This is a genomic window from Citrobacter sp. Cpo012 (assembly GCF_030333015.1).
GTDB lineage: Bacteria > Pseudomonadota > Gammaproteobacteria > Enterobacterales > Enterobacteriaceae > Citrobacter > Citrobacter portucalensis.
Genome location: NZ_JAOWGR010000041.1, coordinates 229951 through 345293, shown reverse-complemented (window position 1 = coordinate 345293; position 115343 = coordinate 229951). Strand labels below are relative to the sequence as shown.

The following is a 115343-nucleotide window of genomic DNA, read 5'->3' as shown; positions in this document are numbered from 1 at the left end:
CGTAACCTGCTGCTACCGGTCTTTCAGTCGTTTCGACGCCGCTATCCCGCGCTGCGCCTGCGGATTTTTTTCTCCGACCAGGTAACGGATGTCTTTAAAGACCCCGTCGATGTTGCGTTTCGCTATGGCAACACCGAAGACGCGTCCTACATTGCGCTGCCGGTTGCACCGGGTAACCGACGCGTGCTGGTGGCATCACCGGAATGGGTTGAGCAAAACGGCGCGCCGCAAAAACTGGATGATTTAACACAGCTCAACGCCATGACTTTCGTATTACGCGGCCGCCTGCACGATCGCTGGACGTTTACGCGCAACGGCGAGGTCAGCAGTGTGCAGGTTAACGGCACCATTATGAGTGACGATGCGGAAGTGATCCGGCGCCTGGCGATTGCCGGAGAAGGTGTGGCGTACAAGTCGTGGCTGGATGTCAGCGAGGATGTGCGTGACGGTCGATTACAACTGCTGATGCCGGATTATCAGGGAGAGAAAGTCCCGCTGAATATGATTTGCCCGCATCGGAAGCAGCTTTCAACCGCGGTACGCCTTCTGCACGAGGCGGTGAAGGCACGGTGTGAAATGCTGGCGCAAAGCTAATAAGCGCTTTACGCCAGAATACTATCGCGTCGTTACTCAGTCTTTTTTCGTTGCATTCGCAAAGAAAATATCAGACTGAATGTCTTTAGTGCGGATGGTAAAGAGCTGATTAGTCAGATCTTCCGTCAGCTTCTCGGCGTCGGCCATGATGCGCAGGTTGAAGTCATTCAGCATCTTATCCGCGGCGGGTTTATCGGTTTTCGCCATCTTCAGATACTCTGCTTCGACCTCTTTTTGCTCCTTCGCCACTTTGTCTTCCCACGCTTTGTAGGCTTTTTTGACGATTGGTGCGAGCTTCGGATAATCGGTCATCGTCAGCGTTTGTAATTTACGATATTTCCAGTAGATAGACTGATCGTCCGCTTTATCGGTACCCATCGTGTAGTTAGCCGGATACGCTTTCAGGCCGCTGTAGTACGGAACGAAGGCGGTGAGGTCAGCCATGCCCAGGCCAATGTAGGTCGTTTCACCAATCTCTTTTGGCAACCACGGACGGACCTGCATGACGTGCGCTTCATAGGTACGGAAAACGCTGACCGGACGCCATGGCTCTTTGCCGTTCAGACCGTTGGTGTACGGGTCATGGCTGGTCCCTTCATAGTGACTACGCAACACGGCCTTCACATCGTCCAGCGTCATTTTCTTCTCTGGCGTCATGAAGACCGGGAATTCGCGCCCTTTGGTCATATCCTGATTTACGGAAGGATTGAATTCTTTCTGGATGGTCCATACACGAGGGTCGTTATACGTGCGGTCACGCTCGTCATCACGGGTATAGGCTTTGGAGAAGTTGAATTTACCGTCTTTCGCCGGATCGTACAGTCCTTTTTCAGTCGCAAATTGAATCAGGTTTTTTGACGCCATCATGTCCGGACTTTTAGGATCGTAATCCTGTAAGCGGCCCTGATTACCGGTGGCAAAATACTGGTTATTCGGCAGACGCTGCGCCATCCACTGGTGGCCGCTACCGGTTTCCAGGTACCAGATCTCGTTATCGTCGACGACGGCAACGCCAAAACCTTCGCCTGCGCCGACGGTCTCAACGATATGGCCCAACAGCGCCACAGCTTCACGTGCGGTTTTACTTTGTGACAGCAGAATATCCGGGATATCGTCTTCGGTGATCCCTTTATCCTCAACGTACGGGTCGGCGGCCAGTGCTTTCGGTGAGGCAAAAATGGATTCTGTACCGCTCACGCCGACACCCAGCTCGTTAAATCCGGTCGCGCCGTGCAGTTGGGTTTTCCAGTTTGGGACAGTGGTATAACGCAGAGAGTTTTTCGGCAGTGGCCAGGTAAAATCATTCGCACCATTATGTGCTTTGGTGCTGTATACCCCGGTCTGATTTTGCTTTGCCGGATGAATGACAAAATGCTGTGCTTTCAGGGCATCGCTGTCTGCGCTACGGACGACCAGCATGGAGCCGTCCGCTGATGCTTCGTTGCCGACCAGCAGGGTCGTACAAGCAAAACCTGATGAAACAACGGCCAAATTTATAGAAAGTGCAATCAGGCACTTTTTAAAAGTAAACATTACGTATCCCTCATATGTACGCCAAAAATACACCGGAAACACACCGTTTCCTGAAATGCGATAACGCCTGAACGCTCAGACATTGCTCGCGAGAGAGATAAACGCCCCTGCCCACGTCTTCTCCAAATATCCATCCGTAGGTTGAAGTCTTCTGGGCAAAATATAACGCCCATTTCGCTTAATTATTACGCAACGGATATTATGATATTCAGGATGTTTCCTGATTCGCGATGAAGAATAGCAATGGGTTATGTGTGGATTCAGTGACCCATGTCGCGTAAGTCAATGATGACAAATGTGAATTTCATTGAGGGGCCGTGCTTTTTGTTTCCGGATATGACGTTACCTTTTGCGGCAATACAGCGAGGGCACATTGGAGCTGGCAAAAATCCATGCACCTTTATACTCCTCCATGACCAGGCTCAGGCTTCGTCCGCTTTGGCGGTAAAATCCAGGTAATGTGTCGTTAATATCCGCTTCATCAGCGGTGTCAGCGAAGGTTTTGACGACCTGCATCGCCTGCAGCACTCGGGCATCGCGCTTTTGGGTGTAGTTAAAATAGATGTTCCTGCTAATGTCTGAGGTATTACGCCCGTACAGTTTGCCGGTAATAGTGGCCAGGCCTTCACTGTTGTACATCCGAAACGATAACGTACCGATAAAGCGGTTGCTGCCAATATTCCATTCCATGTTACCGATGCAATTCAGCGGTTTGTCGGCATAGCGTGAATGCCATAACCATCCGCCTGAACCGAGCACAGTAACCAGCCCGGCCACGAGCACTATAAGGTGGCGTGTTTTTTTCATTGCCCGCGCATCCAGTAATAATGAGTAGAACAAAATGCGTTAGCATCCACCCGTGCATCTTTATCACAGACAAATGCCACGATCCTTTCCGCTTTGCTGTAACCGGTAAGAAACACGTGCTTGTTGTTTTCACAGAGATAGGGATGTAACTGCATCAGATTGAAATAGCCTTGCTGGTCGTGTTCATTTGGTGAGTAATAGATTTTGCAATTTTGCCGCGATGGCGTCTGCATGGAAGCCTGGACAAATTTACTAAACGGCATAACAGGGCGCGTTTGATACCACACCAGCCAGATGATCAACGTGGCAATCACGACACTGGCGCTAAATAAAACCTCAAACCAGGGTATCTGCGTCGTTTGTTGTGGTGTCGAAGGAATTATCTTTGCGGGGGTGATTTCTTCAATAACCGGCGACGGGGAAACTTCACTCTGTTGAAGCGTTATTGTCTCTACTTGCGTATTCTCATTTAATCTGAGCCCGCGTCGGGAAATAGTTTTCACCGTATCACGAGGTAACCCCACGTCCGCCAGCGCGTTTCGTAGCGTCAGAATAGCCTGGTAAAATGTGTTGGTGGTGGTCACATTATTTCTTTCACCCCAACCAATTGTCATCAACGTGTTCTGGGAAACAATGTCACTTGCGTGAGTAATTAAATAGAGAAAACAGAGCGAGGCAGGGAGCTGGAGCTGAATTGCTCGCCCGGTCTGACGATTGACCAGACTTTTGCTATCAGGATTAAATTCGACCAACTGATTGATAAGGTACAATTGCCCAGCCCTCAGTAACCAAAACGAATCACAGCGTGTGCTAACGCATCCTTTAAATTTTACATCCAAATCGAAAATGCGCCTCACTCTTTGTTCATGAACGAAGATAAGAATTTCACCAATTCATTAAAACCTCTTTAAATACAATGTGTTAGTAATCTCATTTCTTAGGTGAGAATTAACTAAGGTTAAATAATGAGAATTCATTACAGTTTTATCTGAATTATCTTTATATTTGTCCACAACATGACAAGGGTGATTGAGTTATCAGAATTACGTAATTAGTAAGTAACTTTTACGCAGGTTATTTTTTAGCAAATAGTGCTTTTTTACTGTTTATCCTGGAATCTGAATTTATGCATAAAATTCCTAATGCATAGGTTGTTATTCTGAGATAAAGCGTAAATAAGCTTAGCGCAATCGTATTACTCACAGACCATACATATTAGTGCATCAGGAGTTTATTACATTTTATTAGCGCCACTGTTATTAGCTGACAAGGAACGTACTACGTGTTGGATTGACACATTTATTTACCAATGAAATATTTATGGAAAAATAACAGGAGTCATTTTTGATGAAGAGATCACCGTCACAGACTGTTCGTTGCATAAGCTGTGAATTATCCTGTCAATTATTTCCGGATACTGCGGTTCGTGCCAGTTACTGTCACCGTGCCGCATTTGCGATCTGGCCTGAGGGGAATGGCTTTCTGCAAAAAGGAATTATTGAAAAGCTTCTGCTTAATAATCAAAACCATTTGTCGCGTGGGTTTATTTTTGTGGACTTTTCTTTCCCGAATCTGCGCCTGTTTGCCGACCCGCAATGGGTTGACCGGCTTGCCTACAGCGGTATGCATATTGTGTTGATAGCAGACAGGAACCTGGCGCCGTTAGCCAACTACTGGCTGTCCAAAAGCAATAAAATACAAGGGATTATATATTCTGATGATGATGACGAAGTTCAACATCAGAAAATTAGGCGACTCTTTACGGGTCATCTCGCTAACAGCAAACGTGGACGCTCACTTAACTATACTGAAATGATATTACTGAAGCGTTTTGTGTCAGGGAAAAGTATTCAGCAAATTACCAAAATAGATAATATCGATATTAAGAAAATATATGTCTACAAGCTCAGGCTTGAAGATAAGTTAGGCCATAGTATTCATCAAATATTGTCGAATATTTTATAACGTATTTTTGAATTTTATTATTTTCACATCCTTGCGATGTGGTGGACGCTCTACGCCTGAAAGCAGGAGGCTAATATGCCAAATCCCAAATCTTATTCTCGTATTGCCATAGCGGTTTCAGCCGCATTAACCTCTATGGTATTTTCAGCTCAAGCGGCATGGGTTGACGTTGATAGTCTACCCTCCACCGGACTGGTTAGCAGTCTGCCCCCGGAATTGCAGGCAATAATTCCAGCGCAGGCAAATGCCAGTTTCGCTAAAACCAGCGCCATGCCGAATTATGTTTATCAATGGAGTGCGGGCACGATTCCCGTTTATGGCAATGGATTAACGATTAATGGACCCGGCGCTGAAGCTTTTGAGCACTCTGTTACCGTTATTCAGAACAGTACAACGGGTAGTCCGGGCGTTATTTTTGGGGACGACCTGACGATTCGCACGCAGTCGAAGAATGCCGCCAATAATGGTAAAGATGTTGACGGTATCCGCACGCACGGGGCCAATACGCCGGATAACCCGGTCTTTATCATCACCGGGGATCGCACCAGTATTTATGTGGACGGTCAGGATGGTGACGGTATTAACGCCGGTTACAACTCCTATAGCCAGGGTTGGAAGGGCTCGGCCAGCATTTACGTCGGCGACGATCTGTATATTCAAACCACCGGTTCCCAGGGACGTGGTATCACAGCAAACGCGATGAAAGACGCCACGCAGGCCAAAAATACAATTGTGGTCGGCGACCGGGCACACATTGTGACGACAGGTGACAGTTCAGAGGGTCTTCGCACCGGGCAGAACGGTTCCTCGATACTGCTTGGCAATGACGCCACCATTGAGACTTCGGGTGCTTCTTCAACGGGGATTTATGCCGCCTCATCGTCCAAAACGGAACTGGGCAACAACGCGACGATTACGGTCAACGGCGTCAGCGCTCATGCGGTTTATTCCACCAACGCGACCGTGAATCTCGGTGAAAACGCAACGATCAACGTGAACAGTTCGGCGAAAGCGGCGTCATACAGCAAAGCGCCACGCGGCCTGTATGCGACTTCACGCGGGGCGATAAATCTGGCAGGCGGTGCCGCCATTACCATGGCGGGCGATCACAGCAACGAAAGTTATGCCATCAGCACCGAAACGGGCGGCATCGTAGACGGTTCTACTGGCGGGCGTTTTCTTATCGACGGCGATCTTCATGCCGCTGGCGCGACTGCTGCAACCAGCAGCCTGCCGCAGCAAAACAGTACCATTAAGCTCAACATGACCGACAACTCGTTGTGGAGCGGGGCGTCATACATCACCAGCGCCACTGCCGGGACGGGCGTTATCTCGCTGCAAATGAGCGACGCGACCTGGAACATGACTAACAGCTCAACGCTCACCGACCTGACGCTGAACGGCGGGTCAGTGGTGAACTTTGGGCATGCTGACGGCGAACCGTGGCAGACGCTTACCATCAATGAAGATTTTACCGGGAACGGCGGCAAACTGGTTTTCAATACTGTCCTGAATGACGATACCTCCGAAACCGACAAGCTGAAAGTGCTCGGCAACACCGCGGGTAATGCGTTTGTGGCGGTGAATAACATTGGCGGAACCGGGGCGCAGACCATTGAAGGTATTGAGATCATCGAAGTGGCCGGTAATTCTGACGGTACTTTTGAGAAAGCGGGCCGTATTGTTGCCGGAGCGTACGACTATAACGTTGTGCAGAAAGGCAGTAACTGGTATCTGACCAGCTTTATTCCTGCTCCGCCGGATCCGGAGGACCCGGACCCCGTCGATCCGCATGACCCTGACCCTGTTGATCCGGACCCGGTTGACCCTATTGATCCAGACCCGGTCGATCCTGTAGACCCGATTATCCCTGAGCCGGAAGAACCTGTTGCGCCTCCTGTCACTGAGCAGCAATACCGTCCGGAAGCAGGCAGTTATCTGGCGAACAACTATGCGGCTAACACGCTGTTTATGACCCGACTGCACGATCGTCTGGGTGAAACGCAGTACGTCGATATGCTGACAGGCGAGAAGAAAGTTACCAGCCTGTGGATGCGTAACGTTGGGGCGCATACCCGCTTCAAAGACGGTAGCGGGCAGTTGAAAACCCAAAGCAACAGCTATGTGATGCAGCTAGGCGGCGACCTGGCGCAGTGGAGTAGCGACGGTCTTGACCGCTGGCACCTCGGCGCGATGGCCGGTTATGCCAACAGCCAGAACCGCACGCGGTCCAGCCTGACCGGCTACCATTCACGTGGCCAGGTCACCGGTTACAGCGTGGGGTTGTACGGCACATGGTATGCCAATGACGCCGACAAGACCGGCACCTACGTGGATACCTGGGCCCTGTACAACTGGTTTGATAACAAAGTGATGGGCCAGGAGCAGGCAGCAGAGAAATACAAATCCAGCGGGATAACCGCTTCGGTTGAAGCCGGTTACAGCTTCAAACTGGGTGAAAGCGAACGCAACAGCTACTGGCTGCAACCGAAAGCGCAGGTGGTATGGATGGACGTGCAAGCCGACAGTCACCGCGAAGCGAACGGTACCCGCGTGAAGGACAACACCGATGGCAACCTGATGACCCGTCTGGGTGTGAAAGCCTTTATTAATGGTCACAACGCCATCGATGACGGTAAATCTCGCGAGTTCCAGCCGTTTGTTGAAGCCAACTGGATCCACAACACACAGACGACCAGCGTGAAGATGGACGATGTGAGCAATGACATGCGCGGCACCAAAAACATCGGCGAGCTGAAAGTCGGCGTTGAAGGTCAAATCACTCCGCGCCTCAACGTGTGGAGCAACGTGGCCCAACAGGTTGGTGACAAAGGCTACAGTGATACCCGCGGTATGCTCGGGGTGAAATATAATTTCTAATGTAAGTGAGTAATGGAAAAGCCGCTGATTAACCGATTGGCGGCTTTATTTTTTCTGGGAATCGTAGGCCGGATAAGCGTTAGCGCTTTCCGGCACCTGGTTAAGCTGTAAGTAACGCTTGCAGGTTCAGCCTTGCTTCACTGAAGAGTCGCCAGCGTGCTCTCAATTCTATTTAACTTCTGATTGGCCTCTTTCAGCTCATCCTGCAACCGTTGCTCCTGCTCGCCATAGACCATCAGGACGATACAGCCATTCATCACTTTTACGGTAATCTGTTGCCCCGTATCAAACCCCGCTTCGCGTAGCCACTTGCCTGAAAGAATAATTTTGGGTGTAGATTTGTCGAAAACATTAGGGCGGTATCCCACAATTACCGAACGTTCGGTTCCGGATTGGTCGATGTCTGGGGTAGAATGCGAATCAGCCATAATCAACTCCTTGATAGTTGATGAGGTTAGCTCTCGTCGGGTACTGCGAATACCAGGCGAGGGCGTTTATAAGTCAGGTCGTCAGATACAAAGGTACGTACCTGATTGGTGGTATACTGCTCTTGTAGGTACGTACATGTCAACGGCGAAACGCGATCCAAATCAGTCTAAATCCGGAAAAGCACCAACTTTCCAGATTCGTATCACGCCTGAGTTAAAGGCGCAGTTCGAGGCTGCTGCAAAAGCAGAGGGGATGAGTTTGGGGAATTGGTTGAAAAATCTTGGCAGAGAGGAAATTAAAAGAATCAATGCTGCTCATTTTCTAAAAGAAACAAAAGAATAGGCACAGAAAAATTGTGCTGTGCCTTGCTTAATTATTACTTTAATATTTTTGGATTAAGCCAGTTCCATTTTATATTTTCAATTTCATCTGACTGAGTAATTTGACAATTAATAAATTTAGAAATATTAGGGATGTTAAACCTCAATAAATCAATATCTGTCTGGTTTAGCTTAAATTTAAAAATGTTGTTTTCTAATGAAAAACTATCAAAAGATTTTGCGTTGACAGTCACTGTGTATTCACCTGGTTTCCACCAAAAAAAATTATTCCTTGATGCCACTAGTTTATGGTATTGTTCTGACTCCATTGTTTCTTTAGAAAAATCTGATGACGATTTACTTTTAAGAAAATTCATATGAGATAATAATTCATTTTGCAACGATAAGTCTTTCTCATGAAATTTTGGTTCTTGAAATTTAATAAACTTTTCTGTTAGCAGATCTTGAAAAAGATTTATTGCAATCGCAGGGTAATCTTTTGTAATATACTGTTTATTCCCATTATTATCACTGATCTCACTTTGCATTTCAGTAATGCCAACCCATCTTAGAATATGAACATCACCATCAGTATGTTTTATTTCAACTGAAAGATCTTCAATTAATAATGGTTTTTTATTAGAAAGAAGATTCATTCTTAAATTAAATATAGGTCCAAAAGAGGTATAACTAAGTTCAACTGTATTGTTATAATAAAATCTCAGCTTTGGCTTGGTAATGAATTTATAAAAAATATGAACTATTTGAGGTAGCCAAGCGGCTGCACCGATATATGCAACGATATCTCCTGAACTCATGTTCTTATCTCCGATCTTGAACTAATAGCCATCAATGGTAACTTATAGGAAATAATACAAACTTAACACTAAAAGAATATTATGCGATAGGTATATTTTAGGTATTATTATAAAAATTGTTAGGAAGGTGTTTTAAATTTTGGCGGAAGATCACAGGAGTCGAACCTGCCCGGGACCGCTGGCGGCCCCAACTGGATTTGAAGTCCAGCCACCTCACCGGAGATGACGATCTTCCGCGCCTCGATTGCTACATGGAGGCGGGGCGCATTATAGCTACTTCCAAACGTTTCCACACCCCCTCACTCACTTTTTTAACTTCCGTTTCTCCATACCATGACCAGTTTCAAATAAATCCCCGCAAAATCCATTACTTACACTTAGACACATTTTTTGACGCTACTCTGATCACAGAAAACAAGAATCGTAATTTGATAACGAGATATCGGAATACCCGCGCTCACAGGGATGGTTTACAAGAACTGTAACCGGTATCAGTGCGTGTGAAAGTGCTAACAAGGATGCGTAATGAAAAGTGAGATTTTGTCCGTTAAAGAGAAGATTGGCTACGGCATGGGCGATGCTGCCAGCCACATCATCTTTGATAACGTTATGTTATATATGATGTTCTTCTATACCGATATTTTTGGTATCCCGGCCGGTTTTGTCGGCACGATGTTCTTACTGGCTCGCGCGCTGGATGCTATCTCAGACCCTTGCATGGGACTGCTCGCCGACCGCACCCGTTCGCGCTGGGGGAAATTCCGCCCGTGGGTGCTGTTTGGCGCTCTGCCATTTGGTCTGGTCTGTGTGCTCGCCTACAGCACGCCGGATCTCAGCCTGCACGGCAAAATGATTTATGCCGCAATCACCTACACGCTGCTGACCCTGCTTTATACCGTGGTGAATATTCCCTACTGCGCGTTGGGCGGTGTGATAACCAATGACCCAACGCAGCGTATCTCCCTGCAGTCATGGCGCTTTGTGCTGGCGACGGCGGGCGGCATGCTCTCCACCGTGCTGATGATGCCGCTGGTGAATCTGATTGGCGGTGAAGATAAAGCGCTGGGCTTCCAGGGCGGGATTGCTGTGCTCTCGGTTGTGGCGTTCCTGATGCTGGCATTTTGCTTCTTCACCACCAAAGAACGTGTGGAAGCGCCGCCGAGCAGCAACTCAATGCGTGAAGACCTGCGCGACATCTGGCAGAACGACCAATGGCGCATCGTCGGCCTGCTGACCATCCTCAACATCCTTGCCGTCTGCGTACGCGGCGGGGCGATGATGTATTACGTCACCTGGATTCTGGGTACCCCGGAAGTGTTTGTCGCCTTCCTCACCACCTATTGCGTCGGCAATCTTATCGGCTCTGCGCTGGCAAAACCGCTGACTGACTGGAAATGCAAAGTCAGCGTCTTCTGGTGGACGAACGCCCTGCTGGCGGTCGTCAGTCTGGCAATGTTCTTCGTGCCGATGCACGCCAACCTCACCATGTTCGCCTTCATCTTCGTGATTGGCGTACTGCATCAGCTCGTGACGCCAATCCAGTGGGTGATGATGTCCGACACCGTTGATTACGGCGAGTGGTGTAACGGAAAACGTCTGACGGGGATCAGCTTCGCGGGCACGCTGTTCGTGCTCAAGCTGGGTCTGGCGCTCGGCGGGGCGATGATCGGCTGGATGCTGGCGGGCGGCGGTTACGATGCCGCAGCGAAAACCCAGAACAGCGCCACCATTAGCATCATTATCGCATTGTTCACGATTGTCCCGGCTATTTGTTACCTGTTGAGTGCCGTGATTGCCAAACGCTTCTATACCCTGAAAACGCCGTATCTGACGGAAATCATGAGTCAGCTGGCTCAGGGTGCGCACCGCAATCAGCAGGATTTTTCGACGAAAGAATTACAGAACTAAGGAACCAACGATGAAAATTAGCGACGGAAACTGGCTGACGCAGCCTGGCCTGAATTTAACTCACCCGATTCAGGTATTCGAGGTCGAGCAACAGGGTAACGAGATGATTGTCTACGTTGCGCCGCGCGATGTGCGTGAACGTACCTGGCAACTGGATACTCCACTCTTCACCCTGCGCTTTTTCTCGCCACAGGAAGGCGTGGTGGGTGTGCGTATGGAACATTTCCAGGGCGCGTTGAATAACGGTCCGCACTATTCGCTGAACGTGCTGCAGGACGTCAACGTAGAGATACAAAACACCGCTGAATTTGCCGAACTGAAAAGCGGTAATTTGAGCGTGCGGGTCACTAAAGGTGAGTTCTGGTCGCTGGATTTCCTGCGTAACGGCGAACGTATTACCGGCAGCCAGCTGAAAAATAACGGCTACGTGCAGGACACCAACAGCGGGAAAAACTATATGTTTGAACGCCTGGATCTGGGCGTTGGCGAAACAGTGTACGGTCTGGGCGAGCGCTTTACTGCGCTGGTACGTAACGGCCAGACGGTGGAAACATGGAATCGCGATGGTGGCACCAGTACCGAGCAGTCTTACAAGAACATCCCGTTTTATCTCACCAACCGTGGTTACGGCGTGCTGGTAAACCATCCGCAGTGCGTGTCGTTTGAAATTGGCTCTGAGAAAGTGTCAAAAGTGCAGTTCAGCGTTGAAAGCGAGTATCTGGAATATTTCGTCATTGACGGCCCTACGCCGAAAGCGGTGCTGGATCGCTATACCCGCTTTACCGGTCGTCCGGCGCTGCCGCCAGCCTGGTCATTCGGTTTGTGGCTGACTACATCGTTCACCACTAATTACGATGAAGCGACGGTGAACAGTTTTATCGATGGGATGGCCGAGCGCAATCTGCCGCTGCACGTCTTCCATTTCGACTGCTTCTGGATGAAAGCCTTCCAGTGGTGCGACTTTGAGTGGGATCCGGTGACCTTCCCTGACCCGGAAGGCATGATCCGCCGCCTGAAAGAGAAAGGGCTGAAGGTCTGCGTATGGATAAACCCCTATATCGGCCAGAAATCCCCGCTGTTCAATGAACTGAAAGAGAAAGGTTATCTGCTCAAGCGCCCGGACGGCTCCCTGTGGCAATGGGATAAATGGCAGCCGGGCCTGGCGATTTATGACTTTACCAATCCTGAAGCCTGCGAGTGGTATGCCAACAAGTTGAAAGGTCTGGTGGATATCGGCGTTGATTGCTTCAAAACTGACTTTGGCGAACGCATTCCTACTGACGTTCAGTGGTTTGACGGTGCCGATCCGCAGAAAATGCACAACCATTATGCGTACATCTACAACGAACTGGTATGGAACGTGCTGAAAGAGACCGTCGGTGAAGAAGAGGCCGTGCTGTTCGCCCGTTCGGCCTCGGTCGGCGCGCAGCAGTTTCCGGTGCACTGGGGTGGTGACTGCTATGCCAACTATGAATCGATGGCCGAAAGTCTGCGTGGCGGGTTGTCCATCGGCCTGTCCGGCTTTGGCTTCTGGAGTCACGATATTGGCGGCTTTGAGAATACCGCCCCGGCGCACGTCTACAAGCGCTGGTGTGCGTTTGGGTTGCTCTCCAGCCACAGCCGCCTGCACGGTAGTAAATCCTACCGTGTTCCATGGGCGTACGATGATGAATCCTGCGATGTGGTGCGCTACTTCACTGAGCAGAAATGCCGCATGATGCCATACCTGTATCGCGAAGCGGCGCGCGCCAATGAACTCGGAACGCCGATGATGCGCGCAATGATGCTGGAGTTCCCGGACGATCCGGCATGTGATTATCTCGACCGCCAGTACATGCTGGGCGATAGCGTGATGGTTGCGCCGGTGTTTAGCGAGGCGGGTGATGTGCAGTTCTATCTGCCGGAAGGACGCTGGACGCATCTGTGGCGTAACGACGAGGTGGTGGGCAGCCGTTGGCATAAGCAGCAGCATGACTTCCTGAGTCTGCCGGTTTATGTGCGCGACAATACACTGCTGGCGCTGGGCTGCAACAACCAGAAGCCGGACTACGCCTGGCACGAAGGGACGGCGTTCCAGCTGTTCCATCTGCAGGAGGGTCGGGAGGCGATTTGTGAAGTCCCGGCGGCTGACGGTTCGGTTATCTTCACGCTGAAGGCGACGCGCACGGGTAATACCATCACCGTGCAAGGAAGTGGCGAAGCGCGTAACTGGACGCTGTGTCTGCGTAATATTACGCAGGTTAGCGGCGTGAAGGGCGGCTCGTCTGTGGGCAGTGAGTGGGGAACGGTTGTCACGCCGGATGCGGATGTGCTGACGATTACCCTGTAAGTAAATCTCAACGTGGGCTGGATGGCGATGCAATGCGTTTTATCCGGCCCACGCTGCGAGCAGCATTCCAGATCTGAAAACCCAAAATATCCTGAATTAAATTTTTAGCTCCCCATATTTGCGAGCGATATCACTCTGAATCCCACGAAAAATGTGATCTGCGCCGTAAATATCTCACTATTTCCCGTTTTTGTCTTATTTCTGTCCGGAATACAGGACACGATTTAGTATTGTTGGCGCATCGTAGTCCTCTTATATTTATCATCACGGATTACACGTGGAGCATAAATGCTTCTTTATAACCTAAATAATTCGAGTTGCAGGAAGGCGGCGACGCAGCGAATCCCCTGAACGTACATAAGTACGTGACTGGGGTGAGCGAGGAAAACCAACGCACATGCAGCTTGAAGTATGACGGGTATAGATATTTAATCTGGTATGTAATAAGGGTAAATAATGCAAATGATTACCTCGCGACAAAACAGATTATTAAAATTTCTTCTGTCTAAGAAGGAATATGTCACGCTGCTGAAAATTGCCGAATATTTATCTGTTTCAGAGAAAACTGTGCAGCGCGATCTGCGCTTACTGGAACCATGGTTATCAGAATGGAAAATAGCCATCGATAAACGTGCTGGTGCTGGGGTGATATTAAGTGCAGATAATATTACCGACCTTTTATATATGGACCAGTTATTAGGATCGGAGGGTGATGATGCTGACGGCATGATGAATAATTCACGGCGAGTCAAGATAGCTTCACAGTTATTAAGCGAAACGCCGCATGAAACGTCGATCAGTAAATTATCCGAACGTTATTTCATTAGTAGCGCATCGATTGTTAACGATCTGAAAGTAATTGAATCCTGGATTACCCCGTTGGGCCTGTCGTTGATTCGTAGTCAGAGCGGCACGCACATTGAAGGCAGCGAGAGCGGTGTGCGCCAGGCGATGGCATCGCTGATTAACGGTGTGATTAACCATAATGAACCCGGCAGCGTGATTTATTCACGCCTGGATCCGGGCAGTTATAAAGCGTTAGTGCATTACTTTGGCGAAGAAGACGTTTTATTTGTCCAGACGTTATTGCAGGAAATGGAGAACGACCTGTGCTGGTCGCTCGGCGAGCCTTATTACGTCAATATCTTTACCCATATTCTGATCATGATGTACCGCATCACGCGGGGCAATGCGCTTCCGAGAAAAGAAGAGAGCATCTCTACCTGTGATGAGAACATATTTTCCATTGCCAGTCGCATGATTCAGCATATCGAAAAACGCATTGCCCACCCGCTGCCGGAAGACGAAGTCTGGTTTATATATCAATACATTATCTCCTCGGGTGTGGTGATTGAAGAGCATAATGACGTGAGTGTGATTGGCCATATGCACTCCAGCGACGAAGCGCGTTTGATTACCCATCGGTTGATTGCCACCTTCGCCGAGATGGTCGACAGCGATCTTAGCCAGGACACGGCGCTGTATGACGGATTGCTGATCCACATTAAGCCGCTGATTAACCGACTGAACTACCAGATCCGCATTCGTAATCCGCTGCTGGAGGATATCAAAGGCGAGTTGCAGGATGTGTGGCGTCTGACCCAGTGTGCGGTGAATCGGGTGTTTAGCGGTTGGGGCGAGCGGGCCGTGTCGGAAGATGAAGTGGGATATTTAACCGTGCATTTTCAGGCCGCAATGGAGCGTCAGATAGCGCGTAAACGCGTACTACTGGTCTGTTCAACGGGTATCGGCACTTCTCACTTACTCAAAAGCCGTATTCTGCGCGCCTTTCCGGACTGGACTATCGTCGGCGTGGTGTCGGCAGGCAGCCTGCCCTCTGTACTGACGGACGATATTGAACTGGTGGTATCGACGATTAATTTACCCGCGGTTGCCATGCCGGTCGTGTATGTCACTGCCTTCTTCAATGATGCGGATATTAAGCGGGTAACAGAAACGGTTATTACGGAAAAATTACATCGGGCGACGTCGCTGGTCGTTGAAAATTAATGTCTGAACTCCATGAGGTATGATTGATGGACATCACGAAAATACTCAATACAAATCGCGTTATTTTGGACATGAAGGCTACAAGCAAAACGGAGGCTATTGAGGAACTGACGGATATTCTGCAAAAAGATGGAGCAATTAGCTGTCGTGAAACGTTTATTCAGGATGTCTGGCAACGTGAGTCAGAAGGCTCGACCGGCTTCGAAAACCATATTGCGATCCCGCACGGGAAATCCTCGGCGGTGGTCAATACCACGCTGGCGATTGGGCGTACCCGCGAGGATATTCCCTGGGAAACCCTGGATGGCAGCAACGTGCGCTGCATTATTCTGTTTGCCGTACGTCTTGAAGATCAAAACACCACCCATATTCGTCTGCTTTCGCAGGTTGCTGGCGCGTTGGCAGATGACGACATTATTGAACAACTATTAGTTGAAAGTAGTCCACAAAAAATTATTGAGCTTTTTAGCCAATATGCTGAATCCAATGTCTGCTAAATAAAATGTGGAGCATGTTATGAATATTGTTTGTGTTGCCGCCTGTACGGCGGGTATTGCGCACACCTATATTGCCCGTGAGAAGTTAATTAAAGGTGCTAAAGCGCTTGGTCATAATATAAAGGTTGAAACCCAGGGCACCATTGGCACAGAAAACGAACTGCTGACAGAGGATATTTCTGCGGCTGATGTCGTGATTCTTGCTGTCGATGTAAAAATAAAAGGGGAGGAGCGATTTTCAAACAAACGCATTGTGCGAGTAAAAACTGAAATCGTCATAAAATCGCCCATTCAGTTTCTTGAAAAGGTCGAAAAATCATTAGTTAATAATAACCAGTAGCGATCCTCATTCTGGAGGGGTTTCACATGAGTGAAAATAAAATTCCGCTATCTCAGGAAATAAAAAAACATTTATTAACGGGAATTTCGTGGATGATCCCGTTAATTGTCGCCGCCGGGATCTGTATTGCTCTCGGGCAAATACTTGGCGGCACTAACGTCGGTGAAAAAACAGGAACCATTCCCTGGATGCTCAACCAGATTGGCGGCTGGGGGATGGGGTTAATCGTACCGCTGATTAGTGCGGCGATTGCGTACTCCATTGCTGACCGTCCGGGATTCGCGCCGGGCCTGATTGTCGGCTTCGTCTGCGGAGAAATTCATACCGGTTTTATCGGTGGGATGCTGGGCGGATTTCTGGTCGGTTATACCGTCCTGCTGCTCAAGCGCTATATCCGTTTGCCGCAGTCGATGCAGGGGTTGATGCCCATCATGGTGCTGCCGGTACTGAGTACCGTTATCGGCGGCCTGTTGATGATGACGCTGATTGGCAAGCCGATTGCCTGGCTGCAGGACGCGTTGATTCATCTGCTGGAGTCCATGCAGGGCGGATCCCGCTTTCTGATGGGCGCTATCCTCGGTGCGATGGCGACATTCGACTTCGGTGGGCCGGTGAATAAAACCATGTCGCTGTTTGCTGACGGCATGTTGGTCAGCGGCGTGTACGGTCCGGAAGCGGTGAAGTTTGTTGGTTCGATGATCCCTCCATTTGGCATTACGCTCTCTTTCCTGCTGACGCGTCACAAGTACACCCGTGCGGAACGTGAGGCGCTGAAGGCCGCATTCCCGATGGGGATCTGCATGATTACCGAAGGGGTCATTCCGATTGCGGCGCGCGACCTGCTGCGCGTGGTGGGCTCCTGCGTGGTGGCCTCGGCGATTGCGGGTGGCCTGATTATGGTGTGGGGTGTCGAAAGCCCGGTACCGCACGGCGGCATGTTTGTGGTTCCGCTCTTTACGCATCCGCTGCTGTTTTGCCTGGCGCTGGGGATCGGTACGGTGATTTGTGGCGTCATGCTGTCGCTGTGGAAGAAACCGGTAACCGAGCGTGATGAAGAGTTTGACGAACTCAGCGATCAAAAGCTGAAAGACGAAGAAATCACCTTCACCCTGGAATAACCGGAGGCCGTATGTTTGCCGATATGAAAAGCATGGTGACCAAAGCCTGGTGCGAACAGTACGCGCTGCTGGCCATCAACTGTATTAACCTGGAAAGCGCCCGCGCAGCGGTGCGAGTGGCGGAGAAACACCGTGCGCCCATCATTCTGAATTTGTATCAGGGGCATCTGGAGCATTTTCCGGCCCCGATAGCGGCAGCGGTGGTCAAAACGCTGGCAGAGGAAGCCTCGGTACCGGTCGCGCTGGCGCTGGATCATGGAAAGGATCCTGTACGCATTCGCCAGGCTTTTCGCGCCGGATTCAGCGGCTTAATGATCGACGCCTCCGCCTTTGCGCTGGAGGAGAACATTCGCCAGACCCGGGCGGTGGTTGAGCTTGCCGCCAGCGTTTCTCTGTGCGTGGAAGGCGAGCTGGGTCATTTGGCCGATGCTCCGTGCTATGACCACGCCGCTAACGCTGATTTGATGACCCAGGTCGCCGACGTGGAACCCTTCATCCAACAGACCGGGATCGATTTGCTGGCGGTGTCGGTGGGTACGGCACACGGCATGTACGCGCCGGGTATCACTCCTGCTATTGATTTCCAGCGGCTGGAGGAAATAGCCCGGTTATCAACGGTGCCGCTGGCGCTGCATGGCGGCAGCGGAACGCCGTTTGACCAGCTACAGCGCTGCCCGACGTTTGGTGTCGCCAAGATAAACGTTGGTGCGGCGGTTTTCGAAGCCGGAAAGGCTGCGCTACTGCATACCCTGTGTCGCGACACATCCGGTGAACTCGTTGATGCCCTGGCCCTGATGGAACAGGCCTGCGAGGAAGCCATTATTCCGTACCTGCAGGCCAGCGGCGCTATCGGCAAAGCCTGATTCATTTTCTGTAACGCCTTCTATGCCTCTGCGATGACGCACTGGCAGGGCTTTCTACACCCTGAAACTGGAGAATTAACATGTTAGTTTCGATGAAAGAATTACTGCAACCTACCCGTCAGCACGGTTTTGCCATCGGCGCATTCAACGTGGCGGACAGCTGCTTTGTACGCGCAGTAGTGGAAGAAGCGGAAGCGACCAATACCCCGGCGATTATCTCCATTCACCCCAGCGAACATGATTTTGTCGGCGATGCGTTTTTTAGCTATGTCCGTGATATCACCCTGCGCAGCCCGGTTCCCTTTACTCTGCATCTGGACCACGGCGCTTCGGTTGAGCATGTCCTGCGGGCGATTCAGTGTGGGTTTACCTCGGTGATGATTGATGGCTCGCTGCTACCATATGAAGAGAACGTGGCGCTGACCCGCGAAGTGGTCAAACTGGCGCATGCGGTAGGTGTTTCGGTGGAAGGGGAGTTGGGAACGATTGGCCAGACCGGGACGTCAGTGGAAGGCGGCGTGTCGAAGGTTACTTATACCGATCCTGCTCAGGCAGAGGATTTTATCGCCCGAACGGGTGCAGACACGCTGGCGGTGGCGATTGGAACCGCGCACGGGATCTACCCGAAAGGGATGCAGCCAGAGCTGCAAATGAACATCCTGCGCGATATCGCTGGACGTGTGGATATTCCGCTGGTGCTGCACGGTGGTTCCGCGAACCCGGATGCGGAAATTGCCGAATCCGTGACGCTGGGCGTTGGCAAAATCAACATTTCCAGCGATATGAAATACGCCTACTTCCAGAAAGTCCGCGAAATCCTGGCGAAAGAAACCTGGTGGGACCCGAACGTAATCTACCCGGAAGCCATTAGCGCCGCGCGGGACGTGATCCGCCACAAAATGAAACTGTTCGGTTCAACCGGCAAAGCATCACTTTACTAACGGCATGCAGGCGGGGCGACCCGCCTCTTTCGCAACAAGGAAAAGTGGAATGAAGCGTTCACACATTAATTATGCCGTCGATAAAGCGCATGCCATCGCTGAGACTTTTCGGGTCTGTCTGCCTGATTTTGCGTATTTTACGGTCGATGCCTGGCGGCAACAGGATCAAACTCTGTGGCGTGAAGTGCGCGATCTCCAGTTGGGCTGGGATATTACCGACTTCGGGCACGGAGATTTTGCGCAAACAGGGCTGACGTTACTAACGTTGCGCAATGGTCTGATGGGGTCAGCGGATTACCCCAAACCGTATGCCGAAAAGATGCTGCAAATTCAGCAGGATCAGCAAACGCCATGGCATTTTCATCGCCATAAAATGGAAGATATCGTTAATCGCGGCGGCGGTGATTTATGTATGCAGCTGGCGTGGGCCACGCCTGATGATGAGTATGACGCCCGACGCGTTGTTGAGGTTAGCGTGGATGGTCAGCGGCGTACAATTAACGCTGGCGAGACGCTGGTATTGAAACCGGGACAAGGAGTGTGTCTGCCGCCGCGCTTGTATCATCGCTTTTGGGCGGAGAAGGCGTTTGTGCTGGGCTGGGAAATCTCGATGGTCAATGACGACCAGCATGACAACCACTTTCTGGAACCTGGCGATCGCTTCCCGGTGATTGAAGAAGACGAGCCGGTGAAATGGCTGTTGTGCAGTGAATATATTCGCTTATGAGCGTGAGTAGGCCCGGTAAGCGAAGCGCCACCGGGCAATAAATCATTGTGCAGGTGGTGGTGCAGTGACTTCACTCCCCGAAACCACGCCAGCCTGCATGGTTTGCGTTACCTGCTGTTTCTCCACGTTCACCGCATGCAGCTGACCGTTGACCGTTGGCTTGAGAGGCGCATCGGCCTGAATATTGCCGCTGGCGGTAAGCTGGATGTTGCCATCGCCGGAAAGCGGCAGTGCGGGCCAGCCCCACTGCTGCAGGATCGTCATTGGCACGCCGCGCCCGTTCAGGCTGACCTGCGTCTGGCGCTGAGGTAGCTGCGAAATGCTGGCAGTGGCCTCCAGCAGTCCTTTTTCCGTATAGGCGCTCAGTTCGCTGATATTGATGGTGCTGCTGTTTGCCGTTAGCGCCAGAGAAGGACGACGCACATCCGTACGGTTAAAGGTGGCTGCGGCAGCGTTGAGGGTGGCGCTCCCGCTCCAGATCCCCCACTGATTGTTCTGTACCAGCCCGAGGTTAGCGCCGTAGCCGTCCAGCGCGGTGAGCTGCCACGGGAAATTCGGGTCGATATCTATCACCAGATTACGGCTGGCACTGAATTTCTTCAGCGTCAGGCTGTTTAGCCACGCTGGCAGGGGTTTCATCCACAGCTGCTTCCAGTTTTCCGGCAGCGTGTATTCCAGACCAGCAATAGCGGCATCGTCAAGGACCAGCGCTTTGTTGCTGCGCATCCAGTTTCCGGATGTTCTGACCATACCGCCTTCCCAGCGGGTGGTGAACTGGCGCAGCGCAATGCCCTGTGGTGAGAACTCGGCGTTCAGAATCGGATCGAAGAAGTGCAGAGAGCCGTAAATAAACTCGCTGGCATTCATCGACAGTTTGCCTTCCTGAGTTTGCCAGTCGTCCTTGCTGAAGGTCATGTTGCGCAAGCTCAGATCGAGATCCGTCACCGCCCAGTCGGGGCCTTGCAGACGGGCATCCGTCACTTCCAGACGACCAATTTGCAGGGAAGGAATAGTGCTTAACGGGGCAAAAAAGTCGGCCAGCGATTTGTCGCTTTGCAGCCGGATATCGTTCAGGCGCAGATTCTCCACAACCCAGCTCCCGTCGGCATTGCGTTGCGCTACGCCGGTTAATGCCCCACGCGCCACGTCAGCGCCAATATTGCTTAGCGTCACCCGGTCATGGTCGATGCTGCCTTCAATCAAGACGTTGGTAGTTGGAACATCGTTGAGCGTCAACGAACTGGCGCTGAGCTGAATTTGCGCTTTGCTCCCGAGAATTTTACCTGCCTCAGGGCTCCAGGGAATGACGCCGCCGTTAACGCGCTGGGCGCTGAGGTTCCACTCGCTGCCGGGGCTGTTAAGCGCCATATCCTGCAATTGCAGGCGATCGGCCTGGAACGGTAGCGGCGCGGTTTGCTGGGAAAGATTCAGCGTGCCGTTTTGCAACAAAATGGTGTCTACGTGCAGCGGGTCGGTGATTTGGCGGCTACTCAGCCCAATATCGACCGTTTTAGCGACCAGCGTTGCGGGCTGACCATCCCGGCCAAAGGTGACGTTTTCCAGCAGAATATGGGAAGGGGAGGAAAACCGGTGATCGATGGCATCAAACGCCAGATGGTAGCTGCTGTTCTCCGAAACCCAGGCGCTGACGTGCTCTGCCCCCCAGCGGGTTTGCAGTAGAAAATAAAGGCCGAGAATCGCCACTGCAAGGGCGATCAGCACGTAAAGAAGCAGCTTTCCAATAAATTTCATGGTCTTCCATCCCGCGAAGTGCACATAGTCAAGTTATGCACGATTTAGGCGCAATGCTCAAGGCGGGAATGGTGAAAGAGCGTTACAGCGGCGTTGATTCAGAACCAACGCCGCATTTTGCTTATTGCTTTTCTGGCGGGAATACCAGATTCAGAACGATTGCGGTAATACCGCCAGCGGCGATACCGGAAGAGAGCAGGTTTTTCACCCAATCCGGGGCGAACTGGAGAATCAGCGGCTGCTGGGAAACACCCAGACCAACGGCCAGCGACAGCGCGATAATCAGAATCGCGCGGCGGTTCAACGGCTCGCGGGACACGATACGCACACCGGATGCTGCGATAGTACCGAACATCACCAGCGTTGCGCCGCCCAGTACCGGCTCAGGAATATGCTGTACAAAACCGCTGACTGCCGGGAACAGGCCCAGCGCGATCAGCATCAGAGCCACCACAAAACCAACGTAGCGGCTGGCAACGCCTGTTAACTGAATAACCCCATTGTTTTGGCCAAAACAGGAGTTCGGGAAGGTGTTGAACACGGCGGAAACAAACGAGTTCAGACCGTTCGCCAGCACGCCGCCTTTCAGGCGCTTCATATACAGCGGACCAGAAACCGGCTGCTCGGAGACATCAGAGGTAGCCGTAATATCGCCGATGGTTTCCAGTGACGTGATCATAAAGACCAGCATCAGCGGCAGCAGTAAACTCCAGTCGATGCCCAGGCCATAATACAGCGGCGTTGGCACCATCAGCAGGTCCTGGCTTACCGGTGCGGTATTTTGCGGCAGCATGCCCATAAACCAGGCCAGCAGATAGCCTGCCGCCATCGCAATCACCAATGACGCAACGCGCAGGTACGGGTTGCGTTGACGGTTAAGCAGGATGATTAGCGCCAGCACCACGCCTGCCAGCAGTAAATTCTTCGGCGCACCAAAGGTGTTGTCGCTCATTGCGGCATAGCCACCGCCAATCGATGTCAGACCCACCTGAATCAGCGACAGGCCGATAATCATCACTACCACCCCTGAGACCAGCGGAGTAATAATACGACGCGCCAGGTGCAGGACACGCGAGATAACCATCTCGGTGCAGCTTGCCAGCATCAGTGTACCGAACAGCGCCGCCATCATGGTTGGGACATCTGCGCCACCGGTTTTTAGCGCCGTACCGCCCATAATCAGTGGCGCAACAAAGTTAAAGCTGGTGCCCTGAATGGATAGCAGCCCTGAGCCGACCGGCCCCCAGGCTTTGATCTGAATGATAGAAGCCACGCCGGAGGCGAACAGCGACATACTGATAATGTGTTGAGTATCCTGAGCCGGTAAACCAAGCGCCTGGCAAATTAACAGAGCAGGGGTGATCACCGCGACGAACATGGCCAGCAGATGCTGGCAGGCGGCAAACAGGGTCTGGGCTAACGGGGGGCGATCTTCAAGACGGTAAATCAGTTCACTGTTGTGAGTCTGCGCAACCGGTTGCGCATTTGTTGACTCTACGGCGTTAACGGACATCAGAGGCAATCCCATGGTGGAAAAGCGGTGATTTTATCTGACCAGTGCAGAAAAGCAAACGTTTGCTAACAGGTATTCTTAATATTTAAAACGGATAAACAAACATTTTTATATAACTTTTCATCATTTTCTGCTTAAAATCCACTCCGAAAACTCAATAAGAGCTAAAAATCGGTCTGGAATGCATCGTGCGTGATTGTGCTAAACGCACTAATGGAGCTGTAAATGTTTTATCTCGATACGTTATCAACGCTGGTTGCGGCAACCCTTGTGTTGCTGCTGGGACGTAAGCTCGTCCAGTCTGTTTCCTTCCTGAAAAAATATACCATTCCCGAACCTGTTGCAGGCGGATTGCTGGTGGCGATTGCGCTGCTGGTGCTGAAAAAAAGCATGGGTTGGGAAGTGAACTTCGATATGACCCTGCGCGATCCGCTGATGCTGGCCTTTTTCGCCACTATCGGTCTGAACGCCAATATCGCCAGTCTGCGTGCTGGTGGCCGCGTGGTGGGTATTTTTCTGATTGTGGTTGTTGGCTTGTTGCTGATGCAAAACGCCATCGGTATTGGTATGGCGACCCTGCTGGGTCTGGACCCGCTGATGGGTCTGATCGCTGGCTCGATCACCCTCTCTGGTGGACACGGAACCGGGGCCGCGTGGAGCAAGCTGTTTATTGAACGTTATGGCTTCACCAATGCGACTGAAGTGGCGATGGCTTGCGCAACGTTTGGTCTGGTGTTGGGTGGGCTGATTGGCGGCCCGGTGGCACGCTATCTGGTCAAACACTCCACCACGCCAGACGGTATGCCGGACGATCAGGCTGTGCCGACCGCATTTGAAAAGCCGGACGTTGGGCGCATGATCACCTCGCTGGTGCTGATTGAAACCATTGCTCTGATCGCTATCTGTCTGACGGTGGGTAAAATCGTTGCGCAAATGCTGGTTGGAACAGTGCTGGAATTGCCGACCTTCGTCTGCGTCCTGTTTGTTGGGGTGATCCTCAGTAACGGTCTGGCGCTACTGGGCTTTTATCGGGTGTTCGAACGTGCGGTTTCTGTACTGGGTAACGTTAGTCTGTCGCTGTTTCTGGCGATGGCGCTGATGAGCCTGAAGCTGTGGGAACTGGCTTCACTGGCCTTGCCGATGCTGGCAATCCTGGTTGTGCAGACTATTTTCATGGCGCTGTACGCGATATTCGTCACCTGGCGCATGATGGGTAAGAACTACGATGCCGCCGTGCTGGCTGCTGGACACTGCGGTTTTGGCCTCGGCGCGACGCCGACGGCGATTGCCAACATGCAGGCGATTACCGAACGTTTTGGACCATCCCATATGGCGTTTCTGGTGGTGCCGATGGTGGGGGCGTTCTTTATCGATATCGTCAACGCGTTGGTGATTAAGCTGTATCTGCTGTTACCGATTTTCGCGCAATAACGGCTGTGCGGCGGGGTAACGTCCGCCGCCGCTATGAATTAACTACGCGTTGGAGTAGCGTTCGGTTTCCGGCATCCAGCGCTCTATCAGTGCCACGGCCTGTTGCGGATAACGTTCGTGAATATGGCGGGCAATGCGCTGAACTTCCGGGATAATCGCCTGATCGCGCAGTAAATCTGCGACCTTGAATTCTGCCGTTCCGGTCTGGCGAGTACCTAACAGCTCGCCGGGGCCGCGAATCTCTAAATCTTTTTGCGCAATTACGAACCCGTCGTTGCTGTCTCGCAGAACCTGCAGGCGTTTCTGCGCGGTTTTAGACAGCGGTGATTTGTAGAGCAGAACGCAGTGGGAGGCCACCGCGCCACGGCCTACGCGACCACGCAACTGGTGCAACTGGGCCAGACCTAAGCGTTCCGGGTTTTCAATAATCATCAGACTGGCGTTTGGCACGTCCACGCCCACTTCAATCACCGTGGTGGCAACCAGCAGATGCAGTTCACCCTGCTTAAAGGCCGCCATTACCGACTGCTTCTCGGCGGGCTTCATGCGCCCGTGTACCAGGCCAATATTGAGTTCTGGCAGCGCCAGTTTAAGCTCTTCCCACGTCGCTTCTGCCGCCTGAGCTTCCAACAAGTCAGACTCTTCAATCAGCGTACAGACCCAGTATGCTTGACGTCCTTCGTGGGTACAGGCGTTGCGCACGCGATCAATGATATCGCTGCGGCGGGTATCCGGAATGGCGACCGTAGTGACCGGCGTACGCCCCGGAGGGAGTTCGTCAATGACCGACGTGTCGAGGTCAGCATAGGCTGTCATCGCCAGGGTGCGCGGAATCGGCGTGGCGGTCATGATTAGCTGGTGTGGGTGGAAACCCTGCTGCTGACCTTTCTCCCACAGCGCCAGACGCTGATGTACGCCGAAGCGGTGCTGTTCGTCGATGATAACCAGCGCCAGCCCGTTGAACTGCACCTGTTCCTGGAAAATCGCGTGCGTGCCGACAATCATCTGCACCTGACCGCTGGCGATAGCTTCCTGTTGCGCCAGACGCGCTTTACCTTTCTGCTTGCCCGCCAGCCAGCCCACTTCAACGCCCAGTGGCGCGAACCAGTTGCGGAAGTTATTCGCATGCTGTTCAGCCAATAGTTCGGTAGGAGCCATTAGCGCAACCTGCTTACCATGTGCGATAGCCCGCAGCGCGGCCAGCGCGGCAACCAGTGTTTTACCGGAGCCGACATCACCCTGTACCAGGCGCATCATCGGCACATCCAGTGCCATATCGCGTTCAATCTCAGCGGTAACACGGGCCTGTGCGCCAGTAGGTTTGAACGGCAATGCAGCCAGAAGCTTATCTTTTAGCGCGTTGTTAGCACTTAACGGCTGGGCGTGAAAACGCTGTGCCCCGGCGCGTAGTGCCAGCATGCTGAGATTATGTGCCAGCAGTTCTTCGAGAATCAGACGTCGTTGCGCCGGATGTTGTCCGGTTTCCAGATCGCTGAGTTGCAGCGAAGGTGGGGGGCGGTGCAATGTGCGCAGTGCTTCGGGTAGGCTCATCATGCCCTGTAACAGCTCTGGCGGCAGCAGTTCGGCAATGGCGCAGGTATCGAGCAGATCCAGTGCCTGATCGGTCAGCTTGCGCAGCGTAGCCTGCTTCACACCTTCGGTGGTTGGATATACTGGTGTGAGTGTTTCCTGCAATTCTGGCGTGCTGAGATCGCCTTGTACGCGGTATTCCGGGTGAATCATCTCTGCGCCATATTTCCCGCGTTTGGCTTCGCCGTAGGCCAGTACCCTACGCCCGGTAGCAAGGCTGTTTTTCATCGCTGCGCTGAAGTTGAAAAAGCGCATGGTGAGAATCCCCGAGCCATCGCTGATTTGACAGGTCATCATCCGGCGGCCGCCGAAGGTGATATTGCAGTTCAGCACTTCGCCTTCAACGGTGGCATAGACACCCGGCAGCAGTTCGCCAATTGGGTATAGATGGGTACGGTCTTCGTAACGCAAAGGGAGGTGGAGTAGGAGGTCCTGCACGGTGTGCAGGCCAATTTTAGCCAGTTTACTGCTTTGCGCTGCGCCAACGCCGGTCAGAGAGTTGAGTGGGATGGCATCCAGTAAACGGCCTTTCATCGCGTTTATCTCGCAGATTGCATAGTGGCCCACCACGTTGCATCGGCTTCAATTTCGCCCTGCGTGTTTACGTGAGGGTAGGGAAGACCTTTGCGCTTAGCGACATTCGCCAGCACCGGATAACCGCCTTCAAACAGTAAGCGCTGCTGCTCTTCTTGTGGCAGCATGCTGTTTTCTCGTCGGTACATCCCCGCGTTTTGCCGCTGGCGCTGTGCTTCGTACAGAATCAGCGCGGAGGCGACAGAAACGTTCAGTGACTGCACCATGCCAGTCATGGGAATGATGATGTCCTGATCAGCCAGATCCAATGCTTCCTGAGTGATGCCGGTTTTCTCCTGGCCCATCAGGATGCAGGTGGGGCGCGTGTAATCAATCTCGCGAAAATCCACGGCTTTATCTGACAGATGGGTTGCCAGGACCTGCATACCCCGGCTTTTTAAATGTGTGACCGCATCGCCAATGGTAAGGTGAGTTTTCACCTGTACCCAACTGTTGCTGCCTGCGGCAGAAGAGGCCATGGTGCGCATACGGCTACCCGGCCAGACGGCGTGGACTTCATGCACGCCGACCGCATCTGCAGTACGAATAATCGCAGAAACGTTATGAGGTTTGTGAACCTGCTCCATGCAGACGGTCAGATCGGGCTGACGACGTGCGAGCATCTCGCGGATACGTGCATAGCGCTGTTCATTCATAAGACTAGTTTCGGTTACGGGTGACTTTTATCACGTCCGGCATGACGCGGATTTTGCGCATGATATTCGCCAGGTGCACGCGATCGCGGGCGGTCAGGCGAATAAAGGCGCTATAAACGCGGCCATCTTTCTCTTCCGTATTCAGACTTTGAATATTGGAGGTGGTCGTGTTGATTGCCGCCGTCAGGTTCGCCAGAGCACCCTGGTGGTTAAACATATCCACCTTAATCTCGGTGATGAATTCCTGCTCCGTCTCTTTATCCCATTCCACCGCCATAAACTTCTCTGGCTCTTTCTGGTAGCCACGAATATTACGGCAGGACTCATGGTGGATCACCAGACCTTTACCCGGACTGACGTGGGCAATGATTGGATCGCCTGGAATTGGACGACAGCATTTCGCGAAGGTGATCAGCACGCCGTCTGCGCCTTTGATTGGCAGATGACCATGGCCAGATTGTGCTGGTACGTTCGCTGTTGCTTCGCCCTGCTGGAGGTTTTTCGCTACCACCACGCTCATGGCGTTACCCAGACCGATTTCTGCGAGCAGATCGTCAAGCGTGGCGAGCTTCATACGCTCAAGCTCACGCTGGATGCTCTCTGGGGGGATCTCAGCCAGTTTACGGCTACCGCCCAGGGCATGGTTGAGCAGTCGACGACCCAGACTGACGGAATCATCGCGCTTGAGGTTTTTCAACAGTTGGCGAATCTTGGCGCGCGCTTTCGAACTGACGACGAAGTTTAGCCACGCTGCGTTCGGACGTGCGCCCGGCGCGGTGATAATCTCAACGGTCTGGCCGCTAAAGAGCGGTTGTGAAAGCGGGTAAGGCTGTCTGTCGACGCGCGCGCCGACGCAGGCGTGACCGATATCGGTATGCACAGCGTAGGCGAAGTCGACAGGCGTTGCACCGGCGGGCAGTTCGACAATGCGCCCTTCCGGTGTGAAAACATAAATCTCATCCGGGAAGAGATCAGATTTGACGCTTTCAATAAATTCAAACGAGCTACCGGCGCTCTGCTGCAGTTCCAGCAAGCTTTGCATCCAGCGCTGAGCGCGGATTTGCGCAGTGGTGCTGCTTTCGCCGCCGTGCTCTTTGTAAGCCCAGTGCGCTGCGACACCCATCTCTGCCATCTGGTCCATGTCTTCAGTACGAATCTGTACTTCAACCGGGACGCCATGAGGGCCGATCATTGAGGTGTGCAAAGACTGATATCCGTTCGCTTTCGGAATGGCGATATAGTCTTTCACGCGACCAGGGCGTGGTTTGTACAGGCTGTGCATCTGGCCGAGTACGCGATAGCAGGTATCGGAATCATGAACGATGACGCGAAATGCGTAGATATCCATGATGGAGTGAAAACGCTGCTCTTTGAGCACCATTTTGCAGTAAATAGAGTACAGGTGCTTCTCACGCCCGCTTACGCGACACGGAATACCTGCCTCCTGCAAACGCCCTTCGATTTCCGAGAGGATTTTTTGGATCATCTCTTTGCGGTTGCCGCGAGCGGCTTTAACCACTTCTTTAATCACGCGATAGCGGTTTGGGTACAGCGCTTCAAAACCCAGCTCTTCCAGCTCGGTTTTAATGTGATGAATACCTAAACGGTGTGCCAGCGGACTATAGATTTCGAGGGTTTCACGGGCGATGCGGCGACGTTTGTCCGGGCGTAATGAGCCCAGCGTGCGCATGTTGTGGGTGCGGTCGGCAAGTTTGATGAGAATGACGCGGATATCCTGCACCATCGCCATAATCATCTTGCGAAAGTTTTCAGCTTGCGCCTCTTTCTTATCGCGAAACTTAAGCTTATCAAGTTTCGATACCCCTTCTACCAGCTCTGCAACGCTTTTACCAAAAAGCTGTTCCATGTCCTGATAGGTGGCTGGGGTATCTTCAATCACGTCATGCAGCAGCGCAGCCATCAGCGTTTCGTAGTCGAGTTTCATCTCGGCCAGAATGCAGGCTACCGCTACCGGGTGCGTGATATAGGGTTCACCGCTTGAACGTGTCTGGCCCTCGTGAGCGTCACGTGCAACGAGATACGCCTGCCGAAGACGCTTAATCTGGTCTTCCGGCAGGTAGTTTTGAATCAGTTGATTCAGGCTTTCAAACAGATACAAGGGCGACCCGCTTTGTGATTAACGACGACCTTCAGCAATAGCGGTAACGGCTTGTAATTCAGCGGCTTCCTGCTCTTGCTGTTCCTGGCGCTCACGCACGTCGAGGATCTGGTTGTTGATCAGACCTTCTTCGATTTCGCGCAGCGCGATAACGGTAGTTTTATCGTTTTCTTCCGGTACGAGCGGATCCTTTCCGCCTACCTGCATCTGACGAGCGCGACGCGCGGCGACCAGTACCAGGTCAAAACGGTTACCAATTTTCTCTACAGCGTCCTGAACAGTTACGCGTGCCATACTTAAAATGCTCCACAGGTGAAGAAATGACTGGGCATGATACTGAATGTGGGTTCAGTCTGCCAACAGTTTGCTGATTAAAGCGTCATGACGCTGCTTTTGGCGGCTCATGCGCAGACGTTCGGCGCGAATGATGGTTTTCAAATCGCCCAGGGCGGTGTCGAAATCATCATTCACAATAAGATAATCATATTCGGCGTAATGGCTCATTTCTGCAACAGCTTGCGCCATACGTTTCGCGATCACGTCTTCGCTATCCTGACCGCGGCCACGCAGGCGGCGGTCCAGCTCAATCTTAGACGGTGGCAAAATAAAAATACTGCGCGCATGCGGCATTTTTTCACGAATTTGCTGCGCACCTTGCCAGTCGATATCTAAAAAGACGTCTACGCCGGATGCTAATACTTGCTCAATGGTTTCACGCGAGGTGCCGTAGTAATTACCGAAAACCTCCGCGTGTTCCAGGAACGCGTCTCTGCCAATCATGGTTCTGAATTCATCATGGTTCACAAAGAAATAGTGTTCACCGTGCACTTCCCCCGGGCGCGGTGCGCGCGTGGTGTGCGAAACAGAAACCTGGGTGTCATACAACGGTTGGGTCTTTAATAAAGCCTGAATCAGGCTGGATTTACCCGCGCCACTGGGGGCAGAAACAATATAAAGCGTGCCTTGAGCCATGAGTATCTTAATGTATGTGATTGTCGAAAGAGAGCCTACATACGGGCTTATTATACACGTAGCCGCTATGTGACGTAGCCCTTGTCACACTTTTTGCGCATGTTTATTGCGTTTTGCGTACCAGTTTCCTGTTTTATCGGTGATTTGCAGCAATACATGCAAATGTCCGGAAAGCTGTTCGCAGGATGAATTTTTGCCGCTCTGTTTCTATTTCACTTCGCGCTATACCTGCCGGGAAACGTATCGTTCAGCGGAGATAGCATGGGATTATGGAAATGCATAGGGCTGGTTTTACTGGTGTGGCATTTACCTGCGTGGGCGGTATGCCCCGTCTGGTCGCCTGCCAGGGCAAACGAGGAAATTTCACGACTACAGCAGCAGATTACACAGTGGAATGACAGTTACTGGAAACAAGGGGAAAGTGCCGTAGACGACGGCGTTTATGACCAGCTCAATGCGCAACTAATTCAATGGCAGCGCTGTTTTGGCGATGAAGTCCCACCAGATCTGTCTGTGCCCCCAATAAGTGGCACCGTCTCGCATCCAGTTCCCCACACGGGCGTTCGAAAACTTGCTGATAAGCAAGCGCTACAGCAATGGATGCTCGCTCGCAGCGATCTCTGGGTGCAACCGAAGGTGGATGGCGTGGCGGTGACGTTAGTCTATCGCAATGGCAATCTGGTACGGGCGATTAGCCGTGGTAATGGCCTGAAAGGCGAAGACTGGACGCAAAAGGTTCTGCAGATCCCTTCCGTACCACATTCCACCAAGGGGAAACTCGCTAACAGTACGTTGCAGGGTGAGATATTTTTGCAGCAAGAGGGGCATATTCAGAAGCAGAGAGGGGGAATGAACGCCCGCTCGAAGGTTGCTGGATTAATGATGCGCCAGGGCAATCCGGAAATGTTACGCTCGCTGGCAATTTTTATCTGGGCCTGGCCTGATGGTCCGGCGGTCATGCCTGAAAGACTGGAGCAGCTCACGGCTGCCGGGTTCAGTTACACGCAACGTTATACTCACGCCGTGAAGAATGCGGATGAAGTCGAAAAGTTGCGCGCCAGGTGGTGGGGTTCAGCATTACCTTTTGTGACAGATGGTGTCGTGGTGCGAACGGCAAAAGAGCCACGGGCAAAGTATTGGCTACCCGGGCAGGGTGAGTGGCTGGCGGCGTGGAAATATCCTCCCGTGACGAGGGTATCTGAGGTTACTGGTATTCAGTTCTCCGTTGGTAAAAGCGGGAAAATTGCGGTGGTTGCATTGCTGACTCCCGTCATGCTGGATGATAAACGCGTACAGCGCGTCAATATTGGCTCCGTCCGACGCTGGAATGAATGGGATATCGCGCCTGGCGATCAGATTCTGGTGAGCCTGGCTGGACAAGGGATACCCCGTATAGACGAGGTGGTCTGGCGCAGCACTCAGCGTACTAAGCCAATACCCCCCGAGGGGCGCTTCAATTCATTAACCTGTTTTTATGCTACAGCGGAGTGCCAGGAACAGTTTGTTGCCAGACTGGTCTGGCTGGGCGGCAAAGAGGTGCTGGGGCTGGAGGGGATCGGCGAGGCGGGATGGCGAGAGCTCAACCAGGTGTATCGCTTTGAACATATCTTTTCCTGGCTTGGGTTAACTCAGGAACAGTTAGAGTCTGCACTTGGTGTAATCAAAGGGGAGAAGCTGTGGCATCAGTTCAACCTGTCGCGCGATCTCCCGTTCACGCGCTGGGTGATTGCCATGGGAATACCGTTAACACAGGCAACGCTAAATGCCAGCCGGGATGGTTCGTGGCAGCAATTAAAAGAACGCGATGAACAAAGCTGGCGGCAGCTTCCTTTCATGGGGGAACGGCGGGCACGGCAGGTTATTCAATGGCTGGAGGATCGAGAGGTCACAGCGCTGAGCAACTGGTTAGCTGCTCAGCGGATCGCGGGCTTTATGCCTTAATGGCCTTCGTGGCGATAGTAAAATACCGGCAGACCTAACTTCAGGCGCAGCGCCAGTAATCGGGCGGTAAAGCCGAAGAGCAGAGTAGAGATAACCACTACATCATGACTGGAGACATAATGCTGTAGCACGATGTACAACACAGCAGCGGCGAATGATACGCCAGCATACAGCTCTTTCTGGAACACTAATGGGATGCGTTTGCAGAACATGTCGCGTAATACGCCACCGAAGACGCCGGTCGTGACCGCAGCGACCACGGCGATAATCGGTCCATGGCCCATATCCAGTGCCACCTGAGCACCGATAATAGAAAAGACCACCAAGCCCAGCGCATCCAGTACGAGGAATATTTTGCGCAGATAGGGCATGACGGGAGCAATAATAGTGGTGAGTACCGCAGCGGTCGCCACGATAATGACGTATTCAGGGTGCTTTACCCAGCCAAGAGGATAGTGGCCGAGAAGAATATCGCGTACCGATCCGCCGCCAATGGCCGTCGCGGTGGCAATGATGATGACGCCAAATGTATCCATACGACGACGCCCAGCAGCAAGCGCACCGGTCATGGCTTCGGCAGTAATACCAATTAAATATAAAACGTGTAACAGCATGCATTCCCCCTGATTTGCTGGGGGCTAAGGTTAACGATTTGTGCGCCTTGTCACGATTGAGATTTTCTAAGGTGAAGTGATTTTAATAACTACAGCTAATGCTGGTTTGGTGAAAATGCGTGGTGATATGCGCTTTGTGTTATGAGCTTCAATAAAGAATGATGAGAAAATATAATTCGAATTGAACAGGGAAGTACCAAAGCGTCGGGAAAAACACGTAGCCTCGCCATTTATTGGCGGGCTACGTAGAATGGTTGCTTACTCGATGTTCTGAATCTGCTCGCGCATTTGCTCGATCAGTACCTTCAGTTCAATCGAGGAATTCGTCACTTCGGCATTGATAGACTTCGATGCCAGAGTGTTCGACTCACGGTTGAATTCCTGCATCATGAAGTCCAGACGACGGCCAACCGCCTCTTTTTTCTTCAGAATGTTGTAGGTTTCTTTGACGTGGGCTTCCAGACGATCTAATTCTTCCGCCACATCGATACGCTGCGCCATCAGCACCAGCTCTTGCTCAAGGCGGTTATTTTCCAGTTGCACCTGGGCGTCTTCCAGTTTGGCTACCAGACGCTCGCGCTGCCATTGCAGGATTTCCGGCATATGAGCACGCACTTTTGTGACTTCAGCACTGACGCCTTCCAGACGCTGCTCGATCAGCGCCTTCAGCGCCTGACCTTCGGTTTCACGCGCAACGATGAAGTCATCCAGCGTACCGTCAAGCGCGGCGAGGATTTCGGCGGCAATGGCGTCCAGATCCTGCTCCTGGGCAGCCATTACGCCTGGCCAGCGCAGGATATCAACCGGGTTGATTTCACCTTCATCGCTCTGCATTTTGACCCAGTTAGCAGCGCTAACGAGCTGTTTAGCGAGTTTTTCATTCAGAATCAGCTCGCCTTGCGCGCTGGCATCAGGCTCAAAACGCAGCGTACATTCGACTTTACCGCGCGTCAGACGCGTGCGAATACGTTCGCGAACAACGGGTTCAAGACTACGGAACTGCTCCGGCAGGCGAAAATAAGTTTCCAGATAACGCTGGTTTACCGAGCGCATTTCCCAGGTGGCGCTACCCCATTCACCCTTGATTTCACGCCGGGCGTAGGCGGTCATGCTGCGGATCATAGACGTTCCTGTTTTTAAAGATGAGATGGGAGGATTATAGCCATCCGCGTCTTGTCAGGATAGGAATAACAGTCGGAAGTCCGTATAATGCGCAGCCACATTCGTTTCAAGCCGGAGATTTTATCATGCGTCCAGCAGGTCGTAGTGCCAATCAGGTGCGTCCCGTCACCCTGACCCGTAATTATACAAAACACGCTGAAGGCTCCGTGCTGGTCGAATTTGGTGATACCAAAGTGCTGTGTACCGCCTCTATTGATGAAGGCGTACCGCGTTTTCTGAAAGGTCAGGGCCAGGGCTGGATCACCGCAGAATATGGCATGCTGCCACGCGCTACGCACACCCGTAACGCCCGTGAAGCGGCAAAAGGTAAGCAGGGCGGTCGTACCATGGAAATCCAGCGTCTGATCGCCCGCGCGCTGCGCGCAGCTGTTGATCTGAAAACGCTCGGCGAATTCACAATTACGCTGGACTGCGATGTTATTCAGGCCGATGGCGGTACGCGCACCGCATCAATTACCGGCGCATGCGTTGCGTTGGCGGATGCGCTGAACAAGCTGGTGGCGAGCGGTAAGCTGAAAACTAACCCGATGAAAGGGATGGTTGCCGCGGTTTCCGTGGGCATTGTGAACGGTGAAGCACTCTGTGACCTTGAGTACGTTGAAGACTCTGCCGCTGAAACCGACATGAACGTAGTGATGACTGAGGACGGTCGCATTATAGAGGTTCAGGGTACGGCGGAAGGCGAACCGTTCAGCCATGAAGAACTTCTCACCCTACTGGCATTGGCCCGAGGGGGAATCGAATCCATTGTAGCGACGCAGAAGGCGGCGTTAGAAAATTGATTTTAAAGGCGACTGATGAGTCGCCTTTTTTTTGTCTGTAATAAAGTGAGATGAGGAGCGAATCCATGAAACCGTATCAGCGCCAGTTTATTGAGTTTGCGCTTAGCAAGCAGGTACTAAAGTTTGGCGAATTTACGCTGAAATCCGGGCGCAAAAGCCCCTATTTCTTCAACGCCGGGCTGTTTAATACCGGGCGCGACCTGGCACTGTTAGGCCGTTTTTATGCCGAAGCGCTGGTGGATTCCGGTATTGAGTTCGATTTGCTGTTTGGCCCTGCCTACAAAGGTATTCCGATTGCGACCACAACGGCCGTTGCGCTGGCGGAACACCACGATAAAGATTTGCCGTACTGCTTTAACCGTAAAGAGGCGAAGACCCACGGTGAAGGCGGGAATCTGGTCGGTAGCGCACTAGAGGGACGCGTGATGCTGGTGGATGATGTTATCACCGCAGGTACGGCGATTCGTGAGTCGATGGAAATTATCCAGGCGAATGGCGCCACTCTGGCGGGGGTACTGATTTCTCTCGATCGTCAGGAACGCGGTCGCGGCGAGATTTCCGCGATTCAGGAAGTGGAACGCGATTATGGCTGCAAGGTGATTTCTATCATTACCCTGAAAGATCTGATTGCGTATCTGGAAGAGAAACCAGAGATGGCGGAGCATCTGGTGGCAGTACGGGCCTATCGCGAAGCGTACGGAGTTTAAGAACTGCCGGATGGCGCTGCGCTTGTCCGGCCTACGTAACCCCGTAGGCCGGACAAGACGAAATCGCTACTGCAATTGAGCGGCAACCAACGGCCAGCGGGTGTCAAAATCATCCGTTGGGCGGTATTTAAATTCGCTACGCACAAACCGGGACAGCATACCTTCGCAGAAAGCCAGTAACTGGCTGGCCAGCAGCGTTTCATCCACGGTGTAGCCTTCACCTTCACGCATTCTTTTTTCTCGCAGAACCTGGCGCAACTGCGCTTCAATGCGCTCAAAAAGTTGGTTAATGCGACCTTGCAGACGGTCTTGCTCGAACATCAACGCGTGTCCGGTCAGAATTCGTGTCAGGCCTGGATTACGCTCACCAAACCCTAAAATCAGCAGAACGATCAGACGCAGACGCGCGTTGGTGTCTTTTTCATCTTTCAAAATCAGATTGATACGCGTAATCAGACTATCTTCGATAAACTCAATCAGGCTATCGAACATACGGGTCTTGCTGGGGAAATGGCGATACAATGCCGCTTCGGATACGCCAACTGAGGCTGCCAGCTTTGCTGTGGTGATGCGTTGGCTACCATCGCTGGACTCAAGCATCAGTGCCAGAGACTGAAGTATTTCTTCGCGACGATTCCTTTTCGCAGTTTGCTTTTCTACCATGTTACAAAATACCCCTGAAAATAAGCTCTTGCCAGGCAGGCATCCACACAGCGACCGCAAACTGTTGTTTGCGGTGTGTTATTGCGTTATTACGCTATGGGATACTTTTCTGCGGGTTACTTGCGCCCGGAATGGCCGAAGCCACCTTCGCCACGATCGGTGGCTTCAAACTCTTCCACCAGATTAAATTCAGCCTGCACGACCGGTACAAATACCATCTGCGCGATACGTTCGCCCGGCTCAATAGTGAAGCTGTCCTGACCACGGTTCCAGACGGACACCATCAGTTGGCCCTGGTAGTCGGAATCAATCAAACCAACCAGATTGCCCAGCACGATACCGTGCTTATGGCCCAGCCCGGAGCGCGGGAGCATTACCGCTGCCAGAGAAGGATCGGCAATGTGGATAGCTAACCCGGTTGGCACCAGCGTTGTTGCGCCCGGCGCCAGCTCTACGGCGTCATCAAGACAAGCACGCAGGTCAAGTCCGGCAGAACCAGAAGTGGCGTACGTCGGGAGCGGAAATTGTTGCCCTACGCGCGGGTCCAGAATCTTAACGTCGATTTTTTTCATCATAACGGGTCACGATCTCGTCGAGTAATAATTGGCCCAGGAGTTCTTTACGCTCAAGCGGTAAGACTTTGTCTCCATCCTGCCAAAAAAGGTGTAATGCGTTGCTATCGCTGTTAAACCCTTGAGTTGACAGCGAAACGTCGTTCGCACAGATCACATCAAGGTTTTTGCGGATGCGTTTTTGCCGGGCATATTCTTCCACATTATTTGTTTCGGCGGCAAACCCAACGACAAAAGGACGGTTAACATCCAGTGCGGCAACACCGGCGATAATGTCCGGATTTTTGACCATTTTTACTGTTAATTCATCGCCCTGCGTCGCTTGTTTTTTTATTTTTTCGTGGGCGACAGTTTCAGCGCGATAATCAGCGACTGCAGCGCAGCCGATAAAAATATGCTGTTGTTGTACCGTAGACTGCACAGCGGCTTCCATTTCCAGCGCGGTCATCACATCAACCCGTTGAACAAATGGTGGTGTGGATAACGAAACGGGACCCGATACCAGAGTGACGTTTGCCCCGCGCTTTGCGGCAGCGGCCGCGATCGCAAACCCCATCTTCCCGGAACTGTGGTTGGAAATATAACGCACGGGATCAAGCGGTTCACGCGTCGGACCCGCCGTAATCATGATGTTGAGATGTTGCAGATCGTTGACAGGTGAAAAATGTTCTGCCGCCATATCCACAATCGTTAACGGATCCAGCATGCGCCCAGGGCCGATATCACCACATGCCTGACTACCGCTGTCAGGACCCCAAATGAGTAAACCGCGTGAGGCAAGAATACCCAGATTGTGCTGGGTCGCGGCAGCGCGGTACATCTGCTGGTTCATGGCTGGCAGTACAGCAACAGGAGCAGGCGTTGCCAGACAAATCGTTGACACCAGGTCGTTGGCCATACCTGCGGCGACACGAGCAATCAGGTCTGCTGTAGCGGGTGCCAGGATGACCAAATCGGCCCATTTCCCCAGTTCAATGTGGCCCATCGCGGCTTCGGCTGCGGGGTCAAGCAGGCTGTCGGAAACGGGATAACCTGAAACCGCCTGTAAACTCAGGGGAGTAATAAATGCTTTTGCCGCTTCGGTCATCGCCACGCGGACGTCAGCGCCGCGTTCCCGTAAACGACGCACCAACTCAGGGGTCTTGTACGCAGCAATACCGCCACTGACGCCAAGTACGATTTTTTTACCGGCCAGGCTCATCATGATCTTTCCTGTTGGATTTCACCAGAAGGCGGATATTTTATCACAATCCGCAATTTGTCGTGCCTTTGACCGTGCTCCACTTTGCGAGGCGCTACGAAGAAGTGAAAACAGTACGTCGATTCACCGTCGGTGTTATGCCACTATGCGGACGCGAGAGGAGGGAGAAGCATGGAAAATACAGGAAGTATGATGCCCCGGGAAAAGCTATTGGCGCAGGGGGCCAGTTCTCTGACCGATGTTGAGCTTTTGGCTCTTTTTTTACGTACCGGCATGCAGGGTAAAGATGTGCTTACGCTGGCGAAAGAGATGCTTCAGCATTTTGAGTCGCTGTATGGCCTCTTGTCTGCTGATTACATGGATTTTAGCTATGTTCAGGGAATCGGTATCGCGAAGTACGCACAGTTGAAGGGGATTGCGGAGCTGGCAAGACGCTACTACAACGTGCGAGTGATAGAGGAGCGGGCTCTACTTAGTCCGGAAATGGCGCGTGAATTTCTGCAAAGCCAGCTTTCGCAAGAGGAACGCGAGATCTTTCTGGTGATCTTTATGGATTCTCAACATCGCGTGATTAAACACAGCAAACTTTTTTCCGGTACGCTTAGCCATGTCGAGGTACATCCGAGAGAAATTGTCCGTGAAGCGATAAAAATGAATGCTTCTGCGGTGATCCTTGCGCATAATCACCCTTCGGGGTGTGCAGAGCCGAGTAAAGCAGATAAACTCATCACCGAGCGTGTTGTGAAATGCTGTCAGTTCATGGATATCCGGGTGCTTGATCATCTGGTCATTGGGCGCGGAGAGTACGTTTCTTTTGCGGAACGCGGTTGGATTTAACGCACTTTACGCGATCCATCGGGATCTTTGTCTGTTCGGGACTTGAGCACATCGCTGACTCAGCGTATACTACGCCACCTTTGAGAATCTCGGGTTTGGCATTTGGGCCTGGCAATCGAGAGTTCGCAAATACGCAAAATCATTCTTGTTGCGTCCAATGACGAGGCAACATTGAAAGATTAAGTGTATTGAACTGCGATAACCGGGCTGAGAAGCCTGACGAGGCGCCAATACCCCATACGAAGCTCGAGCTAATTTGATTTTTGGAGAATAGACATGTCCCGAGTCTGCCAAGTTACTGGCAAGCGTCCGGTGACCGGTAACAACCGTTCCCACGCACTGAACGCGACTAAACGCCGTTTCCTGCCTAACCTGCACTCTCACCGTTTTTGGGTTGAGAGCGAGAAGCGTTTTGTCACCCTGCGTGTATCTGCTAAAGGTATGCGTGTTATTGATAAGAAAGGCATCGAAACAGTTCTGTCTGAACTGCGTGCCCGTGGCGAAAAGTACTAAGTACTAAGAGGAAATAAATCATGGCTAAAGGTATTCGTGAGAAAATCAAGCTGGTTTCTTCTGCTGGTACTGGTCACTTCTATACCACTACGAAGAACAAACGTACTAAGCCGGAAAAACTGGAACTGAAAAAGTTCGATCCAGTTGTTCGTCAGCACGTTTTATACAAAGAAGCGAAAATCAAATAATTTTCGTTTTGATGTAAAGAAAAACCCTGCCTCGGCGGGGTTTTTTGTTTTCTGGCCGTCCCCATATTAATGAGACCTGACATACCGCCGGAGATACTATGCCTGAATTACCTGAAGTCGAAACCAGCCGCCGTGGTATTGAGCCGCATCTGGTGGGGGCAACGATTATGCACGCGACGGTGCGTAACGGTCGTTTGCGTTGGCCAGTATCTGAGGAAATCTATCGTCTGAGTGATCAACCTGTCCTCAGCGTACAGCGGCGCGCGAAATACCTGCTGTTAGAACTGGCGGATGGCTGGATAATCATTCATCTGGGGATGTCGGGTAGCTTGCGTATCCTTCCTGAAGAGCTTCCGGCAGACAAGCACGACCACGTTGACTTAGTGATGAGCAACGGCAAAGTTCTGCGTTATACCGATCCCCGTCGCTTTGGCGCCTGGCTGTGGACTAAAGAACTGGATGGACATAATGTCCTCGCTCATCTTGGCCCTGAGCCGCTGAGCGACGATTTCAACGCCAATTATCTACAGCAGAAATGTGCGAAGAAGAAAACGGCGATTAAACCCTGGCTGATGGATAACAAGCTGGTGGTGGGTGTGGGTAATATCTACGCCAGCGAGTCGCTATTTGCGGCTGGGATTCATCCTGACCGTCTTGCGTCATCGCTGTCGAAAGATGAGTGTGAATTGCTGGTACGCGTTATCAAGGCGGTGTTGCTGCGTTCTATCGAGCAGGGCGGGACGACGCTGAAGGACTTTCTGCAAAGTGACGGTAAGCCTGGCTATTTTGCCCAGGAGCTGCAGGTCTATGGGAGAGAAGGTGAACCTTGCCGCGCATGTGGCGCACCGATTGTTGCGACAAAACACGCCCAGCGTACAACGTTCTATTGTCGTCGCTGTCAGAAATAGTTTCATTGCTGGCCGGATGCTGCATCCGGCCAGGTGCATTACTTCAGTTTACTCATTAACGCCTGATGGACGTTTTCCGGCAAAAAGTGCGTCACGTCACCCTGGTGGCGGGCAACTTCTTTCACCAGTGACGATGAGATAAATGACCACTCTTTAGATGGCATCAGAAAAACGCTTTCCAGCTGTGGCATGAGGTGGCGGTTCATATGAGCCAGCTGCATTTCATACTCAAAATCGGCTACCGCGCGCAGGCCACGGATCAGAATGTTCGCCTGATTATCACGGGCAAAGTTTGCCATCAGATCGCTGAATCCCAGCACTTCCACATTGCCAAGATGCGCCGTTGCCTGTTGTGCCAGCTCAACGCGCTCTTCCAGAGTAAACATCGGCTTTTTACTGGGGCTTGCGGCAATCGCCAGAATCACGTGATCAAACATGCTTGTCGCACGCGTCACGATATCGAGGTGGCCGTTAGTAATAGGATCAAAGGTTCCTGGATAAATCGCCCGTTTTTGCATGACTTGCCTCAATGCGTTTTGGGTGGCAGGTAAGGTTCCAGCAGTTGCAGCAGACGCTGTAGCGCGCCCTGATTTTGATACAGAACTTCAACTGCGTGACGGCCATAAAAATTACGATAATCTGCATCGGTCAGTAAGGAAGAGACCTCTTTCACCAGCGTAGTTGCGTCGGTGACGGTGATCAATCCGCTTGCCTGTTCGAGACGGGCGCAAATATCTTTAAAATTAAACGTATGTGGTCCCATCAACACCGGAATAGCATGCGCTGCCGCTTCCAGCGGGTTGTGTCCACCACGTTCAACCAGTGAACCGCCGACAAAAGCAAGGTCGGCAATGCCATACAGCAACATCAGCTCACCCATGGTATCGCCGATCACAACCTGAGTACCTGATGATGGAACTTCACCCGAAGAACGAGTGGTATAGCTTAGTCCAGCCTGGCGTACGAGGTTAATGGCATCCGGGAACCGTTCTGGATGTCTGGGGACCAGAATCAGTAAAAGATTCGGGAACTGATTTAATAACGCCTGATGGGCGGCAATGATGATGCTTTCTTCGCCGTCGTGGGTGCTGGTTGCAATCCATACCGGGCGGTGAGGCGCCCATTGACGACGTAATGTCACCGCTTTTGCGGCCAGTTGTGGCGTGACGGATATATCAAACTTCAGGCTGCCAGTAACGGTGACCTGATTGCTTCTGGCGCCAAGCGTAATAAAACGTGCGCCATCTTCTTCGTTTTGTGCGGCAATCAACGTAATTCGACGCAGTAGTCTGCCAACAAATTTACCTAATTTCGCATAACCAGCGGCTGAACGAGCAGAAAGACGTGCGTTGGCAATGACCAGAGGAATGTGGCGCTTATGGAGTGCCGCGATCAGATTTGGCCACAGCTCGGTTTCCATAATTAACACCAGTTTAGGGTCAACTTTATTCAGAAAACGGTTCAGGGCATCCGGTAAATCGTATGGCAAATAAATGTGCTGAACGTCAGTACCAAAAGCAGATTGTACGCGCTCGGAACCGGTTGGCGTCATGGTGGTTACCGTGATCGGCAAGTCGGGATAACGATGTCGCAGAGCGCGAACTAATGGGATTGCAGCCAGCGTTTCGCCCACAGAAACTGAATGAAGCATGATGCCGCCAGGTTTTAGCGGGCGGCGATAAAAGCCGTAGCGTTCGCCCCAGCGTTTACGGTAGGCCGGAGCCTTACGTCCGCGCACCCAAAGCCGTATCCAGATCAAAGGCTGAATAAGGTAGAAAAGGGCGGTGTAAAGCAATTCGAGCATAATGGTAGCTGACTTATGAATGTGCTGGGGATTCTATGTATTTAACTATGGCTTTACCATCATTTTTATCCAGGTTGTATCAAAACGATGGAATTGGTGAGGGACCGATTTCGCTGATGGCTATTTCAAAAATGCACATGGCCGCATTTATATGTCTTAACCTCTTGTGCGGTGTACGTTTTCTGATGAACTGGTTTCTTTTTTATCTGTATGTTTTTCATGGCTTATTTTGTATTTTGTTCAAAAAATATTCATTTCGGAATGCCTGATAATAAATGATATACTACTGCGCAATTTCAGGTAGCTAGCGGGCAGAAACGTTTCGAAAGCTCAGAAAGTCATCTTTGGATGCTTTAGGCAAGGATTACACGATTCTGATGCTTCAAACCTGACATGCCTGGCGACGCGATGCGGATATTAATGCATGAATATTGCTTTTTGTTTGTACAAGTATTTTCCCTATGGTGGGTTACAACGTGATTTCTTGCGGGTAGCGCTGACGGTTGCTTCTCGTGGCCATCATGTTCAGGTATTTACCCAGTCATGGCAGGGCGAGCGTCCGAAAGGGCTGGAGATTATACTCGTCCCCGTCACATCCAGAACGAATCATGGGAAAAACGAGCAATATTATCAGTGGGTTCAGAATTATTTAACTCAACATCCCGTCGATCGTGTCGTTGGTTTTAATAAAATGCCTGGGTTGGATGTGTATTACGCTGCGGACGTTTGCTATGCAGAAAAGGTCGCCCGCGAGAAAGGCTTTTTCTACAAATTGACGCGCAGGTACCGACACTATTCTGCATTTGAAAAAGCCGTATTTCAGCAGGGTGCCGGCACTACGCTTTTGATGTTAACCGATAAGCAAATTGGTGACTTCAAACATCATTACCAAACTGAGAGCCAGCGTTTTTGTATCCTGCCACCAGGAATTTATCCTGACCGAAAGTACAGCCAACAACCTGAAAACAGCCGGCAGGTTGTCAGAGAAAAAAACGGTATTGGTCTCGATCAGTACTTACTCTTACAGGTAGGTTCCGATTTCAAACGCAAAGGCGTGCCAAGAACATTACAGGCGTTGGCTTCTTTGCCTGATGTCATCCGCCACCGCACGCGATTGATGGTTGTTGGTCAGGATAAGGCCGATCGCTATCGCGCTCAGGCTCGTCAATTGGGGGTTGAAGAACAAGTGCAGTTCTTCTCGGGGCGAGACGATGTCGCAGAATTGATGTCTGCTGCTGATTTATTACTTCACCCCGCTGTACAGGAAGCCGCCGGTATTGTCTTGCTAGAAGCTGTAGTTGCCGGGCTACCGGTATTAACTACCGAAGTTTGCGGCTATGCGGGTTATATCAACGCCGCACAATGTGGGGTGGTGATTCCTGAACCTTTTGAGCAGGAAAATCTGAATACAGTACTTTTCGATGCGCTGCAAAATAATGAGCAGAGAAGTTGTTGGGCCGGGAACGCGCGGCATTTTGCTGATACAGAAGATCTCTACAGCCTGGCAGATAAAGCTGCAGATATCATTTTAGGTCCTAAGAATGATTGAATTAAAAGAACCATTTGCCACGCAGTGGCAAGGAAAAGACCCGTTTACTGAAGTCACTAAGCTGGATGGTGAGGTTTTTCGCGCTCTGGAAACACGGCGTACCCTACGTTTTGAGATGATGGGAAAGGGTTATTTTCTTAAATATCATCATGGAACCACGCTTAAAGAAGTGGTGAAGAACCTTATATCTCTGCGTATGCCTGTACTGGGTGCCGACCGTGAGTGGCTGGCGATTCACCGCTTAAAAGAACTGAATGTTGATACTATGACAGGGGTTGCATTTGGTCAAAAAGGTCTGAATCCGTTAGAGCGAACCTCGTTTATCATCACTGAGGACCTTTCTCCCGCCATCAGCCTTGAAGATTTTTGTGCCGGGTGGGGAGTTGAGCGTCCTGATTTTGTATTAAAACGGACCATTATTACCCGTGTGGCAGAAATGGTGGGTAAAATGCATCGGGGTGGAGTAAATCATCGGGATTGCTATATTTGCCATTTTTTACTCCAACAACCGATGCCAGAAAATATTGCGGATATCAAACTTTCCGTAATCGATCTGCATCGTGCACAAATTCGTCAACATGTACCGCGCCGCTGGCGAGACAAGGACTTGATCGGACTCTATTTCTCTTCACTTGAGATCGGTCTGACGTCCAGAGATATATACCGTTTTTTACGTGTCTATTTTTCGATGCCACTACGTGAAATCTTTCGTCAGGAAGTCAGGTTGTTTGAACAGGCTGTCACAAAAGCGCAAAAAATAAGACGAAGAACAATAAGAAAAGCGCTATAAATCACATATAAAGTTTGAGGCCATTTTATTATGAACATTGATTTCCAGAAGCTAGTTATTCAAAAGCACGTCATAGACAGCTCTACGCATGAGAAGAGTAAAAAACTAAGTGTTGCGTATGGTGTCGACCGTAATTTTTTATTTGGTTCTGGCATTTCAATGACCTCAGTATTAGTGAATAACCCTGATATTGATATTCACTTTTATATAGCAACAGACTATATAGATGACGATTATCTGGAGAGTGTAAAACGCCTGACCCAAATGTATAGTACGACTGTGACGGTTCTTGTGTTCGATAACGCGGTATTTCGTGAACTACCGAGTACGAAATCATGGACTTATGCGATGTACTATCGTTATCTTGCATTTGAATATTTAAGTACGGAGCTAAGCTCTGTACTGTATCTTGATGCCGATGTTATCTGTAAAGGTTCATTGCAAGAGCTTACGGAGATTAATTTCTGTGGGGAATATGCGGCTGTCATCAATGATATCGATGATGTGCGTATTAAATCCGGCAACAGGCTCGGCATTCCTGAACTGAGTAACGGTTACTTTAACTCTGGCGTGGTATTTGCCAATCTCGAAGTGTGGCGTGAACAGCAGTTGTTGACTAAAGCATTTTCCATTTTAGACAAACGTCAAAAAGAGCTTCTTTATTTTGATCAGGATGTGCTGAACATCTTGTTTGTCGGTAATGTTATTTTCCTGAGAAGAGATTTTAACTGTATTTATGGTGTAGATCAGGAATTAAAAAATAAGAATGATAAACTATATCAGAATTTCATAACCGATAATACGGTATTAATACACTATGTCGGTGTTACTAAGCCATGGCATTCATGGGCCAAATACCCGGTAGCCAAGTTTTTTATAGATGCCTATAAAAAATCAGCATGGGCGGAAAAATCTTTATTAAATGCAAATACGGCAAAACTATATAAACGCAAGTCACGGCATGAAAGGGCACAACGTAAATATATCCGTTCGGTGCTTAGTCATGTAATGTATATAAAAAATAAGCTACATAACGCACGGTCACACTAGTTAGTTGTGCATATAATTGTCAGATAGCATATTGAAAAGGTGTAGTACATGAATTTTGATTGTCATCAGTCTATCAAGGATACCATTGAGTTCTTTGGTGCTCCAAAAGAACAAAAACCACAGCTCAATATCGCCTGGGGGGTTGATCAGAACTTTATGTTTGGCGCGGCGGTTTCGATGTCGTCCGTTTTACTACATAATCAAGATATCAATATTCATTTTCATCTTTTTACTGATTATATTGACTCAGACTATCAGCAAAAATTAGAAATATTAGCAAAGCAGTATTCAACGAATATAACTGTTTATGTGATGAATGCTGAAGGATTAAAGGTTTTGCCATGCGGGAATGCGTGGTCTTATGCGACCTATTTTAGGTTTATTGCATTTGAGTATCTTAGTGAAAAAATTGATAATTTATTATATATAGATGCCGATGTGGTATGTAAAGGGTCGTTGATTGAATTAACAAAAATTCAGTTTGAGCATCATGTGGCTGCAGTTATTCAAGATATTGATGACAGTCGTTCATATGCTGCCACTCGACTTAACGTTCCGGAATTTGTTGAGCAATATTTTAATGCTGGTGTTATTTTTGCTAATTTAAAGAAGTGGAAGGAACAACAGTTTTTCGCTAAAGCATTTTCTATTCTGTTGGACAAAACCAAGAAATTTGCGTTTCTTGATCAGGATGTTTTGAATATTATGTTTTTAGGGAAAACCATTTTTCTACCTAGAATCTACGATGCAATATATGGCATTAAACAAGAGTTAAAGAGTAAAGACACTTCTCGATATAAAGAATACATCACCAATGACACTATTCTTATTCATTATGTTGGTGTAACTAAACCCTGGAATTCATGGGCTAACTATCCTTCAGCACAGTACTTTGTTGAAGCCTGGAAGGCTTCTCCGTGGGCGACAGTTCCACTGCTACCTGCCAGAACGCCAAAACAGTACAAAAAGAAGTCACGCCATGAAAGGTTACAAGGGAAGTATTTCGCCTCAGTAATCAGTTATATTGGTTATTTGCGTGAAAAATTAAAAAAATAATAAAAAACTCCCGTAAGGGAGTTTTTTATTAACGTAATTTAGTCTTAAGGTATTTCATATACCATTTGAGAGAGGCATAGTAATTTCCCTTTTGGGCTTCCTGACGTGAGTAAACACGATAATCAGTAGGCCTCATACGTGGAGCATAAGACCGTAGTTCAGTATTTCGCCATGGCGTGAAATGATGGTAGAAAAGATAAAGTTGCTGTGAAAGCCCAGTGTGTTCTTTATACCAGGGTTTCCTTCCACCGGTGAAATGGATAATACGTGGTAGAGTATCTTTTTGAAAAAAGAAGGTCTCTTTCTGTTGTTCAGTAAACCAGTTAAATAAAAAATTCCATTTGTTATCAATAAATTTAACATTGCCATTAATAGCAATGTTCAGAGCATCTTGATCCGGATAAGGGAGATTTTTGACCCGATCGAACAATATTTGGTTAGCTTTTATTTCAATATTGTGTTCAGTCCATTTTTTGATATTAATATACATAAATCCGGAGTTGAAATAAAAATCTGTCGTTAAATTTAATCGTTTCGCATTTTTGTTGCTACTATTATCAAACGAATCATGACTGACGGCACAAATAACTTCACTAATGTCAATGTTATTAATTTCATGAATGCTGTCGAAGCACAGTGTGTCTGCATCTAAATAGATAAAAGACTCTACCTTATCCCTAAGCAGTCGTGGGACCGCTAATCGCATATAGATTGAACGGTTCAGGTGTTTGATTGCAAAGTCATTGTTATACTTTTCAATCTCTTCCTTATCGATATTGATAACCTGAATTTTATCACTGGTAGAACGTAGTTTATTGATTTCTTCATCTGTAACGTCATAGACAAAGACGAAGAATGACAGATCCTGCCCCGGGTTGTTCATTATGACAGACATAATGGACACTGCTACATATTCCAGATAATTGGCATCTGTACAGTAAGCAATGTTAATAACGTTTTTTTTGCTGTCCATTTATGCTTTCTCATTACCTTTTATATTGTCACTATCATGAAGTACCTTATCGATAGCGTCAATCACAGCTTGCTCCGGTATCCATGTTAGATATTTTTTAGATCTGTCGAGTTTATCTCGAGAAGGCATCGGATGATAATCGCCAGCCCAAATCAATAAAGCTTTATCCGACCATGGCTTCCACTGTTGATAATTGGTGGCGCCAAACAGGCAGACCTGCGGTGTCTTTAGCGCCGCTGCCATATGCATAGGAGCAGAATCGACGCCAATGTACAGAACGGCATGATCGATCAATGCAGCCAACTGTAAAAAGGTGGTTTTACCTGCCAGCGTCAGATCAGGGGAAGATTGACACAGTTCAGCAATGCGCTGAACCTGCTGCTGCTCACTTAGCGCTGGCCCACAGGTAAGATAAACATGCAGACCACGCCGATGAAGGTGGTCTATAACATGCGCGAATTTTTCATCGTCCCAGCATTTAAACTCTTGTCTGGCAGTGGGTTGAATAACGACATATTTTTGTGAAGGCAATTCCGGGAGTAGGGTAACTAAATGTTGATAGTCGTCAGGGCGATAACAAAGAGACATCTCTTTCTTCAGTTCTGTTTCGCTAAACCCGATACCTTTTAGAATAGATAAATTTTGTTCAACAATATGTGTTCCAATGGATGGCGTTACTCGCGTAAAAAGTCGGTTCCACTGATCTTTTTCGCGCTCAAAAGCAATTGAAGGGCAACGCAAAGACGCTATAAGAGCGCCGATCGGCCATTGTTCGGTGAGGTTAACGATCAGGTCGTAGTGATTTTTCTTCAGTTGTTTACGTACTGAAAGGTAATTTTTCACTGTTGACAGCAGGCCTTGCTTTTTCTCAATCAGATAAAAATTATTGATATCTTTATGGGCGGCTAAGATTGCTTTGGTATCTTTATAGAGCAACAGATCGATCTCCGCTTGTGGATAACGTGCCCGAATGCTGGCAATGACAGGCGTAGTTAGCAGAACATCCCCATAAAACTTGAGCTTGCAAATAAGAATCCGGTCAACTTTTTCAAACATGTTAAAATCCCTTTCGCAAGAATAAGCTTTTGCAAGCAGATATTATCTTATATCTTGTTTCAGAAATAGAACGATCGATATGGGGATATTTCATCTTCAGAATTATTTTCTTCTTAACGATTTTCGTATCGCAGCATGCAAGTGCATTCTGAATGTCATTTAGCATACTCTCGCTATAGCGATAATAGCCTTTTTTCTTGCGTAACAGTTTACGTCCTTCGAGAAAGCAATTGATAATCATAAATGTCGCAACAGTACGCTTGGATCTATTTTCATTAATATAGTTATACATTTTTCGCATAGCAAAGAAGATGCTGTCAGCGTCACTATCAATAATGTTCTCGGTAATACTTTTATCGTTTACTCGGTAGTAATATAACTTATTCTCGATTTTTAGAATCTTATGGCATTTAAAATACTGGAATGGGCAAAAAATCATGTCTTCGTAGCGGCGATGTTCCTCGAACTTATCGCTACCAATGATATTGCGGTGAAAGATTTTTGTCATCAGATGCCATTGCCCTGCCTTGAATGTTGGTAATAGAGGGGCGTAATTGTCATCTGATAAGATTATTTCGCGCTGGGTAATGTTGTTTTCCATTTTCGGCGCGTTCTTATACAAATTGTTTATATCTCGAGTTAAGTTAAATTCGATGATGTCATATTTTTCGTCTCTTAACTTAGGCAGGAGAATTGTAAAATAATTCTGGCAGACAATATCATCACTGTCTACAAAGCCAATATATTTCCCTGTCGCATGAGCAAGCCCAACATTACGGGTGATTGCAACACCCTGATTTTTTTGACTTATATACTTAACGTTATGACAATCTTTTTCGCGGTAAAACGCATTTATACGCTCTTCGGTTAAATCCGTAGAGCCATCATTAACAATTATTACCTCCACATCATCTGTGATGCTCTGATGTATAGACGCCAACGTCGCTGTGATGAGTTCAGCGTTGTTGTATGTAGGTATAATAATGCTCAGTAAATAACCGGAAGCGTTAACCATGGCATCGTTCTCTTGTTGGATTCGAGCTCAGTACTGCTGCTACACATAACGCCAGCACGCTGCTCAGGGCTTCACCTTTGGCATATAATAATAAATCACTCAAGCCATAGACTGCGATAGCGCCTGAGACGACGGACAACAGAGGACTACGTTGCCAGTAAGCTATTAAAAACATGGCAGTATAGAGCAAGAGTAGCACAACAACACCAGGGATGCCTTTTAGTGAGAAGGTATCAACCATTTCGTTATGCAGGTGGACATCAATGAAGACCAGTGCCCCTTGCAGCGAGGTGTCCTGCACCGCAAGTCGCTGAATTTCTGCTCCGCGTTGTTCGAGTGACTGTCCCCAGTGGTGCACTTTCCCGGCTTCAATACCTGCCCGTTGCATCGCCAGTCTCGCGCCGATAGAAGTATTACTATTGTTTTGATTATAAGAGTGCAGATCAACCAGGAAGTTCTGATAGCGGCTTTCAATGACTGGTTTTAAGGGGATTGCAGCAGCCCCCACCAGTATTACAAAACCCAGCAGTGCCCTTAATAGCATGGTGCGGTTGTGACGATAGTACATCAGGAATAGGCCGACACTCAGGATCGGGTATACCAAAATAGCGGCTCGAGTTTGCGTTGTGATGATGACTGCCAGCGATATCAAAAAATGTAACAGATAGAGTGCAACGGTGTGTTTTAGACGCAGATTAATAATGGCCTGAGAGGCTAATAATGCAATTAGCGTCAGAGCGTAGGCTGTGCCGGTTTGGTGTTCAAAGCCCAGCGCAACACGGTAGGTCATAATATCTGGTGCCCCGGCGACCTCGTAGCCTGCGAAAAGATACAGACCTATTGCTGTAAGAATTGTCCAGATACTGGTGATGCGAGTTGTGTTGGCACATGGCTCTCGCGATGCCAAAGCGGTCATAACCAGTGCGGCAAAAATCATCACTTTGCCACCGTTCTGGTATGACCTATAGGCTCCGGTAAAAGCAGAGCCTGGCTGTTTGAATATTTCTACCCAAATAATCTGGAGTAAACCGAAGAGCAACAACATAACAGGTAAAACCAGGTTTTGTTTGTTACTGCACACATGTTTTATATTTTTTCCTATAAGCGGTAGAGATAGCGCCGTGGAGAAAATAAATACCTTCAGCGCTTCATCTGGATTGACCAACACCATCGCAAGCGTTGCCAGGATCCCAGCGTAAAATAAGAAGTATATAAAATCGAATGGATTATTTTTTATACTATAAATAAAGCGAGAAAACATGTGTTGGCGAAGCATGGTTCATCTCTTAAAGTTAAAGCAAATTATTATCAACTAGCGATATGTTGACTAAGTTAGCATCCAGGTCCTGCAATTTTCCGGAATGGCTTTGCTGTGTGTATTGATTCTTCCCATATCCCCCAATCAGTCCGGGGTCTGTTGGACCATACAACGTAATATTGGGGCGATCCAGTGCGGCGGTTAAATGGCTCAATCCTGTATCAACCGACACCACAAACTTTGCCCCCGCCAGAATGCGAGCCACATCTTCCAGACTCATTCGCGGCAGGACATCAACGTAGGGAAACCCTTCTGCCAGCCTTTTGGCGCGCTCTTCTTCATGAGGAGCACCCCAGGGCAGTTTAATACGGATGCCGGTATTATTTAACAGGCCAATAAGCTCCCGCCAGTTGGCTTCTGGCCAGTGCTTATCATCACGTGTCGTGGCGTGCAGAAATACAGCATACTGGCCTGCATCAGCCTTATGTTCATTCATAAAATGCTGCGCAATCGCGTAATCACCCTGCAACTGCGGTTTAGCATACCCCAGACTTTTGGCGAACAATTCACGCGTACGTTCTACCGCGTGCTGCTGTTTGGCTATGTGATGTTTGCGATTATAAAACAGACTCGCCAGCGGTTCGCGGGCTGTGCTCCAGTCCATACCATGCTTGATGCCACGTGCCAGACGTGTCACCAACGCGGCGCTCTTAACTAAACCCTGAGCATCGATTATTGCGTCATAATGCTGTAAACGCACCGCATCGTGAAACGCTTTACGCTCGGCTTTAATCGGCGCTGAAAACCAGGCTTTACGCCAGCGACGGATCGCTACTGGAATAACCCGGTCAACAGCTGAATGCCAGGAGGGGATTTGAGCGAACCCTTCTTCCACCACCCAATCAAATTGAATACCCGGAATAGCCTGCTGCGCATCGGTTAATGCGGGCAACGTATGCAGCACATCGCCCATAGACGACGTTTTAACGATCAGAACCCGCATCCGTCAGGCTTCCTCTTGTAACAACAGGTCGTTGAGTTCTTCCAGCACGCGCTGCGGCGTGATGTCAATCAGGCTCTGGTGATAGCCTTCTGCCGCATCGCCCTTACGCACTTTGTGATACCCCGTAATCAGGCGAATGACACGTGCCTTGTGGGAAAGCGGGGGCGTAAAGTCCGGGCTGCTTGGACCATACAATGCGACCAGTGGACGGTTCAGTGCTGCGGCCACGTGCATTAATCCAGAATCGTTGGTGACGACCGCTTTGCAGGCGGCGAGCAGAATGACGGCCTGTTCCAGCTGTGTTTCGCCCGCCAGATTACGGCACCAGGCTTGCTGTTCAGTGCTCAGCGTTGCCAGGATCTCATTGCCAGCTTCATGGTCTTTTGCTGAGCCAAACAGCACAATCTGATGGCCTTCATCGATCAACTGCTTCGCCAACTCTGCGTAGTGGTAATGTGGCCAGCGTTTCGCTGGACCAAATTCCGCACCTGGGCAAAAACCGATGATGGGGCGTTCGGCTGAAAGGGAGAACTGGCTACAGGTTAGCGATTTTTCACCCTCGCTGACCTGCAACTGTGGCCATAGCAGAGGCTGCGGCAAATCTGTGGCCGTCAGCATCACGCCTTTATCATAAGCCAGAGCCACATAGCGCTCGACCATCAGTGGCCATGCGTCTTTATCCAGTACGCGCGCATCGTTTAGCAGACCGTAGCGCATCTCGCCACGCCAACCGGTACGATGGGGAATACCCGCAAAGAATGGCACCAGAGCGGATTTAAACGAGTTAGGCAGCACATAAGCGCGGTCATAGCGCTTCTCACGCAGACTGTGGCCGAGTTTACGGCGCTCGCCGATCTCCAGCGCGCCGTGCCCCAACGGCATGGCGATAGCTTCGTTGACTTCTGGCATGCGCGACAATAACGGACGGCACCACGCAGGTGCCATCACGTCGATTATCGCCTGGGGATAGCGCGCCTTGAGCGTGCGATAGAGACTTTGCGACATCATCATGTCGCCCACCCAAGACGGGCCAACCACCAAAATTTTCATACTTACGCGTCGCGGTTCAGCCAGGCCATATATTCCGTGACGCCTTCGGCGACGGTTTTAAACGGCTTGTCATAGCCCGCTGCGCGCAGGTTCGTCAGATCTGCCTGGGTAAATGCCTGGTAGCGGCCTTTCAGTTTTTCCGGGAATGGAATGTACTCAATGCTGCCTTTTTTGTGGTACGCCAGCGTAGCATCGGCAACGGCCTGGAAAGATTCCGCACGACCTGTACCGAGGTTAAAGATGCCGGAAACCCCGTTTTCCAGGAACCACAGGTTTACCGCAGCCACGTCGCCTACGTAAACGAAATCACGTTTGAAGTTTTCACTGCCTTCAAACAGTTTTGGCGTTTCGCCATTGTTAAGCTGGGTGTTGAGGTGGAAAGCAACGCTTGCCATGCTGCCTTTGTGGCCTTCACGCGGTCCGTAGACGTTGAAATAGCGGAAGCCAACAATCTGCGAATTGGCTTCTGGCAGGATCTGACGCACGTACTCGTCGAACAGGAATTTTGAGTAGCCGTAGACGTTCAGCGGTTTCTCATATTCACGGGATTCGATGAAATCAGAAGTGCGACCGCCGTAGGTGGCGGCAGAGGACGCGTACAGGAATGGGATTTCACGCTCCAGGCAGTAGTGCAGTAGCTCTTTGGAGTATTGATAGTTGTTGTCCATCATATACTTGCCGTCCCACTCGGTGGTGGAAGAGCATGCGCCTTCGTGGAAAATCGCTTCGATATCGCCGAAATCTTCCCCGGCCATAATCTGGATCAGGAAGTCTTCCTTGTCCATGTAGTCAGCAATATTCAGATCCACCAGGTTAACAAACTTGGTGCCGTCTTTCAGGTTGTCCACCACCAGGATGTCGGTGATGCCTTTATCATTCAGGGACTTAACGATGTTGCTGCCGATAAAGCCCGCGCCGCCGGTAACGATGATCATAAATGTAACCTTCGAATTATGGAGTCAGAGACAATCTCAGACACGAATACTTCTATCATATCACTACATGGCTTAGGCTTCAGCCATTCACCGATAAGCCGTGCGGGTACACGTGATTTATGCTTCATTTTGAAGAAGTGATGATGCGTCATCTCGTATCAACGTATAGCTTTGGGTAATATGTGCTGAAATTTGCCCAGTCTGGAGAATTGAAATGCGTGGGGATTTTTACAAACAGTTAACGAACGATCTCGAAACCGCACGTGCGGAAGGATTGTTTAAAGAAGAACGCATTATTACATCTGCCCAGCAGGCGGATATTACCGTGGCGGATGGAAGCCACGTTATTAACTTTTGTGCGAACAACTATCTGGGGTTGGCTAACCATCCGGAACTGATTGCTGCGGCAAAAGCGGGTATGGATTCTCACGGATTTGGTATGGCTTCGGTTCGCTTTATTTGCGGTACCCAGGACAGCCATAAACAACTGGAGCAAAAACTGGCGGCATTCCTCGGTATGGAAGATGCCATCCTTTACTCTTCCTGCTTCGACGCCAACGGCGGCCTGTTTGAAACGCTGCTGGGCGCAGAAGACGCAATTATTTCCGATGCCCTGAACCACGCTTCTATCATTGATGGCGTGCGTCTGTGTAAAGCAAAACGTTTCCGTTACGCCAACAACGATATGGTGGAACTGGAAGCTCGCCTGAAAGAAGCGCGTGAAGCGGGCGCTCGTCATATCCTGATCGCCACTGATGGCGTGTTCTCTATGGATGGGGTAATCGCTAACCTGAAAGGCGTTTGCGATTTGGCGGATAAATACGACGCTCTGGTCATGGTTGATGATTCCCATGCCGTCGGTTTTGTCGGCGAAAATGGTCGTGGCTCCCATGAATACTGTGACGTGATGGGTCGCGTGGACATCATCACCGGTACGCTGGGTAAAGCACTCGGCGGCGCATCCGGTGGTTACACCGCAGCGCGCAAAGAAGTTGTTGAGTGGCTGCGTCAGCGTTCCCGTCCTTATTTGTTCTCCAACTCATTGGCACCGGCGATTGTTGCGGCTTCCATTAAAGTGCTGGAAATGGTTGAAGCTGGCAGCGACCTGCGCGATCGCCTGTGGGCGAATGCACGTCAGTTCCGCGAGCAAATGTCTGCCGCAGGCTTTACGTTAGCCGGTGCGGATCACGCGATCATCCCGGTTATGCTGGGTGATGCAGTAGTGGCGCAGGCATTCGCCCGCGAGCTGCAAAAAGAGGGGATTTACGTTACCGGATTCTTCTATCCGGTGGTTCCAAAAGGCCAGGCGCGTATCCGTACCCAGATGTCTGCGGCGCATACCCCTGAGCAGATTACGCGTGCTGTTGAGGCGTTCACACGCATTGGTAAACAACTGGGCGTTATTGCCTGAGGATGTGAAATGAAAGCGTTATCCAAACTGAAAGCGGAAGAGGGCATTTGGATGACCGACGTTCCTGAACCGGAAGTCGGTCATAACGATTTGCTGATTAAAATCCGTAAAACAGCCATCTGCGGGACTGACGTTCACATTTATAACTGGGATGAATGGTCGCAAAAAACCATCCCGGTACCGATGGTCGTTGGGCATGAATATGTCGGCGAAGTTGTTGGCATCGGTCAGGAAGTTAAAGGCTTTAAAATCGGCGATCGCGTTTCAGGCGAAGGTCATATCACCTGCGGGCATTGCCGTAACTGCCGTGGTGGACGTACTCACCTGTGCCGCAATACGACAGGTGTCGGTGTAAACCGCCCTGGCTGCTTTGCGGAGTACCTGGTGATCCCGGCATTTAACGCATTTAAAATCCCGGACAATATCTCCGACGACCTGGCGTCTATCTTCGATCCGTTCGGTAATGCAGTGCACACGGCGCTGTCGTTCGATCTGGTTGGGGAAGATGTGCTGGTTTCCGGTGCGGGTCCAATCGGTATTATGGCGGCAGCGGTCGCGAAGCACGTTGGCGCACGCCACGTGGTGATCACCGACGTTAATGAGTATCGCCTTGAGCTGGCGCGCAAAATGGGTATCACCCGCGCGGTCAACGTGTCGAAAGAGAATCTGACCGACGTGATGGCTGAACTGGGTATGACCGAAGGGTTTGATGTGGGACTGGAGATGTCCGGGGCGCCGCCAGCGTTTCGCGCCATGTTGGACACCATGAACCACGGTGGCCGTATTGCTATGCTGGGTATTCCGCCATCTGATATGTCCATCGACTGGACCAAAGTCATCTTTAAGGGGCTGTTTATTAAAGGTATCTACGGTCGTGAGATGTTTGAAACCTGGTACAAAATGGCTGCACTGATCCAGTCTGGTCTGGATTTGTCGCCGATCATCACCCATCGATTCTCCATCGATGAATTCCAGCAGGGCTTTGACGCGATGCGTTCAGGCCAGTCAGGGAAAGTGATCCTGAGCTGGGATTAACCGTATCCACCCTGTGGATTCTGTGTGTTGTCCCCGGATGTTGATTATCATTACCGTCCGGGGCTTTTTTGCTTCCTCCTGCCCGGCGCATTTTCCGCTAAAGAATTAATATTTTTTTCTGAAAATCTACCGCTTAATATGCTAAAAAGTGCCGATAACTCTACTGTTTGGCAGGATTTGATATGACCTATACCCCTGGTCTCCTGAGCGTCATTATGCCGCTTTACAACACGGGTGAGCCGTTCATTGCGTGTATGGATTCACTGATTGCGCAAACCTGGAAGAACCTGGAGATCATTATTGTTAATGATGGCTCTACGGATAACTCTGCGGAGCTTGCTCAGTCTTATGCGGATCGTTATCCGCACGTTCATCTGCTGCACCAGCGCAATGGGGGCGTTTCTGCGGCGCGCAATACCGGTATGAAAGTTGCCAGGGGGGAGTACATCGCGTACGTAGACGGCGATGATATTGCCTATCCGGAAATGTATGAAACGCTGATGAATATGGCGCTGAAAGACAACCTGGATGTTGCGCAGTGCAACGCTGACTGGTGTATTGCTGAGACGGGCCACACCTGGGCATCCATTCCTACCGATCGTATTCGTTCTACCGGCGTGATGACCGGGCCAGACTGGTTACGCAAAGCGTTAGCCAGCCGCCGTTGGCGGCACGTTGTCTGGATGGGCGTTTATCGTCATCAGACTATCCGCGACGCGGGGCTGACCTTCCTGTCTGGCCTGCACCACCAGGATATTATCTGGACAACGGAGTTTATGTTTAATGCGAAGCGCGCGCGTTACACGGAAGTCCCGCTGTACAAATACTTCCTGCACGGCGCATCTGTTAGCCGTCTGCCGCGCACCGGGCTGAAAAACCTCGCTTACCAGCGCCACTACATCAAAATTACCCGTCTGCTGGATAAGATGAATCACGACTACGCCGGACGCATTCCAATTTACCCGGAATTCAAACAGCAGGTGATTTACGAAGCGCTACGCGTTTGTCATTGCATACGTAAAGAGCCGGACGAGAAAATCCGCCAGCGCATGATTGCTGAAGTATTTGTATCGGGTATGTTCAAGCGTATGGTGAGTAATATCTGCAGCGTTAAGCTGGGTTATCAGGTGCTGTTGTGGGCTATCCGTTTTAGCCAGTGGCGCGATAAATCATTGACGCCGCGCCGCCTGGCCCATTTAACGCTGGATAGTAAAGACTGATTATTGCCAGCCCTGCCACTGCAGGCGCATATACTGCACCAGCGTGCTTTGGGAGATGCTTTCGCCGAGCACGCTGAAGAAGCGGCTGGCGTACACCGGCTCTAACGGCTGTTTCGGTTTGCATAATTTCACCCCGCGGAAAGGATTACGCGGAGCATCTGGCGTACCGTTCTTCGGTGGCGTGAGGTTTGGTCTGGAGGTATCCACCTGTGGTTCATTGAGCAAGCTGCTTGGGCGAACCAGCGTGATGTCGGCTGGCAGGCTATACAGCATCTGCTGCAGGACGCGAACCGTAGACGGGTGAGGGTGGCCAATGGCGATTGCGGAACCGTTGCGGCGCGCAAGCTCGACGGCACGATTAAACTGACGGCGAATATCGGCTTCGTTTTGTGTGTCATCCAGGAAGACTTTGCGTTTGATGACCTTCACACCGGTGCCTGACGCTGCGCGCATTGCCTGGCTGTTACCGATGGTCATGCTGTCCAGGAAGTAGAGGTCGTAGCGTTCCAGCGCCTGCATCACCTTCTGCATGCCGAAAAGACTGGATGTCATCGCGCTGCCCATATGGTTGTTCAGACCGACCGCATTCGGTACTTTGCTTACCGCGTCGCGAATGATCCTCTCAATCTCTTCGCTGCTCATTTCAGGGCGTAACGTGTCTTTCTCTAACGGCTGCTTGCTCAGCGGCGCCATTGGCAGATGGATTAAGACTTCATGCCCGCTGTTATGCGCTTTGATTGCCATTTCGCGCGCATGTGGGGCGTTAGGCAGAACGGCAACGGAGATGGTAGAAGGCATCGCCAGTACCTGGTTTTCAGTGTGTGGGCGATAGCCGAAATCATCAATGACGATGGCGAGTTTGCCAGCAAATACAGGTGTTGCGAAGGCCAGCAGACTGGCGAGAGAGAGTAGTAGACGACGAAATTGTTGTGGCAAAACTTATCTTCCCAACCACGGCTGTGGATTGACCGCCTGACCCTGGCGACGAATTTCGAAATAGAGTGCCGGCCTGCCCTGACCGCCGCTGCTACCCACAAGTGCTATAGGCTGCCCGGCGCGAACCTGCGTACCGACGCTGACCAGTGCGCTCTGGTTATAACCGTACAGGCTCATATCGCCTTTACCGTGTTCAACGACGACCACCAGGCCATAGCCCTGCAGCCAGTCCGCCAGAATGACACGACCATCGGCAATGGCTTTAACTTCGGTGCCCTCGGATGCACCAATAACCATCCCCTTCCAACGTAGCTCACCCTGCAGCTGTTCGCCATAACGATGTAACGTTGGACCACGAACGGGCCAGAATGCCTGACCGCGTGGCGAGCCCAAACCGCCGGTACGCGACATCAGTGATTTTTCACTTTCGGTCGGTTTATAGGTTGAGCCTTTTCGTGACGCATCCTGTTGCTTATCGCGCACGGCCTGCGCCTCGCGTGCTTCACGTTCCGCACGCGCTTTGGCTGCGGCTTCGGCACGGGCAATGCTGTTGCGCAGACGGGATTCGTTGGCGCGCATTTCGCCCAGTTGCTGTTGACCCTGTTGAATCGATGATTCCAGACTCGAAAGCGTTTTTTGACGTTCGTTACGTGCCTGTTCCAGCTTAGCCTGCTGAGCGCGCTGTTCGTACAGTAGCGTCTGCTGCTCGCTCTGCTTATCTTCCAGCTCGGCTTTTTGCGAGTCGACCTCTTCGCGGGTTTGTTTCAGTTGCGCGATGGTTTCCTGTCGCGCCTGGTTCAGATAGCCGAAATAGGCCTGCAGGCGTTGCCCACGCTGGCTTTCTTCACCGCTAAGAATGAGCTGAATGCCGGTGTGTTCGCCCTGGCGAAAAGCTGCGTCGAGTTGGGCTGCCAGGCTGCGTTCTTGCGCGGCCCGCTGTTTTTCCAGCTTCGCGAGTGCTGCGTTCATCTCTGCGATTTGCGCATTCAGCTGTGCCAGTGAGTTTTGCGTTTCGCGCAACTGCCTTGCGGCAACGGCGATGGCTTGTTCCTGAGCTTTAAGCTGAGCGAGGAGGGTGGCGCGTTGTTGTTGCTGTTGGCGTACCGCGCGTTCTTTTGCCGCGATATCAGCCTGAATAGATTTGAGCTGGTCGCGTTCGTCCGCGTGGGCGGAAAAGGCGCACAGCAATACGCCAGCGCTAAGCGCGCTGGCGTAGAACAAGGGCCTGACTGAAAACTTACGTGGTTTCACGGCCCGAGTGATGGTATTAATCGCCTTTCCCCTCATGGGGAGGGATTATTCCACGATGAACAGCGGCTTACCAGTCATCTCTTGCGGGATTTCCATACCCATCAGCGTCAGCATCGTCGGGGCGATATCAGAAAGTTTGCCGCCTTCGACTGCTTTAACGTTCTTGCCACCGACATAAATCAGCGGAACGGGCAGGTTGGTGTGCGCAGTGTGCGCCTGACCGGTGGACGGATCGCGCATCTGCTCTGCGTTACCGTGGTCTGCGGTGATCAGCAACTGGCCGCCAACGGATTCAACCGCTTTCGCGACCTGTTCAACGCAGTGATCCAGCGCTTCAACCGCTTTAACCGCTGCTTCCATCACTCCGGTATGACCAACCATGTCGCCGTTCGGGTAGTTACAAATGATGGTGTCGTATTTTCCGCTCTCAATCGCCGCAACCAGTTTTTCGGTCAGCTCAGCAGAGCTCATTTCCGGCTGCAGATCGTAGGTCGCCACTTTCGGCGAGTTGATCAGGATGCGATCTTCGCCTTTGAACGGCTCTTCTACGCCGCCATTGAAGAAGAAGGTCACGTGCGCATATTTTTCGGTTTCGGAAATACGCAGCTGCGTTTTGTCGTTTTTCGCCATCCACTCGCCAAGGGTGTTAGCCAGAGACGCTGGTGGGTAAGCAACCGCAGTTTTGATGTCGGCCGCGTATTCGGTCAGCATCACAAAGTTGAGGTTAACGACTTTCTTACGGGCGAAGCCGTCGAAATCAGCATTAACAAACGCACGAGTGATTTCACGCGCGCGGTCAGCACGGAAGTTCATGAAAATCAGCGTATCGCCGTCTTCCATGGCGGCTTCAGCCTGGCCTTCAGCACGGATCACGGTCGCTTTCACGAATTCGTCGTTTTCGTCGCGGGCATAAGCAGCCTGCAGGCCTTCAACCGCCGTAGCGAACTGGAACTCGCCTTTGGCCAACGTCATCAGGTCATAAGCCTGTTCAACGCGATCCCAACGGTTGTCGCGGTCCATCGCGTAGTAACGACCGATGATGGACGCTACGCGGCCTTTGCCCAGTGCGGCAAATTTCTCTTCGAATTTCTGCAGTGAATGTTCAGCGCTGCGCGGCGGGGTATCGCGGCCATCAAGGAAAGCGTGCAGATAGATTTTTTCCGCGCCGCGTTCAGCAGCCAGTTCTACCATCGCCATGATGTGATCTTCGTGGCTGTGAACACCGCCCGCAGAGAGCAGACCCATGATGTGAACCGCTTTGCCGCTATTTTTTGCCTGGTCGACCGCATTGGTCAGCACCGGGTTAGCGAAGAAAGTACGCTCTTTAATTTCTACATCCAGACGGGTCAGGTCCTGATACACGATGCGGCCCGCGCCCAGGTTGACGTGACCGACTTCGGAGTTGCCCATCTGGCGATCGGGCAGGCCAACTTCCAGGCCAGACGCATCAATCAGGGTATGCGGACGTTTTGCCCACAGGGCATCCATTACCGGGGTTTTGGCATTAAAGATGGCGTTATCCTGGCTGTCTTCGCGATAGCCATAGCCATCCAGAATCACCAGTACCATAGGTTTTTTAGAAACCGACATTGCGACAACCTCACACTTAATAGATAAAAATAATTGCGTAATTTTACTACAGCTGAATCGATAAAGTAGCCCCGGAAGATCAAATAATCGACCAGAGCGCGCCGCAGAGGGCGTGGTTTTAGGTTTTTTTTTCCGTAGCGCCCCGCAAAAATGCAATCCAATGCACGCTCTGGCTGTATTTGCGTCAACGCGCAGGTATACTCCTTTCCTGGTTTTTTTAATCACTGAGTCGGGAGTTGTTACCCCCCATGCAAGAAATTATGCAATTTGTTAGTCGCCACCCTGTATTGAGTATCGCCTGGATTGCGTTACTGGCGGCTGTATTATTTACCACGTTTAAGAGCCTGACTTCCAAAGTGAAGGTGATTACGCGCGGAGAAGCCACACGTCTCATCAATAAAGAAGACGCCGTTGTCGTGGATTTACGTCAGCGCGACGACTTCCGCAAAGGTCATATCGCTGGCTCCACGAACCTGCTGCCGAGCGAAATCAAAGCCAACAACTTTGGCGAACTGGAAAAACACAAAAACAAACCTGTTATTGTGGTTGATGGCTCAGGCATGCAATGCCAGGATTCAGCGACTGCGCTGATCAAAGCCGGTTTTGAGCAGGTGTCTGTACTGAAAGATGGCGTAGCGGGCTGGAGTGGTGAGAATCTGCCACTGGTTCGCGGCAAGTAATTTACCCGTCTTCTTTCATGCCGCAGGGTAAAAAGAACACTGGAGATAAGTCATGGCCAATATTGAGATCTATACCAAAGCAACCTGCCCGTTTTGCCATCGCGCAAAGGCGCTCCTGAACAGCAAGGGTGTGAGTTTCCAGGAGCTTCCGATTGACGGCGATGCCGTGAAGCGTGAAGAAATGATCAAGCGCAGTGGCCGTACTACGGTTCCGCAGATTTTTATTGATGCACAGCACATTGGTGGTTGTGACGACTTGTATGCGTTGGATGCGCGTGGTGGACTGGATCCGCTGCTGCGTTAAGGCGTACCGAAGTATTTAAAGGACAACACTAAAGGGTTTTCTCAACATGTCAGAACAAAATAACACTGAAATGGCTTTCCAGATCCAACGTATTTATACCAAGGATGTGTCTTTCGAAGCGCCAAATGCACCGCATGTTTTCCAGAAAGATTGGCAGCCAGAGGTTAAACTGGATCTTGATACCGCATCTACCCAACTGGCAGATGACGTGTATGAAGTAGTGCTGCGTGTCACCGTAACGGCTTCCCTGGGTGAAGAAACTGCGTTCCTGTGCGAAGTTCAGCAGGGCGGTATTTTCTCCATCAGTGGTATTGAAGGGACTCAGATGGCGCATTGCCTGGGCGCATACTGCCCGAACATTCTGTTCCCGTATGCCCGCGAATGCATCACCAGCCTGGTTTCACGCGGTACGTTCCCGCAACTGAACCTTGCGCCGGTCAACTTTGATGCGCTGTTCATGAACTATTTACAGCAGCAGGCTGGCGAAGGTACTGAAGAACATCAGGATGCCTGATGAACCAAAGTAATGCTTCAATGACTGTGATTGGTGCCGGCTCGTACGGCACCGCTCTTGCCATCACCCTGGCAAGAAATGGCCATCAGGTTGTCCTGTGGGGCCATGATCCTAAACATATCGCGACTCTCGAGCACGATCGCTGCAACGTCGCGTTCCTTCCTGATGTGCCTTTTCCCGACACGCTGCGCCTGGAAAGTGATTTAGCCACTGCACTGGCCGCCAGTCGTAATATTCTGGTGGTGGTGCCGAGCCACGTCTTTGGCGAAGTGCTGCGTAACATCAAACCATTGATGCGTCCTGACGCACGACTGGTCTGGGCGACAAAAGGTCTGGAAGCGGAAACAGGGCGTCTGCTGCAGGACGTCGCGCGTGAAGCGCTGGGGGACTCAATTCCACTGGCGGTTATTTCCGGCCCGACTTTCGCCAAAGAGCTGGCTGCGGGCATGCCGACGGCGATTTCTCTGGCCTCGACGGACGACACTTTTGCTGACGATCTCCAGCAGTTGCTGCACTGCGGCAAAAGCTTCCGCGTTTATAGCAACCCGGATTTCATTGGCGTGCAGCTTGGCGGCGCGGTGAAAAACGTCATTGCCATTGGTGCGGGGATGTCTGACGGCATCGGTTTTGGCGCGAATGCACGAACCGCATTGATCACCCGTGGGCTGACCGAAATGTCTCGTCTTGGTGCGGCGCTGGGGGCCGATCCTGCCACCTTTATGGGGATGGCGGGTTTAGGCGATCTGGTGCTGACCTGTACCGACAACCAGTCGCGCAACCGTCGTTTTGGCATGATGCTCGGCCAGGGGATGGACGTGCAGGGTGCGCAGGACAAGATTGGCCAAGTGGTTGAAGGCTATCGCAATACGAAAGAAGTTCGTGAATTGGCGCACCGTTTTGGTGTTGAGATGCCAATAACCGAGGAAATTTATCAAGTATTGTATTGCGGAAAAAACGCGCGCGAGGCAGCATTGACGTTATTAGGCCGTGCACGCAAGGACGAGCTGAGTCGCCACTAGCTGTAAGGAACTGTTGAATATAACGACCCGATCCGCGAAGAACGGATCGGTCGTTTTGCTACCTTCTGGAGTACGCAATGCCGTGTGAAGAACTGGATATCGTCTGGAAAAACATTAAAGCGGAAGCCCGGGCACTGGCGGAATGTGAGCCAATGCTGGCCAGTTTTTACCACGCAACGCTGCTCAAGCATGAAAATCTCGGCAGTGCGCTAAGCTATATGCTGGCGAATAAACTCGCTTCTCCAATCATGCCCGCCATTGCGATTCGCGAAGTCGTAGAAGAGGCCTACGCGGCCGATCCTGAAATGATTGCCTCAGCGGCCTGCGATATTCAGGCAGTACGCACGCGTGACCCGGCTGTCGATAAATATTCCACTCCACTGCTGTATCTGAAGGGCTTTCATGCGCTTCAGGCCTACCGTATCGGTCACTGGCTGTGGCATCAGGGGCGTCAGGCGCTGGCGATCTTCCTGCAAAATCAGGTGTCCGTTACCTTCCAGGTAGACATTCATCCGGCGGCAAAAATTGGCCGTGGGATTATGCTCGATCACGCCACCGGTATTGTGGTGGGTGAAACCGCCGTAATTGAAAACGATGTCTCTATTTTGCAATCCGTTACGCTTGGCGGGACCGGTAAAGCCGGCGGTGATCGTCATCCAAAAATTCGTGAAGGGGTGATGATTGGCGCGGGCGCAAAAATTCTCGGCAACATTGAAGTCGGACGCGGCGCAAAGATTGGCGCAGGTTCGGTCGTGCTACAGCCCGTACCGCCGCATACCACCGCCGCAGGCGTTCCGGCACGCATCGTCGGTAAGCCAGACAGCGATAAGCCGTCCATGGATATGGATCAGCATTTCAATGGGATACATCATACGTTCGAATACGGCGATGGAATCTGATTTCCGAGCTATCTTACTTGTCATCTTGAACCCGGGCTGTGCTCGCCATCCTCACGTACTACGTATACGCGCAGGTCGGCAAGCGCAGTCCGTGTCCAACCTGACTGCGCCGATAACGCTCGAAAAATAACGGTAAATTCTTTCGTAGGTCGGATAAGGCGTCAGCCACCATCCGACAAAAATCAACTACGCAATATCGCGCCGGGATAACCTAACTGGCGCCAGGCCTCATACACCACCACCGACACCGCATTCGACAGGTTCATGCTGCGACTGTCCGGCATCATCGGAATACGAATTTTTTGTTCGGCAGGTAGCGCGTCGAGGATGCTGGCTGGCAGACCGCGAGTTTCCGGGCCAAACATCAGATAATCCCCATCCTGATAGCTTACCGCGCTATGCGCTGGAGTACCTTTGGTGGTCAGGGCAAACAGACGTTGCGGATTTTCTGCGGCGACGAAGGCGGCGTAATCAGGGTGGCGTAGCACAGCGGTAAATTCATGGTAATCCAGCCCCGCGCGACGCAGGCGCTTGTCGTCCCAGGTAAAGCCCATTGGCTCAATAATATGCAGACGAAAGCCGGTGTTGGCGCAAAGACGGATAATATTGCCGGTATTTGGCGGGATTTCTGGTTCGAATAAAACGATGTTTAGCATGCTGCCCCCTTAAGTACGGGGCAGCATAGCAAATTAACGTTTACGCCGCATTTCCACGTTTGGGCTGCATCGGGTAGTCAGCCACCTGTTTGCCCAGTTCCTGTACCAGCGAATCACGGCTGATTTCGCTTATCGATTTCGCCCCGGTAAGGGTCATTGCCACCTTCATCTCTTTCTCGATCAGATTCAGCAGATTCGCCACCCCGGCCTGACCGTGGGTGGCCAGCGCGTACAGATAAGCACGTCCCAGCAGAACACTATCCGCGCCCAGCGCAATCATACGTACGACGTCCAGACCGTTGCGGATCCCACTGTCTGCCAGAATGGTGATATCGCCTTTTACCGCATCGGCAATAGCGGGTAACGCGCGAGCTGAAGACAGCACGCCGTCTAACTGGCGACCACCGTGGTTAGAGACAACGATGCCGTCCGCACCAAAGCGTACGGCATCTCGGGCATCTTCGGGATCGAGGATCCCTTTGATCACCATCGGACCATCCCAAAATTCGCGGATCCACTCGAGGTCTTTCCAGGAAATCGACGGATCGAAGTTATTCGCCAGCCAGCCGATGTAATCCTCAAGACCGGTAGGTTTACCAAGATAAGTCGAGATATTGCCTAAATCATGTGGGCGACCGTTCAGGCCAACGTCCCATGCCCACTGTGGATGGGTGACTGCCTGCCAGTAGCGGCGCAGTGCGGCATTTGGGCCGCTCATCCCGGAATGGGCGTCACGGTAGCGTGCGCCAGGGGTTGGCATATCGACGGTAAAGACCAGCGTAGAGCAGCCCGCCGCTTTGGCGCGTTCCAGCGCGTTGCGCATAAAGCCACGATCGCGCAGAACATATAACTGGAACCACATCGGACGTTTGATGGTTGGGGCGACTTCTTCAATCGGACATACGGATACCGTGGAAAGCGTAAACGGAATGCCTTTGGCATCAGCGGCGGCGGCGGCCTGAACTTCGCCCCGGCGCGCGTACATGCCGCACAGACCGACAGGTGCAAGGGCCACCGGCATGGAGAGCGTTTCGTTGAACAGCTTTGTCTCCAGGCTCAGGTCGGACATATTCTTCAGCACGCGCTGGCGAAGTGCCACTTCAGACAGGTCTGTCACGTTACGGCGCAGAGTGTGCTCTGCATACGCCCCACCGTCTATGTAGTGGAACAAGAAGGGGGGTAGGATGCGTTGGGCTGCGGCGCGATAGTCGCTGGCTGCTGAAATAATCATGTGTTGTTCTCCCTGCTATTCTCACCAGGGTCACCGGGCAGGCGGGTGATACGCGCCTGGCGGGCCTGATCTTCATCAAATCGTTTAATCGTGGTGTGGACAAAACTGAGGTGCGCCATCATTGCTTTACGCGCTCCGTCGGCATCTCCGGCAACAATCGCATCCAGGACGGCCTGATGCTGCGCCGTCAGTTGCGAAAATACGGGCGGCACAAGGTACATACGCTGACGGCTCTGTTTCACCGAAGACTGTAATACGTCGAAGAAACCGCGCATGGTCTGTAACAGCACCACGTTGTGCGAGGCTTCCGCAATGGCGAGATGAAAGCGAACGTCTGCCTGCGAGGCGAGATCTGGATCTTCGCTTTGTGTGGCCTCGAAACAGAGTCTGATCTTCTCTTTGTCGGCAGCAGTGGCACGCATAGCTGCATGCCAGGCGGTGCTGGCTTCGATGGCGTGGCGGGCTTCCAGAATATCGAAACTGTAATCAGGGTCGTCTGCCAGCAGAGTTTTCAGCGGCTGAACGATGTTTTGTTCAGACCATGCCTCATGCTGCCAGCGGATAAACGTCCCGCCGCCACGACGGCTAATCAACATGCCTTCGCTCACCAGCTTGGCTAACGCCTCGCGCAGCGAGTTGCGCGATACGCCGAGCTGTACGGCCAGTTGGCGCTCAGCGGGCAACTTCATGCCCGCCTCCAGCTGTTGTTCTTCAATCAGCGCCCGCACACGAGATGCGACCTCGTCTGACAGGCGTCTGGGCATCACTATCATGGAATCATCCAGGTTAAGACATAGGCCTGCAGCGTGGTAATCACACCCACCATGCAGGTGAAAATCAGACTGTGCTTCACGGTAAAGCGGAACAGATCAGACTCTTTCCCCACTAATCCCACTGCCGCACAGGCGATTGCGATAGATTGCGGAGAGATCATCTTGCCGGTCACGCCGCCGGTGGTATTTGCGGCCACCATCAGCACATCCGAAACGCCGATTTGCTGAGCGGCCGTGGCCTGCAGGGCGGCGAACAATGCGTTTGATGAGGTGTCGGACCCGGTCAGGAATACCCCCAGCCAGCCAAGGAACGGCGAGAAGAAGGTAAATGCGCTGCCGGTATGTGCCAGGGCCAGTGCCAGGGTGGATGAAAGCCCGGAGTAGTTAGAGATAAACGCGAATGCCAGCACCATCCCGATGGAGTAGATAGGCAGCGCCAGATCTTTCAGCGTGCTACCAAAGGTCTGCAGCGCAGCAGATGGCTTCATTTTCAGCCAGACGATAGACAGCAGGGCGGCAAACAGTATTGCGGTACCGGTCGCGGAGAACCAGTCAAATTTGTACACCGCCGCGTAGGCTGTAGCTTCGTGTACGACCGGTGGCATACGGGCAACCAGCTTGTCGAGGAACGGAACCGGAATATTGACCACCCAGTGGTACATCGCGCCGCCTGGCGCAAACAGCGCTTTAAACGGCGGTATGCTCCACAGCGTGACGGTAGCGGTCAGGAACAGGAACGGTGACCAGGCGCGTACCACCTGCCCAGCGGTGTAGCGGGTGCGTGACAGATCCATATCGACCTGCGAAGCGCCCATATCGCCAAAACGGAAGATGCGTACCGGCTGCCAGCGTTTCAGGAACAGCGTCAGACACACCAGTGAGACCAGAGAAGAGATGATGTCCGGCAGTTCCGGCCCGATAAAGTTAGAGCTGAGGTACTGTGCGATAGCAAACGAGCCGCCAGCGACCATCACCGCAGGCCAGGTTTCTTTGACACCACGCCAGCCATCCATAATCGCCATAATCCAGAACAGCACGATAATGGTCAGGAACGGCAGTTGACGACCTACCATCTGGCCAATCTCGAAGCTGTCCAGTCCGGTAACCTGACCGGCAACCAGAATCGGAATGCCCATTGCGCCAAAAGCGACCGGCGCGGTATTTACGATCAGGCACAAACCTGCCGCATACAGCGGGTTAAAGCCAAGACCAACCAGCAGTGCGGCGGTAATCGCTACCGGAGCACCGAAGCCTGCCGCTCCTTCGAGGAATGCCCCAAAGGAGAAACCGACAATCAGCATTTGCAGACGCTGGTCTGGGGTAATCGAGAGTATCGATGATCGGATAATGTCGAACTGTCCGGTCTTCACCGAGATTTTATAGACGAATACCGCGGCGATAATGATCCAGGCAATTGGCCACAGACCGTAGAAGAAACCGTACACTACGGATGCCAGCGCGTGATCGACCGGCATTTTGTAAAACAGCAGGGCGACTGCCAGAGCAATCACCACCGTCCAGGACGCCGCAACATAGCCTTTCAGCTTGAGCTTAATCAGGGCGAAGAAAAAAAACAGGATAGGGAGCGATGCGATCAGGCTGGAAAGCCAGATATTACCGGCCGGGTCGTAGTTCTGTTGCCAGAGATTCATTGCAGGTCTCCTGGGGGCCGCCGACATAATGGAATGAGTCTTTGCTCAAATCTTCGTCACACTATGTGTAAAAGTGGCCCTGCCAATATTGTTGTGTAGGGGTAATGACAATGAATGGTTAATCAAATGTTATTTATTGGCAACGGTATTGTACTCACATTTTAATGAAATGTGAGGTGTTGGTATGATCTGGCTAAAATTGGTAGGGCCAATTGAGGGGTGAGGGCAACAAAGAGAAGTGAAAAGGCAATGGCATGATGCCATTGCCTTTGATGTCGGGAGTATTGTTACTTCATTACCACTGGAAGCCAGCACCAATGGCTGCAGAGTAATCGCCCTGGCTGTTGCTGGTTCCTTGCAATTTATACACCCAGCCCCCGCTTTCACTTACCATGGAGACACCAATGGCGACGGCACTTTCACCATTAAACGTACCCCCAGCAATTGAGGTCATGTTGGCTCCCGGTGCATAGGCTTGAGGAAGACCGGCCATGGCCATTGCTGAGGCAATGCCGCCGCTCATCTTGTTTTCTACTCCTTTGATTTTACTGTTCATTTCACCCATTTTTTGATCGGTATAGGTGTTTGCTTCTTCTACGCTGCGTTTCAATTGCGCATAGTTCACCGCATCCGTATCGTTCACCGCCGCTGAAACATTGCCGATCCGAGTGGTACCGCCACTCCCGTCTCCCAGGTTGAGCACACTGTAGTTAACCGAGCCATCGGTATTGGTTTCATAACGAACGGAACCTGCTTCTGAGGCTTTCAGTTGCGCCACATTAACCGCGTCAGTGTTGTTCACCCCTGCGGCAACATTGGTAATACGACGTTGTTGAGTCGAAGAACCGACAGACACCGTATTCGCTTCATCTGCGACTGAATTTGTACCTAACGCCACGCTGTTTTCAGCAGCCGCAATAGATCCGGAACCTATCGCGACGCTGTCCGCACCCTGGGCATTAGCATCTACGCCATCGGTGTTGGTCTTGAAGTACTTGGTGCTACCGGTAGTGACAATATCGCCGACAGAGTTTTCGATATTGGTGACGCGGGTATCAAGACTACTCACCTGCGTGTTCAGGTTATTGATACTTTCGGTATTTGCGGCAACATGGCTGTCGGTGACTTTCAATTGACCAACGTTTACGGCATCGGTGTCTGCCGAACCCGCCGCGACGTTAGTGATCTGACGTTGACCGTCTTCACTGCCTACAGAAACTTCGCCCACCGACGTTTGTGGCGTATCCATGTTGTAAGCGGTATAGCTGCTTTGTGCGCCGACGGTGGTTTGTGAATTGCTGCCGAGCGCGATACTGTTGGCGTGATTTACCTGTGCGCTTGAACCAATGGCAATGCCGTTGAAGGCAGATTGATCCACGACTGCGCCATAGCCAATACCGACTCCTGAATCGCCATTGACGATGGTTGTAGCACCAACAGCAATCGCGTTTTCACCCACCGCCAGGGAATCTTCCTCATCCGAGTTGGCATGGAAGTATTGTGTCGGCGTCGTGGAAACGGCGGCGATAGCATTTTGTAACTGACGAACTGTTACTGCATCTTGCGCTTCAGAGCCGTCCGCAACGTTGGTAATTTGACGATAGCTTTCTCCATCCGTCCCCAATGACAACGCGCCCAGCAACTCTCTGTCTGTTGTATCGTAACCAATGACGACGCCATCGCTTGTTACGCTCGTTGCTTGTGTACCGGTTGTAATAGCGCGGTTAGAGCTGGAGCCACTGCCCAAGGCGATGCTGCCCTCAATGCTGCTGCTGCTGTTCTCTCCAAGAGCCAGACTCGAAGCACCGGATGCGACGGCGTTGTAACCCACTGCTGTTGCGCCGTCACCCGTTGCGTATGCATCCTGGCCTTCAAGCCCGCTATCATTCGTGCGGATGTATTTCACGCCGGTACCATTTTCCGTGATATAGGTTTCGCTGGTATCGCCGGTTATTTGGCTAATAGATTCGTTGTACTGAGAAATCAGCATGTTAGTTTCATAGAGCTGAGAGCCATTAACGGCGTCAGTACTGTCACTGGCGATTTCACCTGCTGCTACATTGGTTATCTTATTGGTACCGCTGGTACCGTGGCTGGCGCTGAACGCACCCTCTTCGTCATCCCAGCTCAGTGCATCGGTACCAAGGTTGGTGATGGACGTATTGATATCCGCGATAGCAGAGGTGTTTTGATCTACCTTCTGGTTGGTTTCATACAACTGTGAGCCGTTTACCGCGTCGGTACTGTCCTCAGAAAGCTCCCCGGCGGCGACATTGGTGATTTTACTGGTACTTCCACCGTGGTTTGCGCTGAAAGCTCCGATGTCTTCGTCCCATAACAGAGCATTATCAGTGAGGCCGGTAATGGAGGTATTAATGTCAGTGACAGAAGTATTCAGGTTATCAATTGCGGTGCTGTTCTGAGATATGTTGGTGGTATTGGCGGCGATATCGGTCGTATTCTGATCCACTTTTTCATTGGTTTCGAACAGCTGCGAACCGTTAACCGCGTCGGTGCTGCTCTCAGAAAGCTCCCCGGCGGCGACATTGGTGATTTTGTTTGCCGTACTACTTCCGTGGCTGGCGGAGAACGAATTCGTTTCCTCATCCCAGCTCAGTGAATCGGTACCAAGATTGGTGATCGTCGTATTGATATCTGCAATATCTGATGTGTTTTGATCTACCTTCTGGTTGGTTTCATACAGCTGTGAGCCGTTCACCGCGTCTGTACTGTCTTCAGAAAGGTCCCCGGCGGCGACATTAATGATTTTGCTGGCGCTTCCCGCGTGCTTAGCGCTGAATGCACCAGAGTCAGCATCCCACAGCAGGGCATCATCGGTGAGCGTGGTAACTGAGTCGCTCAGGTTGTTGATATTGGTGGTGTTGGTGGCGATATCAGTGGTGTTCTGAGACACATTTTCGTTGGTGGCAAACAACTGTGAGCCGTTAACGGCATCGGTGCTGTCCGCGGCCAGGGTGCCTGCCGCCAGATTGGTGATCTTGCTGGCGCTTCCCGAGTGGTTAGCGCTGAATGCACCAGAGTTAGCATCCCACAGCAGGGCATCATCGGCGAGCGTGGTAACAGAATCGCTCAGGTTATTGATATTGGTGGTGTTGGTGGCGATATCGGTTGTGTTCTGGTTAATGCTGCCGGTATTGGTAGTGATATCAGCAGTGTTCTGATCCACTTTCTCATTTGTATCAAACAGCTGGGAGCCGTTAACGGCATCGGTGCTGTCCGCGGCCAGGGTGCCTGCCGCCAGATTGGTGATCTTGCTGGCACTTCCGTTGTGCTTAGCACTGAATGCACCAGAGTCAGCATCCCACAACAGGGCATCGTCGGTGAGCGTGGTGACGGAGTCGCTCAGACTGTTGATATTGGTGGTATTGGTGGCGATATCAGTGGTGTTCTGATTGATGCTGGTCGTATTAGCGGCGATATCGGTTGTGTTCTGGTTAATGCTGTCGGTATTGGCGGTAATATCGGCAGTGTTTTGGTTGATGCTGTCGGTATTGGTGGTGATATCAGCAGTGTTCTGATCCACTTTCTCATTTGTATCAAACAACTGGGAGCCGTTAACCGCATCAGTGCTGTCTGCGGCCAGGGTGCCTGCCGCCAGATTGGTGATTTTGCTGTCGCTTCCACTGTGGTTGGCGCTGAATGCGCTTGTGCTGTCATCCCACAGCAACGCGTCATCGGCTAATCCTGCGACAGAGGCCTCTGTATTCGTGATAGAAGTGTTAAGTGCGCTTAACGCACTGCCTACGTTATTGTAGATGCCTGTGCCTACCTCGTAGAGGGGCGCATTTACTGTACCATCAGAATTAACGGAAGCTCCTCCGCCGAGTCGGTCGGCGACGGATTGACTTAAAGAATAAATTTGCGCACCTGTGACTGCATCTGTACTGCTGGAATTGATGTCGCCTTTAGCAACGTAGGTGATCTGCCGCTGCGTGGTGCTGTTACCCACGGCGACGGAATTGTCTTCCTGGGCGGTAGAGCCTGCGCCAAGAGCAACTGAGTTGGTGCCTATCGCTTTTGCGCCATTACCAAATGCAGTGCTGTCGTCGCCGCTCGAAGTGGATTGATTGCCTAATGCAACGGATGTAGCTCCGCTCGCAGTGGCTTTATTACCTAATGCAACCGATTTTTCACCGCTCGAATTGGCATTAACACCCATTGCCATTGAATAACTTCCCGCGGCTGAAGATGAGGCACCCATCGCAATGGCACGGTTGCCGGTTGAGCTTGCTTTTACGCCGAGCGCTAGGGAAGAGTCACCGGATGAATCACTGTATGAACCAATAGCGGTACTCCATTTTCCCATCGCGGAGGCGTGATAACCCATCGCGGCGCTTGCGCCATCAACGTTGGTGTAAGTATTTGCTGTGGCATCGGTACCAATTGCAATCCACCCTGTTCCTCCTGTCTGGGTACCCGTTGGAGTAACGCCATCGCCAGTATCTTTACCTGCATTGGCCAATACATCCGCAGAAACCATAATACTGCTAAGACCGATGAGTGCGGAAACCGCCAGCTTTCTACGGCCGCTTTTTTTCCCGCGGCTTTTTGCGGTTTCACTGGTGACAATAAATGTTCCCGTAGCGGCATTCCAGAGGACTTTAAATATTCTGTTCATGGATAAGTGCTTTCCTTTTCTAAAATAGTTGTATCAATAGCTATTATTTTTTGGGCTTCTTTTTTGTATCGTTAATAGGTTGTGTGCTTTCGAAAATAACATTCTTCATGTTAATGCCTATTTTTAGATACTTAAGATTATTGGGCGATACGCCTTTTAATGTCAGCGTGACATTGGTCCATGCTCCCGGTAAGAGTTCGATTGTCGAATCCATTTGCGTGTTGAGCAAGAGTTGTCGCCAGCGAGGTAGATCTTTTGCCTCGGAAGGTTTTTTCGTACCCCACGTCATATTAAACGCCAGGTTTGATACGGGAACGCTGAGTAAGTTAACCAAATCAAGATGAATAACACTTCCATCATCTATTGGCTCAATAGATAAAATACGCCCGGCTAATCCAATATTGCCGTTGTTAATAATAAAATAGTGCGTTTGTGATGGGTCCAGTTCTGTGTAGTCGAATAGTCGTTGTTTACGTTCAATGCGGTCAACGACTTCGGCGACCTTTTGGGTCGCCTGGATAAGCGTAGTTTGTTGTTTTTCTAAAAGGTCTATCTTTGCTTCTTGTTCTTTTTGCTGTTTTTTTAGTTCTTCGACAAGGTGTTTATCTGCAAAGTAATCACAACCCGATAACAAGAATGTGAATCCCAAAACAATCAGGGGAATAAATTTTCCATTTTTGTGCATATAAAATATCCTTATTAATTACTAATGTAGTATTAATAGTTAACCTATTATTTATACAGCTAACTCATCATCCTGCGAGTATTGTCAATAACCCGTTAATACATGGTTATAATGAACACATTCATTGCTTTTATAGAATTGAGCCATTGCTCGATAATTTTAATCAATTACCCATGGCAATGCCTTATAAAAATATAATCATAATATTTATGTATGGGGCATTGTTTTATAGATGATAATGTTATTTAATTTTGTGGGTCAATTATATTCTGCGGGTCATGAGAAAAGTGGAAGAAAAAATTCATTGTATAAATACAAATGGACATGGTGGAGTAATTTATTTTCATGAAAAGCAGGGAGGGCCGTTAAAAATGAACTTGTATATAAGCGGTGTAAATATTTATGGGGAAAAATTCGGAATATAGCCCGATGCTCTCAAGACACCCGCTGTACGACGGGTGTCTTGAGAGCCTGTGATACGAGAGTGTTTAGAACTCGTTCTTCGCAAAGCCAGTCATCTCTTTCAGGCCCATTTCACGGCCAAGCTCGGTCATCGGGTGGACGACGATCAGGCCGCGCACGCTTTTCTTCAGTTTGCCCATGTCAGCCTGCTCTTTTTTGGTGATGGCCCGACGGAACGGAAGTTTTGTCAGCTTTTGCGCTTCTTTGCTCAGCTTCTGGCTGTGAACTTCACGCAGGCGTGCGATCTCGGCTTCCAGAGTTTCTTTCTCTTTTTCCAGCTCCGCGTATTTGTCGGCGGCTTCAACCAGGGACAGGTCTGCCTGCTGGTGGCGAATAGCGTCCAGACGATCGCTCAGGCGTTTAATTTCGTTTTTTTCGACTTCTTTCATAGGATAGCTTCTGATAAAAATAGGATGAATGCCCTATAGTATGCGCGCAGAGCGGGATTATTCACAACTGCTCGAAGATAAATAATCAAATACCGTAAGTATTAATTAGCTAATGATAATGTTACTGCATTGATTAACAAGGAATTTTAAGCGATAAGATCGGCCGTGGTGCTTTTTATTGGCGTGTTCGTGGTGAAGCACGTTTTCCTCAATATAAACACCCAACTGATCCTAAACTTAAATGATCAACCGCACAGGCTGAGCGCGGTTAATACATGGAGGAGGGAAGATTATGGCGAAAATAGGTGAGAACGTTTCAATCCTGATTGATAAAACTGTCGATTTTATGGCTTCAAGCCAGGCTTTTCGCGAATATTTGAATAAAACACCGCCGCGCAACGTTGTCCCTTCAGAAATACCGCAGGAAAACGCGCAGCTGTATCTGCAACGTCTGGCGTACTATCGGCAGCTGTATCGACCGCAGCAGGAAGAGAAATAAGCAAACATCGTCTTATTTTTGAAAGGCTTTTTTTAAGCTGATTTTAGAAATCAGCTCGGTCAGGGAAAGGACCATGGTGGATCGTACCATCTGCTGGTAACGCTGGATCTGCATGGCATGCAAACCAGAGTCTGAGGTATCAAACTGGGGTGGCGGCGGGAGTGCCGTCACGCAGTGAAGTTCACCAAACGGTCCAAGAATTTCGTCGTCGGTGAATGCGTATTCATTGCCGTCGTGATTCAGCTCCTCCCGCAGCGCCATCAGCAGCTCCGCATCTTCGTACTCCGGGCGACTGAGTACGCCCAGGCCGTAGATTAACTTCAGACGAACAGAAAGATCGCCCAACGGACCATCGCCATCGAGCAGCGGTTCTACGGCGTATTTCACCGCATAGTCGTCTTTGCGAAATACCTGAAGCACAAGGATATTCACCGCCTCGGTGAGCAGTTCTACGGCGGTGATGAGGAAGCTGCGTACGGTTTTGCCAGCATTCAGACGCTCAAGCACACGATTTTCAAAGGCCTGCGTTTGTTCCATTATTGCCTGCATATCTGACAATCTATTATTCAGGCGCAGGATATCCTGCGCCAGGTCCTGCATCATTTCTTTGCGTTATACGCGTTAACAGCCTCAAGCACGACATCACTATTGGCATCCAGCCCGGAAACTTGCGCCAGCGCGGCCTGTGGACCTTTTTCGTCAATCAGCGCGGCCAGTTCCTGTGCCTGCGGATCTTCTTCGCTGCGATAGTGCATCGCTGCCGCAATACCGGTAACCAGATTCGCATGCGGCAAACCATACTCCAGCGTACCCAGCAGCGGTTTAATCAGGCGGTCGCCTGCGCTCAGCTTACGCAGCGGCTGACGACCTACGCGCTCAACGTCATCTTTCAGATACGGGTTTTCAAAACGACCGAGGATTTTCTGAATGTATGCCGCATGTTTTGCTGCATCAAAGCCATAGCGTTTGATCAGTACCGCGCCGCTCTCTTCCATCGCACCTTTTACCACTGCGCGGATTTTCTCGTCGAGAATCGCGTCACGGATGGTCTGATGACCGGTCAATTTTCCGAGGTACGCGGTTATAGCATGCCCGGTGTTCAGCGTGAAGAGTTTACGTTCGACAAATGCCATCAGGTTATCAGTTAATTCCATTCCTGGGATATTTGGCAGTTCACCTTTGAACTGTGTTTTGTCGACAATCCACTCACTGAAGGTTTCGACGGTAACTTCCAGCGGATCGTTGGTTGCTGAAGCCGAAGGCGGAACAATGCGGTCCACGGCAGAATCGACAAAGCCAACATGTTCTTCAACCCAGGCTTTATCTTCATCTGCTAACGCGTTCATTACATGGCCTTTCAACTGGGTCGTTCCGCGCACCATGTTTTCACAAGCGATGATATTTAGTGGAGTAGCGATGCCCTGCGCCTTGCGTTTAACCAGTCCTTTGGCGATGGCTGGAGCGATACGCTCAAGCACAACCGGACCGACGGCGGTAGTGACTAAATCTACGTGGGCAATCAGTTCAACAACATCATCGCCGATGCTGCTTACAGCGTTGACGCCGGAGACGGTATCAACCTGCTCATTTTCACCCACGACATGAACCTGATAGCTATGACGGGCATTCAGGGCATCGAGAACGACCTGATTTACATCCGCGAACGTCAGCTGTATCCCCGCGTCCGCCAGCAGTTTGCCGATAAAGCCACGACCGATATTACCTGCGCCAAAATGTAATGCTTTCATAGTATTAACCTTCATTAATGTTTTTACCCAAGAGGGCTGGGGTGAGGGACTGCATTGATTTCCCCTCAACCTAACCCTCTCCACAAGGGAGAGGATTTTGTAGGCCCGGTAAGCGTGAGCGCCACCGGGCAATAACGCTTACTTACGACCTGCCAGCAGTTCCAGAACTTCATCCACGCTGGTGGTATGGGCCAGACGTTCGATCACGGATTCATCATCCAGAGCGTTGGTCAGGCTGGTAATCACCTGGATGTGCTCGTTGTTACGCGCTGCGATACCAATAACCAGACGGGCAATATCGTCTTCTTCTTCACCGAAGCGAACGCCTTCCGGGTACTGGCAGAACACCACACCGGTTTTCAGCACGCGGTCTTTGGCTTCAACCGTACCGTGCGGTACTGCGATGGACTCACCCAGGTAAGTCGGGGTCAGTTTTTCGCGGTCCAGCATCGCCTCGACGTATTCTGGCTCAACGTAACCGCCTTTCACCAGTTGCTCACCAGCAAAGCGAATCGCTTCTTCTTTGTTAGCCGCTTTACGGCCAAGGAAGATGTTCTCCGCACCCAGTTTGAACAGGTGGGTATCACCCTCTTCAAAGCTGTCTTTCAGGTGGTCGCGAACTTTCTCCTCGTTCACGTTGTGGCGCTGCGCAGCGACCAGACGTTCGGTCAGGTTGGAGTACAGACCGCTGTCGAGGAAGTTGGTCAGCGAAATGTGCTGTGCCTGAGGCACCTGGCGCATCGCGCGTTCGGTCAGGTCACGGTGGGTAATGACCAGATCCACATCCGGCGGCAGATTGTTAATCGCGCTGTTAGTGACGGAAATCTGAGACAGCCCTGCATCCTGCACTTTCTTACGTAGTACGCCCGCACCCATGGCGCTGGAACCCATACCGGCATCGCAGGCAACGATGATTTTACGCACATGGCTCAGGTCGTTGGTTACATCGCCAGCCGCCAGCGGAGATGCGCCTTTGGATTCCGCTTTCATGTCGTGCATACGACGGGTTGCGGCATCAATGTCATCATCTTCTTTCACTTTGCTGGTTTTCAGCAGAATGGCTGAGACCACAAAGGAGACTGCCATAGCCGCACAGATAGCAGCGATGTTAGCGAAGTAAGCTCCCTTCGGTGTCATTGCCAGCACGGCCAGGATAGAACCCGGAGACGCCGGAGAAACCAGACCGCCGTTCAGGATAGTCAGGGTAAATACGCCAGTCATACCGCCGAGAATAACGGCCAGGATCAGGCGCGGGTTCATCAGCACGTACGGGAAGTAAATTTCGTGGATACCACCCAGGAAGTGGATGATAGCCGCGCCGCCTGCAGACTGCTTAGCGCTGCCGCGACCGAAGAACATGTACGCCAGCAGCACGCCCATACCCGGACCTGGGTTAGCTTCAATCAGGAAGAAGATGGATTTGCCCATCTCATGGGACTGCTGAATACCCAGCGGTGAGAAAATACCGTGGTTAATGGCGTTGTTGAGGAACAGGATTTTCGCCGGTTCAACGAAAATCGATGCCAGCGGCAGCATGTCATGGACAACCATGAAGTTAACGCCTGCCGCCAGAATTTTGGACAGTGCTTCAACCAATGGACCAATGCCAAGGAATGCCAGAATGGCGAGGATCATACCGATGATGCCAGCGGAGAAGTTATTCACCAGCATCTCAAAACCGGATTTGATCTTACCGTCTACCCAGTTGTCGAAGTGTTTGATCGCCCAGCCGCCCAGTGGACCTGCAATCATCGCGCCGAGGAACATTGGCATGTCCGCACCGACGATAACGCCCATGGTGGTGATTGCACCAACTACGCCGCCACGCTCGCCGCCAACCAGTTTACCACCGGTATAACCGATCAGTAGCGGCAGCAGATAGGTGATCATCGGGCCGACCAGCTTCGCCAGCGTTTCGTTCGGCAACCACCCTGTCGGAATGAATAATGCGGTGATAATACCCCACGCGATAAACGCGCCGATATTTGGCATCACCATGTTGCTGAGGAATCGACCAAAGCTTTGCACCTTGATCTTAATATCGGATGACATAAAAACACCCCTTCTTATGTTTGCTATCACGCAGGCTGAAAGCCCGAGGTTTGTTAATGTAGCGGCAGGAGGTAGCCGGACCCTGTAGATACTGCGAAATCTGGCACTGAATCGTTCAACTGTCCAGTCGACGGCCTTTTATGTGACATTCGTCACGTAAATATAGGGTGTATGGCGTTAGTTAATGTGATTTTCATCACAAAATGCCGGTACAAAAAAACATCGCAGTGCAATAATTCGCTGAAAATGAGGATTAAATGTGAAGTGATTCACATTTTTGCTTTCCTTGTTTGTTGGATTTTTGTGATGTGAATCGCAAAGTATTTTCATCTGAAATTTATCAGATGTGATCTGCGGCAGGTTCTACCCCCGACATTTTTTATTGCAAAACAAAGCAACTTCTCACCAGAAAAAATATTTATTTTGTGGTATGGCAAAAACCCTTAACTCCAGTTATGTTCAAAACATCAGCCAGGGTGCATACGGCTGCCGGCATAAAAAAACTCTAATTAGCGTGAATTCGAGGCAGGTATGTTTCTAAATTATTTCGCGTTGGGCGTGCTGATCTTCGTTTTTCTGGTTCTGTTTTACGGAATCATCGCCATTCACGATATTCCCTATAACATGGCTAAAAAACGTAACCATCCCCATGCCGATGCCATCCATACTGCAGGATGGGTGAGCTTGTTCACTCTTCATGTTATTTGGCCGTTCCTGTGGATCTGGGCCACGCTCTACCAGCCTGAAAAGGGATGGGGAATGCAGTCACACATCACACCGACCGGAAAGGAGTCAGACCCTGAGATTGCCGCGCTGGCTGCGCGAATCACCCAGTTGGAAAAAAGACTGGATGGGGAGAAAAAAACCGATAACTCCACCTTTCCGGAGATTTAATCATGGATTTGTTGATAGTCCTGACCTATGTGGCCTTTGCCTGGGCCATCTTTAAAATATTCCGTATTCCGGTAAACCAATGGACGCTTGCTACCGCTGCATTAGGTGGGGTGTTCATTGTTGCGGGATTGATTTTATTAATGAACTATAACCACCCATATACCTTTACGGCGCAAAAAGCAGTTATTTCAATTCCGGTCACTCCGCAAGTCACAGGAATTGTTAGTGAGGTAACGGATAAAAATAATCAGCTAATTAAAAAAGGCGATGTGCTGTTTAAGCTCGATCCGGTACGGTATCAGGCGCGTGTCGACAGGCTGCAGGCTGATCTGGTTACTGCTACGCATAACATCGACAACCTGAAAGCACAGTTGTCGGAAGCGGTCGCCAATACCACCCGTGTATCTGCTGAACGTGACCGTCTGTATAAAGATTATCAACGCTATTTGAAAGGCAGTCAGGCGAAGGTTAATCCGTTCTCTGAAAGCGATATCGATAACGCCCGGCAAAACTATCTGGCACAAGATGCGCTGGTCAAAGGCTCGGTTGCAGAACAGACGCAGATTCAGAGCCAATTAGACAGTATGGTCAACGGTGAGCAATCTCAGGTTGCGTCCCTACGTGCCCAGCTTGCCGAGGCTAAATACAATCTTGAACAGACGGTAGTTCGTGCCCCCAGCAACGGTTATGCCACGCAGATTTTAATTCGTCCGGGGACTTACGCAGCAGCATTACCTTTGCGTCCGGTAATGGTGTTTATTCCTGAACAAAAACGGCAAATCGTGGCGCAATTCCGCCAGAACTCGCTGCTGCGCCTTAAGCCGGGCGATGAAGCGGAAGTGGTGTTTAATGCGCTGCCTGGCCAGGTTTTCACCGGCAAGCTGACCAGTATTCTTCCGGTCGTTCCGGGCGGTTCTTATCAGGCGCAGGGCGCATTACAGTCCTTAACGGTGGTGCCGGGTACCGATGGCGTGCTGGCCACGATTGAGCTGGATCCGAATGCCGATGTGGATGCGCTGCCGGACGGTATCTATGCTCAGGTTGCAGTCTATTCCGACCATTTCGCCCACGTGTCGGTAATGCGTAAAGTACTGCTGCGCATGACCAGTTGGATGCATTACCTTTATTTGGATCATTGAGTTGATATTGGATTACACGGAAAGAAGTTCTCCACATCCAGGGAGATGCGGTTATCGGGGAAACGTTCCGACAGCATCGGGTATTTATCCCGCACGGCTATCCGGTTGCCCGCCGCTGTTCCAGGTATAATCACGGTTAAGCTGCGGAAGGTTAAGGTGATGGCTCTATAACAGACCGCTCAGCATGTAGGCCGTGGTCAGTTTGTACTCACCAAAGCTGCGCAGCGTTTCGCGGTGATGTCGATAAGCGGTGAGTCGCCCAGTTTCATCCCGGCCAGATAACCGCTGCCGTAAGTCAGCCATTCCACCGGGGGGAGAGTATCCGGCGTCACGCGATTCGCCAGTCCATAACTGGAGATAAATTTTATTTAAACAGTAAATACCTCAAAACATTACCTATAATAAAACCAATAAAAATGATGCAAAAACTTAAAACAAGGAAAATTACTGACAACCATATGCTTCCCACTACCCCGGGAAAATCAGTTGATTGATGCAAATTATAAATAAGAAAATTGTATATGAAAATAATTATGGATATTATAAAAGCATATACGCAGCATAACCACCAGGCGCTCAGATCTATACACCACGAAACTCTCAAACCACACAGAAAAAGCAACCCCCATGATATCCATGAGATGACAGATATAGGAATATTAATTCTTTCATACACATATATAGGGATGTACTTCTCTGTAATTAGCAAAAATAAAAATAAAAACACCCATAAAAGTTCGGTGATAAAATGTTTTAACATACTTATCCTCCCCCCAGATTTGGTCCAAATAGAGGCTCTCGGCTATAACCAGGCTCTCCTGGTTGTGGGCCCGGATTTATAGGGGCGTTTGGCCATGATGTTTTAGGGATGGATGTGCCACAAGATTTCATCGCCTGTTCTGCACAGTGACAACAGTTAAACTCAGTAAAGTGATAATTTTCACCTTTACATTTTTTCATTGCTTCGCGAATACACTCATCCAATGATGGATTTTGAGGCTCAGTACAGATCGTACCAGACTTATTGGGAGCAGGATCTGCATGAACCCCCTTATTATCAAAACTTGACGTAGTACCATCTTTAAACTTTATATAGCAATGCCTTGCATAGGGAACGGGGACCGGATCGAATTTTCTATGGCACATCTGATATAAACCTAATGGATCTATCTCTGTGACAGGATTCAATGGATACTCATACAGATTCCATCCCCCCATCAGCCCTATGGGATCCTGAGTAATATACCTCCCCTGTTCCGGGTCATAGTAACGGTGCCGGTTGTAATACAACCCCGTCTCCTTATCCCACTGCTGTCCCGGTAACCGGATTAACTGTTGCAGATTGTCCGGATTATCCTCCCGCAGCATATTCCCCCATTCATCAAACTCTGCACTCCACGCGATAGTTTTGTCAGCATTCACCAATGCCAGCGGCAGTCCCCGGTGGTCGCAGTGGTACAGGTGAATTTTTCGCAGCGGCGTGTATTCCGGCTCCATCTGGTTCTTCATCTGCTCCAGCGTTAACCCGCACTGCGCCAGCCACTGCTGATTCGCTGCGCTGACTTCGCCACGGCGCAATTCGGCTTCCAGCCCGTCCAGCATCGCCCCCAGTTCCGGCACAAACGTCATTCCCGCATCCTGCTGGAGCTTCTCCGCCAGCGTGCGGTGCGCTGCTTTTGCCAGCTCTGCCATGTCCGTTTCGATTCTGACCAGCGGCGTGAAGCTGCCCGGTGTATAAAGCGTCTGGATACGGCTGTGGTTTGTCTGTGTGGTCGTCAGCCTGTCGCCGTTCCAGCCGTACCACGTCACCTCCGGGGTGGGGTTCAGCCAGAGATATTCCTTCCCGGTGAGGCTTTCCCGTTCAGTCTGGCTTTTCCATATCCGTTTACCGACGCGGCGGCCCAGCGGGTCGTACAGGTAACGGCTTTCCAGCAGTGGCTGTCCCTGCTGCGCACGGACGTAATGCGCCAGCCGGTGCCGGTTATCGTAGTGATAATGGTGGCTGTGGCTGCCGCCGTCACGGATGCGGCGCTCGTCTTTTTCTGTCAGCCTGCCGTGTTCGTCATGGTGGTAAAACTCGCACACATCCTCGCTGATACGGTTATCCGGGAAGTGGGCTGGCAGCGCCGGGTTCTGTTGCCGGTCTGCAATCCGGTTACCCGCCGGGTCGGTGAAGTACCCGGTGGTTGTCCCGCCTGGGGTAAGCTGTACCTGGCTCAGTCGCCCCGCGTCGTCATACTGATACTGTCTTTGTTGCAGTGGCCCGCTGATACGGACAAGCTGTCCGCCGTCGTTATATGTGTATTCCCGGTTCAGCTCCGTCAGATTCAGCGTGTGGCGCTGCAACTGCCCGCCTGCGTTGTATGCGCTGGCACGTTCATATGTCCCAAAGCTGCGCAGCGTCTCCCGGTGCAGGCGGTCGCGGGTGAGGTCGATAAGCGGGGTGTCGCCGAGCTTCATCCCGGCCAGATAACCGCTGCCGTATGTCAGCCACTCCACCGGGGGAAGGTGGTCGGGCGTGGTTTTATTCGCCAGTCCGTTCTGATAATCGTGCTGCGTGAGGTGCTCCCACAGCAGTTCATTCGTCTGCGGGGCGTGAACGGTCTGCCGCTCGCGGCTCATCCGGCCTTTCTCATCATAGCCGTAGTGCACGGCGACCCGGTGACCGTCGCTGAGATGGCTGATTTCCGTCAGCCAGCCGCGCTCGTCGTACTGCCACTGTTCCGCCGGTTCGCCGTTCACCGTGCGGTGCGTCAGGCGGTCGGCTTCATCGTAATGCCAGAGCGTGACGAGGCCTTCGTCCTCACTGCGGACAAGCTGCCCACCGGTGTTGTAGCCATAGCGCTGCGTTCTGCCGTCAAACCCCGCTTCCTGCGTCAGCCTGTCCATCACGTCATAAGCAAAGGTGGTGGTGGCGTGGTTCTCGTTAATCAGTGAGGTGACGAGTCCGGCAGCATCGTATGTTATCTGCCGCGTCAGGCCGCCTTCGGTTATGCCGACCGGTCTGCCGGACGTGTCATACTGCGTTTCGCTGCGGCTGCCGTCAGGAGAGATGACTGCCGTCAGGTCGCCCGCCAGGCTGTATTCATAGCGCGTTTCCCTGCCCTGTGCATCCTTCCGGCTGATGAGTCTGCCCCGGTCATCGTAAGCAGAATAAACGCTCAGCCCTTCCTCGTGGTGAACCGCCGTTATCTGTCCGAAACGGTTATATTCATAACGGGTTTCGTAGCCTGAACAGTCGGTGAAGGTGAGCAACTGCCCGTAACGGCTCCACGTCATCTGTTTCCGGCTGCCGGTGACGTCTTCAGTGGCTGCCGGCAATGCACTGTGTGGGCTATCATAAAAATAGCGGGTAGTGCTGCCGTCGCGTCGGGTGTCGGTCGTGAGCCTGCCCTGTGCGTCATATTCCTGCTGGCTCTGGAGGCCGTCCGGGTACACGGTATCCGTTAACTGGCGCTGGCTGTTGTAGTAAAATTCCGTTTGCCTGCCGTCCGGCATGATGATTTCTTTCAACTGACCGGAGCCAGGACTCAGGCGATACTCTGTCTTGCGACCTGCCGCATCGGTCTGCGCGATAAGTCTGCCTGCCGGATCGTACTCGCTGTTAAAGGAGCTGCCGTCTGCGCGCTCCTGTTTCACCACCCGCTTCAGGCCGCCTTCGCCTGTGGTATGCAGCACCTCCTGGCGGTTGAGGCTGTCGGTGAGGGTGATGCGGTTCGGTTCATACGCGTAGGTATAGCTTAAGCCCTGTGGATTTCGCTGTTCCGTCACCCTCCCGGACGCATCATAGCGGTACTGTATCTCCGGCCTGCCCGCATAGCGGTGGGCCACCATTCGCCCCGGATGCGACGGGTCATATGTAAACCCGTGTACTGCTGTGCCGCTGCGGTCATATACCGTTTTCAGCTCACCACGCGGGGAATAGTCATAACGCGCCAGCGGGGCGGCAGGCAGGTTGTCCGGGTATTCCGGGTCGTGCGTCAGCCACACTTCCGTCAGACGGAGGCCGTGGTCTGCACCGTAGGCTGTGGAGGGCAGGACGTCCGGAAAGGGAAGGGGGATTGCACCGTTGGCGACTGACTGTTTTCGGTGCTGGTCCGCCCGCTGCGCCTGCGTGGTCAGCACCAGCCGGAAGCGGCGTCCTGCGCCATCCGTCACGGCGGTGATTTCCCCGCTGAATTCACCGGATGCCGCACGATGGAAGTTCTGCGCGCGCCCAAAACTGTCGGCAAGCCCGGTCAGTACCCGGTATAGCGGTAGTGGCGCGGGCAGAGCTTCTTCCGGGGTGGGAGTGTGCTCAGACCAGCCCAGAATCAACCACGGACCCTGAGCACTGTTGGTCGCCAGATACACGTGTGGACTGGTGCGGATGTCTTCCGGCAACGACTGCCAGAGTGTGTGCAGCGGGTTACTGTCATGAAGCGCTGGCACTCCACCACGCACCAGCCAGAGCGATTCGCTGCGGCTGAAGGCGGATTCACCGGGAAACAGCGGGTTGAAATGAATACTTCTGCCGCCGTTGTCGTTAAGTATCAGTTCGTCATCATGTATCTGTAAGCGAATATCAAAGGGCGCTTTCCAGCCGGGACCCAAAATGCCCACGGGCGCGGGCGTTTTCGTCCGGTAGCTGCTGTAAGTTCTTGAAAGTACAAATGGCAGAGGGCCGGGCAGGGAAAAATCGGTTTCACCGGGCTGTACCTTGGCACCCAGTATCGGGTTAACCGGATTTCCGGAGATCATGCCGCCCGGGCAGACCGAGCAGGCCACGCCGGTCGGTGCGCCAATCATCACGCCCGGAGATCCCTGAACAATCGGCCCCCCGATTGTTGTCATGTCGCCCATCCGGGCGGCGGGTTTTCCGCTCATAGTCAAATCCTTCTGAATTTCCGGGTTTAATTTTTATTGCGTTACACAGCAGGTAACCGGGTTTTCACTGACTCAGCACTGCCAGATATCCGGCGGCAAGTTCGCTAATTTATTTCGGTGCTTTCGGCGGGTCTTCTGCTGCGCCACAGTTCCAGTTAATCATCAGCGCGTCGCCGCTGAGCGTCTGCATGCCCTGGAGGTTAATCGCTGTACCGTTCAGGAAGATTTTACCGTCCTGCGTCAGCACCAGCCGCGCCTGTCCGCAGCGCAACTCCAGATGCTCTCCGGCGGAATATACAGCTACTTTTCCGGTGCTCTCGGTTTTGCTTTTACCCACAGTGAAGGTGACATTCTCTCCGATGCTGACGTCATAACCCTTCCCGACCAGCAGCGATTTCTGAATCCCGACCTGTGAGGACTGCATCATCGCCACCGAGGTGTTCATTACGCCTCCCACAGTGGTCTGGTACGCAACACCTACCGTTAACGCCCGCGCCATACCCACCGTTTCGGCCTGGTTCAGGCCGACGGTGATACTCTGGTTTTGCCCCACGGTTTCTTTCTGGTTCTGCACTACCGTCTGTACCTGATTCTGTTTCACGGTGATAACCTGGTTGCCGCCGATGGCCTCACGATGGTTGGCGGTGACATCAGTGGTGCGGTTGTTCAGCACCTCCGTATCCATGTTCTTCTGCGCATGAATATAGACCTGCTCCTGGTCCGTCGCATCCTCGAAGCGCAGCTCGTTAAATCCACCGCCTTTATAGGTTTTCGAGCGGATAGTCATCTGCGTTTTGGTGCCCGGCAGGCTGCCCGGTGAGCGGTTATCCTGGTGGTAGGTGCGTCCCATGATAATGGGCTGGTCCGGGTCTCCGTTGAGGAAGTCGACTATCACTTCCTGGCCCACGCGCGGGATGGCGAGGTTGCCAAATCCGGCTCCGGCCCATGCCTGCGACACCCGAATCCAGCAGGAGCTGTCTTCGTTCCCCGGACAATAACGGTCCCAGTGAAAACGCACCCGGACTCGACCGTGTTCGTCACAGAAGATTTCCTCGCCCGCCGGGCCGGTGACAATGGCGCTCTGCGGACCGTCAACGGAAGGTTTGGGCAGGGGGGAGGAGCGCCATGTCCGGTCAGCCGGGATGACGTCCAGGCTGTTACTGAGCTTGGTGCCTTCACCCTGGTGGCCATGCTGCGCCTGTGGCTGCTTTCCTTTCAGCACACTGCCGGTGACCTGCCACTCCCGGTTCAGCGTTAATGAAGGGTGGCCGGTGAGGGTGAAACGTTTTCCGGGCCACAGTTTCGGGGAGTTACTCTCGCAGGCAGCGGTTTCAGCATCCTGCCGGTGGCCTTCTGCCTGGTAGCGGGCAAAGTCCTGACCGTGCTGCTCGTCCTTGAAGCGTCCCGGCCAGTCGAAGATTTCATACTGGGTGCGCTGACCGTTCAGGTTCGGGGCGTGATGGCTGAAGTAAGCCGGCCAGCCAGGAGCTTTGAAGGTGTAATCCTGGTTTTCCACCGAGGAAGGGCGTACCTGCGCCCGGTAACGAAACTCGCTGATGCATTCCGTGGCGACTTCGCGGGTATTCGGGTTAAAGGACATCTCACCCAGCGTGGAGACCCCGGCCACGTCATCACAGAGCACCAGTTTCTGGTCGGGGCTGGTCGGGTGGAACCAGTCAAAGAAGAAAATGCCCTCTTCAGCCCACAGTCGGATGAGAAAGCCGAGGTCGGTTTCGCCGTACTGAACGCAGAACTCCCGCGCCGGGTGGGATTCATAAAAGGAGGGCACCCAGTCGGTGACGCCGTTTTCAGTCAGCAGGGTGGTAGAAATGGCCAGGATATCCTGCTGCTGAAAGATACGGAAGTTCTGTCGCAGGCCACAGCGCCAGAGCGGAGGCGAAATAGTCAGGCTGTAGTTCATCTGCCAGCCGTTGTTTTCCCCGGTTTCCATCCCGGTGATGATGCCATGGAGATAGCGCTGTGGGGTGTTACCCTGCCAGATGGTCAGCGTGGCGTTTTTCTCGAGGAAACTGACGGCGGTGAGGCCGGACCGGTCGCTGGCAATATCGACAGTGAGCAAAAAGGGCGTGGAGATATTCTGGTAGAGGGTAAAGCTGACGACAGCGGTTGCCGTCGGCGTTAATCCGTCAACATCCAGCGTAAAACGCAGGCCCTGCTGTGACATGATTTTCTCCGTGACGTATTGATACATTTGCAGAAAACCATACGTCCCGAATAATGCAGGGAAAAGCATGTTGTATAAAAAGCAGCTGAAATTAAGAAAACGTTTAGATCATAAGTAAAACAGTAAGAATGGAAGCTATCATCTGCCATTTGTCTCAGTCTGAGCCATACTGATATTTTTGTTGGCAAAAAGGACCCGGCATGAAACTCATTGGCAGCTATACCAGCCCTTTTGTGCGTAAAATTTCTATTCTGTTACTGGAAAAGGGCATCACCTTCGAATTTGTGAATGAACTCCCCTATAACGCGGATAGCGGCGTGGCGCGCTATAACCCGTTAGGTAAAGTACCCGCGTTGGTCACCGATGCGGGCGAGTATTGGTTTGATTCTCCTATCATTGCGGAATATATAGAGCTACTGGATATTGCACCAGCCATGCTGCCGCGTGATCCGCTGGCCGCGCTGAAGGTACGCCAGTTGGAAGCGTTGGCAGACGGCATTATGGATGCCGGTTTAGTTTCGGTGCGCGAACAGGCTCGCCCTGCCGCGCAGCAGTCAGAAACTGAATTGTTACGTCAGCGTGAGAAGATCACCCGTAGTCTGGATGTGCTGGAAGGCTATCTGGCGGATGGTACGCTGAAAACGGATACGGTTAACCTGGCAACCATTGCGATTGCCTGCGCCGTCGGTTATCTCAATTTCCGTCGGGTTGCGCCTGGCTGGTGTGTTGATCGCCCCCGTCTGGTCAAACTGGTGGAAACGCTCTTTCAACGCGAGAGTTTTGCCCGTACAGAACCGCCAAAGGCTTGATGCGTATTATGTCCGCCTGAGCAAAGTCACGGTACAATCCTTCCTATATCGATATCCCTCTCCACGGTGGAGAGGGCCACCAACAGCCAGGCCCTTTCATGACAACCGACATGCGTTCACTCTACAGCCAGCTTCCTGCTATCGATCGTTTATTGCGCGATAGCGCCTTCCCAGCCTTACGTGAATCTCACGGCCATACCCGGGTGGTTGACCTGCTGCGTCACATGCTCGATGAAGCCAGAGAAGCTATTCGCGACACGCACGCGCTCCCGGAATGGTGTGAGGACTGGGCGCAAGAAGCCAGCGCCCGGCTTGAACGAGAATCGCAAAGCGCGCTACGCCCGGTGATTAACCTGACCGGAACGGTGCTGCATACCAACCTTGGGCGCGCGTCGCAGGCCGAAGAAGCAATTGAAGCGGTGGTACAGGCGATGCGCACGCCGGTGACGCTGGAATATAGTCTGGATGATGCCGGGCGGGGACATCGGGATCGGGCCCTGGCAGATTTACTCTGCCGTCTGACGGGGGCGGAAGACGCCTGTATCGTCAATAACAATGCGGCAGCTGTTCTACTGATGCTGGCCGCCACGGCGAACGGCAAAGAGGTGGTTGTTTCTCGCGGCGAGCTGGTGGAAATTGGCGGCGCGTTTCGTATTCCGGACGTCATGTGTCAGGCCGGATGCATTCTACGCGAGGTGGGGACCACCAACCGGACCCATGCGAAAGATTACCGCCAGGCGGTGAATGAAAACACCGGTCTGCTGATGAAAGTGCATACCAGTAATTACAGCATTGAAGGCTTCACAAAGTCGGTGGATGAGGCGGAGCTGGCCGTAATTGGCCAGGAACTGGATGTACCGGTGGTGGCGGATCTGGGCAGTGGTTCGCTGGTCGATCTCAGCCAGTATGGCTTGCCGCAGGAGCCGATGCCGCAGCAACTGATTGCCGCTGGCGTCAGTCTGGTGAGTTTCTCCGGCGATAAACTGCTGGGCGGGCCGCAGGCAGGGATAATTGTCGGTAAAAAAGAGATGATCGCTCGTTTGCAGAGCCATCCGCTGAAACGCGCATTACGGGCAGATAAAATGACACTGGCTGCGCTGGAAGCGACGCTACGGCTCTATCTGCACCCGGAAGCACTGGCGGAGAAGTTGCCGACGTTGCGCCAGCTCACCCGCTCACAAGAAGCGATCCACGCGCAGGCACAGCAATTACAGGCACAGCTTGCAGAGCATTACGGCGATGAGTTCGCCCTGAATGTGATGCCTTGCCTGTCGCAGATTGGCAGCGGCTCACTACCTGTTGATAGGCTGCCCAGCGCGGCGCTAACCTTTACCCCACATGATGGGCGCGGGAGCCGCCTCGAAGCGTTGGCAGCCCGTTGGCGTACGCTGCCCGTACCGGTTATTGGGCGAATTTATGATGGCCGCTTATGGCTGGATCTGCGCTGCCTTGAAGACGAGACCCGGTTTATGGAGATGATGCTGAAATGATTATTGCAACCGCCGGACACGTTGACCACGGAAAAACAACGTTATTACAGGCGATTACCGGTGTGAATGCCGACCGTCTGCCGGAAGAAAAAAAGCGCGGCATGACCATCGATCTCGGCTATGCCTACTGGCCGCAGCCGGATGGGCGGGTGCTGGGGTTTATCGACGTTCCTGGACACGAAAAGTTTCTGTCCAACATGCTGGCGGGGGTCGGCGGCATCGATCACGCGTTGCTGGTGGTGGCGTGTGATGATGGCGTAATGGCGCAAACCCGTGAGCATTTGCAAATTCTGCAGCTGACGGGCAATCCGCAGATCACCGTGGCACTCACGAAAGCCGACCGCGTAGACGAAGCAAGAATTGAAGAGGTACGTGCGGAGATTCAGGCCACGCTGGGGAATTATGGTTTCGCGGAGTCGGTGCTTTTCGTCACTGCGGCCAATGAAGGCCGTGGCATAGAGGAACTGCGTGACCATTTGTTGCAATTAACGTCGCGCGAGCATGCCCGCGATCACAGCTTCCGCCTGGCGATTGACCGCGCCTTTACGGTCAAAGGCGCAGGGCTGGTGGTGACCGGGACGGCGCTCAGCGGTGAAGTGAATGTCGGTGACACGCTGTGGCTCACGGGCGTCAACAAACCGATGCGCGTACGTAGCCTGCATGCACAAAATCAGGCCACCGACCGCGCGCAAGCGGGACAACGTATTGCGCTGAATATTGCCGGTGATGCACAAAAAGAAGAACTAAACCGCGGCGATTGGCTGCTTTCCGATGCGCCGCCAGAGGCTTTTACCCGCGTGATTGTTTCTTTAGAACATGCCGCGCCGCTGATGCAGTGGCAACCGTTGCATATTCACCACGCGGCTAGCCATGTTACCGGGCGTATCTCTCTGCTTGAAGGGACACTAGCTGAACTGGTGTTTGATACACCACTCTGGCTTGCCGATAACGACCGTCTGGTGCTGCGTGATATTTCTGCCCGCACAACGCTGGCAGGTGCACGTGTTGTGACGCTTAATCCGCCGCGACGCGGAAAGCGTAAGCCGGAATATTTACAGTGGCTGTCGGCGCTGGAAAACGCGCAGACTGACGGTGACGCTCTGGCGCTGCACCTGGCGCGTGGGGCGGTGAATATTCCTGACTTTGCCTGGGCGCGTCAGCTCAATGGCAACGGTATGCGTCCGTTGATTGAGCAACATGGATTTATTCAGGCGGGATACAGCCTGTTGAATGCCCCTGTTGCCGCGCGCTGGCAGCGGAAAGTTCTCGATACGCTGGCGACCTACCATGAGCAGCACCGTGATGAACCAGGGCCCGGGCGCGAGCGCCTGCGCCGTATGGCTTTGCCGATGGAAGACGAAGCGCTGGTATTGCTGCTAATTGAAAAGATGCGCGAGAGTGGCGCTATTCATAGCCATCATGGCTGGTTGCATTTGCCGGAACATAAGGCGGGTTTCAGCGATGAGCAGTTGGCAATCTGGCAAAAAGTAGAACCACTTTTTGGCGATGAGCCGTGGTGGGTGCGCGATTTGGCAAAACAGACGGGAACGGATGAACAGATGATGCGTGTGGCGTTACGACAAGCGGCACAGCAAGGCATCATTACCGCGATCGTGAAAGATCGTTATTACCGTAACGATCGGATTGTGGCCTTTGCCAATATGATCCGCGAACTGGATCAGGAAAGGGGATCGACATGTGCCGCCGATTTTCGCGACAGGCTTAACGTTGGGCGCAAATTGGCTATCCAAATTCTGGAATATTTTGACCGCATTGGTTTTACTCGCCGTCGGGGAAATGATCATTTATTACGCGATGCGTTGCTGTTCCCTGAAAAATAATGAAACAATTAATTCATGGATTAAATGAATTAATACAAAATAGATGTTGATTGAAATAAGCACATTAGATTATGAACCTAATGTGCTTTTTAATTGTAAGTGTTATTAAAATAACAACCACGATCATATTTTGTTGGAAATTTCACTCGTATGCTTCCTACCTCTTTAGAGTAATTAAGGATCGTACAATGGCTGCTTCAACATTTTTTATTCCTTCCGTGAATGTAATCGGCGCTGACGCATTAAAAGACGCAATGAATACAATGGCGGAATATGGTTTTCGCCGTACGCTGATTGTTACGGATGCCATGCTGACGAAATTAGGTATGGCTGGCGATATTCAAAAAGCGCTACAGGAACATGATATTTCCAGCGTAATTTACGATGGTACGCATCCTAACCCCACGACCAGTAACGTTGCCGCTGGCCTGAAAATGCTGAAAGAAAATGACTGTGATAGCGTTATTTCTCTCGGTGGCGGCTCTCCTCATGATTGTGCGAAGGGCATTGCGCTGGTGGCGGCTAATGGTGGCGATATTCGTGACTACGAAGGCGTAGACCGCTCTGCAAAACCGCAGCTGCCGATGATCGCCATCAACACCACGGCGGGTACGGCATCTGAAATGACCCGCTTCTGCATCATCACTGATGAAGTACGCCACATTAAAATGGCGATTGTGGATAAGCATGTTACACCGCTGCTGTCCGTCAATGACTCCTCGCTGATGGTCGGTATGCCGAAGTCTCTGACGGCGGCTACCGGTATGGATGCGCTGACTCACGCTATCGAAGCCTATGTTTCTATTGCTGCGACCCCCATTACCGATGCGTGCGCGCTTAAAGCTGTCACCATGATTGCGGAAAACCTGCCGGTCGCCGTGGAAGAGGGCGGCAATGCTCAGGCGCGCGAAGCCATGGCCTATGCGCAGTTCCTCGCAGGCATGGCCTTTAACAATGCCTCTCTTGGCTACGTGCATGCGATGGCGCACCAGCTGGGTGGCTTCTACGATCTGCCACACGGAGTATGTAATGCCGTACTGCTGCCGCACGTACAGGTATTTAATAGCAAAGTTGCTGCCGCCCGCCTGCGCGATTGCGCCTCGGCAATGGGTGTGAACGTTGCTGGTCTGAGCGAAGAGCAAGGGGCAGAAGCCTGCATCGCGGCGATCCGCGAACTGGCGCAGAAAGTGAATATTCCGGCTGGGCTGCGTGAGCTGAACGTGAAAGAAGAAGATTTTGCCGTTCTGGCGACTAATGCCCTGAAAGATGCCTGTGGTTTCACTAACCCGATTCAGGCGACACATGAAGAAATCATGGCGATTTATCGTGCTGCCATGTAATTCGTGATACCTGTCGTAAAGCAGTAAAAGGCTGGCGAATAATTCGCCAGCCCCGTCTACCCTTGTAGTACCCCTACAGCAAGGAGACGGTCATGACCAATAACCCCCCTTCAACGCGTATTTATCCCGGCGAGTATGGTTACCCTCTGAAGTTAAAAGCCCGATACGATAACTTTATCGGCGGTGACTGGATCGCACCGGTGGACGGTGAGTATTACCAAAACCTGACGCCGGTAACCGGGCAATTACTGTGCGAAGTGGCCTCTTCCGGCAAAAAGGACATCGATTTGGCACTGGATGCCGCGCACAAAGCAAAAGACAAATGGGCGCAGACTTCCGTGCAGGACAGGGCGGCGATTTTGTTCAAAATTGCCGATCGTATGGAGCAAAATCTGGAGCTGCTGGCGACGGCTGAAACCTGGGATAACGGTAAACCCATCCGTGAAACCAGCGCGGCAGATGTGCCGCTGGCGATTGACCATTTCCGCTATTTCGCGTCCTGTATTCGTGCACAGGAAGGGGGAATAAGCGAAGTTGATAGCGATACCGTGGCGTATCACTTCCATGAACCTCTTGGCGTGGTGGGGCAAATTATCCCGTGGAACTTCCCGCTGTTGATGGCCAGTTGGAAGATGGCGCCCGCCCTGGCTGCCGGTAACTGTGTCGTGCTTAAACCTGCGCGCCTGACGCCGCTGTCCGTGTTGTTGCTGATGGAAGTTGTCGGCGATCTGCTCCCGCCTGGCGTGGTGAACGTGGTAAACGGCGCGGGTGGGGAAATCGGTGAGTATCTGGCGACGTCAAAACGCATTGCAAAAGTGGCGTTTACCGGCTCAACGGAAGTTGGGCAGCAGATCATGCAGTACGCCACGCAGAACATTATCCCTGTCACGCTGGAGCTGGGCGGGAAATCCCCCAATATCTTCTTCGCGGACGTGATGGATGAAGAAGATGCGTTCTTTGACAAAGCGCTGGAAGGTTTTGCATTGTTTGCCTTCAACCAGGGCGAAGTATGTACCTGCCCGAGTCGGGCACTGGTACAAGAATCCATTTACGAACGTTTTATGGAAAGAGCCATACGTCGGGTGGAAAGTATCCGTAGCGGCAACCCGTTAGACAGCGTGACGCAAATGGGCGCGCAGGTGTCGCATGGTCAACTGGAAACCATTCTGAATTACATCGACATTGGTAAAAAAGAAGGGGCAGATGTTCTCACCGGCGGGCGGCGCAAGCAGCTGGATGGCGAGTTAAAAGAGGGGTACTACCTCGAACCGACTATTCTGTTTGGTAAGAACAACATGCGGGTTTTCCAGGAGGAGATCTTCGGACCGGTGCTGGCCGTCACGACCTTCAAAACTATGGAGGAAGCGCTGGAAATCGCTAATGACACCCAATATGGGCTTGGCGCTGGTGTCTGGAGTCGAAACGGAAATCTGGCTTACAAAATGGGGCGTGGGATTCAGGCGGGGCGAGTTTGGACCAACTGTTACCATGCTTACCCGGCGCATGCGGCGTTCGGCGGCTACAAGCAGTCGGGTATCGGGCGCGAGACGCATAAGATGATGCTTGAGCATTATCAGCAAACCAAATGCCTGTTAGTGAGCTACTCTGATAAACCACTGGGGCTGTTTTAATTTCACGTCACCTACTGCCCGGTCGCGTTTAGCGTACCGGGCATCAAGTTATGTCCTCAGGTAAGTGGCTGGGGTGAACGAACGCAGCCAACAAAGAAGCAGCTCGAAAGACGACGGGTATATAGAAACCCATATATCGTTATATAAATAAGATAATTGCATCCAATCTGGTCATTCCAATACTATTATCAACTCTATTGTTTAAATCAAATTGCATCCGAATTCCTTAATTTAAATCCCTGAGGCAAATATGTTCCTTAATTATTTTGCATTAGGAGTGCTTATTTTTGTATTCCTGGTCATTTTTTACGGGATTATTATTCTGCATGATATTCCCTATCTAATTGCAAAGAAACGTAACCATCCTCATGCCGACGCAATACATGTTGCGGGTTGGGTTAGTTTGTTTACCTTACATGTTATTTGGCCCTTTTTATGGATCTGGGCAACGCTTTATCGCCCGGAACGCGGGTGGGGCATGCAGAGCGCGGATTCTTCCCTGATCCAGCTTCAGGCAAGGGTTGCGGATCTGGAAAAGAAACTGGGTGAGGCCAAGACCTCTCCGGCGGAGTAATATCGATGGATTTACTGATTGTTCTGACCTATGTTGCGTGTGCATGGTCAATATTTAAAATTTTTAAAATTCCTGTAAATAAATGGACAGTTCCTACCGCGGCATTAGGCGGTATATTCATTGTTTGCGGACTTATATTACTGATGAATTATAACCATCCGTATACATTTAAGGCACAAAAAGCGGTAATTTCTATTCCCGTGGTGCCGCAGGTAACGGGTGTAGTGACAGAAGTAACGGATAAGAAGAATACGCTAATCAAAAAAGGCGAGGTTCTGTTTAAGCTTAATCCAGGGCGTTATCAGGCGCGGGTAGATCGCCTGAAGGCTGATATTGTTACCGCACAGCATAAAGAGCAGGCTCTGGTTGCGCAGTTAGACGAAATGAAAGCCAACACGCAGCGGGCAAAGGCCACGCGTGACAAGCTGGCAAAAGATTACCAGCGCTATGCGCAGGGGAGTCAGGCGAAGGTGAATCCTTTTTCTGAACGCGATATCGACGCGGCGCGCCAAAACTACCTGGCGCAGGAAGCTTCGGTGAAATCCTCCGTTGCAGAACAACAGCAAATTCAGAGCCAGTTGGACAGCCTGGTACTGGGTGAGAATTCGCAAATTGCCAGCCTGAAAGCACAGCTAGCGGAAGCAGAGTTCAACCTGGACCAGACCGTGGTTCGCGCGCCCAGCGATGGTTACGTCACTCAGGTGCTGATGCGCCCAGGAACCTATGCCGCCGCGCTGCCGATGCGCCCGGTCATGGTATTCATCCCGGATCAGAAACGACAAATTATCGCCCAGTTCCGTCAAAACTCGTTGTTGCGACTGGAGCCAGGCGATGAAGCGGAAGTGGTGTTTAATGCCCTGCCGGGTAAGGTGTTTAGCGGTAAACTGGCCGCCATTAGTCCGGCAGTACCGGGTGGTACATACCAGTCGAACGGGGCACTGCAATCTTTAAACTCTACGCCTGGTTCGGAAGGGGTAATCGCCACGATTGAGCTGAACGACAATGCGGATGTGAATGCGTTGCCTGATGGGATCTACGCGCAGGTCGCCGTTTACTCTGATCACTTCGAACATGTGTCGGTCATGCGCAAGGTGTTGCTGCGGATGACCAGTTGGGTTCATTACCTGTATCTCGACCACTAAGCGCAGGCTATTCGCTTACTCAGGCTGTCGTATCGCCTGAGCAAGCTGCTGACGTATCTCCGCGAGCATTGCATCGAGAATATACTGCACTCGCCAGGGCTGGTATTCACGCTTGCGGAAAATCGCCACTAAATCCAGCCACCATTCATGTTGTTCTGAGAAACACGGGACCAGCATCTCGGAACGACAATCTTTTTGCACACTTTCATTTGGCGCAAAAACAATCCCCAAATGGTTACGCGCCAGCGCCAGTGCCGATTGTGTATTGTCGCAGATGTAATTTCCCGTCACACGATAGTCGCGCATCTTTTTGTCTTCAGCAGAATTGAATCGCCAAATGTTGGCATCATCAATCATCATAGAATCAATTAGAATGCAGGAATGGTTAACTAATTCATCAGGACTACTAATAGGATTCTTGGTGAGATATTCCCGACTGGCAAAAGCAATAACCGCATATTTAGTGATAAAACTGGCGACCAGTGATTCATCTTTAGGATGAGCATAGGAAAGTAAAATATCACAATCGTCAGGAAAGTCGACGCCTTCATAAAATGCTTTGCGATCCAGGTTATAGGTTTTTAGCACCAGACTGATATCGCCAATATCCATAATTTTTGCAATAACATGTTGCGATAAGTAAGCAATAATTCCGGTTGGTGCATATACCGTTACTTTGCCACGTTTCTCGTGCTTATAATCAGCAATGAAATTATTTAACTGCTCATTTCTGTCTAACATGTCATTGATGTAAGGAAGTAACGCAATACCAAACGGCGTGAGGGTCAGTTGTCTGGTGGTGCGGTCAAATACCTTTAGCCCAACTTTTGATTCAAAATCAGCAAGATACTTACTTACGTTGGCCTGAGCAATGCCGAGAACAGTAGCGGCATGGCTGATATTTTCACTGGCAGCAATTACCGAAATAATCTTCAGTTCCCGGTGTTTAAGTTGTAATTTATTCATCGCCAAGCCCAATATATATAATTTTATATATATTACTATATAAATAAGAACCTTGCACCGATGAAATTGTAAGCATTATTATGCACCCGCTTTGTAGCTTATTTTAAAATGGAATGTTGGCATGTTAATTAAACGCAATATTGTGGCGCTGCTCGCCTTTTCTTTTATGGCGAGTGCAACTGCCGCAGAATTTTCTATTGGCGCTGGCGCTGTATATAATGAATCACCTTATCGCGGGTATAATGATAATGTTCACGCAGTACCGCTTGTCAGTTATGAAAGTGAATCATTTTATTTTAGGCAAACAACGCTAGGTTATATTTTGTCTAAGAGTGAAAGTAATGAATTTAGTATTACTGCCTCTTATATGCCGCTGGAGTTTGATCCCGGCGACAATGACGATCACGCGATGAAAACGCTGGATAAGCGTGACGCAACTGCAATGGCGGGTGCCGCGTGGTATCACCATGAAAGATGGGGTAGCGTGAAAGTCTCCGCCGCTGCGGATGTGCTGGACAACAGTAATGGCTGGGTAGGGGAAGTTTCACTGTTCCGTCCAATGCCGATGGGCAAGCTGACGCTGACGCCATCAATTGGCGTGCTCTACTATGACGAAAAATTCAATGAATACTACTACGGCATTTCGGGTAATGAGTCCCGTCGTAGTGGTTTATCAAGCTATTCCCCAGGCGATAGCTGGACACCGTATGTTGGCCTGTCCGCTAAATACGCATTAACCACTAACCTGACGCTGCTGGCAAGCGCCAACTATAGCGCACTGCCGGATGACATTAAAAATAGTCCGATGGTTGATCGTGATGACAGCTTCACCTTTATGTCCGGTCTGACCTGGCGTTTCTGATTCTCACCCGTTTGTCCTCAGGGAGGAGGGCAATCTTTTCATGAGACATTGACGGATGGGGGCTAACCGCCGCCATCCGCCTTATTATTACTGCTCGTTTATCCAGATACGCATTTCGCCTTCACCACGGTTCGCCCAGCTAAACCACGGAATAAACGTCAACGTATGCGCCTGGCGCGAAGCTGGGGAAACATCGTAGTGCCACAACGATTGTTGTGCTGCATCGGCAGTACTTTGCTTCACGCCTTCAGCCTGAATTAACATTTTATGGCTGAACAATCCCTTACCCTCGAATACTCTGAACTCACTCTCTTTTGGCAACCACAGGTTATGCAATTCCTCACCGTTATCGGCCTGCTCCAGGCAATACACCAGCGGTCCACGCTGAATGGCGACCTTACCGGCGACATGACGCACTAATGGATTTCCGTATACCCGACGCACCGGCATTGGCAGGGTCAGACTGAGCGTATCGCCTTCCTGCCAGGTTCGGCTGATGTGCAAATATCCTTTACGAATATCCTGCTCAACTGGCTGACCATTCAGTAAAACCTGCGGTGCGGTGCACCAGTCTGGCAGGCGCAGGGCCAGGGTGTGATATATCGACTGCGGTGATTCGATGGCGATTTTCACCTGCTCATGCCATGGATAATCCCCGCTAATGCGCAGCTTGAGCGAGCCATCCGCCACGGGGACTTCCATGCTATTGCCCACGTACATATTGATATACAGCGCGTCCTGACGTGGTGTGTAGATGTAATGACCAATAGAGGTGAGTACGCGGGCGATATTCGGCGGGCAACAGGCGCAGCCAAACCAGCGCTGACGAACGGGTTTCACGTGGTCATAAATATGATTGAATTTTAATGATTTAGGATGCACTTCCAGCGGGTTCACATAGAAGAAGTGCTTGCCATCGAGCGCCATCCCGCCCAATACGGTGTTATACAGGGCGCGCTCCATCACGTCGGCATACTGGCTGTCGGCCTCCATCTCCAGCATTCTGCGGGCGAACATCATTAGACCGATTGAGGCGCAGCTTTCCGCATACACGGAGTCGTTAGGCAGATCGTAATCGCTGCTAAACGCCTCGCCGCTGCTTTGTGAACCGATCCCGCCGGTAATGTACAACTGACGCTGGGCCATGTTTTTCCACAGACGCAGGCAATCCTGACGCTTGCCTTCGTCCTGACTCAAGCGTGCCAGATGCGCCACGCCGGTCATCAGATAAACAAAACGTACTGCATGACCGATCGCCGTTTGCTGTTCTGAAATGGGCTGATGAGCCTGGCTATAGGGTTTATCCTTCACCATCCATGCCGGGCCGTAAGTATGCCAGTAAGAGGTTTGGCCGCGCTTTTCGTACTCTTCGTCATAGAAATGGGGTTGCGCGCCGCGCTGTTCCACAAAGTAATTTACCAGCGCCATATAGCGTGGTTGTTGGGTCACTTCGTATAAGCGCATTAACGCCAGCTCAACTTCCGGGTGTCCCGGATAGCCGCGCAGTTGATTATCACCAAGCCCGAAAACGTTATCGATGTGGTCCGCCAGACGGCACACTACGTCTAAAAGACGATGTTTTCCCGTCGCCTGAAAGAACGCGACGCCGGCTTCGATCAAATGACCTGCACAGTACAACTCATGACACTCGGCGAGGTTAGTCCAGCGTTCATCCGGGGCTTTCACTGTAAAGTATGTATTGAGATAGCCGTCTTCACACTGCGCAGCGGCCACCAACTCGATGACCTCATCTGCGGTTTTCTCAAGTTCAGCATCAGGTTTCTGGCACAGGGACCAGGCGACTGCCTCCAGCCATTTCGCTACGTCGCTATCCTGAAAAACCATGCCGTAAAATTCGCCATCCTGCAGTCCTGCGGCGATACGAAAGTTCTCTATCGCATGGCTTGGTTCCGCCTCTGCAATGCGGTCATTCAGCGCATCCCACTGGTAGGGGATCACTACATCACGGACCAACTGTTGGTATTGTCCGAGGAACGGATCGCTGACGGTGAGCTTATGCAGGTCGACTTCCAGTACGTTCATTTCGTGCTCCTTAAGGCTGTACATGACGCTGACGCAGATCGGTGGCAATGCGCGACATCATCGGATTATTGAGTTTGCAGATGCGGATAGACAGCGCCAACAGCAGGTGGAACAGCGCGGGAAGCAGCGTCTCCATCGCGGTAATTCCTTGCAGCGAACTGGCGGTTTGGTTACCAGCGCCTGGCTGATAGGCGACAAAAATAAATAACAGGCTGATGATCCCCGCGCTTGAGGCCCAGGCCAGCTTGATGAAAAACAGGTTGAAGGCGAAATTCATGCCGGAAGAACGCACGCCGGTTTTCCACTCGCCGTAATCGTCGGCAAAGGCCATCAGCGAGAAGTGCAGAGGCAGCGTAAAGCCCAGAATAATGCCGTTGCCGAGAATAACCGCCAGCCATAATGTTTGATAAGCCGGGCCGGTCGGCAAGAACCACATCATCACTGCCAGGGCTGCCAGCACCAGGTTGGTGTAGTAATAGAGTTTGACGGTATCTATACGGCGGGTCAGCGGGCTGACAACCACTGAACCGATGATGGACGCAAAGGTCACCATGGTGAAAAACAGCGACGTGTAAGCGGTACTGCCTTCCAGCACGTAGGTAATGAAATACATGTACCCGCCGCCACGAATATTGAAGACGTTAATCAGCAGGAAAGACATCACCAGCATTAGCAGCAACTGGTCATTTTTGCGTAGCCCACCAATGTGTTCACGCAGGGTAAATTTCCCCATCATCGCCAGCGGCACACGCTCGCGAACCCAGAAGAAGCAGCACAGGAACATCACCACAGCGATGGCGCACAGGATGCCCACGCCGAACTGATAACCCTGCGCGGCATTGCCCTGACCCAGAATATCCACCATCCACGGCAGACCAACGGAGACAAGGAATCCCGCCACGCCGCACAGCACAAAGCGCCAGGACTGACAGGCGATCACCTCGTTATGGCGGGTCGTCATGGTGTTGATCAGCGCACAATACGGTACGTTGATGGCGGTATAGCCGACAGAGAGCAGTAGATAGGTGCCAAATGCCCAGGCTATTTTTACACTTATGCTGGCGTCAGGGACGGTAAACGTGAGTACGCCAATGATGCCAATGGGAATTGCCACCCACAGCTGCCATGGGCGAAAACGCCCCCAGCGGCTTTGCGTGCGGTCGGCAAGTATGCCCATTATCGGATCGGAAATGGCATCAAATACGCGCAGGGCAATAAACAATGTGCCGACCAGCGCGGGCGTTAACCCGAAGACATCGGTGTAGAAAAATGTCAGGAAGTTCATGATCAGACAGGTAATTACCGTCCCGCCTGCATCGCCTAACCCATAACCTATTTTTTCACGCAGGGATAATTTGTCGTCCTGGGCACGCTGTGCCAAATCAGATGTCGTAATCGGAGCCGAAGTCATAAATAACTCCCGGAGAGGATGTTCAGAAAGTATCCCGCTACGTTGCGGGTTATTTGTTTGTAATTTGCAAAGTACGTTATTTATTCTGCACGAAATGTTTGGGTCAACAAGGGAAGAGAAAAGTATAAAAAGATGACAATTCCGACTTCATTATAAAAATGTGATTTCGATCCAGCGAAAAGCAAGTTTATCGTGAATAATCAATAATAAAGAGCAGTTTAAATAATGCAAAAGCGGGAATTTGAATATATATGCTCGAATTATCCATGTCTCTTCCGATTAAAGTGCAAAATGGTGGGCTATTTATTTCCCGAGGTGTGGGAAGCCATCCGGCGCGGCAATTGCAATCCTGGGAAATCATCTTTGTCGAAAAAGGGACATTAACGATTTGCGAAGGTCAGACCGTTTTTTGCGTGAATGCTGGAGAAAGTTTGCTGTTATGGCCGCAGCGTTCGCATATTGGTGTGGGACAGTTTCCGGCTGATTTGAAATTTTACTGGCTACACTTTGAGGTGACAGCAGAAAACGATGCTTCACTTACAGAACCGTTGCTTGCGATTCCTCAGCATGCCCGGGTTAGCGAGCCACAATATATTATTTCGCTGTTTCGCCAGTTCTTACGCGAGCAGGAAAATATTCATCGCAGCGTTGCGCTGGAACTGATCCTACTGCTGATTTTGCAGCAAATCTCCGCGGCGGCTAGCGAGCAACCCGCAGATAGCCCCGGTAATGCGCTGGCATGGAAAGCGCAACAAATAATCCACACCCAGTTCCACCTGCCGATTAGTGCTTCAACTCTGGCGAAAGAGCTGCATTGCAATGCGGATTATCTGGGGCGTGTATTCCGGAGCGCTTTCCGGCTGACGCTAACTGAAGCATTGCATCGCCAGCGGGTAAGGGCGGCAGAAAAGCTGTTGATCAGTGACTCGCTGTCGCTTACCGAAGTGGCGATTAAATGTGGATTTAATGATGTGGGTTACTTTCGTAAAATCTTTCGTAAGCATACCAGCCTGACGCCTGCGGCGTGGAAAAGGCGCTACTGCAAAGAGCATATTAATTCGGCGTAAATGAGGATCGCCGGGTGGCGCTATGCTTACCCGGCCTAAAAATGACAGACCAGTGCAAGCACAGCGCCGCCGGACGTTAATTTTGCCCGTAATACGCATTTACACCGTGTTTACGCAGATAGTGTTTATCCAGCAACTCAGGCTGCATATCCGGCAACTGCGGAGCTAACTGGCGCGAGAAAAGCCCCATGTAGGCGCATTCTTCGAGTACCACTGCGTTATGTACGGCATCTGCGGCATCTTTACCCCAGGCAAACGGACCGTGTGAATGCACTAACACTGCCGGAACCTGCAGCGGATTGAGATCGCGTTGCTCAAAGGTCTGAATGATCACTTCACCGGTTTGATATTCGTATTCACCATTGATTTCCTCAACGGTCATCAGCCGGGTACACGGAATAGAACCATAGAAATAATCGGCATGCGTGGTGCCCCATGCCGGGAGATCAAGACCCGCCTGCGACCAGATCGTCGCGTGGCGTGAGTGAGTATGGACGATCCCACCGATCTCAGGGTAGCGGCGGTACAGCGCCAGATGGGTTGGTGTGTCAGATGAGGGTTTTTTACTGCCTTCAACCACGTTGCCGCTGGCAATATCCACCACCACCATATCGTCGGCGGTCATCACGTCATATTCCACGCCGGACGGCTTAATCACCATCAGCTTACGCGTTTCATTCACAGCGCTGACGTTACCCCAGGTAAAGGTGACTAAACCATGAGCCGGAAGCGCCAGATTGGCCGCCAGCACATCGGCTTTCAGTTGTTCTAACATGAAAATCCTCCTTCCTGCATACGTGCTTCTATCCAGCGTCGTGCCTGGATAATTTCCAGTACCGGCTCTTTTGCTTTTTCAGTCCACATTTCAATCAGAAACGACCCGCGATAGTTCAGCTCATGCAGCGTTTTGAAGATACCAACAAAGTCCACGCACCCTTCGCCAAAGGGTACATCGCGAAACTGGCCCGGATGGGTTTCGGTTACTGGCAGTGTGTCTTTCAGATGGATAGCGGCGATACGGTCGATGCCCAGCGTCAGTTCGGCAGTGACGTCATTTCCCCATGCGCTGAGGTTGCCCACATCCGGGTAGACGGTGAACCACGGCGATGACAGCATTTCATCCCACTTTTTCCACTTGCTAATTGAGTTCATAAAAGCGGTATCCATGATTTCTACCGCCAGCATGACCTGCGCGGCGGCGGCTTGCTCGACTGCCCATGCCAGCCCTTCGGCAAAGCGCTGCTGCGTACCTTCGTCATGTTCCTCGTAATAGACGTCGTAACCTGCCAGTTGAATAGTGCGAATACCGAGATCGCGCGCCAGACGAATGGCTTTGGTCATGATGTCGCGTGCCCGAATACGGACTGATTCATCGCGGCTGCCAAACGGAAAACGGCGGTGGGCGGACAGGCACATTGAGGGGATTGCCACGCCGGTTTCTAACATTGCGCTCACCAGCGATGCACGCTGAGCAGGGCTCCAGTCGAGACGCGACAGGCGTTCATCGGTTTCATCCACTGACATCTCGACGAAATCAAAACCACAGCTTTTCGCCAGCACCAGACGCTCCGGCCAGGAGAGGTCTTTCGCCAGCGCTTTTTCATAGATACCTAACGGATGATTACGCATACTGTGCTCCCCAGATAGCGTCGATTTGCGTATGGAACTCAGCGGCAACCTGCGTTGGGTTTTGCGCCCCAGCCAGCGCGCGTCCGGCGATAAAGGCTTTGACGTTGATATCGCGAAACAGCGGCAGGTCGGCGGGCGTAATCCCGCCGGTAATCGACAACTCCAGACCGATATCGGAAAGCGCTTTCATGCGCGCCAGATCAGCTTCTCCCCATTGTTGTCCGCTGGCCTGAGCATCGCGACCACGATGGTAAATTGCCTGGCGAACCCCAACGCGATACCAGTCACGGGCATCATCCAGCGTCCAGTTACCGAACAGTTCCATCTGAATTTCACCGCCGCAGGACTGCGCGACGCCATGGCCTTTCTCTACCGTCGCCAGCGGGGCAGCGCAGATGATAGTCATCCAGTTAGCGCCAGCGCCAAACGCTTGCTGTGCGAGAGTTTCGCCTGCATCGGCCACCTTCCAGTCGGCAACGATGATTTTATTTGGGCACTGGGCTCGCAGCGCTTTCACGGCAGCCAGGCCTTCGGTTAAGCAGAGAATCGTCCCTGCCTCAACGATATCGACGCTCTCTTGTAGCAGTGCGACATCGTGTTGGGCCGCCTGCAGGTTGGTGTGGTCGAGCGCCAGTTGCAGTAATGGTCGACTCATCATTCGTGCTCCTTAATGCGGGCGTGATAGCCCTGTAGTGCGGTAATTAAATTCTGGTATTGGCGGTATTTACGCTGGTAGCTCGCATGCGCCGTAGCGTCTGGCAGCAGTGTGCGAACCGGGTGCTGTAAGCTGCGCTGCGCGTCACTGAAATTGTGATAAACGCCGGTGCCTACGCTGGCGGCGAGCGCAGCGCCAAAGCAGCCGGTCTCTTCAATCTGTGGCAATTCGATACGTAAACCGCTGACGTCCGCCAGCATTTGCATCCAGATGTCGGAGTGCGCTGGACCTCCGGTAACGCGCAGGGTATGTGCCTGCGTAAAACGTTCGCGCATGCGGTTCAGATGGGTCATGTGGCTGAAAACCACGCCTTCGTAGATGGCCTGTAATAAGTGGGCGCGAGTGTGTATAGCCTGCATGCCATAAAAGCCGCTGGTCATCTCCAGTCCGGCGTTGCTGCCGTACAAAAAGGGCAGAAAGAAAAGCTCGCTACCGGCTTTCGGTAAGCTGGCAACGGACTGATTAATCTCATCAAAAGAGAGTTCGCCCCACTGGGCGGTAAACCATTCCAGATTGCCTGAAGAGGTCGGGCTGGCTTCATGAACGATGTACTGCCCGTCATTTACATAGCGACCATAGACATAGGGATGGGGCTCGTGGTCGCGCAGGCCGTGAGCGATCCCGCTGGTGACGGCCCAGGTACCCATCACCGCGTTGAGGGTGCGTTCATCTTCGATACCGGCGCAGAGTGCGGTGGAAACCACATCAAACAGTCCGCCGACGACGGGGGTACCCGCCGCCAGACCGGTTATGGCGGCTGTCTGAGCGGTGATTTCCCCGCATATTTCTGCTGAACCAACGATGGGGGGCAGGGCATTGTCGATTTCACTGATGCCCAGCCACTGAGTCAGCCTCGGGTCGTACTGACCCGTGGTCATGTTGTAGAGGTTCGACTCGGAGATATTGCTCTCTTCACAGCCTTTGGCGCCGGTTAAGCACCAGCGCAGGTAGTCATGACCCATCATGACGCTACCAATTTGCGCGTAGCGCTGGGGGGTGTTCTCTTTCACCCAGCGCAGGAGCGATGCCGGATGACCGGTCCACAATGTCTGGCGGGTGATCGGGTAGAGCTGCTCAGGTATCCCATCCTGCTGCCAGCGCTGAACGATTTCCATCGCGCGTCGGTCAGAAGAGAGAATGGCATTGCCTAGTGGCTTATCTTGTTTATCGAGAAGGAACAGACCTTTGCCCTGAGCGGATATACCGACGCCTTTGATTTGCTCACCGCACACGCCTGTGCGCTTTAACAGCCCGGCGATGGTCGCGACGCACTGTTGCCACAGTTGGTGCATATCGCGTTCGGCGTAACCTGGTAATGGCGATATTGTCTGCAGCGATTGCCGGTTAATTCCCTGCTCATGACCTTTGGCATCATACAAACCCGCTTTCAGATATGTACCGCCACAATCAATACCCAGCCAGAAGGTCGCTTTCTCACTCATCTTTGTTATCTCATTTTTGCCGGATGGCGCTGCGCTTATCCGGCCTACGACGGTTGTTACCTGTAGGCCCGGTAAGCGAAGCGCCACCGGGCATTGTTTTAAGCTGTACGTTTATGTGGATTCAGCGTCTTTAGCGGCGCGGCACCTGCATCGCATTTCGCTGGCAGCAACAGGGCCATCAGCGCGGCCAGAGCCAGTGAAATTGCCAGGCAATAAACGCCCGCATCTTTGCTGTACAGGGTGATGAGAACGCCGACTGCGTAAGGGCCGCAGAAACCACCGAGGTTGCCGAGAGCGTTGATGACCCCACGTGCGCCACCGGCCATTTCCGCACTGAACAAACGTGCTGGAATAGTCCAGAACACGCCCGCAGCCGATTGCAGGAAGAATCCGCAGCCGACCAGCGCGGCATAAGCCAGCCAGACGTTATTTTTCAGCGCCACAGACAGGAACATGCACAAGGCGAAGCCAATCAGCGGCAGGCAGACGAACAACTTGCGTTTACCGGTGCGGTCAGAGAGTGAAGAGAACAGGAACATCCCGGCAATTGCGCCGACGTATGGCAGAATGGCGAGCATGCCGACCTGTCCCATGCTGCTGTGAGTCAACTCTTTGAGGATGGTCGGCAGCCACAGGGTGTAACCGTAAATCCCGGTCTGATAGAAGAAGTTCAGCGCGATTAGCTGCCACATGGTTTTATCGGAAAGCACTGCACCCAGAGAGGCGTTTTTGACCTCTGTTCCGGCAATAGCTTTTTGCTCGGCGGCCAGGGTTTCTACCAGGTAATTTTTCTCCGCCTCAGAGATCCAGCGTGCTTCCTGCGGACGGTCGTAAACGGTATAGGCCCACAGCACCAGGACGACGACAGACAGTAAACCTTCAATGATAAACAGCCAACGCCAGTCGAGTACGGTGATGATCCAGCCCGAGAGCGGGGCGGTAATGATCCCGGCAATCGGCACAAACATAATCACAATCGCATTGGCGCGACCGCGCTCGGCGTCGGGGAACCAGTTGCTGATCATCGTCAGCACGACCGGCAGCATGCCGCCTTCAGCAACACCGAGTAAGAAACGCAAAACCAGCAGTTGATACTGATTCGTGATTAATCCCGTCAGAACGGAAATAACCGCCCAGGCAACCAGCGACCAGCCGATAAATTTCTTGCCGCTGCCGTGTACGGCAATTTTTCCGCCGGGAACCTGTAAAAACAGATAACCGATAAAGAAAATACCACCGGCCAGACCGGCCATGGTGGCGGAAATACCTAATTCTTCATCCATTCCGCCGGGCATCGCGAATGCGATATTGACGCGGTCCATATAAGAAATAATACAGGCGATAAGAATAGGTGGAATAATCCGTAGCCAGCGCTGACGGGGTATGTCTTGAAGTGTAGGGCGAGAGGTCATGTTCATATTAATATTCTCGTAGAGTAGTATTTTATTTTTATAGTTTTGCTTTATTTAATGCGGCGATACCGTCGCGCAATATCGCTACACGATGGTTCACATCTGCACTGGCATTTATTTCCAGCAATTTAATGCCAGAAAATTGCAATGGGTCTGCTCCTGCGCAGGCGAATAATTCGTGGGTATGCTCTGTGGTCATTAGACCTTCTGGACAGAAAGGGGCAAACGGTGCGTGTAAGTCCTGCCACTCGCCGTATTCCCCCGCAAGCGTGGTACCGGAAAACATCAGTGCGCCCAGTTTTCCAGCCCGTTTGGTCTGCTGCGTGTGGGTCAGCGGTAGGGTGAGGCTCCGCCCTTCAATGGCCGAGCGCGCCCAGTTAATGCACACGCTGATGTCATATCCGGCTATCGCGTCCAGCACGTTGTCTAACGGTAAAAATCCTTTGCGTGGCGCGGGGCCTGTCATGGCATCGCAATGTTCCAACACCAGATCGCAGGACCAGTCCCAGCGGGTAATTTCTTTCAGCGAACGAGCAAACGCGTCGGTGGCCTGAGCGACGTTCGGGTTGCCCGCCAGCGGGGCAGCATGCAACTCCAGTGCAATCACTTTTCCGCCGTTGGCCGCATTGATATGGTTGATTTTCTGCTGCAGATGACGGTAATACGCCACGCAGGCTTTACGCTGTTCTTCATCGCTGGAGGCCAGCCCGAAACCACCATTAATACCGCGACGGCGCATGGTTTCCATAATGGCCGTGACCACGATTTGCCAGTCGCCCGGCGTATGGCGTAATAACCATTCGTCGCCTAACGGGTGCAGATGTTCAAGACAGGGCTGCTCCAGTCCGCGAATATCCGGGGTATCGGAGAGTTGTCGCCAGAATTCCTTCTCTTCCTCTTCACTCTTTTGGTGAAATGAGGGTGCACAGGGGTACGCACCGATAATATAACCGGTAGTGTTAGCTTTCATTTTTTGTGCTCCTTTTATAAAACTGAAATAGCAACCTTCACGACTATTTTGCGGATCGGTGTGGCGACAGTTTTATGACATGCTGGACGATGAACATCCTGCGGGAAAAATATGGCGTAACTTCCCGGAATCATTTCAATAAAAGATTCATGTTCGCTGGCGTGATAAAAAATAATATCGCGCTGTTCTAATAGCGATTCACTGATTTGGTTATTCCCGGTATCAATGGCGATCCCGATTTTCTCTTCACCCCAGGCCAGAAACTGAATATCCAGATAGCGGCGATGCACCTCAGGACGATTTTCGGCAACGTCACGCGTGGTTAAATCAATAATTTGCGCGAAGATATTTTTACCGTCGATCTCCACCACGCCCGGCTCCAGTTTGCGAAAATCTGTGGTGCGCAGAAAGTCGAGCGCCCTTTCAATCGCAGCAGGCAAATGGCATGGGTTAGGTTGAGCAATATGTCCGAAGATCATGGTGTTGCTCCTTACAGGGCCTGAATTTTTGCCCAGACGCTGTCGTCAACGGTGATACCGTTCCGGCGATTTTCTTCCAGTAGCTTTGTAAACTCGTGGCCCGGCAGACGGACAGGCGTGTTTTCATCTGCGCGTTCGGCGGTGGTGATGAAATCCATAATCCGCTGTAGCTTGGCATCACGGGTGGCGCCATCGATCAGCTTATCCACTTCAATGGCGATAAATATCTGTGAAACGCCATATTCATCGCTGTTATCCTGGGTGACTTCCGCAACGGAAGAGCCATCAGAAAGCAGGGTGGCAATCATATCCAGCACAATCGACAGACCTGAACCTTTCCAGTAACCCATTGGTAATATGCGGCGGTTTTTTTCGATAACGCCCGGCTCTTTGGTGAGATTGCCTTCATCATCAAAGCCACCGTCTACCGGCAGTTCGCGACCGGCCAGGCGATTCACTTCCAGCATGCCGTAGGAGAACATCGACATCGACATATCAACCATGGTGATTGGCGATGAGGGGATCGCGACGATCAGCGGGTTAGTGCCAATGCGGCACTCTTTCGAACCCCACGGTGGCATGACGGCAATCGAGTTAGTCCAGCAGATACCGATGTAACCTTTCTCCGCCGCCTGCCAGCCATAGCTGCCACCGCGCATCCAGTGGTTGGCGTTACGCAGTGCGACCAGGCCAATACCGTGATCGGAGGCCAGCTCAATGGCTCTGTCCATCATCTTTTTCGCCGTCAGATTGCCGATCGAACGCTGAGCATCCCATTGTTCAATCGCCCCCAGGCTGGTAATGCGTTGCGGTTTGGCCTCAGGAATGATGTCGCCGTTATCCAATTGCTGAATAAAACGAGGAAAACGATTCACACCGTGCGAATAAACGCCGGACTCTGTAGTGCGCGCAAACATTTCGGCACAGGCATCGGCGGTTTCAACGGCAATACCGCGTGCCAGCAGTACCCGATTGAACGCATCTTTCAACTGCTCAAAAGTGACTTTCATTCCTGTTTCCTTGTTTAAATTTGATCGCTTTTTTATCTCTAAATTTCACTATGCGAAATCTGATTTCAAATATAGCGATCAAATTTTGACAGATCAACGGGGTGGTCTATTTTTTAAAATCATCAAAATCAAATAGTTGTGTTTTTTCGGTTCAGATCGTGAACTGAAACACACTTTGCGCTACCATCAGAGCGCGACGAAAAGGGGAGCGGAAGCGATGGGCACAAAAGAGAGTGAAATGACGCAAGACAAAGAGAGGCCAGCCGGAAGCCAGAGCCTGTTCCGTGGTTTGATGTTGATTGAGATTCTGAGTAACTATCCGAATGGGTGCCCATTGGCCCATCTGTCTGAACTGGCCGGGCTGAACAAAAGTACTGTGCATCGACTCCTGCAAGGGCTGCAGTCCTGCGGATATGTCACGCCTGCACCTGCTGCGGGTAGCTATAGGCTGACCACCAAATTTATCGCCGTTGGGCAGAAGGCACTGTCGTCACTGAATATCATCCATGTTGCCGCGCCGCACCTCGAAGCGTTGAATATTGCTACTGGTGAAACAATCAACTTCTCCAGCCGTGAAGATGACCACGCGATTCTGATTTATAAGCTGGAACCGACGACGGGCATGCTGCGTACTCGCGCTTATATCGGTCAACATATGCCACTGTATTGCTCCGCGATGGGTAAAATTTACATGGCGTTTGGGCATGCGGATTATGTGAAATCTTACTGGGAGAGCCATCAGGATCTTATTCAGCCGCTGACCCGCAATACCATTACCGGTTTACCGGCGATGTACGACGAATTGGCGCAGATCCGCGAAAGCAGTATGGCGATGGATTGGGAAGAGAACGAATTGGGCGTTTCCTGTATTGCCGTGCCGGTGTTTGATATTCATGGTCGGGTGCCGTACGCGGTGTCAATTTCACTCTCTACCTCGCGACTTAAGCAGATAGGGGAAAAAAATCTACTCAAGCCGCTACGGGAAACCGCGCAGGCGATTTCAAATGAGCTGGGTTTTACCGTTCGCGATTAAGGTTATTCAGTCACCTGACAAAATTTAACCGTTTCCCCTGTCCGATCAAAGCGCCAGGGGCGGTCTCTCTGGCACTCTGTGGTTTTCACGCAGAGGGAGGGGGCAATGAACGCGTTTATTATGGCGGATGCGGCAAAATGTATTGGGTGTCGTACCTGCGAAGTTGCCTGCGTCGTCGCGCATCAGCAAAACCAGGACTGTGCTTCGGTCTCTTCTTCTGCGTTTATACCGCGGATTCGGGTCATCAAAGACGACGCCTTTACCACGGCGGTCGCCTGCCATCAATGCGAAGACGCTCCCTGTGCGAATGTTTGTCCAACTCACGCCATTCGTCGTGAACATGGGCATATCTTCGTTGAACAGGCACGTTGTATTGGTTGTAAAAGCTGTATGCTGGCCTGCCCGTTTGGGGCAATGAATGTCGTCGCCCGTTCGTCGCGGGTGCAGGCGATAAAATGCGATTTGTGCTGGCATCGCGAGGCGGGACCAGCGTGTGTCGAAGCCTGCCCGACCAGCGCGTTGCAGTGTGTTGATGCCGTCAGTATTCAGCGCCAGCGCCTGCGTTCACAGCCGCTGTGAAGTGAGCCCGACCCGCACTTGGGTCGGGTTTGCGTTAGCCTTCCAGCCAGGCGCGTTCGATCTCTTCAGCCAGAATCTTCACGCCAGCTTCGATTTTCTCCGGCTCTGGCACGTAGTTCATCCGCATGCACTGATGGGTATGCGGCCAGGGTTTATCCAGCCCCGGGAAGAAGTAGTCACCAGGAACCATCAGTACGCCGCGTGCTTTCAGACGCTGATACAACAGTTCGGTGGTGATCGGTAAATCTTTGAACCATAGCCACAGGAAAATCGCGCCTTCAGGTTTATGGATAAGGCAGCGATCTTCAGACAAGTAGCGGCGAATAATCGCAATCGTCTCCTGAACGCGCTGATAGTAAAACGGCTTGATAACCGTTTCGGACAGGCGCAGCAGATCGTTACGTTTAATCATCTCGCACATCATCGCCGGTCCCATCCCGCCAGGTGCAAGGCTGATGATGCCGTTCATATTGGTAATCGCAGTGATGATTTTTTCATTCGCGATAATGATACCGCAGCGGGAGCCTGGCAGACCCAGCTTGGAAAGGCTCATGCACAACACAATGTTGGGGTTCCACAGTGGGCGTGCTTCGCTAAAGATAATGCCAGGGAATGGTACGCCATAGGCGTTATCAATCACCAGTGGGATCCCATGCTGGTTGGCCAGCCGGTCCAGCTTCATCAGCTCGTCGTCGGTGATCACGTTGCCTGTCGGGTTAGTGGGGCGCGACACGCAGATCATGCCCGTTTCTTCACCGATGTGCAGGTGTTCAAAATCAACGTGATACTTAAACTGGCCTTCCGGTAGCAGCTCAATGTTCGGACGTGCTGAGACGAAGAGATCTTCTTCCAGCCCGGAATCGGCATAGCCAATGTATTCCGGGGCTAACGGGAATAACACTTTTTGCGTTGTTCCGTCAGCGCGGCGTCCGGCGAACAAATTGAATAAGTAGAAAAACGCGCTCTGACTGCCATTTGTCAGTGCAATATTTTGTGGCTCGATATCCCAACCCTGTTTCTCACGTAGCAGTTTCGCCAGTTCAGACAGTAGCTCGGTTTTCCCTTGCGGACCGTCATAATTGCAAAGCGCATCAGTGGCTTTGCCGTTTTCCAGCATATCTGCCAGCAGAGACTGGAAGTAATTTTGCATCTCTGGAATTTGCGCCGGATTACCACCGCCGAGCATGATGGCGCCTGGGGTGCGTAAACCGTCGTTGAGGTCCTCCATCAGGCGGGTGATGCCTGAATGGCGGGTAAATTTGTCGCCAAAAAGTGAGAATGTCATAGCAGGGGGTCTGTCGAACTGAGTAGTAAAGTGGCTAACCATAGCGCTACCTATGGCAGGGTGCAAATCAGGGGGAGTGGGCTGGATTGATGTTTTGTGCTGCAGATGTTTGCCCGGCTGGTTTTTTATTTTGTGTTGGGCTTCCCGCTGTATGCACAGCGGGAAGCCTGTTGGGATCAGGGCTGACCGGCCCACACCACCATCACCTTATCGTCGCCATGCTCGCGGATAAATCCGTATCCCTGCTTCAATGTCAGCGTGGTCTGTTTACCGGCGCCGATGGCGGGATGTCTGGCCCGGAACTGACTGATGCGCTGCCAGTGAGCGACGATAGCGGCAGATTTTCCGGCCACATCCTGCCAGTTCATTTCTGAGCGCGTACCCTGCAATGGGTCTGAACCTGTTGGTCCAAAGGGCCGGGCCGACTCGTCGCCGTAAAAGAGTTGTACCGCGCCTGGCGCCAGCAGCAATAGCTCGGCGGCTTTGTCTCCACCTTCGCGGAACAGACGCGTATCGTGCGAGGAAAGATAGCTCAGAATGTTGAAATCCTGC

The 115343-nt window shown here is 51.6% G+C and carries 101 protein-coding genes, 1 tRNA gene and 1 pseudogene (2 of these 103 only partly in view); 47 read left to right on the top strand and 56 right to left on the bottom strand.

Annotated elements, in window-relative coordinates:
• On the top strand, positions 1 to 594 hold the 3' portion of the coding sequence (locus tag OGX90_RS17775; RefSeq protein WP_048215260.1) for a LysR family transcriptional regulator. Its footprint begins 309 nt before the window's first position; 594 of the gene's 903 nt are visible here — the last part of the coding sequence; its start codon lies off the left edge, out of view; its stop codon occupies positions 592 to 594.
• A gap of 36 nt (positions 595 to 630) precedes the next feature.
• Here OGX90_RS17775 and OGX90_RS17770 read toward each other — a convergent pair whose 3' ends face one another.
• The 3 genes from OGX90_RS17770 to OGX90_RS17760 all read right to left on the bottom strand — a co-directional run bounded on the left by OGX90_RS17770 (position 631) and on the right by OGX90_RS17760 (position 3704).
• The gene (locus OGX90_RS17770; protein WP_234692477.1) at positions 631 to 2127 is read right to left on the bottom strand and encodes a C69 family dipeptidase; all 1497 of its coding nucleotides are present in this window, start codon (positions 2125 to 2127) and stop codon (positions 631 to 633) included.
• A 342-nt stretch (positions 2128 to 2469) separates the two neighbouring features.
• Positions 2470 to 2934, bottom strand: coding sequence for a YqeJ family protein (locus OGX90_RS17765; protein ID WP_286624407.1), 465 nt, complete (start codon positions 2932 to 2934; stop codon positions 2470 to 2472).
• Positions 2931 to 3704 (bottom strand): winged helix-turn-helix domain-containing protein, encoded by a 774-nt coding sequence (locus OGX90_RS17760; RefSeq protein WP_234692500.1) that lies wholly within the window; start codon positions 3702 to 3704, stop codon positions 2931 to 2933. Before OGX90_RS17760 ends, OGX90_RS17765 begins: the two co-directional genes overlap by 4 nt.
• Before the next feature lie 577 nt (positions 3705 to 4281).
• Between OGX90_RS17760 and OGX90_RS17755 the strand changes: the two genes are divergently transcribed.
• Both OGX90_RS17755 and misL read left to right on the top strand, forming a co-directional pair.
• Positions 4282 to 4899, top strand: coding sequence for a helix-turn-helix transcriptional regulator (locus OGX90_RS17755; RefSeq protein WP_032945410.1), 618 nt, complete (start codon positions 4282 to 4284; stop codon positions 4897 to 4899).
• A gap of 75 nt (positions 4900 to 4974) precedes the next feature.
• The gene (misL, locus tag OGX90_RS17750; RefSeq protein ID WP_213752159.1) at positions 4975 to 7779 is read left to right on the top strand and encodes an intestinal colonization autotransporter adhesin MisL; all 2805 of its coding nucleotides are present in this window, start codon (positions 4975 to 4977) and stop codon (positions 7777 to 7779) included.
• A 137-nt stretch (positions 7780 to 7916) separates the two neighbouring features.
• On the opposite strand, the gene OGX90_RS17745 is transcribed toward misL, so the two are convergent.
• On the bottom strand, positions 7917 to 8207 hold the full coding sequence (locus OGX90_RS17745; protein ID WP_286624404.1) for a SymE family type I addiction module toxin: 291 nt from the start codon (positions 8205 to 8207) through the stop codon (positions 7917 to 7919).
• Positions 8208 to 8343: 136 nt separating this feature from the next.
• Between OGX90_RS17745 and OGX90_RS17740 the strand changes: the two genes are divergently transcribed.
• Positions 8344 to 8550 (top strand): toxin-antitoxin system HicB family antitoxin, encoded by a 207-nt coding sequence (locus OGX90_RS17740; RefSeq protein ID WP_131405440.1) that lies wholly within the window; start codon positions 8344 to 8346, stop codon positions 8548 to 8550.
• A 34-nt stretch (positions 8551 to 8584) separates the two neighbouring features.
• Here OGX90_RS17740 and OGX90_RS17735 read toward each other — a convergent pair whose 3' ends face one another.
• On the bottom strand, positions 8585 to 9346 hold the full coding sequence (locus OGX90_RS17735) for a hypothetical protein (protein ID WP_286624401.1): 762 nt from the start codon (positions 9344 to 9346) through the stop codon (positions 8585 to 8587).
• Positions 9347 to 9486: 140 nt separating this feature from the next.
• Positions 9487 to 9581: transfer RNA gene (locus OGX90_RS17730), tRNA-Sec, on the bottom strand.
• Positions 9582 to 9871: 290 nt separating this feature from the next.
• Here OGX90_RS17730 and OGX90_RS17725 point away from each other — a divergent pair.
• The 9 genes from OGX90_RS17725 (at position 9872) to OGX90_RS17685 (ending at position 20079) form a co-directional block, all read left to right on the top strand.
• Entirely contained in the window at positions 9872 to 11254 is a 1383-nt protein-coding gene (locus tag OGX90_RS17725; RefSeq protein ID WP_103014665.1) for a glycoside-pentoside-hexuronide family transporter, read from the top strand.
• A gap of 10 nt (positions 11255 to 11264) precedes the next feature.
• Positions 11265 to 13583 carry an alpha-xylosidase gene (gene yicI / locus OGX90_RS17720; protein ID WP_286624399.1) on the top strand — a complete coding sequence of 773 codons (2319 nt, stop codon included), beginning with the start codon at positions 11265 to 11267 and terminating at the stop codon, positions 13581 to 13583.
• Between the two features lie 456 nt (positions 13584 to 14039).
• Positions 14040 to 15593 carry a BglG family transcription antiterminator gene (locus OGX90_RS17715; RefSeq protein ID WP_204558687.1) on the top strand — a complete coding sequence of 518 codons (1554 nt, stop codon included), beginning with the start codon at positions 14040 to 14042 and terminating at the stop codon, positions 15591 to 15593.
• 26 nt (positions 15594 to 15619) lie between these two features.
• Positions 15620 to 16090: a PTS sugar transporter subunit IIA gene (locus tag OGX90_RS17710; RefSeq protein WP_128316420.1), complete on the top strand. Its 471-nt coding sequence runs from the start codon at positions 15620 to 15622 to the stop codon at positions 16088 to 16090.
• A gap of 19 nt (positions 16091 to 16109) precedes the next feature.
• Positions 16110 to 16430: a PTS fructose transporter subunit IIB gene (locus OGX90_RS17705; RefSeq protein ID WP_003827230.1), complete on the top strand. Its 321-nt coding sequence runs from the start codon at positions 16110 to 16112 to the stop codon at positions 16428 to 16430.
• Positions 16431 to 16456: 26 nt separating this feature from the next.
• Positions 16457 to 17548 carry a PTS fructose transporter subunit IIC gene (locus OGX90_RS17700; protein ID WP_003827232.1) on the top strand — a complete coding sequence of 364 codons (1092 nt, stop codon included), beginning with the start codon at positions 16457 to 16459 and terminating at the stop codon, positions 17546 to 17548.
• Positions 17549 to 17559: 11 nt separating this feature from the next.
• Complete coding sequence (locus tag OGX90_RS17695; RefSeq protein ID WP_234692484.1) at positions 17560 to 18411, top strand: class II fructose-bisphosphate aldolase; 852 nt, start codon at positions 17560 to 17562, stop codon at positions 18409 to 18411.
• A gap of 80 nt (positions 18412 to 18491) precedes the next feature.
• Positions 18492 to 19352, top strand: coding sequence for a ketose-bisphosphate aldolase (locus OGX90_RS17690; RefSeq protein ID WP_003024018.1), 861 nt, complete (start codon positions 18492 to 18494; stop codon positions 19350 to 19352).
• 49 nt (positions 19353 to 19401) lie between these two features.
• The gene (locus OGX90_RS17685; protein WP_057066889.1) at positions 19402 to 20079 is read left to right on the top strand and encodes a D-lyxose/D-mannose family sugar isomerase; all 678 of its coding nucleotides are present in this window, start codon (positions 19402 to 19404) and stop codon (positions 20077 to 20079) included.
• 42 nt (positions 20080 to 20121) lie between these two features.
• On the opposite strand, the gene OGX90_RS17680 is transcribed toward OGX90_RS17685, so the two are convergent.
• Positions 20122 to 21831, bottom strand: a complete 1710-nt coding sequence (locus OGX90_RS17680; RefSeq protein ID WP_048237020.1) for an AsmA family protein — start codon at positions 21829 to 21831, stop codon at positions 20122 to 20124.
• Positions 21832 to 21952: 121 nt separating this feature from the next.
• Positions 21953 to 23344 (bottom strand): xanthine/proton symporter XanP, encoded by a 1392-nt coding sequence (xanP, locus tag OGX90_RS17675; RefSeq protein WP_234692485.1) that lies wholly within the window; start codon positions 23342 to 23344, stop codon positions 21953 to 21955.
• 225 nt (positions 23345 to 23569) lie between these two features.
• On the opposite strand from xanP, the gene gltS reads away from it, so the two are divergent.
• Positions 23570 to 24775, top strand: a complete 1206-nt coding sequence (gene gltS / locus OGX90_RS17670; protein ID WP_003024029.1) for a sodium/glutamate symporter — start codon at positions 23570 to 23572, stop codon at positions 24773 to 24775.
• A gap of 42 nt (positions 24776 to 24817) precedes the next feature.
• On the opposite strand, the gene recG is transcribed toward gltS, so the two are convergent.
• The 5 genes from recG to gmk are packed head-to-tail and all read right to left on the bottom strand — an operon-like array spanning position 24818 to position 30685.
• The gene (gene recG / locus OGX90_RS17665; RefSeq protein ID WP_133087150.1) at positions 24818 to 26899 is read right to left on the bottom strand and encodes an ATP-dependent DNA helicase RecG; all 2082 of its coding nucleotides are present in this window, start codon (positions 26897 to 26899) and stop codon (positions 24818 to 24820) included.
• A gap of 5 nt (positions 26900 to 26904) precedes the next feature.
• Positions 26905 to 27594 carry a tRNA (guanosine(18)-2'-O)-methyltransferase TrmH gene (trmH, locus tag OGX90_RS17660; protein ID WP_032945382.1) on the bottom strand — a complete coding sequence of 230 codons (690 nt, stop codon included), beginning with the start codon at positions 27592 to 27594 and terminating at the stop codon, positions 26905 to 26907.
• 4 nt (positions 27595 to 27598) lie between these two features.
• Positions 27599 to 29713: a bifunctional GTP diphosphokinase/guanosine-3',5'-bis pyrophosphate 3'-pyrophosphohydrolase gene (gene spoT, locus OGX90_RS17655; RefSeq protein WP_003024038.1), complete on the bottom strand. Its 2115-nt coding sequence runs from the start codon at positions 29711 to 29713 to the stop codon at positions 27599 to 27601.
• An 18-nt stretch (positions 29714 to 29731) separates the two neighbouring features.
• Complete coding sequence (gene rpoZ, locus OGX90_RS17650) at positions 29732 to 30007, bottom strand: DNA-directed RNA polymerase subunit omega (RefSeq protein ID WP_000135058.1); 276 nt, start codon at positions 30005 to 30007, stop codon at positions 29732 to 29734.
• Between the two features lie 54 nt (positions 30008 to 30061).
• Positions 30062 to 30685, bottom strand: coding sequence for a guanylate kinase (gene gmk / locus OGX90_RS17645; protein ID WP_003024042.1), 624 nt, complete (start codon positions 30683 to 30685; stop codon positions 30062 to 30064).
• A 261-nt stretch (positions 30686 to 30946) separates the two neighbouring features.
• Here gmk and ligB point away from each other — a divergent pair, with 261 nt between their 5' ends.
• Positions 30947 to 32626 (top strand): NAD-dependent DNA ligase LigB, encoded by a 1680-nt coding sequence (gene ligB / locus OGX90_RS17640; protein WP_286589007.1) that lies wholly within the window; start codon positions 30947 to 30949, stop codon positions 32624 to 32626.
• On the opposite strand, the gene OGX90_RS17635 is transcribed toward ligB, so the two are convergent.
• A complete protein-coding gene (locus tag OGX90_RS17635; RefSeq protein ID WP_003024049.1) occupies positions 32623 to 33240 on the bottom strand; it encodes a trimeric intracellular cation channel family protein in 618 nt (205 codons plus the stop codon). The two genes, ligB and OGX90_RS17635, sit on opposite strands and share 4 nt — an antisense overlap.
• 258 nt (positions 33241 to 33498) lie before the next feature.
• Positions 33499 to 34362, bottom strand: a complete 864-nt coding sequence (locus OGX90_RS17630) for a YicC/YloC family endoribonuclease (protein ID WP_286624396.1) — start codon at positions 34360 to 34362, stop codon at positions 33499 to 33501.
• A 125-nt stretch (positions 34363 to 34487) separates the two neighbouring features.
• On the opposite strand from OGX90_RS17630, the gene rph reads away from it, so the two are divergent.
• Together rph and pyrE are read left to right on the top strand one after the other, a co-directional pair.
• Positions 34488 to 35204: a ribonuclease PH gene (gene rph / locus OGX90_RS17625; protein WP_003024054.1), complete on the top strand. Its 717-nt coding sequence runs from the start codon at positions 34488 to 34490 to the stop codon at positions 35202 to 35204.
• Between the two features lie 65 nt (positions 35205 to 35269).
• Positions 35270 to 35911, top strand: coding sequence for an orotate phosphoribosyltransferase (gene pyrE / locus OGX90_RS17620; protein WP_003837602.1), 642 nt, complete (start codon positions 35270 to 35272; stop codon positions 35909 to 35911).
• A gap of 66 nt (positions 35912 to 35977) precedes the next feature.
• Here the strand turns inward: pyrE and slmA are convergent, their stop codons facing one another.
• The 3 genes from slmA to coaBC form a co-directional block, all read right to left on the bottom strand.
• Positions 35978 to 36574, bottom strand: a complete 597-nt coding sequence (slmA, locus tag OGX90_RS17615) for a nucleoid occlusion factor SlmA (protein WP_003827257.1) — start codon at positions 36572 to 36574, stop codon at positions 35978 to 35980.
• 116 nt (positions 36575 to 36690) lie between these two features.
• Complete coding sequence (gene dut, locus OGX90_RS17610) at positions 36691 to 37149, bottom strand: dUTP diphosphatase (RefSeq protein ID WP_003827259.1); 459 nt, start codon at positions 37147 to 37149, stop codon at positions 36691 to 36693.
• Positions 37127 to 38347 carry a bifunctional phosphopantothenoylcysteine decarboxylase/phosphopantothenate--cysteine ligase CoaBC gene (gene coaBC, locus OGX90_RS17605; protein ID WP_108912454.1) on the bottom strand — a complete coding sequence of 407 codons (1221 nt, stop codon included), beginning with the start codon at positions 38345 to 38347 and terminating at the stop codon, positions 37127 to 37129. The genes dut and coaBC overlap by 23 nt, the downstream gene beginning before the upstream one ends.
• A 171-nt stretch (positions 38348 to 38518) precedes the next feature.
• On the opposite strand from coaBC, the gene radC reads away from it, so the two are divergent.
• The 4 genes from radC to mutM all read left to right on the top strand — a co-directional run bounded on the left by radC (position 38519) and on the right by mutM (position 40793).
• Positions 38519 to 39184, top strand: coding sequence for a RadC family protein (gene radC, locus OGX90_RS17600; protein WP_032945377.1), 666 nt, complete (start codon positions 38519 to 38521; stop codon positions 39182 to 39184).
• Between the two features lie 276 nt (positions 39185 to 39460).
• The gene (rpmB, locus tag OGX90_RS17595; RefSeq protein WP_003024071.1) at positions 39461 to 39697 is read left to right on the top strand and encodes a 50S ribosomal protein L28; all 237 of its coding nucleotides are present in this window, start codon (positions 39461 to 39463) and stop codon (positions 39695 to 39697) included.
• A 20-nt stretch (positions 39698 to 39717) separates the two neighbouring features.
• Entirely contained in the window at positions 39718 to 39885 is a 168-nt protein-coding gene (gene rpmG, locus OGX90_RS17590) for a 50S ribosomal protein L33 (protein ID WP_003024094.1), read from the top strand.
• Between the two features lie 98 nt (positions 39886 to 39983).
• A complete protein-coding gene (gene mutM, locus OGX90_RS17585; RefSeq protein ID WP_003827288.1) occupies positions 39984 to 40793 on the top strand; it encodes a bifunctional DNA-formamidopyrimidine glycosylase/DNA-(apurinic or apyrimidinic site) lyase in 810 nt (269 codons plus the stop codon).
• Between the two features lie 38 nt (positions 40794 to 40831).
• Here the strand turns inward: mutM and coaD are convergent, their stop codons facing one another.
• On the bottom strand, positions 40832 to 41311 hold the full coding sequence (gene coaD / locus OGX90_RS17580; RefSeq protein ID WP_003024099.1) for a pantetheine-phosphate adenylyltransferase: 480 nt from the start codon (positions 41309 to 41311) through the stop codon (positions 40832 to 40834).
• A gap of 8 nt (positions 41312 to 41319) precedes the next feature.
• Entirely contained in the window at positions 41320 to 42597 is a 1278-nt protein-coding gene (gene waaA, locus OGX90_RS17575) for a lipid IV(A) 3-deoxy-D-manno-octulosonic acid transferase (protein ID WP_048237015.1), read from the bottom strand.
• A 424-nt stretch (positions 42598 to 43021) separates the two neighbouring features.
• Here waaA and OGX90_RS17570 point away from each other — a divergent pair, with 424 nt between their 5' ends.
• Genes OGX90_RS17570 through OGX90_RS17555 form a run of 4 tightly spaced genes read left to right on the top strand, consistent with a single transcriptional unit; the run spans position 43022 to position 47042 of the window.
• A complete protein-coding gene (locus OGX90_RS17570; protein ID WP_234692489.1) occupies positions 43022 to 44146 on the top strand; it encodes a glycosyltransferase family 4 protein in 1125 nt (374 codons plus the stop codon).
• Positions 44139 to 44936: a lipopolysaccharide core heptose(I) kinase RfaP gene (gene rfaP, locus OGX90_RS17565; RefSeq protein ID WP_048215298.1), complete on the top strand. Its 798-nt coding sequence runs from the start codon at positions 44139 to 44141 to the stop codon at positions 44934 to 44936. Before OGX90_RS17570 ends, rfaP begins: the two co-directional genes overlap by 8 nt.
• Positions 44937 to 44966: 30 nt before the next feature.
• On the top strand, positions 44967 to 45986 hold the full coding sequence (locus tag OGX90_RS17560) for a glycosyltransferase family 8 protein (protein WP_137377631.1): 1020 nt from the start codon (positions 44967 to 44969) through the stop codon (positions 45984 to 45986).
• Between the two features lie 48 nt (positions 45987 to 46034).
• Positions 46035 to 47042 carry a glycosyltransferase family 8 protein gene (locus tag OGX90_RS17555; protein WP_136391361.1) on the top strand — a complete coding sequence of 336 codons (1008 nt, stop codon included), beginning with the start codon at positions 46035 to 46037 and terminating at the stop codon, positions 47040 to 47042.
• A gap of 28 nt (positions 47043 to 47070) precedes the next feature.
• Here the strand turns inward: OGX90_RS17555 and OGX90_RS17550 are convergent, their stop codons facing one another.
• From OGX90_RS17550 to rfaD, 7 genes are read right to left on the bottom strand one after another with little or no spacing between them, the layout of a single operon-like run.
• The gene (locus OGX90_RS17550; RefSeq protein ID WP_234692490.1) at positions 47071 to 48015 is read right to left on the bottom strand and encodes a glycosyltransferase family 8 protein; all 945 of its coding nucleotides are present in this window, start codon (positions 48013 to 48015) and stop codon (positions 47071 to 47073) included.
• Positions 48016 to 49071 (bottom strand): lipopolysaccharide core heptosyltransferase RfaQ, encoded by a 1056-nt coding sequence (gene rfaQ / locus OGX90_RS17545; protein WP_234692491.1) that lies wholly within the window; start codon positions 49069 to 49071, stop codon positions 48016 to 48018.
• A 1-nt stretch (position 49072) separates the two neighbouring features.
• Positions 49073 to 50086: a glycosyltransferase family 2 protein gene (locus OGX90_RS17540; protein ID WP_079934344.1), complete on the bottom strand. Its 1014-nt coding sequence runs from the start codon at positions 50084 to 50086 to the stop codon at positions 49073 to 49075.
• Positions 50079 to 51362 carry an O-antigen ligase family protein gene (locus tag OGX90_RS17535; RefSeq protein WP_234692492.1) on the bottom strand — a complete coding sequence of 428 codons (1284 nt, stop codon included), beginning with the start codon at positions 51360 to 51362 and terminating at the stop codon, positions 50079 to 50081. The genes OGX90_RS17540 and OGX90_RS17535 overlap by 8 nt, the downstream gene beginning before the upstream one ends.
• Positions 51363 to 51378: 16 nt before the next feature.
• Entirely contained in the window at positions 51379 to 52347 is a 969-nt protein-coding gene (gene rfaC, locus OGX90_RS17530) for a lipopolysaccharide heptosyltransferase RfaC (protein ID WP_103014674.1), read from the bottom strand.
• 3 nt (positions 52348 to 52350) lie between these two features.
• Positions 52351 to 53397, bottom strand: coding sequence for an ADP-heptose--LPS heptosyltransferase RfaF (gene rfaF / locus OGX90_RS17525; RefSeq protein ID WP_286624392.1), 1047 nt, complete (start codon positions 53395 to 53397; stop codon positions 52351 to 52353).
• A 2-nt stretch (positions 53398 to 53399) separates the two neighbouring features.
• Positions 53400 to 54332 carry an ADP-glyceromanno-heptose 6-epimerase gene (rfaD, locus tag OGX90_RS17520; protein WP_003827312.1) on the bottom strand — a complete coding sequence of 311 codons (933 nt, stop codon included), beginning with the start codon at positions 54330 to 54332 and terminating at the stop codon, positions 53400 to 53402.
• 214 nt (positions 54333 to 54546) lie between these two features.
• On the opposite strand from rfaD, the gene kbl reads away from it, so the two are divergent.
• The 3 genes from kbl (at position 54547) to OGX90_RS17505 (ending at position 57998) form a co-directional block, all read left to right on the top strand.
• Positions 54547 to 55743 (top strand): glycine C-acetyltransferase, encoded by a 1197-nt coding sequence (gene kbl / locus OGX90_RS17515; protein WP_003827313.1) that lies wholly within the window; start codon positions 54547 to 54549, stop codon positions 55741 to 55743.
• Positions 55744 to 55752: 9 nt separating this feature from the next.
• Entirely contained in the window at positions 55753 to 56778 is a 1026-nt protein-coding gene (tdh, locus tag OGX90_RS17510) for an L-threonine 3-dehydrogenase (RefSeq protein ID WP_003024132.1), read from the top strand.
• A 182-nt stretch (positions 56779 to 56960) separates the two neighbouring features.
• Entirely contained in the window at positions 56961 to 57998 is a 1038-nt protein-coding gene (locus OGX90_RS17505) for a glycosyltransferase (RefSeq protein WP_048215306.1), read from the top strand.
• On the opposite strand, the gene OGX90_RS17500 is transcribed toward OGX90_RS17505, so the two are convergent.
• From OGX90_RS17500 to gpmM, 3 genes are read right to left on the bottom strand one after another with little or no spacing between them, the layout of a single operon-like run.
• Entirely contained in the window at positions 57999 to 58934 is a 936-nt protein-coding gene (locus OGX90_RS17500; protein WP_086538645.1) for a divergent polysaccharide deacetylase family protein, read from the bottom strand.
• A 3-nt stretch (positions 58935 to 58937) separates the two neighbouring features.
• Positions 58938 to 60197 (bottom strand): murein hydrolase activator EnvC, encoded by a 1260-nt coding sequence (gene envC / locus OGX90_RS17495; RefSeq protein WP_231504629.1) that lies wholly within the window; start codon positions 60195 to 60197, stop codon positions 58938 to 58940.
• A 33-nt stretch (positions 60198 to 60230) separates the two neighbouring features.
• Positions 60231 to 61775, bottom strand: coding sequence for a 2,3-bisphosphoglycerate-independent phosphoglycerate mutase (gpmM, locus tag OGX90_RS17490; RefSeq protein WP_234692493.1), 1545 nt, complete (start codon positions 61773 to 61775; stop codon positions 60231 to 60233).
• Between the two features lie 248 nt (positions 61776 to 62023).
• Between gpmM and OGX90_RS17485 the strand changes: the two genes are divergently transcribed.
• The 5 genes from OGX90_RS17485 (at position 62024) to cysE (ending at position 65191) form a co-directional block, all read left to right on the top strand.
• Positions 62024 to 62455 (top strand): rhodanese-like domain-containing protein, encoded by a 432-nt coding sequence (locus tag OGX90_RS17485; protein ID WP_003024148.1) that lies wholly within the window; start codon positions 62024 to 62026, stop codon positions 62453 to 62455.
• Positions 62456 to 62507: 52 nt separating this feature from the next.
• Positions 62508 to 62759, top strand: a complete 252-nt coding sequence (gene grxC / locus OGX90_RS17480; protein WP_003024152.1) for a glutaredoxin 3 — start codon at positions 62508 to 62510, stop codon at positions 62757 to 62759.
• Between the two features lie 46 nt (positions 62760 to 62805).
• Complete coding sequence (gene secB, locus OGX90_RS17475) at positions 62806 to 63273, top strand: protein-export chaperone SecB (protein WP_003024155.1); 468 nt, start codon at positions 62806 to 62808, stop codon at positions 63271 to 63273.
• Positions 63273 to 64292: an NAD(P)H-dependent glycerol-3-phosphate dehydrogenase gene (gene gpsA / locus OGX90_RS17470; RefSeq protein ID WP_008786462.1), complete on the top strand. Its 1020-nt coding sequence runs from the start codon at positions 63273 to 63275 to the stop codon at positions 64290 to 64292. The genes secB and gpsA overlap by 1 nt, the downstream gene beginning before the upstream one ends.
• Positions 64293 to 64369: 77 nt before the next feature.
• Positions 64370 to 65191, top strand: coding sequence for a serine O-acetyltransferase (gene cysE / locus OGX90_RS17465; protein WP_003024160.1), 822 nt, complete (start codon positions 64370 to 64372; stop codon positions 65189 to 65191).
• Between the two features lie 182 nt (positions 65192 to 65373).
• Here the strand turns inward: cysE and trmL are convergent, their stop codons facing one another.
• From trmL to OGX90_RS17430, 7 genes are all read right to left on the bottom strand, one after another.
• A complete protein-coding gene (trmL, locus tag OGX90_RS17460) occupies positions 65374 to 65847 on the bottom strand; it encodes a tRNA (uridine(34)/cytosine(34)/5-carboxymethylaminomethyluridine(34)-2'-O)-methyltransferase TrmL (protein WP_048237006.1) in 474 nt (157 codons plus the stop codon).
• A gap of 40 nt (positions 65848 to 65887) precedes the next feature.
• On the bottom strand, positions 65888 to 67078 hold the full coding sequence (gene lldD, locus OGX90_RS17455) for an FMN-dependent L-lactate dehydrogenase LldD (protein WP_234692494.1): 1191 nt from the start codon (positions 67076 to 67078) through the stop codon (positions 65888 to 65890).
• On the bottom strand, positions 67075 to 67851 hold the full coding sequence (lldR, locus tag OGX90_RS17450) for a transcriptional regulator LldR (RefSeq protein ID WP_234692495.1): 777 nt from the start codon (positions 67849 to 67851) through the stop codon (positions 67075 to 67077). The genes lldD and lldR overlap by 4 nt, the downstream gene beginning before the upstream one ends.
• Positions 67848 to 69503, bottom strand: a complete 1656-nt coding sequence (gene lldP, locus OGX90_RS17445; RefSeq protein ID WP_048215310.1) for an L-lactate permease — start codon at positions 69501 to 69503, stop codon at positions 67848 to 67850. Before lldP ends, lldR begins: the two co-directional genes overlap by 4 nt.
• A gap of 295 nt (positions 69504 to 69798) precedes the next feature.
• Positions 69799 to 74142, bottom strand: coding sequence for a trimeric autotransporter adhesin SadA (sadA, locus tag OGX90_RS17440; RefSeq protein ID WP_286624388.1), 4344 nt, complete (start codon positions 74140 to 74142; stop codon positions 69799 to 69801).
• 43 nt (positions 74143 to 74185) lie between these two features.
• Positions 74186 to 74827, bottom strand: a complete 642-nt coding sequence (locus tag OGX90_RS17435) for a SadB/YajI family lipoprotein (RefSeq protein WP_286624386.1) — start codon at positions 74825 to 74827, stop codon at positions 74186 to 74188.
• 488 nt (positions 74828 to 75315) lie between these two features.
• Positions 75316 to 75678 carry a YibL family ribosome-associated protein gene (locus tag OGX90_RS17430; RefSeq protein WP_048237001.1) on the bottom strand — a complete coding sequence of 121 codons (363 nt, stop codon included), beginning with the start codon at positions 75676 to 75678 and terminating at the stop codon, positions 75316 to 75318.
• Positions 75679 to 75970: 292 nt separating this feature from the next.
• Here OGX90_RS17430 and OGX90_RS17425 point away from each other — a divergent pair, with 292 nt between their 5' ends.
• Positions 75971 to 76177 carry a hypothetical protein gene (locus OGX90_RS17425; protein WP_032945348.1) on the top strand — a complete coding sequence of 69 codons (207 nt, stop codon included), beginning with the start codon at positions 75971 to 75973 and terminating at the stop codon, positions 76175 to 76177.
• Positions 76178 to 76189: 12 nt separating this feature from the next.
• Here the strand turns inward: OGX90_RS17425 and mtlR are convergent, their stop codons facing one another.
• The 3 genes from mtlR to mtlA all read right to left on the bottom strand — a co-directional run bounded on the left by mtlR (position 76190) and on the right by mtlA (position 79977).
• The gene (mtlR, locus tag OGX90_RS17420) at positions 76190 to 76777 is read right to left on the bottom strand and encodes a mannitol operon repressor MtlR (protein ID WP_003024179.1); all 588 of its coding nucleotides are present in this window, start codon (positions 76775 to 76777) and stop codon (positions 76190 to 76192) included.
• A complete protein-coding gene (gene mtlD, locus OGX90_RS17415; RefSeq protein ID WP_020996057.1) occupies positions 76777 to 77925 on the bottom strand; it encodes a mannitol-1-phosphate 5-dehydrogenase in 1149 nt (382 codons plus the stop codon). Before mtlD ends, mtlR begins: the two co-directional genes overlap by 1 nt.
• A gap of 138 nt (positions 77926 to 78063) precedes the next feature.
• Positions 78064 to 79977: a PTS mannitol transporter subunit IICBA gene (gene mtlA, locus OGX90_RS17410; protein ID WP_008786455.1), complete on the bottom strand. Its 1914-nt coding sequence runs from the start codon at positions 79975 to 79977 to the stop codon at positions 78064 to 78066.
• 531 nt (positions 79978 to 80508) lie between these two features.
• On the opposite strand from mtlA, the gene OGX90_RS17405 reads away from it, so the two are divergent.
• Positions 80509 to 80871 carry a DUF3302 domain-containing protein gene (locus tag OGX90_RS17405; RefSeq protein WP_003827338.1) on the top strand — a complete coding sequence of 121 codons (363 nt, stop codon included), beginning with the start codon at positions 80509 to 80511 and terminating at the stop codon, positions 80869 to 80871.
• A 2-nt stretch (positions 80872 to 80873) separates the two neighbouring features.
• Positions 80874 to 82010 (top strand): HlyD family secretion protein, encoded by a 1137-nt coding sequence (locus OGX90_RS17400; RefSeq protein ID WP_003827339.1) that lies wholly within the window; start codon positions 80874 to 80876, stop codon positions 82008 to 82010.
• Positions 82011 to 82178: 168 nt separating this feature from the next.
• Here OGX90_RS17400 and OGX90_RS17395 read toward each other — a convergent pair.
• The 3 genes and pseudogenes from OGX90_RS17395 to OGX90_RS17385 all read right to left on the bottom strand — a co-directional run.
• A pseudogene (locus OGX90_RS17395) lies at positions 82179 to 82357 on the bottom strand (hypothetical protein); the annotation flags it as partial.
• Between the two features lie 415 nt (positions 82358 to 82772).
• Complete coding sequence (locus tag OGX90_RS17390; protein ID WP_286624384.1) at positions 82773 to 86876, bottom strand: RHS element core protein; 4104 nt, start codon at positions 86874 to 86876, stop codon at positions 82773 to 82775.
• A 109-nt stretch (positions 86877 to 86985) separates the two neighbouring features.
• Positions 86986 to 89061: a type VI secretion system Vgr family protein gene (locus tag OGX90_RS17385; protein ID WP_286624383.1), complete on the bottom strand. Its 2076-nt coding sequence runs from the start codon at positions 89059 to 89061 to the stop codon at positions 86986 to 86988.
• A 200-nt stretch (positions 89062 to 89261) separates the two neighbouring features.
• Between OGX90_RS17385 and OGX90_RS17380 the strand changes: the two genes are divergently transcribed.
• The 7 genes from OGX90_RS17380 (at position 89262) to OGX90_RS17350 (ending at position 97888) form a co-directional block, all read left to right on the top strand.
• Positions 89262 to 89870: a glutathione S-transferase gene (locus OGX90_RS17380; protein ID WP_008786453.1), complete on the top strand. Its 609-nt coding sequence runs from the start codon at positions 89262 to 89264 to the stop codon at positions 89868 to 89870.
• Between the two features lie 98 nt (positions 89871 to 89968).
• Complete coding sequence (selA, locus tag OGX90_RS17375) at positions 89969 to 91360, top strand: L-seryl-tRNA(Sec) selenium transferase (RefSeq protein WP_100271769.1); 1392 nt, start codon at positions 89969 to 89971, stop codon at positions 91358 to 91360.
• Complete coding sequence (selB, locus tag OGX90_RS17370) at positions 91357 to 93201, top strand: selenocysteine-specific translation elongation factor (protein WP_048236999.1); 1845 nt, start codon at positions 91357 to 91359, stop codon at positions 93199 to 93201. Before selA ends, selB begins: the two co-directional genes overlap by 4 nt.
• 188 nt (positions 93202 to 93389) lie before the next feature.
• Complete coding sequence (gene yiaY / locus OGX90_RS17365) at positions 93390 to 94541, top strand: L-threonine dehydrogenase (protein WP_008786450.1); 1152 nt, start codon at positions 93390 to 93392, stop codon at positions 94539 to 94541.
• A gap of 92 nt (positions 94542 to 94633) precedes the next feature.
• Positions 94634 to 96172 carry an aldehyde dehydrogenase AldB gene (gene aldB, locus OGX90_RS17360; protein WP_008786449.1) on the top strand — a complete coding sequence of 513 codons (1539 nt, stop codon included), beginning with the start codon at positions 94634 to 94636 and terminating at the stop codon, positions 96170 to 96172.
• A 250-nt stretch (positions 96173 to 96422) separates the two neighbouring features.
• Positions 96423 to 96746 (top strand): DUF3302 domain-containing protein, encoded by a 324-nt coding sequence (locus OGX90_RS17355; RefSeq protein WP_003024200.1) that lies wholly within the window; start codon positions 96423 to 96425, stop codon positions 96744 to 96746.
• 5 nt (positions 96747 to 96751) lie between these two features.
• Positions 96752 to 97888, top strand: a complete 1137-nt coding sequence (locus tag OGX90_RS17350) for an HlyD family secretion protein (RefSeq protein ID WP_003827345.1) — start codon at positions 96752 to 96754, stop codon at positions 97886 to 97888.
• 15 nt (positions 97889 to 97903) lie between these two features.
• Here the strand turns inward: OGX90_RS17350 and OGX90_RS17345 are convergent, their stop codons facing one another.
• The gene (locus OGX90_RS17345; RefSeq protein WP_020996058.1) at positions 97904 to 98854 is read right to left on the bottom strand and encodes a LysR family transcriptional regulator; all 951 of its coding nucleotides are present in this window, start codon (positions 98852 to 98854) and stop codon (positions 97904 to 97906) included.
• A gap of 121 nt (positions 98855 to 98975) precedes the next feature.
• On the opposite strand from OGX90_RS17345, the gene OGX90_RS17340 reads away from it, so the two are divergent.
• Positions 98976 to 99716 carry a MipA/OmpV family protein gene (locus OGX90_RS17340; protein WP_048215321.1) on the top strand — a complete coding sequence of 247 codons (741 nt, stop codon included), beginning with the start codon at positions 98976 to 98978 and terminating at the stop codon, positions 99714 to 99716.
• A gap of 87 nt (positions 99717 to 99803) precedes the next feature.
• On the opposite strand, the gene OGX90_RS17335 is transcribed toward OGX90_RS17340, so the two are convergent.
• Positions 99804 to 101759 (bottom strand): glycoside hydrolase family 127 protein, encoded by a 1956-nt coding sequence (locus OGX90_RS17335; protein ID WP_286624381.1) that lies wholly within the window; start codon positions 101757 to 101759, stop codon positions 99804 to 99806.
• Positions 101760 to 101769: 10 nt separating this feature from the next.
• Entirely contained in the window at positions 101770 to 103170 is a 1401-nt protein-coding gene (locus tag OGX90_RS17330) for an MFS transporter (RefSeq protein ID WP_286624379.1), read from the bottom strand.
• 251 nt (positions 103171 to 103421) lie between these two features.
• Between OGX90_RS17330 and OGX90_RS17325 the strand changes: the two genes are divergently transcribed.
• Positions 103422 to 104237: a helix-turn-helix domain-containing protein gene (locus OGX90_RS17325; RefSeq protein WP_060682938.1), complete on the top strand. Its 816-nt coding sequence runs from the start codon at positions 103422 to 103424 to the stop codon at positions 104235 to 104237.
• Positions 104238 to 104313: 76 nt separating this feature from the next.
• Here OGX90_RS17325 and araD read toward each other — a convergent pair whose 3' ends face one another.
• The 8 genes from araD to yiaK form a co-directional block, all read right to left on the bottom strand.
• Positions 104314 to 105012 carry an L-ribulose-5-phosphate 4-epimerase gene (gene araD / locus OGX90_RS17320; protein WP_128611257.1) on the bottom strand — a complete coding sequence of 233 codons (699 nt, stop codon included), beginning with the start codon at positions 105010 to 105012 and terminating at the stop codon, positions 104314 to 104316.
• The gene (locus tag OGX90_RS17315; protein WP_174770939.1) at positions 105006 to 105866 is read right to left on the bottom strand and encodes an L-ribulose-5-phosphate 3-epimerase; all 861 of its coding nucleotides are present in this window, start codon (positions 105864 to 105866) and stop codon (positions 105006 to 105008) included. Before OGX90_RS17315 ends, araD begins: the two co-directional genes overlap by 7 nt.
• Positions 105859 to 106521, bottom strand: a complete 663-nt coding sequence (ulaD, locus tag OGX90_RS17310) for a 3-keto-L-gulonate-6-phosphate decarboxylase UlaD (protein ID WP_286624375.1) — start codon at positions 106519 to 106521, stop codon at positions 105859 to 105861. Before ulaD ends, OGX90_RS17315 begins: the two co-directional genes overlap by 8 nt.
• Complete coding sequence (locus OGX90_RS17305; protein ID WP_286624373.1) at positions 106521 to 108023, bottom strand: FGGY-family carbohydrate kinase; 1503 nt, start codon at positions 108021 to 108023, stop codon at positions 106521 to 106523. The genes ulaD and OGX90_RS17305 overlap by 1 nt, the downstream gene beginning before the upstream one ends.
• A gap of 98 nt (positions 108024 to 108121) precedes the next feature.
• Positions 108122 to 109441 carry an MFS transporter gene (locus OGX90_RS17300; RefSeq protein ID WP_128611254.1) on the bottom strand — a complete coding sequence of 440 codons (1320 nt, stop codon included), beginning with the start codon at positions 109439 to 109441 and terminating at the stop codon, positions 108122 to 108124.
• A 31-nt stretch (positions 109442 to 109472) separates the two neighbouring features.
• Complete coding sequence (locus tag OGX90_RS17295; RefSeq protein ID WP_286624371.1) at positions 109473 to 110405, bottom strand: DUF4862 family protein; 933 nt, start codon at positions 110403 to 110405, stop codon at positions 109473 to 109475.
• Between the two features lie 14 nt (positions 110406 to 110419).
• A complete protein-coding gene (locus OGX90_RS17290; protein WP_103014694.1) occupies positions 110420 to 110884 on the bottom strand; it encodes a YhcH/YjgK/YiaL family protein in 465 nt (154 codons plus the stop codon).
• An 11-nt stretch (positions 110885 to 110895) separates the two neighbouring features.
• Positions 110896 to 111894 carry a 3-dehydro-L-gulonate 2-dehydrogenase gene (gene yiaK, locus OGX90_RS17285; protein WP_003827358.1) on the bottom strand — a complete coding sequence of 333 codons (999 nt, stop codon included), beginning with the start codon at positions 111892 to 111894 and terminating at the stop codon, positions 110896 to 110898.
• A 217-nt stretch (positions 111895 to 112111) separates the two neighbouring features.
• Between yiaK and yiaJ the strand changes: the two genes are divergently transcribed.
• Entirely contained in the window at positions 112112 to 112927 is an 816-nt protein-coding gene (gene yiaJ, locus OGX90_RS17280; RefSeq protein ID WP_286624369.1) for an IclR family transcriptional regulator YiaJ, read from the top strand.
• 105 nt (positions 112928 to 113032) lie between these two features.
• Complete coding sequence (locus OGX90_RS17275) at positions 113033 to 113506, top strand: 4Fe-4S dicluster domain-containing protein (RefSeq protein WP_008786443.1); 474 nt, start codon at positions 113033 to 113035, stop codon at positions 113504 to 113506.
• 34 nt (positions 113507 to 113540) lie between these two features.
• Here the strand turns inward: OGX90_RS17275 and avtA are convergent, their stop codons facing one another.
• Together avtA and malS are read right to left on the bottom strand one after the other, a co-directional pair.
• Positions 113541 to 114791 (bottom strand): valine--pyruvate transaminase, encoded by a 1251-nt coding sequence (avtA, locus tag OGX90_RS17270; RefSeq protein WP_048236994.1) that lies wholly within the window; start codon positions 114789 to 114791, stop codon positions 113541 to 113543.
• A 176-nt stretch (positions 114792 to 114967) separates the two neighbouring features.
• A protein-coding gene (gene malS, locus OGX90_RS17265) for an alpha-amylase (RefSeq protein ID WP_286624367.1) crosses the window boundary here: on the bottom strand, positions 114968 to 115343 show its end. 1655 nt of this gene lie beyond the right edge of the window; 376 of the gene's 2031 nt are visible here — the last part of the coding sequence; its start codon lies off the right edge, out of view; the stop codon is at positions 114968 to 114970.

Bases quoted from the DNA above. Each gene is read 5' to 3' on its own strand.
- araD (WP_128611257.1), bottom strand. From the start codon at position 105,012: ATGTTAGAACAACTGAAAGCCGATGTGCTGGCGGCCAATCTGGCGCTT.
- yiaY (WP_008786450.1), top strand. From the start codon at position 93,390: ATGGCTGCTTCAACATTTTTTATTCCTTCCGTGAATGTAATCGGCGCT.
- radC (WP_032945377.1), top strand. From the start codon at position 38,519: ATGGAAAATACAGGAAGTATGATGCCCCGGGAAAAGCTATTGGCGCAG.
- sadA (WP_286624388.1), bottom strand. From the start codon at position 74,142: ATGAACAGAATATTTAAAGTCCTCTGGAATGCCGCTACGGGAACATTT.
- OGX90_RS17380 (WP_008786453.1), top strand. From the start codon at position 89,262: ATGAAACTCATTGGCAGCTATACCAGCCCTTTTGTGCGTAAAATTTCT.
- OGX90_RS17315 (WP_174770939.1), bottom strand. From the start codon at position 105,866: ATGCGTAATCATCCGTTAGGTATCTATGAAAAAGCGCTGGCGAAAGAC.
- OGX90_RS17330 (WP_286624379.1), bottom strand. From the start codon at position 103,170: ATGACTTCGGCTCCGATTACGACATCTGATTTGGCACAGCGTGCCCAG.
- OGX90_RS17770 (WP_234692477.1), bottom strand. From the start codon at position 2,127: ATGTTTACTTTTAAAAAGTGCCTGATTGCACTTTCTATAAATTTGGCC.
- OGX90_RS17425 (WP_032945348.1), top strand. From the start codon at position 75,971: ATGGCGAAAATAGGTGAGAACGTTTCAATCCTGATTGATAAAACTGTC.
- lldD (WP_234692494.1), bottom strand. From the start codon at position 67,078: ATGATTATTTCAGCAGCCAGCGACTATCGCGCCGCAGCCCAACGCATC.
- dut (WP_003827259.1), bottom strand. From the start codon at position 37,149: ATGATGAAAAAAATCGACGTTAAGATTCTGGACCCGCGCGTAGGGCAA.
- OGX90_RS17340 (WP_048215321.1), top strand. From the start codon at position 98,976: ATGTTAATTAAACGCAATATTGTGGCGCTGCTCGCCTTTTCTTTTATG.
- OGX90_RS17390 (WP_286624384.1), bottom strand. From the start codon at position 86,876: ATGAGCGGAAAACCCGCCGCCCGGATGGGCGACATGACAACAATCGGG.
- mtlR (WP_003024179.1), bottom strand. From the start codon at position 76,777: ATGCAGGACCTGGCGCAGGATATCCTGCGCCTGAATAATAGATTGTCA.
- OGX90_RS17345 (WP_020996058.1), bottom strand. From the start codon at position 98,854: ATGAATAAATTACAACTTAAACACCGGGAACTGAAGATTATTTCGGTA.
- OGX90_RS17350 (WP_003827345.1), top strand. From the start codon at position 96,752: ATGGATTTACTGATTGTTCTGACCTATGTTGCGTGTGCATGGTCAATA.
- coaBC (WP_108912454.1), bottom strand. From the start codon at position 38,347: ATGAGCCTGGCCGGTAAAAAAATCGTACTTGGCGTCAGTGGCGGTATT.
- trmH (WP_032945382.1), bottom strand. From the start codon at position 27,594: ATGAATGAACAGCGCTATGCACGTATCCGCGAGATGCTCGCACGTCGT.
- OGX90_RS17695 (WP_234692484.1), top strand. From the start codon at position 17,560: ATGTTTGCCGATATGAAAAGCATGGTGACCAAAGCCTGGTGCGAACAG.
- OGX90_RS17385 (WP_286624383.1), bottom strand. From the start codon at position 89,061: ATGTCACAGCAGGGCCTGCGTTTTACGCTGGATGTTGACGGATTAACG.
- OGX90_RS17715 (WP_204558687.1), top strand. From the start codon at position 14,040: ATGCAAATGATTACCTCGCGACAAAACAGATTATTAAAATTTCTTCTG.
- kbl (WP_003827313.1), top strand. From the start codon at position 54,547: ATGCGTGGGGATTTTTACAAACAGTTAACGAACGATCTCGAAACCGCA.
- OGX90_RS17680 (WP_048237020.1), bottom strand. From the start codon at position 21,831: ATGAAATTTATTGGAAAGCTGCTTCTTTACGTGCTGATCGCCCTTGCA.
- avtA (WP_048236994.1), bottom strand. From the start codon at position 114,791: ATGACATTCTCACTTTTTGGCGACAAATTTACCCGCCATTCAGGCATC.
- mtlD (WP_020996057.1), bottom strand. From the start codon at position 77,925: ATGAAAGCATTACATTTTGGCGCAGGTAATATCGGTCGTGGCTTTATC.
- selA (WP_100271769.1), top strand. From the start codon at position 89,969: ATGACAACCGACATGCGTTCACTCTACAGCCAGCTTCCTGCTATCGAT.
- OGX90_RS17275 (WP_008786443.1), top strand. From the start codon at position 113,033: ATGAACGCGTTTATTATGGCGGATGCGGCAAAATGTATTGGGTGTCGT.
- tdh (WP_003024132.1), top strand. From the start codon at position 55,753: ATGAAAGCGTTATCCAAACTGAAAGCGGAAGAGGGCATTTGGATGACC.
- OGX90_RS17710 (WP_128316420.1), top strand. From the start codon at position 15,620: ATGGACATCACGAAAATACTCAATACAAATCGCGTTATTTTGGACATG.
- lldP (WP_048215310.1), bottom strand. From the start codon at position 69,503: ATGAATCTCTGGCAACAGAACTACGACCCGGCCGGTAATATCTGGCTT.
- OGX90_RS17405 (WP_003827338.1), top strand. From the start codon at position 80,509: ATGTTTCTAAATTATTTCGCGTTGGGCGTGCTGATCTTCGTTTTTCTG.
- OGX90_RS17300 (WP_128611254.1), bottom strand. From the start codon at position 109,441: ATGAACATGACCTCTCGCCCTACACTTCAAGACATACCCCGTCAGCGC.
- gmk (WP_003024042.1), bottom strand. From the start codon at position 30,685: ATGGCTCAAGGCACGCTTTATATTGTTTCTGCCCCCAGTGGCGCGGGT.
- rph (WP_003024054.1), top strand. From the start codon at position 34,488: ATGCGTCCAGCAGGTCGTAGTGCCAATCAGGTGCGTCCCGTCACCCTG.
- OGX90_RS17535 (WP_234692492.1), bottom strand. From the start codon at position 51,362: ATGCTTCGCCAACACATGTTTTCTCGCTTTATTTATAGTATAAAAAAT.
- rfaQ (WP_234692491.1), bottom strand. From the start codon at position 49,071: ATGTTTGAAAAAGTTGACCGGATTCTTATTTGCAAGCTCAAGTTTTAT.
- ligB (WP_286589007.1), top strand. From the start codon at position 30,947: ATGGGATTATGGAAATGCATAGGGCTGGTTTTACTGGTGTGGCATTTA.
- OGX90_RS17335 (WP_286624381.1), bottom strand. From the start codon at position 101,759: ATGAACGTACTGGAAGTCGACCTGCATAAGCTCACCGTCAGCGATCCG.
- OGX90_RS17735 (WP_286624401.1), bottom strand. From the start codon at position 9,346: ATGAGTTCAGGAGATATCGTTGCATATATCGGTGCAGCCGCTTGGCTA.
- rfaD (WP_003827312.1), bottom strand. From the start codon at position 54,332: ATGATCATCGTTACCGGCGGCGCGGGCTTTATCGGCAGCAACATCGTT.
- OGX90_RS17290 (WP_103014694.1), bottom strand. From the start codon at position 110,884: ATGATCTTCGGACATATTGCTCAACCTAACCCATGCCATTTGCCTGCT.
- selB (WP_048236999.1), top strand. From the start codon at position 91,357: ATGATTATTGCAACCGCCGGACACGTTGACCACGGAAAAACAACGTTA.
- mtlA (WP_008786455.1), bottom strand. From the start codon at position 79,977: ATGTCATCCGATATTAAGATCAAGGTGCAAAGCTTTGGTCGATTCCTC.
- lldR (WP_234692495.1), bottom strand. From the start codon at position 67,851: ATGATAGTGATGCCCAGACGCCTGTCAGACGAGGTCGCATCTCGTGTG.
- aldB (WP_008786449.1), top strand. From the start codon at position 94,634: ATGACCAATAACCCCCCTTCAACGCGTATTTATCCCGGCGAGTATGGT.
- gpmM (WP_234692493.1), bottom strand. From the start codon at position 61,775: ATGTCGGTTTCTAAAAAACCTATGGTACTGGTGATTCTGGATGGCTAT.
- ulaD (WP_286624375.1), bottom strand. From the start codon at position 106,521: ATGAGTCGACCATTACTGCAACTGGCGCTCGACCACACCAACCTGCAG.
- rfaP (WP_048215298.1), top strand. From the start codon at position 44,139: ATGATTGAATTAAAAGAACCATTTGCCACGCAGTGGCAAGGAAAAGAC.
- mutM (WP_003827288.1), top strand. From the start codon at position 39,984: ATGCCTGAATTACCTGAAGTCGAAACCAGCCGCCGTGGTATTGAGCCG.
- OGX90_RS17635 (WP_003024049.1), bottom strand. From the start codon at position 33,240: ATGCTGTTACACGTTTTATATTTAATTGGTATTACTGCCGAAGCCATG.
- OGX90_RS17745 (WP_286624404.1), bottom strand. From the start codon at position 8,207: ATGGCTGATTCGCATTCTACCCCAGACATCGACCAATCCGGAACCGAA.
- trmL (WP_048237006.1), bottom strand. From the start codon at position 65,847: ATGCTAAACATCGTTTTATTCGAACCAGAAATCCCGCCAAATACCGGC.
- OGX90_RS17560 (WP_137377631.1), top strand. From the start codon at position 44,967: ATGAACATTGATTTCCAGAAGCTAGTTATTCAAAAGCACGTCATAGAC.
- gltS (WP_003024029.1), top strand. From the start codon at position 23,570: ATGTTTTATCTCGATACGTTATCAACGCTGGTTGCGGCAACCCTTGTG.
- OGX90_RS17685 (WP_057066889.1), top strand. From the start codon at position 19,402: ATGAAGCGTTCACACATTAATTATGCCGTCGATAAAGCGCATGCCATC.
- grxC (WP_003024152.1), top strand. From the start codon at position 62,508: ATGGCCAATATTGAGATCTATACCAAAGCAACCTGCCCGTTTTGCCAT.
- OGX90_RS17355 (WP_003024200.1), top strand. From the start codon at position 96,423: ATGTTCCTTAATTATTTTGCATTAGGAGTGCTTATTTTTGTATTCCTG.
- rpmG (WP_003024094.1), top strand. From the start codon at position 39,718: ATGGCTAAAGGTATTCGTGAGAAAATCAAGCTGGTTTCTTCTGCTGGT.
- OGX90_RS17725 (WP_103014665.1), top strand. From the start codon at position 9,872: ATGAAAAGTGAGATTTTGTCCGTTAAAGAGAAGATTGGCTACGGCATG.
- OGX90_RS17570 (WP_234692489.1), top strand. From the start codon at position 43,022: ATGAATATTGCTTTTTGTTTGTACAAGTATTTTCCCTATGGTGGGTTA.
- coaD (WP_003024099.1), bottom strand. From the start codon at position 41,311: ATGCAAAAACGGGCGATTTATCCAGGAACCTTTGATCCTATTACTAAC.
- misL (WP_213752159.1), top strand. From the start codon at position 4,975: ATGCCAAATCCCAAATCTTATTCTCGTATTGCCATAGCGGTTTCAGCC.
- xanP (WP_234692485.1), bottom strand. From the start codon at position 23,344: ATGTCCGTTAACGCCGTAGAGTCAACAAATGCGCAACCGGTTGCGCAG.
- rfaF (WP_286624392.1), bottom strand. From the start codon at position 53,397: ATGAAAATTTTGGTGGTTGGCCCGTCTTGGGTGGGCGACATGATGATG.
- OGX90_RS17485 (WP_003024148.1), top strand. From the start codon at position 62,024: ATGCAAGAAATTATGCAATTTGTTAGTCGCCACCCTGTATTGAGTATC.
- recG (WP_133087150.1), bottom strand. From the start codon at position 26,899: ATGAAAGGCCGTTTACTGGATGCCATCCCACTCAACTCTCTGACCGGC.
- slmA (WP_003827257.1), bottom strand. From the start codon at position 36,574: ATGGTAGAAAAGCAAACTGCGAAAAGGAATCGTCGCGAAGAAATACTT.
- OGX90_RS17305 (WP_286624373.1), bottom strand. From the start codon at position 108,023: ATGAGTGAGAAAGCGACCTTCTGGCTGGGTATTGATTGTGGCGGTACA.
- OGX90_RS17430 (WP_048237001.1), bottom strand. From the start codon at position 75,678: ATGAAAGAAGTCGAAAAAAACGAAATTAAACGCCTGAGCGATCGTCTG.
- OGX90_RS17630 (WP_286624396.1), bottom strand. From the start codon at position 34,362: ATGATCCGCAGCATGACCGCCTACGCCCGGCGTGAAATCAAGGGTGAA.
- OGX90_RS17400 (WP_003827339.1), top strand. From the start codon at position 80,874: ATGGATTTGTTGATAGTCCTGACCTATGTGGCCTTTGCCTGGGCCATC.
- OGX90_RS17555 (WP_136391361.1), top strand. From the start codon at position 46,035: ATGAATTTTGATTGTCATCAGTCTATCAAGGATACCATTGAGTTCTTT.
- waaA (WP_048237015.1), bottom strand. From the start codon at position 42,597: ATGCTCGAATTGCTTTACACCGCCCTTTTCTACCTTATTCAGCCTTTG.
- cysE (WP_003024160.1), top strand. From the start codon at position 64,370: ATGCCGTGTGAAGAACTGGATATCGTCTGGAAAAACATTAAAGCGGAA.
- rpmB (WP_003024071.1), top strand. From the start codon at position 39,461: ATGTCCCGAGTCTGCCAAGTTACTGGCAAGCGTCCGGTGACCGGTAAC.
- rfaC (WP_103014674.1), bottom strand. From the start codon at position 52,347: ATGCGGGTTCTGATCGTTAAAACGTCGTCTATGGGCGATGTGCTGCAT.
- OGX90_RS17755 (WP_032945410.1), top strand. From the start codon at position 4,282: ATGAAGAGATCACCGTCACAGACTGTTCGTTGCATAAGCTGTGAATTA.
- OGX90_RS17700 (WP_003827232.1), top strand. From the start codon at position 16,457: ATGAGTGAAAATAAAATTCCGCTATCTCAGGAAATAAAAAAACATTTA.
- OGX90_RS17325 (WP_060682938.1), top strand. From the start codon at position 103,422: ATGCTCGAATTATCCATGTCTCTTCCGATTAAAGTGCAAAATGGTGGG.
- secB (WP_003024155.1), top strand. From the start codon at position 62,806: ATGTCAGAACAAAATAACACTGAAATGGCTTTCCAGATCCAACGTATT.
- OGX90_RS17295 (WP_286624371.1), bottom strand. From the start codon at position 110,405: ATGAAAGCTAACACTACCGGTTATATTATCGGTGCGTACCCCTGTGCA.
- rpoZ (WP_000135058.1), bottom strand. From the start codon at position 30,007: ATGGCACGCGTAACTGTTCAGGACGCTGTAGAGAAAATTGGTAACCGT.
- OGX90_RS17765 (WP_286624407.1), bottom strand. From the start codon at position 2,934: ATGAAAAAAACACGCCACCTTATAGTGCTCGTGGCCGGGCTGGTTACT.
- yiaK (WP_003827358.1), bottom strand. From the start codon at position 111,894: ATGAAAGTCACTTTTGAGCAGTTGAAAGATGCGTTCAATCGGGTACTG.
- OGX90_RS17705 (WP_003827230.1), top strand. From the start codon at position 16,110: ATGAATATTGTTTGTGTTGCCGCCTGTACGGCGGGTATTGCGCACACC.
- OGX90_RS17540 (WP_079934344.1), bottom strand. From the start codon at position 50,086: ATGGTTAACGCTTCCGGTTATTTACTGAGCATTATTATACCTACATAC.
- OGX90_RS17435 (WP_286624386.1), bottom strand. From the start codon at position 74,827: ATGCACAAAAATGGAAAATTTATTCCCCTGATTGTTTTGGGATTCACA.
- OGX90_RS17740 (WP_131405440.1), top strand. From the start codon at position 8,344: ATGTCAACGGCGAAACGCGATCCAAATCAGTCTAAATCCGGAAAAGCA.
- OGX90_RS17505 (WP_048215306.1), top strand. From the start codon at position 56,961: ATGACCTATACCCCTGGTCTCCTGAGCGTCATTATGCCGCTTTACAAC.
- OGX90_RS17690 (WP_003024018.1), top strand. From the start codon at position 18,492: ATGTTAGTTTCGATGAAAGAATTACTGCAACCTACCCGTCAGCACGGT.
- gpsA (WP_008786462.1), top strand. From the start codon at position 63,273: ATGAACCAAAGTAATGCTTCAATGACTGTGATTGGTGCCGGCTCGTAC.
- pyrE (WP_003837602.1), top strand. From the start codon at position 35,270: ATGAAACCGTATCAGCGCCAGTTTATTGAGTTTGCGCTTAGCAAGCAG.
- yicI (WP_286624399.1), top strand. From the start codon at position 11,265: ATGAAAATTAGCGACGGAAACTGGCTGACGCAGCCTGGCCTGAATTTA.
- yiaJ (WP_286624369.1), top strand. From the start codon at position 112,112: ATGGGCACAAAAGAGAGTGAAATGACGCAAGACAAAGAGAGGCCAGCC.
- OGX90_RS17550 (WP_234692490.1), bottom strand. From the start codon at position 48,015: ATGGACAGCAAAAAAAACGTTATTAACATTGCTTACTGTACAGATGCC.